This window comes from Streptomyces sp. NPDC045678 (assembly GCF_056432085.1).
The window spans coordinates 57,672-173,014 of the sequence record NZ_JBWKJS010000001.1; the positions used below are offsets into that span (position 1 = coordinate 57,672).

General features: G+C 71.8%; 84 protein-coding genes, 1 tRNA gene, 1 other RNA gene and 4 pseudogenes (2 of these 90 cut by a window edge). 53 read left to right on the plus strand and 37 right to left on the minus strand.

Annotated features, from left to right (window positions below):
- The 4 genes from galE to AC07DO_RS00255 form a co-directional block, all read right to left on the minus strand.
- On the minus strand, positions 1–752 hold the 5' portion of the coding sequence (gene galE / locus AC07DO_RS00240) for a UDP-glucose 4-epimerase GalE (RefSeq protein ID WP_479055986.1). Its footprint begins 256 nt before the window's first position; only the first 752 of its 1,008 coding nucleotides appear in the window; it begins with the start codon at positions 750–752; the stop codon falls past the left edge of the window.
- 86 nt (positions 753–838) lie between these two features.
- Positions 839–2,431: a glycosyltransferase family 2 protein gene (locus AC07DO_RS00245; RefSeq protein WP_479057473.1), complete on the minus strand. Its 1,593-nt coding sequence runs from the start codon at positions 2,429–2,431 to the stop codon at positions 839–841.
- 114 nt (positions 2,432–2,545) lie between these two features.
- Positions 2,546–4,120, minus strand: coding sequence for a hypothetical protein (locus tag AC07DO_RS00250; RefSeq protein ID WP_479055988.1), 1,575 nt, complete (start codon positions 4,118–4,120; stop codon positions 2,546–2,548).
- The gene (locus AC07DO_RS00255; protein ID WP_479055989.1) at positions 4,117–7,629 is read right to left on the minus strand and encodes a bifunctional glycosyltransferase/CDP-glycerol:glycerophosphate glycerophosphotransferase; all 3,513 of its coding nucleotides are present in this window, start codon (positions 7,627–7,629) and stop codon (positions 4,117–4,119) included. Before AC07DO_RS00255 ends, AC07DO_RS00250 begins: the two co-directional genes overlap by 4 nt.
- A 157-nt stretch (positions 7,630–7,786) precedes the next feature.
- Between AC07DO_RS00255 and AC07DO_RS00260 the strand changes: the two genes are divergently transcribed.
- The gene (locus AC07DO_RS00260) at positions 7,787–9,898 is read left to right on the plus strand and encodes a bifunctional glycosyltransferase/CDP-glycerol:glycerophosphate glycerophosphotransferase (RefSeq protein ID WP_479055991.1); all 2,112 of its coding nucleotides are present in this window, start codon (positions 7,787–7,789) and stop codon (positions 9,896–9,898) included.
- On the opposite strand, the gene AC07DO_RS00265 is transcribed toward AC07DO_RS00260, so the two are convergent.
- The 11 genes from AC07DO_RS00265 to AC07DO_RS00315 all read right to left on the minus strand — a co-directional run bounded on the left by AC07DO_RS00265 (position 9,874) and on the right by AC07DO_RS00315 (position 31,424).
- Entirely contained in the window at positions 9,874–12,702 is a 2,829-nt protein-coding gene (locus tag AC07DO_RS00265) for a stealth conserved region 3 domain-containing protein (protein WP_479055993.1), read from the minus strand. The genes AC07DO_RS00260 and AC07DO_RS00265 overlap by 25 nt on opposite strands.
- Positions 12,699–13,667, minus strand: coding sequence for a hypothetical protein (locus AC07DO_RS00270; RefSeq protein ID WP_479055995.1), 969 nt, complete (start codon positions 13,665–13,667; stop codon positions 12,699–12,701). The genes AC07DO_RS00265 and AC07DO_RS00270 overlap by 4 nt, the downstream gene beginning before the upstream one ends.
- Positions 13,668–13,775: 108 nt before the next feature.
- Positions 13,776–14,696, minus strand: coding sequence for a class I SAM-dependent methyltransferase (locus AC07DO_RS00275; protein WP_479055996.1), 921 nt, complete (start codon positions 14,694–14,696; stop codon positions 13,776–13,778).
- A gap of 38 nt (positions 14,697–14,734) precedes the next feature.
- Positions 14,735–16,495 carry a hypothetical protein gene (locus AC07DO_RS00280; protein ID WP_479055998.1) on the minus strand — a complete coding sequence of 587 codons (1,761 nt, stop codon included), beginning with the start codon at positions 16,493–16,495 and terminating at the stop codon, positions 14,735–14,737.
- Entirely contained in the window at positions 16,492–18,732 is a 2,241-nt protein-coding gene (locus AC07DO_RS00285) for a bifunctional glycosyltransferase/CDP-glycerol:glycerophosphate glycerophosphotransferase (protein WP_479056000.1), read from the minus strand. Before AC07DO_RS00285 ends, AC07DO_RS00280 begins: the two co-directional genes overlap by 4 nt.
- A 55-nt stretch (positions 18,733–18,787) precedes the next feature.
- Entirely contained in the window at positions 18,788–21,040 is a 2,253-nt protein-coding gene (locus tag AC07DO_RS00290) for a bifunctional glycosyltransferase/CDP-glycerol:glycerophosphate glycerophosphotransferase (RefSeq protein WP_479056002.1), read from the minus strand.
- A 45-nt stretch (positions 21,041–21,085) separates the two neighbouring features.
- Positions 21,086–23,344 carry a bifunctional glycosyltransferase/CDP-glycerol:glycerophosphate glycerophosphotransferase gene (locus tag AC07DO_RS00295; RefSeq protein WP_479056004.1) on the minus strand — a complete coding sequence of 753 codons (2,259 nt, stop codon included), beginning with the start codon at positions 23,342–23,344 and terminating at the stop codon, positions 21,086–21,088.
- A gap of 187 nt (positions 23,345–23,531) precedes the next feature.
- Entirely contained in the window at positions 23,532–24,413 is an 882-nt protein-coding gene (locus tag AC07DO_RS00300) for a carbohydrate ABC transporter permease (RefSeq protein WP_479056005.1), read from the minus strand.
- Positions 24,410–25,759: a carbohydrate ABC transporter permease gene (locus AC07DO_RS00305; protein WP_479056006.1), complete on the minus strand. Its 1,350-nt coding sequence runs from the start codon at positions 25,757–25,759 to the stop codon at positions 24,410–24,412. The genes AC07DO_RS00300 and AC07DO_RS00305 overlap by 4 nt, the downstream gene beginning before the upstream one ends.
- A 4-nt stretch (positions 25,760–25,763) precedes the next feature.
- Positions 25,764–27,158 carry an ABC transporter substrate-binding protein gene (locus tag AC07DO_RS00310; RefSeq protein ID WP_479056008.1) on the minus strand — a complete coding sequence of 465 codons (1,395 nt, stop codon included), beginning with the start codon at positions 27,156–27,158 and terminating at the stop codon, positions 25,764–25,766.
- A gap of 174 nt (positions 27,159–27,332) precedes the next feature.
- Positions 27,333–31,424 carry an FHA domain-containing protein gene (locus AC07DO_RS00315; protein ID WP_479056010.1) on the minus strand — a complete coding sequence of 1,364 codons (4,092 nt, stop codon included), beginning with the start codon at positions 31,422–31,424 and terminating at the stop codon, positions 27,333–27,335.
- 509 nt (positions 31,425–31,933) lie between these two features.
- Here AC07DO_RS00315 and AC07DO_RS00320 point away from each other — a divergent pair.
- From AC07DO_RS00320 to AC07DO_RS00335, 4 genes are all read left to right on the plus strand, one after another.
- Positions 31,934–33,637, plus strand: coding sequence for a serine/threonine-protein kinase (locus AC07DO_RS00320; RefSeq protein WP_479056012.1), 1,704 nt, complete (start codon positions 31,934–31,936; stop codon positions 33,635–33,637).
- 121 nt (positions 33,638–33,758) lie between these two features.
- A complete protein-coding gene (locus AC07DO_RS00325) occupies positions 33,759–35,003 on the plus strand; it encodes a serine/threonine-protein kinase (RefSeq protein ID WP_479056013.1) in 1,245 nt (414 codons plus the stop codon).
- A gap of 219 nt (positions 35,004–35,222) precedes the next feature.
- Complete coding sequence (gene prfB / locus AC07DO_RS00330) at positions 35,223–36,329, plus strand: peptide chain release factor 2 (RefSeq protein WP_479056014.1); 1,107 nt, start codon at positions 35,223–35,225, stop codon at positions 36,327–36,329.
- A 282-nt stretch (positions 36,330–36,611) separates the two neighbouring features.
- Positions 36,612–37,292, plus strand: a complete 681-nt coding sequence (locus tag AC07DO_RS00335; protein ID WP_479056016.1) for an LPXTG cell wall anchor domain-containing protein — start codon at positions 36,612–36,614, stop codon at positions 37,290–37,292.
- A gap of 173 nt (positions 37,293–37,465) precedes the next feature.
- Here AC07DO_RS00335 and AC07DO_RS00340 read toward each other — a convergent pair whose 3' ends face one another.
- A complete protein-coding gene (locus AC07DO_RS00340; protein ID WP_150168511.1) occupies positions 37,466–37,657 on the minus strand; it encodes a hypothetical protein in 192 nt (63 codons plus the stop codon).
- Positions 37,658–37,885: 228 nt separating this feature from the next.
- On the opposite strand from AC07DO_RS00340, the gene ftsE reads away from it, so the two are divergent.
- The 6 genes from ftsE to dacB all read left to right on the plus strand — a co-directional run bounded on the left by ftsE (position 37,886) and on the right by dacB (position 43,594).
- The gene (gene ftsE / locus AC07DO_RS00345) at positions 37,886–38,575 is read left to right on the plus strand and encodes a cell division ATP-binding protein FtsE (RefSeq protein WP_150168509.1); all 690 of its coding nucleotides are present in this window, start codon (positions 37,886–37,888) and stop codon (positions 38,573–38,575) included.
- 74 nt (positions 38,576–38,649) lie between these two features.
- Positions 38,650–39,567, plus strand: a complete 918-nt coding sequence (ftsX, locus tag AC07DO_RS00350) for a permease-like cell division protein FtsX (protein WP_150168507.1) — start codon at positions 38,650–38,652, stop codon at positions 39,565–39,567.
- 78 nt (positions 39,568–39,645) lie between these two features.
- Complete coding sequence (locus AC07DO_RS00355) at positions 39,646–40,842, plus strand: S41 family peptidase (protein WP_479056017.1); 1,197 nt, start codon at positions 39,646–39,648, stop codon at positions 40,840–40,842.
- An 18-nt stretch (positions 40,843–40,860) separates the two neighbouring features.
- Positions 40,861–41,382, plus strand: a complete 522-nt coding sequence (gene smpB / locus AC07DO_RS00360) for an SsrA-binding protein SmpB (RefSeq protein ID WP_150168503.1) — start codon at positions 40,861–40,863, stop codon at positions 41,380–41,382.
- A 111-nt stretch (positions 41,383–41,493) separates the two neighbouring features.
- Positions 41,494–41,882, plus strand: a transfer-messenger RNA (tmRNA) gene (ssrA, locus tag AC07DO_RS00365).
- Positions 41,883–41,992: 110 nt separating this feature from the next.
- Entirely contained in the window at positions 41,993–43,594 is a 1,602-nt protein-coding gene (gene dacB, locus AC07DO_RS00370; protein ID WP_479056019.1) for a D-alanyl-D-alanine carboxypeptidase/D-alanyl-D-alanine endopeptidase, read from the plus strand.
- Here the strand turns inward: dacB and AC07DO_RS00375 are convergent.
- Entirely contained in the window at positions 43,506–44,759 is a 1,254-nt protein-coding gene (locus AC07DO_RS00375; protein WP_479056021.1) for an MFS transporter, read from the minus strand. The two genes, dacB and AC07DO_RS00375, sit on opposite strands and share 89 nt — an antisense overlap.
- Positions 44,760–44,862: 103 nt before the next feature.
- Between AC07DO_RS00375 and AC07DO_RS00380 the strand changes: the two genes are divergently transcribed.
- From AC07DO_RS00380 to AC07DO_RS00400, 5 genes are all read left to right on the plus strand, one after another.
- Positions 44,863–45,852 (plus strand): LysR family transcriptional regulator, encoded by a 990-nt coding sequence (locus tag AC07DO_RS00380; protein WP_479056022.1) that lies wholly within the window; start codon positions 44,863–44,865, stop codon positions 45,850–45,852.
- A gap of 157 nt (positions 45,853–46,009) precedes the next feature.
- A complete protein-coding gene (locus AC07DO_RS00385) occupies positions 46,010–46,798 on the plus strand; it encodes a hypothetical protein (RefSeq protein WP_479056024.1) in 789 nt (262 codons plus the stop codon).
- A 600-nt stretch (positions 46,799–47,398) separates the two neighbouring features.
- A complete protein-coding gene (locus AC07DO_RS00390) occupies positions 47,399–49,519 on the plus strand; it encodes a bifunctional polysaccharide deacetylase/glycosyltransferase family 2 protein (protein ID WP_479057474.1) in 2,121 nt (706 codons plus the stop codon).
- Positions 49,516–50,859 (plus strand): acyltransferase family protein, encoded by a 1,344-nt coding sequence (locus tag AC07DO_RS00395; RefSeq protein WP_479056026.1) that lies wholly within the window; start codon positions 49,516–49,518, stop codon positions 50,857–50,859. Before AC07DO_RS00390 ends, AC07DO_RS00395 begins: the two co-directional genes overlap by 4 nt.
- A 362-nt stretch (positions 50,860–51,221) precedes the next feature.
- Positions 51,222–51,818 (plus strand): hypothetical protein, encoded by a 597-nt coding sequence (locus tag AC07DO_RS00400; RefSeq protein WP_479056028.1) that lies wholly within the window; start codon positions 51,222–51,224, stop codon positions 51,816–51,818.
- A gap of 406 nt (positions 51,819–52,224) precedes the next feature.
- On the opposite strand, the gene AC07DO_RS00405 is transcribed toward AC07DO_RS00400, so the two are convergent.
- Positions 52,225–52,875 carry an NAD(P)-dependent oxidoreductase gene (locus AC07DO_RS00405; RefSeq protein ID WP_479056030.1) on the minus strand — a complete coding sequence of 217 codons (651 nt, stop codon included), beginning with the start codon at positions 52,873–52,875 and terminating at the stop codon, positions 52,225–52,227.
- A 77-nt stretch (positions 52,876–52,952) separates the two neighbouring features.
- Positions 52,953–53,981, minus strand: coding sequence for an EamA family transporter (locus AC07DO_RS00410; protein ID WP_479056031.1), 1,029 nt, complete (start codon positions 53,979–53,981; stop codon positions 52,953–52,955).
- A gap of 170 nt (positions 53,982–54,151) precedes the next feature.
- On the opposite strand from AC07DO_RS00410, the gene AC07DO_RS00415 reads away from it, so the two are divergent.
- The 10 genes and pseudogenes from AC07DO_RS00415 to AC07DO_RS00460 all read left to right on the plus strand — a co-directional run bounded on the left by AC07DO_RS00415 (position 54,152) and on the right by AC07DO_RS00460 (position 65,078).
- The gene (locus AC07DO_RS00415) at positions 54,152–54,670 is read left to right on the plus strand and encodes a MarR family winged helix-turn-helix transcriptional regulator (protein ID WP_479056033.1); all 519 of its coding nucleotides are present in this window, start codon (positions 54,152–54,154) and stop codon (positions 54,668–54,670) included.
- A gap of 41 nt (positions 54,671–54,711) precedes the next feature.
- Positions 54,712–55,146: pseudogene (locus AC07DO_RS00420) on the plus strand (hypothetical protein); the annotation flags it as partial.
- Between the two features lie 153 nt (positions 55,147–55,299).
- Entirely contained in the window at positions 55,300–56,640 is a 1,341-nt protein-coding gene (locus AC07DO_RS00425) for an MFS transporter (protein WP_479056035.1), read from the plus strand.
- A gap of 210 nt (positions 56,641–56,850) precedes the next feature.
- A pseudogene (locus AC07DO_RS00430) lies at positions 56,851–57,969 on the plus strand (uroporphyrinogen-III synthase); the annotation flags it as partial.
- A 141-nt stretch (positions 57,970–58,110) separates the two neighbouring features.
- Positions 58,111–58,704: a CGNR zinc finger domain-containing protein gene (locus AC07DO_RS00435; protein ID WP_479056036.1), complete on the plus strand. Its 594-nt coding sequence runs from the start codon at positions 58,111–58,113 to the stop codon at positions 58,702–58,704.
- A gap of 132 nt (positions 58,705–58,836) precedes the next feature.
- The gene (locus AC07DO_RS00440) at positions 58,837–59,412 is read left to right on the plus strand and encodes a sigma-70 family RNA polymerase sigma factor (protein WP_150218265.1); all 576 of its coding nucleotides are present in this window, start codon (positions 58,837–58,839) and stop codon (positions 59,410–59,412) included.
- Complete coding sequence (locus tag AC07DO_RS00445; protein WP_479056038.1) at positions 59,409–60,206, plus strand: anti-sigma factor family protein; 798 nt, start codon at positions 59,409–59,411, stop codon at positions 60,204–60,206. The genes AC07DO_RS00440 and AC07DO_RS00445 overlap by 4 nt, the downstream gene beginning before the upstream one ends.
- Before the next feature lie 120 nt (positions 60,207–60,326).
- Entirely contained in the window at positions 60,327–62,678 is a 2,352-nt protein-coding gene (locus AC07DO_RS00450; protein ID WP_479057475.1) for a HelD family protein, read from the plus strand.
- Between the two features lie 387 nt (positions 62,679–63,065).
- Positions 63,066–64,496, plus strand: coding sequence for an NAD-dependent malic enzyme (locus AC07DO_RS00455; protein ID WP_479056039.1), 1,431 nt, complete (start codon positions 63,066–63,068; stop codon positions 64,494–64,496).
- A gap of 300 nt (positions 64,497–64,796) precedes the next feature.
- Complete coding sequence (locus tag AC07DO_RS00460; RefSeq protein ID WP_016645140.1) at positions 64,797–65,078, plus strand: HU family DNA-binding protein; 282 nt, start codon at positions 64,797–64,799, stop codon at positions 65,076–65,078.
- Positions 65,079–65,187: 109 nt separating this feature from the next.
- On the opposite strand, the gene murA is transcribed toward AC07DO_RS00460, so the two are convergent.
- Complete coding sequence (murA, locus tag AC07DO_RS00465) at positions 65,188–66,531, minus strand: UDP-N-acetylglucosamine 1-carboxyvinyltransferase (RefSeq protein ID WP_479056040.1); 1,344 nt, start codon at positions 66,529–66,531, stop codon at positions 65,188–65,190.
- 254 nt (positions 66,532–66,785) lie between these two features.
- Here murA and AC07DO_RS00470 point away from each other — a divergent pair, with 254 nt between their 5' ends.
- On the plus strand, positions 66,786–67,388 hold the full coding sequence (locus tag AC07DO_RS00470; RefSeq protein WP_479056041.1) for a YqgE/AlgH family protein: 603 nt from the start codon (positions 66,786–66,788) through the stop codon (positions 67,386–67,388).
- Positions 67,389–67,821: 433 nt separating this feature from the next.
- Here AC07DO_RS00470 and AC07DO_RS00475 read toward each other — a convergent pair whose 3' ends face one another.
- On the minus strand, positions 67,822–68,748 hold the full coding sequence (locus tag AC07DO_RS00475; protein WP_479056042.1) for a LysR family transcriptional regulator: 927 nt from the start codon (positions 68,746–68,748) through the stop codon (positions 67,822–67,824).
- An 86-nt stretch (positions 68,749–68,834) separates the two neighbouring features.
- On the opposite strand from AC07DO_RS00475, the gene AC07DO_RS00480 reads away from it, so the two are divergent.
- The 7 genes from AC07DO_RS00480 to AC07DO_RS00510 all read left to right on the plus strand — a co-directional run bounded on the left by AC07DO_RS00480 (position 68,835) and on the right by AC07DO_RS00510 (position 77,930).
- Positions 68,835–70,025, plus strand: a complete 1,191-nt coding sequence (locus AC07DO_RS00480; protein WP_479056043.1) for an MFS transporter — start codon at positions 68,835–68,837, stop codon at positions 70,023–70,025.
- A gap of 15 nt (positions 70,026–70,040) precedes the next feature.
- Entirely contained in the window at positions 70,041–70,340 is a 300-nt protein-coding gene (locus tag AC07DO_RS00485; protein WP_150168469.1) for a DUF3039 domain-containing protein, read from the plus strand.
- 109 nt (positions 70,341–70,449) lie between these two features.
- Entirely contained in the window at positions 70,450–72,075 is a 1,626-nt protein-coding gene (locus AC07DO_RS00490; RefSeq protein ID WP_479056044.1) for a beta-N-acetylhexosaminidase, read from the plus strand.
- Between the two features lie 314 nt (positions 72,076–72,389).
- Positions 72,390–73,295, plus strand: a complete 906-nt coding sequence (locus tag AC07DO_RS00495) for an FAD binding domain-containing protein (RefSeq protein WP_479056045.1) — start codon at positions 72,390–72,392, stop codon at positions 73,293–73,295.
- Complete coding sequence (locus tag AC07DO_RS00500) at positions 73,292–75,079, plus strand: (2Fe-2S)-binding protein (RefSeq protein WP_479056046.1); 1,788 nt, start codon at positions 73,292–73,294, stop codon at positions 75,077–75,079. Before AC07DO_RS00495 ends, AC07DO_RS00500 begins: the two co-directional genes overlap by 4 nt.
- Positions 75,076–77,379 (plus strand): xanthine dehydrogenase family protein molybdopterin-binding subunit, encoded by a 2,304-nt coding sequence (locus AC07DO_RS00505; RefSeq protein WP_479056048.1) that lies wholly within the window; start codon positions 75,076–75,078, stop codon positions 77,377–77,379. The genes AC07DO_RS00500 and AC07DO_RS00505 overlap by 4 nt, the downstream gene beginning before the upstream one ends.
- Positions 77,376–77,930 carry an AAA family ATPase gene (locus AC07DO_RS00510; RefSeq protein WP_479056049.1) on the plus strand — a complete coding sequence of 185 codons (555 nt, stop codon included), beginning with the start codon at positions 77,376–77,378 and terminating at the stop codon, positions 77,928–77,930. The genes AC07DO_RS00505 and AC07DO_RS00510 overlap by 4 nt, the downstream gene beginning before the upstream one ends.
- A gap of 25 nt (positions 77,931–77,955) precedes the next feature.
- Here the strand turns inward: AC07DO_RS00510 and AC07DO_RS00515 are convergent, their stop codons facing one another.
- Together AC07DO_RS00515 and AC07DO_RS00520 are read right to left on the minus strand one after the other, a co-directional pair.
- Positions 77,956–81,198 carry a S8 family peptidase gene (locus AC07DO_RS00515; protein ID WP_479057476.1) on the minus strand — a complete coding sequence of 1,081 codons (3,243 nt, stop codon included), beginning with the start codon at positions 81,196–81,198 and terminating at the stop codon, positions 77,956–77,958.
- A gap of 272 nt (positions 81,199–81,470) precedes the next feature.
- Positions 81,471–81,542, minus strand: a tRNA-Cys gene (locus AC07DO_RS00520).
- Between the two features lie 76 nt (positions 81,543–81,618).
- On the opposite strand from AC07DO_RS00520, the gene AC07DO_RS00525 reads away from it, so the two are divergent.
- Together AC07DO_RS00525 and AC07DO_RS00530 are read left to right on the plus strand one after the other, a co-directional pair.
- Positions 81,619–81,828, plus strand: a complete 210-nt coding sequence (locus AC07DO_RS00525; RefSeq protein ID WP_479056050.1) for a hypothetical protein — start codon at positions 81,619–81,621, stop codon at positions 81,826–81,828.
- A 192-nt stretch (positions 81,829–82,020) separates the two neighbouring features.
- On the plus strand, positions 82,021–82,569 hold the full coding sequence (locus AC07DO_RS00530; protein ID WP_479056052.1) for a DinB family protein: 549 nt from the start codon (positions 82,021–82,023) through the stop codon (positions 82,567–82,569).
- Here the strand turns inward: AC07DO_RS00530 and AC07DO_RS00535 are convergent.
- The gene (locus AC07DO_RS00535) at positions 82,556–83,116 is read right to left on the minus strand and encodes a TetR/AcrR family transcriptional regulator (RefSeq protein ID WP_479056054.1); all 561 of its coding nucleotides are present in this window, start codon (positions 83,114–83,116) and stop codon (positions 82,556–82,558) included. The genes AC07DO_RS00530 and AC07DO_RS00535 overlap by 14 nt on opposite strands.
- 115 nt (positions 83,117–83,231) lie before the next feature.
- Here AC07DO_RS00535 and AC07DO_RS00540 point away from each other — a divergent pair, with 115 nt between their 5' ends.
- From AC07DO_RS00540 to AC07DO_RS00550, 3 genes are all read left to right on the plus strand, one after another.
- A complete protein-coding gene (locus tag AC07DO_RS00540) occupies positions 83,232–84,254 on the plus strand; it encodes an NADP-dependent oxidoreductase (RefSeq protein WP_479056055.1) in 1,023 nt (340 codons plus the stop codon).
- A 131-nt stretch (positions 84,255–84,385) separates the two neighbouring features.
- Complete coding sequence (locus tag AC07DO_RS00545) at positions 84,386–85,696, plus strand: hypothetical protein (RefSeq protein ID WP_479056057.1); 1,311 nt, start codon at positions 84,386–84,388, stop codon at positions 85,694–85,696.
- Positions 85,693–86,661, plus strand: coding sequence for a hypothetical protein (locus AC07DO_RS00550; RefSeq protein WP_479056059.1), 969 nt, complete (start codon positions 85,693–85,695; stop codon positions 86,659–86,661). Before AC07DO_RS00545 ends, AC07DO_RS00550 begins: the two co-directional genes overlap by 4 nt.
- Before the next feature lie 1,626 nt (positions 86,662–88,287).
- Here AC07DO_RS00550 and AC07DO_RS00555 read toward each other — a convergent pair.
- Positions 88,288–88,734: an ATP-binding protein gene (locus tag AC07DO_RS00555; RefSeq protein WP_479056060.1), complete on the minus strand. Its 447-nt coding sequence runs from the start codon at positions 88,732–88,734 to the stop codon at positions 88,288–88,290.
- Positions 88,735–88,889: 155 nt separating this feature from the next.
- On the opposite strand from AC07DO_RS00555, the gene AC07DO_RS00560 reads away from it, so the two are divergent.
- The 4 genes and pseudogenes from AC07DO_RS00560 to AC07DO_RS00575 all read left to right on the plus strand — a co-directional run.
- On the plus strand, positions 88,890–89,744 hold the full coding sequence (locus AC07DO_RS00560) for a helix-turn-helix domain-containing protein (protein WP_479056062.1): 855 nt from the start codon (positions 88,890–88,892) through the stop codon (positions 89,742–89,744).
- Positions 89,741–90,004 (plus strand): DUF397 domain-containing protein, encoded by a 264-nt coding sequence (locus tag AC07DO_RS00565; protein ID WP_479056063.1) that lies wholly within the window; start codon positions 89,741–89,743, stop codon positions 90,002–90,004. The genes AC07DO_RS00560 and AC07DO_RS00565 overlap by 4 nt, the downstream gene beginning before the upstream one ends.
- Before the next feature lie 70 nt (positions 90,005–90,074).
- Positions 90,075–91,463: pseudogene (locus AC07DO_RS00570) on the plus strand (MFS transporter); the annotation flags it as partial.
- 215 nt (positions 91,464–91,678) lie between these two features.
- Positions 91,679–92,139, plus strand: a pseudogene (locus AC07DO_RS00575) (transposase); the annotation flags it as partial.
- Between the two features lie 3 nt (positions 92,140–92,142).
- Here AC07DO_RS00575 and AC07DO_RS00580 read toward each other — a convergent pair.
- Positions 92,143–93,258: a serine hydrolase domain-containing protein gene (locus tag AC07DO_RS00580; RefSeq protein WP_479056064.1), complete on the minus strand. Its 1,116-nt coding sequence runs from the start codon at positions 93,256–93,258 to the stop codon at positions 92,143–92,145.
- A 447-nt stretch (positions 93,259–93,705) separates the two neighbouring features.
- On the opposite strand from AC07DO_RS00580, the gene AC07DO_RS00585 reads away from it, so the two are divergent.
- The 3 genes from AC07DO_RS00585 (at position 93,706) to AC07DO_RS00595 (ending at position 97,626) form a co-directional block, all read left to right on the plus strand.
- Positions 93,706–95,505: a DEAD/DEAH box helicase gene (locus AC07DO_RS00585; protein ID WP_479056065.1), complete on the plus strand. Its 1,800-nt coding sequence runs from the start codon at positions 93,706–93,708 to the stop codon at positions 95,503–95,505.
- A gap of 350 nt (positions 95,506–95,855) precedes the next feature.
- Positions 95,856–96,497, plus strand: coding sequence for an IclR family transcriptional regulator (locus tag AC07DO_RS00590; protein WP_055568198.1), 642 nt, complete (start codon positions 95,856–95,858; stop codon positions 96,495–96,497).
- A gap of 328 nt (positions 96,498–96,825) precedes the next feature.
- On the plus strand, positions 96,826–97,626 hold the full coding sequence (locus AC07DO_RS00595) for a S16 family serine protease (RefSeq protein WP_479056066.1): 801 nt from the start codon (positions 96,826–96,828) through the stop codon (positions 97,624–97,626).
- Positions 97,627–97,761: 135 nt separating this feature from the next.
- Here the strand turns inward: AC07DO_RS00595 and AC07DO_RS00600 are convergent, their stop codons facing one another.
- The 6 genes from AC07DO_RS00600 to AC07DO_RS00625 form a co-directional block, all read right to left on the minus strand.
- Complete coding sequence (locus AC07DO_RS00600) at positions 97,762–98,361, minus strand: ArsR/SmtB family transcription factor (RefSeq protein ID WP_479056067.1); 600 nt, start codon at positions 98,359–98,361, stop codon at positions 97,762–97,764.
- Positions 98,362–98,435: 74 nt separating this feature from the next.
- Complete coding sequence (locus AC07DO_RS00605) at positions 98,436–99,413, minus strand: glycine betaine ABC transporter substrate-binding protein (RefSeq protein WP_479056069.1); 978 nt, start codon at positions 99,411–99,413, stop codon at positions 98,436–98,438.
- Complete coding sequence (locus AC07DO_RS00610) at positions 99,410–100,282, minus strand: ABC transporter permease (RefSeq protein ID WP_479057477.1); 873 nt, start codon at positions 100,280–100,282, stop codon at positions 99,410–99,412. The genes AC07DO_RS00605 and AC07DO_RS00610 overlap by 4 nt, the downstream gene beginning before the upstream one ends.
- Positions 100,283–100,308: 26 nt before the next feature.
- Positions 100,309–101,583 (minus strand): betaine/proline/choline family ABC transporter ATP-binding protein, encoded by a 1,275-nt coding sequence (locus AC07DO_RS00615; protein WP_479057478.1) that lies wholly within the window; start codon positions 101,581–101,583, stop codon positions 100,309–100,311.
- 19 nt (positions 101,584–101,602) lie between these two features.
- The gene (locus AC07DO_RS00620) at positions 101,603–102,250 is read right to left on the minus strand and encodes an ABC transporter permease (protein WP_479057479.1); all 648 of its coding nucleotides are present in this window, start codon (positions 102,248–102,250) and stop codon (positions 101,603–101,605) included.
- Positions 102,251–102,315: 65 nt separating this feature from the next.
- A complete protein-coding gene (locus AC07DO_RS00625; RefSeq protein WP_030794967.1) occupies positions 102,316–102,786 on the minus strand; it encodes an Lrp/AsnC family transcriptional regulator in 471 nt (156 codons plus the stop codon).
- A 121-nt stretch (positions 102,787–102,907) separates the two neighbouring features.
- Here AC07DO_RS00625 and hppD point away from each other — a divergent pair, with 121 nt between their 5' ends.
- Complete coding sequence (hppD, locus tag AC07DO_RS00630; protein WP_479056071.1) at positions 102,908–104,056, plus strand: 4-hydroxyphenylpyruvate dioxygenase; 1,149 nt, start codon at positions 102,908–102,910, stop codon at positions 104,054–104,056.
- A gap of 21 nt (positions 104,057–104,077) precedes the next feature.
- Here the strand turns inward: hppD and AC07DO_RS00635 are convergent, their stop codons facing one another.
- Positions 104,078–104,632, minus strand: coding sequence for a quercetin 2,3-dioxygenase (locus AC07DO_RS00635; RefSeq protein WP_479056073.1), 555 nt, complete (start codon positions 104,630–104,632; stop codon positions 104,078–104,080).
- A gap of 51 nt (positions 104,633–104,683) precedes the next feature.
- Between AC07DO_RS00635 and AC07DO_RS00640 the strand changes: the two genes are divergently transcribed.
- Positions 104,684–105,109, plus strand: a complete 426-nt coding sequence (locus AC07DO_RS00640) for a MarR family winged helix-turn-helix transcriptional regulator (protein WP_479056075.1) — start codon at positions 104,684–104,686, stop codon at positions 105,107–105,109.
- Here the strand turns inward: AC07DO_RS00640 and AC07DO_RS00645 are convergent.
- Positions 105,106–106,623, minus strand: coding sequence for a tetratricopeptide repeat protein (locus AC07DO_RS00645; RefSeq protein WP_479056076.1), 1,518 nt, complete (start codon positions 106,621–106,623; stop codon positions 105,106–105,108). The two genes, AC07DO_RS00640 and AC07DO_RS00645, sit on opposite strands and share 4 nt — an antisense overlap.
- A 106-nt stretch (positions 106,624–106,729) precedes the next feature.
- Here AC07DO_RS00645 and AC07DO_RS00650 point away from each other — a divergent pair, with 106 nt between their 5' ends.
- Complete coding sequence (locus tag AC07DO_RS00650) at positions 106,730–108,100, plus strand: FAD-binding oxidoreductase (RefSeq protein ID WP_479056078.1); 1,371 nt, start codon at positions 106,730–106,732, stop codon at positions 108,098–108,100.
- A gap of 46 nt (positions 108,101–108,146) precedes the next feature.
- Here AC07DO_RS00650 and AC07DO_RS00655 read toward each other — a convergent pair whose 3' ends face one another.
- Positions 108,147–108,632 carry an SsgA family sporulation/cell division regulator gene (locus AC07DO_RS00655; RefSeq protein WP_150218310.1) on the minus strand — a complete coding sequence of 162 codons (486 nt, stop codon included), beginning with the start codon at positions 108,630–108,632 and terminating at the stop codon, positions 108,147–108,149.
- A gap of 280 nt (positions 108,633–108,912) precedes the next feature.
- Here AC07DO_RS00655 and AC07DO_RS00660 point away from each other — a divergent pair, with 280 nt between their 5' ends.
- On the plus strand, positions 108,913–110,592 hold the full coding sequence (locus tag AC07DO_RS00660; protein ID WP_479056079.1) for an RDD family protein: 1,680 nt from the start codon (positions 108,913–108,915) through the stop codon (positions 110,590–110,592).
- Between the two features lie 108 nt (positions 110,593–110,700).
- Positions 110,701–111,390 (plus strand): RDD family protein, encoded by a 690-nt coding sequence (locus AC07DO_RS00665; RefSeq protein ID WP_479056080.1) that lies wholly within the window; start codon positions 110,701–110,703, stop codon positions 111,388–111,390.
- Here the strand turns inward: AC07DO_RS00665 and AC07DO_RS00670 are convergent.
- Complete coding sequence (locus tag AC07DO_RS00670; RefSeq protein WP_479056081.1) at positions 111,380–111,682, minus strand: hypothetical protein; 303 nt, start codon at positions 111,680–111,682, stop codon at positions 111,380–111,382. The genes AC07DO_RS00665 and AC07DO_RS00670 overlap by 11 nt on opposite strands.
- A 492-nt stretch (positions 111,683–112,174) precedes the next feature.
- Between AC07DO_RS00670 and AC07DO_RS00675 the strand changes: the two genes are divergently transcribed.
- Positions 112,175–114,586, plus strand: coding sequence for an immune inhibitor A domain-containing protein (locus AC07DO_RS00675; RefSeq protein ID WP_479056083.1), 2,412 nt, complete (start codon positions 112,175–112,177; stop codon positions 114,584–114,586).
- 123 nt (positions 114,587–114,709) lie between these two features.
- Positions 114,710–115,051 carry a hypothetical protein gene (locus AC07DO_RS00680; protein WP_479056084.1) on the plus strand — a complete coding sequence of 114 codons (342 nt, stop codon included), beginning with the start codon at positions 114,710–114,712 and terminating at the stop codon, positions 115,049–115,051.
- A 140-nt stretch (positions 115,052–115,191) separates the two neighbouring features.
- Here the strand turns inward: AC07DO_RS00680 and AC07DO_RS00685 are convergent, their stop codons facing one another.
- Positions 115,192–115,343: the final stretch of an isochorismatase family protein gene (locus tag AC07DO_RS00685; RefSeq protein ID WP_479056085.1), read on the minus strand. The gene runs 433 nt beyond the window's last position; the window shows 152 of its 585 coding nt (coding positions 434–585); the start codon falls outside the window, past its right edge; the stop codon is at positions 115,192–115,194.

Genomic DNA, 115,343 nt, shown 5'->3' on the forward strand with positions numbered 1-115,343 from the left:
CCGATGTTGAGGGTGAGATCCGTGCCGGGTGCGGCGGAGGTGAGTGCGCGGGCCGTGGCCACGTGGGCCTCGGCGATGTCGACGACGTGGATGTAGTCCCGTACGCACGTGCCGTCCGGCGTCGCGTAGTCCGCGCCGAAGATGCGCGGGGCCTCACCGGCGGTGAGCTTCTCGAAGACCATCGGGACCAGGTTGAAGACGCCCGTGTCGGCGAGGTCCGCCGAGGCCGCGCCCGCCACGTTGAAGTAGCGCAGGGACGCCGTCGTCAAGCCGTGCGCGCGGCCCACCGCGCGGACCAGCCACTCGCCCGCCAGCTTCGTCTCGCCGTACGGGCTCATCGGCAGGCACGGCGTGTCCTCGGTGACGAGGTCGACGTCGGGCATGCCGTAGACGGAGGCGGAGGACGAGAAGACGAAGTGGGCCACGTCGTCCGACGCGGTCACGGCCTCCAGGAGGACCCGCAGGCCCTCCACGTTCTCGTGGTAGTAGTGCAGCGGGCGTTCCACCGATTCGCCGACCTGCTTCTTGCCCGCCAAGTGCACGATGCCGGTGACCCCGTGCTCCGCGAACGTGCGGATCAGCCGGTCGCCGTCGAGGACCGAGCCGGTCACCAGCGGCACCCCGGCGGGGACGCGCTCGGCGATACCGGTGGACAGGTCGTCGTAGACCACGGCCCGCTCGCCCGCCTCCGTCATGGCGCGGACGACGTGCGCCCCGATGTATCCGGCGCCGCCGGTGATCAGCCAGGTCATGGTCGTCTTGTCCCGTCTTGTCGCGAGTGTGTGCGTGTGTGCGTGTGCGTGGAGTGCAGTGTCGCAGAGGCCCCGTTCGGCGCGTGTCAGCGGCCCGCGGCGCCCCGCACGGAGCGCACGACCCTGGTCAGGCGGCGTTTCGCGACCCCCGCGACGCCCCGCACGCCGGGGGCGAGCCGCACCGACAGGTTCCCCGCCTGCGTGGCGTACGGCTGGACGAGCAGGACCCCGCGCCGCCTGCTCGGCACCACCGTCCTGCGCAGCAGCCCGGGCCCGGCGACGGCGTGCGCGGTCGAGTCGCGCGCCGTGCCGTCCTCGAAGAGGAGCCGGAGCCGGAGGTCCCACACGGCGGTGTCCAGTGAGGCGAGGTCCAGGAGGAGCGTCGCGGTCCACGTCTCGCCGGGCCGCTCGGAGGCGAACGCCGCCGTCCTGCGCATCCCGGGCACCCCCGTCTGCCGGTGCACCAGCTCGACGTCGACCGTGGCGGGTCCCGCGTCCGCCACCCGCCCGTACAGCTCGTGCAGCCGCAGCGTCAGCCGTGACCCGCCGGCGGACGGGCGCAGCTCGCCGTCGACCGCGAGGGGCAGCAGCCGCACCGGCCGCACGAGCAGGTGCTCCAGGGTGACCTGGGGGAGGTCCGTGGCCCAGACGGGCGTGCCCGCGGCCGCCCTCGGGTACGGCGGCGCGAGGCGGGCCGGGCGGGCCGCGACCTGGTTGAGGCGGGGCAGGTCCCGGGGCTCCTCGGAGGCGAGGACCACGCGGGCGATGACCCGTCCCGGCGCGGGCGCCGCGTCGAGGTCGGCGGCGTCGAACGTCGCCAGGTACGCGCGCGTGAGGCCCCACCACTCGCGCCGGTACTCCTTGCCGCGCGCGGTGAGTTCCCGTGTGTACATGCGCAGGCTGTGGTCGACGAACTTGGCGCGGGCCGCCCGCGCGAGCCGCTTGCCGCCGGTGCCGTGCGCGTCCCGCAGGATCTCGACGGACTGGCGGTGTGCCTCTATGCGGGCTTCCCAGTTGGCGATGTCGGAGCGGTCCAGGGAGATCGACAGCTTGGCGGCGGCGCGGCGCACGTGCCAGACGTAGACCGTGTCGGGCACGAGGGTGATGCGCGGTGCGGCGGCCAGCACGCGCGCGGTGAAGACGAAGTCCTCGTAGACGAAGCGGCCTTCGGGGAAGCGGATGCCGTGCTCGCGCAGGAAGGCCGTGCGGTAGAGCTTGTTGACGCAGAGCGTGTCGTGGACGAGGCGCGGGCGGAGCTCGGGGCGTGCGACGAGCTGCGCCTTGCGGTAGATCTCCGGCTGCCAGGGCACCTCGCGCCCCGAGGGCAGCTCGCGGCGCACGCAGAGCCCCGAGGCGACCTCCGCGCCGTGCCTGCGCGCGGCGGCGAGCAGCGCGTCGACCGCGCCGGGCGGCAGTACGTCGTCGCTGTCGAGGAACATCAGGTACGGCGCCGCGGCGGCGTCGATCCCGTCGTTGCGGGGCGTGCCGCAGCCGCCGCTGTTGGTCTCCCTGCGGATCACACGCAGGCGCGGGTCGTCGGCCGCGAGCCCGGCCAGGATCTCCGCGCTGCCGTCCGTCGAACAGTCGTCGACGGCGATCACCTCGTGGACGGCGGGGCCCTGGGCGAGCGCGGAGCGCACGGCGTCCGCGAGGTGGGCCGCGTCGTTGTAGCCGATCACGACGACCGAGACGACGGAGACGTCGGCGCCGGACGGGTTCGTGACACGGGTGTTCTGGGCACTCGGGTGAGGCAGGATGCGGTCCACAGGGGAAATTTTAGGGGTTGCTGGCACTTATCCGATTAGAGGGGCATTCGTGGGCGTGGACCCGTCCCGATGCGCACCTCTCGGACCGCCCACCCGCGCGAGCACCTCGCCCGTACGCGGACTCCATCCCATGACCACGGCCTCGGACGGAACCCGCTGGTCACGGGAGAGCAGCAGCCACCGCACGTCGTAGCGGCGGACGATCGCCGAGCGCTCGGCGATCGTCGACCCGGGGTCGAGGTAGGTGCGCACGGCGGCCAGGCGCCGATTGCGCACGTCCTCGTCGAGCGAGGCGTCGGGCCAGGCGGGGGCGACGAGGTTGGCGCCGTAGCCGGGCACGGAGCGGGTGGGGTAGTAGCCGTTGGTCAGGACGACGTCGCCCCGGCGCATGTGGCCGACCGCCCACCCGTATCCCGGCCAGCGCGGCGGCTGGTCGAAGCCGATGGGGTCCAGGGCGCGCGGCACGACGGCGCCCGCCTGGATCTGGAAGAACCCGACGCACGCCCCGAGCGCCGCCGCCCCGGCGAGCGCGCCGCGCCGCCACCCCCAGGCGCGCGGCGCCGCGAGCTCGATGGCCAGCGCGAACTGCAGGGGGACCAGGGTCAGGCCGAGGATGCGGCCGTACGTGTAGTGGCCGCTGACCCAGCCGTACGCGACGACGGCGCAGTCCAGGGCGAACATCAGGACCAGGGGGTCCCTGCGGTCCCTGCGGAAGCGCAGCCACAGGGCGGGCAGGCCGAGCAGGGCGAGCCAGAAGCGCTGGGGCATCTCGGTGTACAGCTGGCGGTGGATCCAGTCGACGGACGCGTCACCGACGAGGGAGAAGACGCTGTAGTACGGCCAGACCGCGCCGATCACCGCGGCCGTCACGGCGGTTGCCGCCCAGCACCACGCCCGGCGTCCCACCGCACGCCCCGAAGCCGCGAACGCGACGACCCCGATCACCGCGCCCACCGACGAGATGGGGTGGACGAGCAGGATCAGGCCGCACAGCGCGCCGAGCCCCACGTACGGCCACCGGCCGCTCCGCACCTCGCGGGTCAGCGTGCCCGCCCACGCCCACGCCCAGAACGTCAGGCCGATCGCGAACGTCGACGGGTACCCGAGGTTCCCCGTCATCGACATCAGCCCCAGGTAGCCGCTCCACCACGCCATCCGGGTGCCCCAGAGCAGCACCATCGCGAACAACGCGAGGACCGGCGCCCACGGGCGGGGCGTCAGGACGCGGACGAAGCGGCCGATGCCGGTCAGCAGGACGAGGAGGTTCAGCGGCCCCGCGAGCTTCACGACCTGCCGGCCGGCGAGGCCGGTGACCTTCGCGAACAGGCCCTGCGCGACGGCGTACGGTGAGTAGTACGCGCTGCCCTCGCCCGGCAGGTCCGCCATCGGGTGCGCGGGGTGGAGGAGGTTCTCCTTCAGGCGCTCGACGACCGCCGCGTGCTGGCCGAAGTCGCAGCACATCGGGATCCGCCAGAACGCCAGCGACATCACCAGCCAGAACAGCCCGCCGAAGACCAGGTACGGGGTGGGGCGACGGCGTCCGCCGCCGCCGAGCGCCGTCGCGCCGTGGAAGGCCCGGCGCGTGAGCAGCGCCCCGCTCACCGCATGAGCCTCTCGGCCACGCGGGCCGCGGCCCGCCCGTCGTCCAGGTCGCAGTAGGCCTCACGGAACGCCGCGTAGGCCTCCGCGTGCCGGGACGTGATCGCGTCCAGGTCGCGCAGCGCCTCGACGAGCTCGTGGGTGGAGGCGAGCAGCGGGCCGGGGGCGCGCGTCTCGAAGTCGAGGTAGAAGCCGCGGACGGTGTCGCGGTAGTGCTCCAGGTCGTAGGCGTGGAACAGCATCGGCCGTCCGGTGTGCGCGAAGTCGAACATCAGCGAGGAGTAGTCCGTCACCAGGACGTCGGCGAGCAGCAGGAGTTCGGCGGCCCGCGGGTGCGCCGACACGTCGCGCACGAACGGGGCGCGGGCGCCCGGCAGCCGCCCCGACGTCAGCGGATGCTTGCGCACGAGCAGCACGTGGTCGTCGCCGAGTACGGACTCGGCGGCGCGGAAGTCGAGCGCGGGCTCGTAGCGGAACCGGCCGGGGGAGTAGGCGAGATGGTCCCGGTACGTCGGCGCGTACAGCACGATCCGCTTGTCCGGCGCGATGCCGAGCTCGTCGCGGACCCGCTCGGCGACCCTGTCGCGGTCCTCGGTGAACAGCACGTCGTTGCGGGGCGATCCCGCCTCCATGACCTCGCCCTCGTAGGCGAGGGCGCGGCCCAGGTGGGGGGTGGAGAAGCGATTCGGCGAGACGAGGACGTCCCACTGGCGGGACAGCTTCGGCAACGCGTCGAGGTGGCCGTGGTCGGCGTAGAGGGTGTCGGTCAGGTCGGTGCCGATGCGCTTGAGCGGGGCGCCGTTCCAGGTCTGTACGACGGTCTGGCCCTCGCGGCGCTCGAAGAAGTCGGGGAGGTGGCCCGCCGTGACGATGCGGCGGCAGCGGGCCAGCGCGTCGTACCAGTCGGCGCTGTGCTCCTCGACGCCCTTCGTGCCGGGCGGGACGTGGGTCTGCTGGTCGTGCGTGACCCACAGGTGCTCGACGCCGGCGCCGCGCCGCACCAGCTCCTCGTGGACGGCGCGCGGTGAGTCCCCGTCGAAGTACAGGACGGTGTCGAGCAGGGGGAGTTGGCGGCGGCTGGGGTAGTGGACGGTGCGGAGTCTGTGCCGCCGGTACGCGCCGCGCTCGGACCGCGAAAGCACGGACCCGGCCTCGACGAACAGCCGGTCGCCGAACCGCCGGTCGGCGGTGAACTCCCGCCCCTGGACGGTGTGGTGCAGGGGCAGCGTGGTGGAGGCGGAGGCGAGCAGCCGCACGGGAACGCCGTCCTCGGCCCGAGCGGACCCGTCCCCTCCGTCAGAGCCCCGCCCGCCCGCCGCGTCCCTCAGGAACGCGTACCACCGCCCCTCCCGCAGCACCCCTCCCCCCGGCGCGACCACCGCCCGGAACCGGTCGCCGTCCAGCTCCGTCGGTACGGTCAGTTCCTCGTCGCGGCCGCTGTGCCGCAGTACCAGCTCGGGCTCGTGCCAGCTGGCCGCGGTCACTGGGCCCTCCACGGTGAGCGTGCCGTCCGCGCCCCACGTGACGCGGTCCGCGACGGGCTGTCGGGTCAGCTCGACGACCAGGCGCCCCTGGTCGTTGGCGGTGGCGCAGAGTTCGCGGCCCGCGCGCGATGCGTACCGCCCCGGGGGCAGGTCGAGCGTGGCGGCCAGGGACTTCAGCGTGCCGTCGGGCAGGACGAGGTTGGCCTGCCAGCGGTCGCCGTGCGGCGGCTCGACCTCCTTGGGCGCGAGGTGCGGGGTGGGCGCCACGTCCTCCAGGTCGGCGAGCCGGACGCGGACCTCGAAGCGGTCGCCGGTGTGCCGGACGGGGTAGTCGAAGTCCGTCCTCGTGGCGGCGTGGGTGAGGCGCAGGGCGGTGGGCCGTGCGCGCCCCGGCAGGGTGCCGGACAGCACCACGTCGTCCCCGTCGAGCCGGTGGGCGTCCACGCGCGCCGCGTACTCCTGGATCCGCAGCACGAGGCGGCCCTTGCTGAACCCGAGGACGAGCCGCAGCCCGTCGTCGAGCTCGCGCACCACGGACTGCGCCGACGCGCCCTCCGCGGCCCGCAGCGCGGTTCTGCGCACCGTGCCGTGGCCCGCGACGACCAGGCCGAACAGCCAGTTGCCGGGCTGCCAGCGGCCGCCGGTCCGCAGCTGCTCGGGGTCGACCGTCATCTCGAAGCCGGACAGGTCGTAGCAGTGCAGGCGCTGCCGGGACTTCTCGGTGGCCTGCGGCGCGGCGATCGTCCGCGTCGGGACGCGGCGGAACCTCCCCTTGCTGTGCGCCGCCTTGAGGAGTCCGGCCTTCACGGAGTGCCCGGGCCGGGTCGCCTCCATGTTGCGCACGTACGCGTATCCGGTGATCCGCAGCTTTCCGCCGGCGTCCCACCGCGCCTCGGTCATCCGCGCCACGGTGGGCAGTTCGCCGCGTCCGATGCGTGCGACCTTCTCGGGCAGGGCGCCCACCCCGGGGTAGGCGGCGCGGCGGCGCACCTTCCCGCGTACGTGGAAGGCGGTGCCGTTGGCCCTCTCGAAGGCGAGGAGTTCGATGAGTTCCGCGGTGCGTGCCTCGCGGACGAGCTGCCATTTGACGCGCAGGTCGACGGGGAGCTCGGCGAGGACGGCCGGGTCGGCGCGGCGCAGGAACGCGGCGGTGTCGGTGAGGAACGCCGTGCGGTACTCGGGGCCGCCCATCGGCAGCCCTTCGAGGAAGTACACGAAGTCGTCGCGCAGGCAGGACGCGTCGTACGTCTTCTTCATCTCCGGCGCGTGCCGGGCGAGGAACCCGCTGACGTGGGCGCAGGCCGCGATCCGGTCGCGCACGCCCTTGACGTCGGTGCGGCGCCGGGTGATCGAGCCCTCGCGGACCCGCCAGTAGTAGACGTGGTCGCTGAGCACGTCCACGGATCCGGCGAGGAAGTGCGCCGGGATCATCACGGGGGTGTCCTCGTAGAGCTTGCCCTCGGGGAAGGTGAAGCGGTGCCGGTCCCAGAACGCGCGGCGGAACACCTTGTTCCAGGCGACGCGGTCCGAGAGCAGGTCCAGGTCGCGCCCGATGTGGGTGCGGGTGCGCGGCTCGGTTAGCCACTTGTACTGCCAGGCTTGCGAGCGGCCGCGTTCGTTGAGCCGCCACACGTTGCCGGTCGCGAAGTCGGAGCCGGTGGCGTCCAGGCTGGCGATCATCCGTCCGTACGCGTCGTGCGGCACGACGTCGTCGCTGTCGACGAAGGTCAGGAACTCGGCGGTGGGGGACGCCTTGCGCACACCGGTGTTGCGGGCGGCGCTCAGTCCGGCGTTGCGCTGGCGGACGTAGACGAAGCGGGGGTCCTTGGCGGCGTACTCGCGGGCGATGCGCGGGCTGCCGTCCGTCGAGCCGTCGTCGACGAGGATGCACTCCAGGCCGCCGCGCGCCTCGGGCCCGCCGTGCCCGCCGGGGCCGTCCATGGTCTGCCCGGCGATCGACTCCAGGCACTCCTCCAGAAACTCCTCGACGTTGTAGATGGGTACGACGACGCTGAGACGGGGCTGCACGCGAACCGGCCTTTCATGGGGACAGGGCATATATAGGCATATTCATCCCCTTTGCCCGTTCTCGGCTCCCCGGCGTCAATGTCTTCGCCCTCGTCCACCCCAACGAGTGACGTTCGGTCTTCGACAGGCGGTGTCCGGCTGGCTACGGTCGGTGTCCATGACGCGCTTCTCGGTAGTCGTCCCCGTCCACCGCGTCCAGGGCTACCTGCGCGCATGCCTGGACTCCGTGCTCACCCAGTCCTTCGCCGACCTCGAACTGATCGTCGTCGACGACGCGTCACCCGACGCCTGCGCCGCGATCGCCGGGGAGTATGCGGAGCGCGATCCGCGCGTGCAACTCGTCCGCCTCCCCGCACAGGCGGGCACGGGCCCCGCCCGCAACATCGGAGCAGACCGCGCCACCGGCGGCCACCTCCTCTTCCTCGACGGCGACGACCTGCTCCTGCCCGGCGCCCTGGAGGCCGTCGACGCGGCGCTCACGGCGGCCGGCGACCCGGACCTCGTCCTCTGCGCCCACGACCGCGTCGACTGGTGGGAGCACGTCCGCCCCGGCGGCGACGACCTCACCGGCGACCCCCTCGCCGCCACCCCCGCCGCCTGGAACCGCGTCTTCCGCCACGGCTTCTGGCAGGAGCGGCAACTCGCCTTCTCCACGGGCGCGTACGAGGACGTGGTGCCCGTCCGCACCGCGACCCTCCGCGCGGGCGAGCGCACCGCCGTCGTGGAACGGCCCTGCGTGCGCTGGCGCGAGCGGCGCGCGGGCAGCTTCTCCAAGACCCCGGGCCGGGCCCACTTCGCGCTGATCGGACGGTACGAGCAGCTGCTCGCCGCCGCCGGACCCGAGGACCGCGCCCGGCTCCTGCCGCACGCCGCCGCCCACCTGCTCGCCGTCCTCGACGACCCCGGGCGGATCAAGGAGAGCGACCGGCGCGACTTCTTCCGCGAGGCCGCGCGGCTCCACCAGCGGTACGCACCGGGCGGCACCGCACCCCGCACCCCCGAAGGCAAGGCCCTCGCCACCGCCTCGTTCGCCGCCTACGAAGGCCTCCGCAAGGCCGAGACGCGGCGGCTGCGCCTCACCCGGCAGCTGAAGCGGCAGAAGAAGAAGCTGCGGGCCCGCGCCATGCGCGCCGCCTACCGCGCCGACCTGCGCCGCCCCCTGGACCCGCACCTCGCGGTCTACGGCGCCTACTGGAACCGCGGCGTCTCCTGCAACCCGGCCGCCATCCACGCCAAGGCCCGCGAACTCGCCCCGCACGTCCGGGGCGTGTGGGTCGTCTCCAGCCGCAACAAGCACCGGGTGCCGCCCGGCGTCGAGTACGTCATCGAGGGCTCACGCCGCTACTGGCAGGCGATGGCCACGGCCACGTACCTCGTCAACAACTCCAGCTTCCCCGGCGGCTTCACCAAGCGCCCCGGCCAGGTCTACCTCCAGACCCACCACGGCACCCCCCTCAAGACGATGGGCCTGGACCAGCGCCGCTATCCGGCGGGCACGCACGGCATCAGCTTCCAGAAGGTCCTCGACCACACCGACCAGTGGGACTTCAGCCTCTCCTCCAACCCGCACTCCACCGAGATCTGGGAGCGCGTCTACCCCTCCGTGGCCTACCAGGCCCTGGAGGCCGGCTACCCCCGCAACGACGTGTACTTCACCGCGGGCGAGGACGAGGTGGCGCGCGTGCGGGCGCAGCTCGGGGTGGACGACGGGCGGACCGTGCTGCTGTACGCGCCCACCCACCGTGACTACCAGAAGGGCTTCCTGCCCCGCCTGGACCTGCGCCGCTTCGCCGACGCGCTCGGCCCGGAGTACGTCGTGCTCGTACGCGCCCACTACTTCTACGGCGGCGACGCGGGCCTTGAGTCCCACCCGCGGCTCGTCGACGTCACCGGGCACGCGCGCGTGGAGGAGCTCTGCCTGGCCGCCGACGCCCTCGTCACCGACTACTCGTCACTGATGTTCGACTACGCCTGCCTCGACCGCCCGATCGTGACGTACGCCCCCGACTGGCAGGCCTACCGCCTCGCCCGCGGCACCTACTTCGACCTGCTCTCCGGGCGCCCCGGCGAGACCCCCGGCGCCGTGGCCACCACCGAGGACGAGCTCGCCGCGCTCTTCACGGACGGCGGCTGGGACACCCCGGAGGCGGCGGCGTTGCGGACGGCGTTCCGGCGGCGCTTCTGCCCCTACGACGACGGACGCGCCGCCGAACGCGTGGTCCGGCGGCTGTTCCTGTCCGGCGCTCAGGAGCCGTCCCGCACCTCGTAGGGGGAGCGCACCGGGAAGTACGCCGTCAGGAACGAGCGGATGGCGAGCGCCATCTCCTCGTCCGCCACCCCGCCGTCGGGGGACTCCCCGATGCAGAACGCGGTCCGGTCGCGGTTCTGCAGGAGCCGCCCGAGCCGCGCGTGGTCGGCACGGTCCCCGATGTCCACGAAGTCGTACGAGATGCCGGCGGGCACCGCACGCCCGGTCAGGTACGCGTAGTGCTGGTGCAGCGAGGAGACCAGCGCGAGGTCGCCGCGGGAGCGGACACGGCTGCGGGCCGTGGCGGCCGTCTGCTCGGGGAAGCGCTCGGCGATCTCCTGGAGGATGCTGCGGCGCAACGCGTACGGCACGTGGAAGAAGGAGTGCGTCGTCGTCCTGCCGAACGCGGCGCGCAGCAGCTCGCGGTTGTTCTTCGCCGCCGCCAGGTAGCCCTCGTCGTCCGGTGCGACCGGCAGCGCGGGCACGGACGCCGACGACCAGAAGAAGCGGGCCAGGCCGTTGCTGAGGAAGAACGTGTCCGGGGTGGTGGGGCGGCCGAGGAACATGTCGTCGTTGAAGTAGAGGAAGTGCTCCGACAGGCCGTCGACGCGGTGCAGCTGTGACTCGATGGCGTGCGAGTTGAAGGTCGGCAGGCACTCCTCGGGATCGGCGAACAGGTCGCGGTGGTCGACGACGGTCAGGCCCGGGTGGTCGGCGTCGAGCCAGGGCGGGGTCTGGCCCGCCGTGACCAGGTACACGTGCCGGATCCACGGCGCGTACATCGCGATCGACCGCAGGCTGAACCGCAGCTCGTCCCGGTTGCGGAACCGGACCGCCCCGCCGTCGGCCGACGTGTCGCCCCCGCCGAGCGTCTCCTCGCGCCGGGCACGCCACTCGGGGTCGGAGTCGTCGACCCAGGTGTAGACGGCGTCGATGGGGAAGTCGACGTCCTTGATGAGGAGTTCGGTGAACACGTCCAGCGTCGGGTACGCGCGCCCCGCCACGTCCAGCGTCGCCGTGGCGGTCAGCGAGGGCAGCTCGGCGCCCGCGAGCGTCGCCCCGAAGGGCGACCGGAAGACACCCTCGGGCGTCCGCGGCCAGAACCCCACCGTGCAGGCGAGACCCGTGCCGTGCCGCAGCGACAGCGTGGTCGTGGTGACCGGCTTGAAGACCTTCAGGCCCGCGAGATCACCGATGGCGTCGAGACGTTCGGCGAGGACCGTGCCGGGCGCCGCGTCCCGCGGGTTGACCAGCTCGGCGTAGACCGGCTGCCCGCGCAGCGCCCCCGCCAGGGCCTTCAGCGCGCGGGGCCGGTCGTCGTCGGCGACGGCCAGCGTGTGGGCGGTCTCGCCCGGGGTGCGCACCACGACGTAGGGGACGTCCTGCGACTCCAGGGCGTCCGCGACGAGCCGCAGGTTCCACTCGGCCATCCGCGGGGCGAGGACGTCGTCGCGCCGCTCGGCGAGGCGGCCCACCGAGCGGATGACGCGGCCCGTCCCGTCCGCCGCGAGGATCTCGTCCTCGCGGGCGTGCTCGTCGGCGGCGGCCGCCGCGTCGAAGGTGTGCGGCGCCGTGGGCCGGAAGCCGCTGCCGCCGGACGCGACACCGAGCGCCACCCGGTCCGCGCGTCCGCGCAGCCGCCCGGGACGGTCACGGCCCGCGACGAGCCGCGTGTACAGCTCCTCCCAGCGCGCGGTGACGCCGGCCGAGGAGAACCGCGCGTACACGCCGTCGCGCGCAGCCTCCGCACAGCCGCGCCGCATCTCGTCGTCGCCCATCAACTCACCCATCGCGCGGGCGAGTTCGTCGACCGCGCCCGGCGGGACGAGCAGACCGTCGACGCGGTGCCTGACGATCTCGGCGGGCCCCGTCAGCACGTCGTACGCGACGACCGGCACCCCGGCGGCGAGCGCTTCGAGGAGGACCAGCGGGAACGCCTCGTTGTGCCCGGCCGTCATCAGGCTCAGGCCCGCCTTGGCCCACTCGGCCGCCATGTCCTGGCAGGGGCCGAGGAGTTCCACGCGGTCGTGCAGGCCGAACCCGTCGACGAGCCTGCGCAGGTGGCGTTCGCGGTGGCCGCTGCCGAAGATCCGCAGCGTCCACTCCGGGTGCGCCTCCGCGACCTGCGCGAACGCCCTGATGGCGTGGTCCACGCGCTTCTCGCCGGTCAGGCGCGCCGCCATGACGATGACCTTGCTCTCGCCGTCCGCGCGCGGCCTGAAGCCGTCGGGCACGGCGTTCGGGATGACGGCGAGCTCGGGGGCGGTGGCGCCGAGGGACTCCGCGAGCCAGTCACGGGTGCGGCCGGTGAGCGCGACGAGGGCGTCCAGACGCGGCGCGTGCAGCAGCAGCGGCTCGCCGGACGGGCCGCGCCGCTGGGTGGGCCGGTGCTCCTGGTGGACGGTGACGACCCGGGCGGGCACCAGCGCCACGGCGGCGGCGAGCAGCGCGGGCGTCGTGGTGACCAGCACGTCGGTGTCGAGCGAGCCGAGCGCGGCCGTCATCTCGATGTCCGAGAGCCGGTCGAAGGCGTCCTCCCAGGCGGGCTTGATCAGCTCGCTGGGCAGCGCGGCGAGCGTCCGGCACGCCGCGTCGTCCAAGTCGGTCTCCCGCACCGGGCGTTCGGGCGTGACGGTGCGGTCGACGAGATGGCGCACCGGCAGTTCGCGCGCCTCCGCGAAGAACGGCTCGGCGCGGGTGCGGAAGACGGAGACGACCTCGACCTCGACGCCGGGGCGCTCGGCGAGGTGCCGGGCCTGGGTGTACGTGGCGAGCTCGGTGCCGCCCATCTCGTCGCCCCAGCCCAGCAGATACGTGATCTTCATGAGGTCTCCTCCGCGAGGTCCCGCGGTGCGTCGGACTCCCGCACGGCGTCGGTGATGTCCCAGCACGTCACCGCGAACGCGCCGGTCCTGGTGAAGTGGGCGTGCGCCCGGACGAGCGAGCCGCCGGGCAGCGCGTGGACACGGAACGGAGTGGGGTAGGCGGCGGAGGGGTCCCGCACGTCGGTCAGCCACCGCCCGACGGGCAGCCGCCCCACGCGGAAGTCCCACACCCACTGCCCCGGCCCCGCCCCGGACATCGCCGCGAGCGGCACCCGCAGCGTGAACTCCGCGCCCTCCCACTCCACTTCGGCGGGCACGACCACCCCGTCCCGCCGCCGCACCGCCTCGGCCGCGCCGGGCAGACCCCCCGCGACAAGCCTCCCGTGCACCGTGATGCCGTCCCCCGACGGCACGAACCGCACCAGCTCCGCGCGCGGCCGCGACCGCGTCGCCTGGAGCACCGCCCGCCCGCTGCGGGCCCGCATGACCCGGACGAGGGTGCCGGTCCGCGGGTCGGGGGCGTGCGGGGCGGTCGGCGTCGCGGGCGGGGCGCCGCTGTCGGCGGGCGCGAGCCCGTACCGGCGTACGCGGCCGTCGTCACCCCGCGTCTCGACGGTCAGCCGCCACACGCCGTCCCGCATCCCGCGCAGGGTCGCCGTGGCGGTCAGGAGCGGGGTGGCGCCGGTGTGCGGTTCGTACGTGAGGGGGACGGCGATCCCGCGGGGCCCGCGGGTGATGAGGAGCCGGGCGCGGCCGGGCCCGTGGGGGGCGGCGAGCGCGACGTTGAGGGTGCGGCTGTCGCGGAGCGAGAGGTGCACGGGCGCCAGGAGCGGCCGGACCCGCCCGGCACCGCCGCGCACCCGGCCCGCGGCGGTCCGTTCCAGGCGGAAGCGGGTGCTTCGCGCGGTGGTGAGCAGCCGCCGGGCGAGGCGTGGCGGGGCGAACCGCTGGGCGGAGTGGTCCATTTCTCCACTGTGTACGACTTTGACCGCTTGTCGTCGCGGACGCCCCGGCCGCCGCACCAACTTGCACCATCCGGCGCTGCCCGGTGCCGCCCGGCGCCTTCGTCGAGGTCAGCGGCGGGCCTTGCGGACCGCCCTGGTCACCACCGGCGGCAGCAGGTCGACGGCGAGCCTGCGGACGGCGGACGGCCTGCGCGCGGGCGTGCCGGCCGCCCGGGCGCGGGGAGCGGGCAGGGCGGGCGCGGCCGTGGGGGCGGGCCTGGCGGGGCGCGCCGGGTGGCGGGAGGTGACCAGATCCGGCGCGGGGATCTTCGCCCGCGAGGCGCGCAGCACGTCGAGTCCCGCGATGCGCTGGATCTCCGGGGCGCAGTTCGGCATGGCGTGCAGCTCTTCGAGGAGCGCGTCCCGCAGCGGCGCCGGATCGCCCCAGGTTCCGTACAGCTTGTTGGAGGAGAGCATGACGGGGCGCAGACCGTGGCGGAACACGGCTTCCCACGTGGCGGCGGCGACGCCCGGCGTGTGTTCGGTGCGGTAGTCGTCGAGGACGAGGACGCCGTCCTCGCGCAGCGCGTTCCTCGCCGTGCGGATGTCGTCGCGCACGTCGTCGTACATGTGCGAGGCGTCGATGTGGACGAACCGGCACGAGGCGTCGTCGACGATCTCGGGCAGCACGTCGGTGCGGCCCTCGACCAGCTCGGGCAGCGTGTCGTGGAAGGCCGTGTAGTTGGCCTCGAAGGCGCGCAGGGTCAGGGACTTCTGGTAGAAGGCCTTGGTGGCCTCCTTGGTGTAGCCGTCGTCGGCCCCGAAGAGGTCGCAGACCGTCATCTTCTCCTCGGGCCGCAGGAACCGGCCCATGACGACCGTGCTCTTGCCGAGGTAGCAGCCCATCTCCAGGAGGTCGCCCGGCGGGGTGCCGGCCGCGCCTTCGCCGAGGAACCAGGCGAACAGCCGCTGGTCCAGGGGCCAGAACCAGCCGGGTACGTCCTCCAGGGTGGTGGGGCGCGGCAGTTCGCCGTCCGTGGTCGTCGTCATGTGGGGGCCTCCATCAGGGGTGCGGTCGGTCGGATCGGTCAGTGGCTCGGTCGGGTGGCTGTCTGTCCGGGCCGCAGGACGTCACCGCAACGGTCACGCCCGCTCTCGTACGCCGCGGGAACGGCACGGCCTGCCCACGCGCGCAGCGGCCCGAGACGCTCGGGGTGCCGCACCGCGTCGGCCCGCACCCAGTCGCCGCCGCCGTCGGCCGCGCGGTACAGCGGCAGATAGCCCTCCGCCGTCAGCCGGGGAGCCGTCATGCCGGCCTTGCGCGCCCAGACGCCGACGGCGTGGACGAAGGTGGGCCGCAACTCCCGGAAGGCGTACGTCCGCAGCCCCTCGGTGTCGCCCGCGGCCAGCGCGTCCGCGATCCGAGGCTCGGTGAGGCCCGCGAGGTCGTACACCGTCAGGTCGCTGGTGAGCAGCGTGCCGCCGAGGCTGGGCAGCAGGAGGGAGCCGTCCTCGACGCCGAGCCGGTCCGCGTACGTGTTGAAGACGACGCCGTCGCGGTTGACGACGAGACACATCGGCAGCGTCGGCGCGGCACGGAACGCGGCCGCGCTCTCGCGCTGTGCGGACCACGACAGGAGCAGCGTCGTGCTCAGCGCCACCGCGACGGCGGCGCGGGGGCGCGGCCCGCCGCGCTCGGCGAGACCCACGGCGGCCGCGGCGAGCGCCAGCGCGCCCAGCGGCCACACGGGGGTCGCGAACCGGTGCATCCCCATCCAGTCCGGTTCCAGGACGCCGTACGCGCACAGCGTCAGGGCCAGCGGCAGGACGACCGCCGCGAGCGCCGTGCGCGGCATGCCGCGCCGGGTCAGCGCGATGCCGACGAGCGCGGCGGCCACGAGCACCGCCGGCCAGCCCGCGAAGGTGAGGAGGTCGCCGGTGGTGTGCGTGAACAGCTCGGCGTCGGGCAGCTCCTGGGCCTTGGCGACCGCCGTGTTGGGGACGAGGCGTCCGAAGACGGCGAGGCGCCAGGCGAGGAACAGCGCGTAGGGCACGGCGAAGGCGCAGGTGGCGAGCGCCGCGGCCCGCACCCTCACCCGCAGGCGTGGCCACGGCTGCGCTCGCCGCGTCGTCAGCAGGAGCAGCAGCGGGTACACGCCCGCGAGCACCGCGCCGTCCGGCCTGGTCAGCGCGGCCATCAGGGCGAGCAGACCGGAGGCCACGGCGGGTCCGCCGCCCGGCAGGTTCCCCGCGGCGACCGCTCGTACGAGCACGGCCGCGAGGACCGTGGCGACACAGGCGTACAGCGGATTCTCCAGGCCGGAGAACACCCAGGCCACGAAGGAGACGTTGGCGCCGAGCAGCACTCCGGCGAGGGCCGTGACCAGCCAGGAACGGGCCACGAGGCGCCGGGCCGCGCAGGCGACGGCGGCCAGGATCCCGAGGGTGCAGAGCAGGCCGAGCGCCTTGGGGTAGAGGACCAGGTCCGGGACGCCGAACAGGGCCCGGTGGTCGAAGAGGCCGAGGCGGCGGCCCACGACGAGGAGCGCGAGCCAGGCGGGGTTGGAGTAGCCCTCGACGGGTGCGGCGCCCGCCTGTTGGACCGGCCCGAGCCCTTCGTCGACGCTGCGCGCGTACGCGAAGGTGATCGCCGCGTCGTCGACCACCCACCGGCCGAACCGCGACCCGTGCAGGGCGACGAGGGCGCCGCCTCCGACGACGGCCGCCGCGTCGGCCCACCAGGGGGAGGCGGCTCTCTTCGGGTCGCCGGCGTCGGTGCCGGTGCCGGTACCGGCACCTCGTGCCGTCTGCCCCGGGATCCCCACGGCAGGAGTCGTCGTACCGCTCATCGCGTGCTGTTCGAAAGGCTGGAGGCGGCGTCACGGAGGCGGCCCGGGTCCTGCTGGGGGATGGCGGGCGGCGGATACTCCCGGCCGAGCATGACGTGGGACACCACGCGGGCGGCCGCGTTGCCGTCGTCGTACTCGCAGAACCGCGCGCGGAACGCGTCGCGCAGGGCCGCGGACCGCTCGTCGCGCCACGTGCCGGAGGCGAACAGCTCCGCCAGCCGCGACGTGCTCGTGGTGACGTGTCCGGGGGGTGACGCGAGGAGGTCGAAGTAGGTGCCGCGGGTGACCTGGAAGACCTCCCAGTCGTCCGCGTGGACGACGATCGGGCGGTCCAGGCACGCGTAGTCGAACATCAGGGCCGAGTAGTCCGTCACCAGCGCGTCGGAGGCGAGCATCAGGTCCTCGACGGACGGCTCGTCGGTGACGTCGCGGAGCACGCCGCGCCGCTCCAGGTCGCGCAGTTGGAGGCCGCGGACGGCGGCGCGCGCGTACTGCGGGTGCAGCCGCACCAGGAGGGTGACCCCCGGGCCCGCCTCGCGGACCAGCCGCTCGAAGTCGAGGCGCGGCTCGTACCCCTTGCGGTGGTCGCGGGGCGTCGGCGCGTACAGGACCACGGTGCCGCCGTCGGGGATCCCGAGGCGCCGGCGCACCGCCACACCGCGCAGCGGGTCGCCCTTGACGAGGACGTCGTTGCGGGGCGCGCCGGTCGGCAGCGAGGTGAAGCGGCAGGGGTAGGCGCTCGCCCAGGCGCGTTCCGCGTGGCGGCCCGACACCAGGCTGTAGTCCCAGCGGTCCGCGCGCCACAGCTGGCCGCGGAGGTTCAGGCGGTGCGTCGCCGCGGGACGGCCGAGGAGGTCGACGCCCATGTGCTTGAGCGGGGTGCCCCGGTGGGTGTGCACATGGATCTGGCCCTCGCGCTTCACCAGGCCCGGCGCCCAGTTGACGTTGCTGACGAAGTACGTCGCCCGGCTCATCACCCGGTGGTAGGCCGGGGTGTCGGGCAGGACGAAGTCGACGCCCCGCGGCATCCGGTCGAGCACGTCGGGGTGCACCACCCACACCGCCCTGACGTGCGGCGCGACGAGCCCGGCCGCCTGGTGGACGGCGGCCGGGTCGCCGAGCAGGCCGCGGTGCGAGAACGCCGAGTACACGGCGAGGTCCGGGTCCAGCGGATGGGTGCGCTGCACGCGGGTGAGGGTCCTCTTCGCCCTCCTCGCGGCCTCCTTGCGCAGCCGCTGCTTCTTCTCCCGCGCGGCCGTGACGACCGACTGCGCCGCCGCCGCGGCCCGGAACACGGCGTACGGGCTGCCCGCCGCGAGCCGCCACTGCAGGCGGTAGGCGTCGTCGGGCGGGGTGAACCCGGCCGGCCTGTGGCGCCGGTGGAAGGCGACGATCATGCGGTAGAAGTCGCCGCGGTCCTCGGCGGGAACGCGCTCGGTGTTCGGCAGCGTCGACAGGAAGTGGTTGATCGTCCGCTCGAAGAGCAGCGGCCGGGCTGCGTCGAGTTCCGGGTGCGCGTCGAGGAACGCGAACAGCGCCTCGTACTGCGGAAAGATGTCGAAGTGCCTGCGCCCCGGGGTGCGGGTGATGGCGCCCTGCCTGCGCTGCCGGTACTCCACGCACACCCGGTCCAGACAGCCGACGCGGCGCGCGGAGACCAGGGCCTGGTACGTGACGGGGGCGTCCTCGTAGAGCCCTTTGCGGTACGTGAATCCGTGCCCGGTGAAGAAGTCGCGCCGGTACGCCTTGTTCCAGGCGACGAGGAACAGGTGCAGGTACCGCGGGCTGTCCAGGACGTCGAACGTGTCCGTGCCCGCGGAGGCGAGCAGGTCCGCCGTCATGCTCCGGCCGCCAGGACCCCACCAGTGCGTGCGGACGTGGTCGAAGACCAGCACGTCGGGGTCGGCGGTGACGCGGAGCCGCTCGTCGATCGCCGCGAGCGCGCCCGGCGTGTAGCTGTCGTCGCTGTCGAGGAACAGGAGGTAGTCGCCGGTGGCGTACGTGACCCCGGCGTTGCGCGCCCCGCCGAGACCGGCGTTCTCGGCCAGGTGGACCGCGCGGACCCGCGGGTCGGCCGCCGCGTACTCGTCGACGATGGCGCCGCAGTGGTCGGGCGAGCAGTCGTCGACCGCGATGACCTCGATGTCGGTGAACGACTGCGTCAGGACCGAATCGAGGCACGCGCGCAGGAAGCCCTGCACCTTGAAGACGGGGACGATGATGCTGAAACGAGGCACGGGATCTTCCTCCGGTCGGGACGGATGGGAGCTGCGGCCGGTGCTGGGGCCCGCGTTACGGCCTGCGCTGCGGCACGCGGGGCGCCGCCGGTGCCGGGACGCGGTCGCGCAGCGGAACGACCGGCGGCAGCTGCTCCACGGGCTCCCCGAGCAGCACCCGCCGCACTACCCGCTCGGCGGCGAGCCCGTCGTCCAGGTCGCAGAACCGCTCGCGGAACGCCGCCCGCAGCGCCCCCGCCCGCGGGCCGTCCCACGCGCCGGAGCGGAACGCCGCCGCCAGCTCGTCGGGGGTGCGGGCCACCACGCCCGGCGGCTCGGCGAGGAGGTCGAAGTACACGCCGCGCGTCTCGCGGTAGACGTCCCAGTCGTCGGCGTAGACCACGATCGGGCGGTCCAGATTGGCGTAGTCGAACATGATCGACGAGTAGTCCGTGACCAGGGCGTCCGAGGCCAGGCACACCTCCTCGGGGGAGCGGTGCTCCGTGACGTCGATCAGCTTCCCTGAGCGCACCACCTCCTCGAGTCCCGCCGACCCCTCGTACAGGTGGTGGGCGCGCAGCAGCACCACGAACTCCTCGCCGAGCGCGTCGCAGAACGCGGGCAGGTCGAGCTGGGCGGCGAAGTCCGTGCGGTAGTCGCGGTGGGTCGGCGCGTACAGCACGGCGATGCGGCCCTCGGGCACCCCGAGCCGCTCGCGGAGCGCGCTCACGTCGTCGGCGGAGGCGCGGTAGAAGGCGTCGTTGCGGGGATACCCGACGTCGAGGCTTTCGTACGCACCCGGGTACGCGCGCTCCCACACCTCCGTCGAGTGCCGGTTGGAGGACACGTTGAAGTCCCAGCGGTCCACGCGCCGCAACAGTTTGGCCAAGGGGCCCGCGGCCGCGGCTGTGGCGGGGAAGTCCGCCTGGTCCACGCCCATCCGCTTCAGCGGGGTGCCGTGCTGGGTCTGCACGTGCACCGTGCCGGGACGCTTCTTGACGGCCATCTCGAAGTTGACGTTGTTGAAGGTGTACTTGGCCCTCGCCATGACCTCCCAGTAGCGGCGGCTGCCGATCTCCACGCCCTCGACGCCCTCCGGGAGGCCCGCGGCCGCCCGCGCGTCGGAGACCAGGAACACCGTCCTGATGTGCGGGGCGAGCTCCCGCGCCCTGGCGTGGATCGCCGCCGGGTTGCAGGAGTAGCCGCGCCCCCAGTACGCGGAGAACACGGCGAGGCCTTCGTCGACGGGCTGCCGCAGGAAGGCGGCGTACGTGCCGCGGCCGGGCAGCCCGCGCTCCGCCCTCCCCCACACCTTCCGCAGCAGCGTGAGCGCCCCCGCCACCCGGGACTTGAGCCCGCGCAGCGCACAGAACGCGCCGTACGCCCCCGCCCCGAGCAGCCGGTGCTGCACCCCGAGGCTCCCCGCGGGCGGCCGGAACCCGGCCGGCCTGTGCAGCCGGTACAGCCGCGAGGCCTGCCGGAAGAAGCGCCGCCGCAGCCGCGCCGAGGGCAGCCGCGCGGGCGTGGACGCCGCCTTGAGCAGCTCGTGCGAGAACCTGCGGAAGACCCGCGCGACGACGGGCGCGGGCACGTCGAGCGCGACGGCGTCGGCCATCGCGTGCCCGAACCGGTCGAGCAGCTCCATGTGGTGGAGGCCGGGGGCGCGGTGCCGCGCACCCTGGCGGCGCAGCAGATGACGTACGCACACCCGGTCGAGCACGGCGATCCGCCCCGCTCGCAGGACGGTCTGCAGGCCCCACACCACGTCCGTGAACATGCCGGGCGTGAAGACGAGACCGTGCTCGGCCACGAAGGCGCGCCGGTGCGCGACGGAGAACGCGGGGACCAGCGGGTCGGGCAGCGCCGCGTGCTCCGCCACGGTGAACGTGCCCCCGGGAGCGCCCGCCCACAGCCGTTCGAGGACCGGGCCCTCACCGCCCTCGAACCAGTGCACGCGCTCGTGGTCGAAGAACAGCAGGTCCGGGTCGTCGCACGCGGCGAGCCGGGCGGCGAGCGCCGCGAGCGTGCCCGGGGTGAGGGTGTCGTCGCCGTCGAGGAAGAGCAGGTAGTCGCCGGCCGCCGCGTCCGCCCCCGCGTTCCGCGCCCCCGGCAGACCCGCGTCGGGCGGGGACTGGGTGCGCCGCACCCGTGGATCGCGCGCCGCGTGCTCGGCCGCGATCGCCGGACTCGGCCCCGCCCCCTCGTCGAGGGAGTCGACGACCGCGATCACCTCGAAGTCGGCGAAGGACTGGCCGAGCACGGAGGCGAGGCAGCCGGTGAGCCGCCCCGCCACGTCATGGGTGGGGACGATGATGCTGAAGCGCGGCAAGACGGCCTCTCTCGGTGGGGGTCCACAGGACTCGCATGACACGGCTCACAGGTGCGGGGACCGCTGGAGCCCCGAGAACGGCACCCGGTCCGGCCGCGGAGCACCCCCCGGCACCGGATGCCGGTCCGCCAGGGGCACCACGGACGGCAGCCCGCCCTGCTCGCCGAGCACCACGTGCCGCACCACGCGCTCCGCGGCGCGCCCGTCGTCGTACGCGCAGAACCGTTCGCGGAACGCCCGCCGCAGCTGCGCCGAGCGCGAGCCCGCCCAGTGGCCGGTGGCGAAGATGTCGGTCAGCTCGTCCTCGCTGCGCGCGACGGCGCCCGGCGGGAACGCCCGCACGTCGAAGTAGGTGCCGCGGGCCGCCTCGTAGGCCTCCCAGTCGTCGGCGTGCAGCACGATGGGCCGGTCGAGGTTGGCGTAGTCGAACATCAGGGACGAGTAGTCGGTGACCAGTGCGTCGGAGGCGAGGCAGAGCGACTCGACGCTCGGGTGGTCCGACACGTCGATGAGCCGCCCGGACGGCTGCTCGCCGCCGCGGGCGAGCGGCGCGTCGTAGAAGTGGTGCGCGCGGGTCAGGACCACGAACCGCGGGCCCAGCGCGCGCAGCATCTGCTCCAGGTCGAGGGCGCTCAGCTGGCTGCGGCGGTAGTCGCGGTGGGTCGGCGCGTACAGGACGGCGATCGCGCCGTGCGGGATGCCGAGGCACTCCCGCAGCCGGGCCACCTCGGCGGAAGTCGCCTTCTGGAAGCGGTCGTTGCGGGGATAGCCGTATTCGAGCGTCGTGTACCCGGCGGGGAACACCCGCTCCCACACGAGCGTCGAGTGCCGGTTCGACGACAGCACGTAGTCCCACTTGTCGACGTTCCGCAGCAGGGCGGCGAAGTCCGTGCCGCGCGCGGCCGCGGGGCGCTCCTGGAGGTCGAGGCCCATGTGCTTGAGGGGCGTGCCGTGCTGGGTCTGGACGAGGACCTGGGAGGGCCGCTTGACCAGTCTGCGGTCGAAGTTGACGTTGTTGACGAGGTACTTGGAGCGGGCGAGCGCCGTCCAGTACGCGGCCGACCCGGGCCGCAGCCTGCGCGTCGCCGACGGGATCGTGTGGTGGTGCCGGGGATGGGCGATCCACGCGGTGCTGATGCCCGGCACGAGCTCGCGCATCGCGGCTTCCAGGGCGCCCGGATTGCAGCCGTAGCCGCGTCCCCAGTACGAGGAGAAGACGGCGTGGCGGTCGCGCACGGGCAGCCGCAGCTGGACGCGGTAGTGCACCTGGAGCAGGGCGCCCTTCGTGCGGCGGACCGCGTACGAAGCGGACCGCCGGGCGCGGGACCGCAGCCGCAGCGCCGCCCACAGACTCCGGTACGTGCGGTGCGAGCCGAGCCGCACCAGGCCGTGCCGCAGCCGGGTGCGGGTGGGCACGGGGGCGCCCGGGGCGCGGTGGCGCCGGTAGTGGGAGCGGGCCCTGCGCAGGAACGTGGCCCGGGAGCCGCGCGGCAGCCTGCCCCGCTTGGTGAAGATCGTCGACAGGTGGTCGACCATGCGCCGGAACATTACGGGCCGCCACGCAGCGGACAGCTCGGGGTGCTCGTCGAGGAACGCGAAGACCCGGTCGTACTGGTCGAAGATGTCGAAGTGCTTGAGGCTCGTGGTGCCCAGGATGTTGCCCTGGCGGCGCTGGCGGTAGTGCACGCAGACCCGGTCGAGGGTGGCGAGGGTGCCCGCCGTCATCAGGAGCGGGTACGTCCAGGGCGTGTCCTCGTAGTAGCCGGGCGGGAAGGTGAAGCCCTCGCGCTCGATGAAGTCACGGCGGTGCGCCTTGTTCCAGGCGACCATGAGGACCTTGAGGAGGCCCGGCCGGTCGGCGAGCCGGAAGGGGGCGGCGCCCTCCTCGGTGAGGTGGGCGGCGAACTGGTTGCGGACGGCCTCGCCGGACCAGAAGGTGCGCGCGTAGTCGTAGATCAGGACGTCCGGCTCGCCGGTCTCCTTGATCCGGTCGGAGATCGCGTGCAGGGAGCCGGGGGTCAGGGTGTCGTCGCTGTCCAGGAAGATCAGGTAGTCGCCGGTGGCGTGCTCCATGCCGGCGTTGCGTGCCCTGCCGAGACCGACGTTCTCCTCGAGGTGGACGGCCCTCACGCGCGCGTCCCGGGCGGCGAACTCGTCGATGATCGCGCCGCACGCGTCCGGCGAGCAGTCGTCGACCGCGATCAGCTCCAGGTCGCTGAAGGACTGGGCGAGCACGGACTCCAGGCACTCGTGCAAGAACGCCTGCACCCGGTAGGCGGGGACGATGACACTGAACCGGGGCAAGGCACATCCATGGGTCGGCGCGGTCATACTGCCCTAAAACGCCTCAAGAGGTGATCGCGTTACACCGGCTGTGGCATCCGGGGGATGGACGCGAGGGGGCGGCCCGGTCAACCCGCCCGAGCCGCCCCGTCTGCTATCGCGTGCCGTGCTGACCTCGCGTGTCGCGCTGAACGTGCGTGTCGCGCCGCTACTTCACCGCGCCCGCCATCACCCCGGACACGAACTGCCGCTGGAACGCGAAGAAGACCGCCAGCGGGATCACCATCGAGATGAACGCGCCGGGTGCCAGGATCTGCACGTTGTCGCCGAAGAACCGCACCTGCTGCTGGAGCGCGACCGTGATCGGCGGCTTCTTGGAGTCGGCGAAGATCAGCGCGATCAGCATGTCGTTCCAGACCCACAGGAACTGGAAGATGCCGAGCGAGGCGATCGCGGGCGCCCCGAGCGGCATCACGACGCGCAGGAACAGCCGCAGCTCACCCGCGCCGTCGAGCCGCGCCGCCTCCAGGAGTTCGCGGGGGATCTCCGCGAAGAAGTTCCGCAGAAGGAAGATCGCGAACGGCAGGCCGAACGCCACATGGAAGGTGATCACGCCGATCGTGGTCTCGAAGATGCCGATCTTGCCGAACAGGTCGGCGATCGGCACGAGCGCCACCTGCACCGGGACGACCAGCAGCGCGACCACGCCGATGAACCACCAGTCGCGGCCCGGGAACTCCATCCACGCGAAGGCGTATCCGGCGAGCGAGCCGATGACCACCACGAGCAGCGTCGCGGGGACGGTGATCATGATGCTCGACAGGATCGAGTCGGTGATCGTCTCGTCCTTGAGGAGCGTCGTGTAGTTGTCGAAGGTCAGCTGCGAGGGTGCGCTGAACGCCTTCCACCAGCCGTTCTCGCTCATGTCCTCCGGCGTGCGGAACGAGCCGATGAGCAGGCCGATCGTCGGCACCAGCCAGAACAGCCCCACAAGGACCAGGAACACCCGCAGCGCGGTGCTGCCGAGCAGGGCCGCGATGCGCCCCCCGAGCGACTGCCTGGCCTTCACGATCTCGGTCTGAGCGGTCACCGTCGCGCCTCCCGCCTCATCCGCCGAATGTTGAACAGCATCACGGGGATCACGAGGAGGAAGAGCAGCATCGCGATGGCGCTGGCCACTCCGGAGTCCTTGTCCAGGAACGCCGAGTTGTACAGCTGGACCGCGAGCACGTTCGCCTCGTCCTTCGAGGAGCCCGGCGGGATCACGAAGACCAGGTCGAAGATCTTCAGTACGTTGATCATGAGCGTGACCAGGACCACCGCGAGGATCGGGGCGAGCAGCGGCACCGTCACCCTGCGGAACACCTGCCACTCGTTGGCGCCGTCCACCCGCGCCGCCTCCAGGAGCTCACGCGGCACGCTCGCCAGGCCCGCCGCGATCAGCACCATCGCGAACCCCGCCCACATCCACAGGTAGGACCCGATGATCGAGGGCGTGATCAGCGTGGGGCCCAGCCAGTCGACGCCGTTGTACGCCTCGCGGAAGTTGGACGCCGGATACCGCAGCTGTGCCCCGTCGGCCTCCTTCGGCAGCGCGAACGTGCCGTCGGCCGCCGCCTCGGTGGACGCCACCACCTCACCGTTCCTGACCGCCTCGATCTTGATGCCGGGGTAGCCGAACTCCGTGCTGTCGGGGGCGTTCGCCTTCCCGCGGCCCTTGCCGCGCGTGAAGTCCTGCCAGGCCGTGCCGGTGACCTGCCGCGGATCGGCCTGCGCGGGCCGCGCCGCCTTCGCGCCGTCCGGCATCTCCTCGGGCGGTACGCCGGTCAGCGGCAGCACCACGGGCGTGCCCGCCTTCACCGGTTCCTTGGTGATGAAGGCGCCGCCGCCCGCGTTCTTCAGCGGCGACGCGGTGCTCGGATGCGCCTGGGGGAACGCCGACGCCTCGGAGAACGTGTCGTGCACGCTCACCATCACGGCGTTGGCGACACCGCGGTCGGGGTCCGACTCGTACACGAGCCGGAAGATGATGCCCGCGGCCAGCATCGAGATCGCCATCGGCATGAAGATGACGAGCTTGAACGCCGTGCCCCAGCGCACCCGTTCGGTCAGGACCGCGAAGATCAGACCGAGGATCGTGGCGACCGTGGGCGCCACGACCACCCAGATCGCGTTGTTCTTGATGGCCGTGCGGATGCTGTCGTCCGTGAAGAGCGTCTTGTAGTTGCCGAACGCGGTGAAGTCGCCCGAGTCGTCGAAGAAGCTGCGGAAGAACGAGTACCCGATCGGGTACAGGACGAGCGCGCCGAGCAGCACCAGGGCGGGCAGCAGGAAGAGCACCGCCATGGCCTTGCGCGTGCCGGTCACGCTCTTGCGCGGGGTCGGAACCGGGGGCGGAGCCATCTCCGGCGCACCCCCGGCGTTCGCGGACGCCACCGCGTCAGTCCTTGTACGCCTTGGCCGCGGCGGTCTCCAGCGCCTTCTGCGTGCCCGCGACGTCCTTCGGGTTCTGCAGGAAGTCCTGCAGCGCCTTCCACTCGCCCTTGCCCGGCGTACCGCCGAAGGACTGCGGGGCCTGGTCGGACATGTCGAAGCGGATGTCGTCGCCCGCCGCGATCAGGTTCTTCGCGATGTTGCGCTGCACGTCGTTCGGGTACGCCGCCATGTCCAGGTTCTTGTTCGGCGAGATGAAGCCGCCCGCCTCGGCCCAGATCTTCGCCGCGTCCGGCGAGCCGAGGAACGTGAGGAGCGCCTGCGCGCCCTTGCTGTCCTTCAGCGCGACGGCGGCGTCACCGCCGACCACGGCCGGGGACTCGTCGCCGACCGCCGGGAAGGCGAACACCTTCGCGTCCGTCCCCACCTCGGCCTTCGTCTCCGAGATCGACAGCGAGACCATGTCGCCCTCGAAGACCATGCCCGCCTTGGGCTGGTCGCCGCCGGTGAAGGTCTGCTTCACGGAGACCGGGAACTCGGTCTGCAGCGCGCCCTTCGCGCCGCCCGCGACGAACCCCTTCTTGCCGAACATCTCGCCGAGCGTGGTCAGCGCCTCCTTGACGGACGGATCCGTCCACTTGATCTTGTGCTGGGCGAGTTGGTCGTACTTCTCCGGACCCGCCTGCGAGAGGTAGATGTTCTCGAACCAGTCGGTGAGGGTCCACGCGTCGGCGCCCGCGACCGATACCGGCGGCACCCCGGAGTCGTACACCGTCTGCGCGGTCTTCATGAAGTCGTCCCAGGTCTTGGGGACCTTGACGCCGGCGTTCTCGAAGACCGCGGTGTTGTACCAGACCAGCGACTTGTTGGCGGCCTTGAAGTAGACGCCGTACTGCTTGCCGTCGACCGCGCCGAGCTCCTGCCACCCCTTCGAGTAGTTCTTGTCGAGCTGCTTCTGCGCCTCGGCGCCGACCGGCTTGGCCCACTTGTTCGCCACGGCCTGCTCGATCGCGCCGACCTGCGGCAGCATCGCGACGTCCGGCGGCTGGCCGCCCGCCACCTTCGACTCCAGGAAGCTGATGATCGGGTCCTGGGCGGGTACGAAGGACACCTCCGCGCCCGTCCTCTTCTCGAACTCGTCGAGGACCTTCAGGAACACCTTGCGCTCCGCACCGCCCCAGACGGCGGCCACGGACACGTTCTCCCCGTCCAGCTCGGGCAGTCGCAGCGACGATCCGGTGTCGTCGTCCGTCCCCTTGTTCCCCTTCTCCCCGTCGTCGCTGTCGTCGCCGCCGCACGCGGCGACGGTGAACGCGAGCGCGCCCGCGACGACGGCCGAGGCGATTCTGGCGGTGGTACGCCGATGTAGCGGTGCCCTGCGTGTACGAAGAGTGCTGCGCATCACTGCCCCGTTCTCTTCCTGGCGAGTCCCGTGCGGTCTGGTCTACGCCCGCGCGGGGAGGGGCGGCAAGATGGCCTGCGCTGTCAACTCGCTGATCGTGATGGCGTTGTGACGTGGCGTCATGGGGTTTGGGGTGAGCTGCACGGACTGTCAGGTTCGGGGACGGGCGTGATGTCAGAGCAGGGACGGCACCTGGTCCGCGGAGACCGAGCGGGCCGCCCGCTCCAGCGCGCTGGCCAGCAGGGCCAGGTCGGTCGGTCCGTTGCCGAGCTCCCGCACCGGCCGCCGGGCCGGCGGATCGCCCATCCGTTCCCACTCCAGAGGCACCACCGTGGGCCGCAGCGTCGCCGTACGCGGAATGCGTCCCGTGACCCGGCCCGCCTGGAAGGCGGTGGCCCGGCCGTCCGGAGAGCGGAGCTCGCCCCGCCCGGGCGCGGGCTCCTCGGGACCGGACGAGACCGCGTCGAGGACCACACGGAGCGACGCGCGCTGCCCGAGCTCGGTCTCCAGGACCCGCTCACTGCGCCCGGTGGTCGCCACGAGATGCACGCCGAGGCGCTCACCGTCCCGCGCGACCGCCTCGAGTGCGCGGACGACGGAACCGGCCGCGGGCCGCCCGGGGGACCCGAGCGCGGGCGAGAGGAGCGCGTCGAAGTCGTCGACGAGGACGACGAGGCGGGGCAGCGGCGGCCCCGGATCCACCCGCTGCCGCGCCGAGGCGGGCCGCAGCCGCATCGTGGCGCTGGACGGCGGATCGAGGTCCCCGTCGAGCCCCTGCACGGGCACGGAGGCCGCGGACGGCACCGGGGAGGCGGCAGAGGAGACGGAAGACGAGGCCCCGGATGGGGAGGTCGTGGGGCGGGCGGCAGCGGGGGTGGCTTCGGAGCGTGAGGGGGTCGCGGGGGTGGCTCCCGCCGAGGGGGCGGCTCCCGGGCGGGCGGAGGTCGCGGAGGCGGCGTCGGAACGTGCGGAGGCCGAGGGGGCGGCTCCTGCCGAGGGGGCTCCTGGGCGTGTGGAGGTCGCGGAGGCGGCATCGGGACGCGCGGAGGTCGCGGGGGTGGCTCCTGGGCGTGCGGGGGCCGAGGGGGCGGCTCCTGCCGAGGGGGCTCCTGGGCGTGCGGAGGTTGCGGAAGCGGCTTCGGAGCGTGAGGGGTTCGCGGGGGTGGCTCCCGGGCGTGCGGAGGCCGCGGGGGTGGCTCCTGGGCGTGCGGAGGCCGCGGGGGTGGCTCCTGGGCGTGCGGGGGCCGAGGGGGCGGCTCCCGCCGAGGGCCCGGCTCCCGGGCGTGCGGAGGTTGCGGAAGCGGCTTCGGAGCGTGAGGGGTTCGCGGGGGTGGCTCCCGGGCGTGCGGAGGTCGCGGGGGTGGCTCCTGGGCGTGCGGGGGCCGAGGGGGCGGCTCCCGCCGAGGGCCCGGCTCCCGGGCGTGTGGAGGTCGCGGAGGCGGCGTCGGAACGCGTGGAGGTCGCGGCGGGGGCGGTGAAGGCCGCGGCGGCTCCGGGCGCGGACGACTGCGAGCGCTGCGTCACCATCCGCCCCGACACCTCCCGCTGCGTGTGCCACTCGGCGAACCCGAGCCTGCCGAGCAGCTCGGCCCGCCGCTTCAGCTCCGCGGCCAGGGACTGCGCGAACGCCCGCATCCGCACCGGGTCGTTGGCGACGAGGTGCGTGGTGACGTGCGGCAGGTCCGTACAGACACCGAGGCCCGTCCCCTGCCGTCCGGCGGCACCGCCCGTGCCGACACCGTCTCGCCCGTCGACGAGCACGATGCCCAGCCGGTCGGGACGCTCGGCGGCCGCCAGGGACGCGGCGACGGAACGCAGCAGTTCCGTACGGCCGCTGCCCGCCGGGCCCTCCGCGAGCAGGTGCGGGCCCTCGGCGCCGAGATCGGCGACGACCGGGCCGCGCGGACCCGCGCCGAGCACGGCGGCGGCGCGCCCGCCGAGAGCCTCGGGGTCGTCGGCCGCCGCCGCCCACCGCGCCATCAGCGAGGCGGGCGTGGCCCTGGCGAGCCCGAGCTCGTCGAGGAGCCGGGCCGACTGGGGCAGCGGCGCGGACACGCGCACGTGGCCCTCACCGGCCGTGCCGTCCGTGCGCAGGGGCGCGAGGGCCCGCGCGAACCGCTCGGCCCAGGCCGCCGACACGGCGTCCACGGCGGCGACGGTGCCGTGGCCCGCGGGCCGCCCGCCCGCCGTGCGCATCAGCCGCAGCGCGGTCGCCACGTCACCGCTGAGCAGCGCGGCCGCACCGCACGCGCGGAAGGCGGGCGCCACCGAGCAGGCCGCCTCGTACGTGTCGAGGACCGGGGAGGCGGGCGACGCGGCGACCGTCTCGGCCAGGCACACCACGTGGATCCCGGCCTGCGCGCCCTCACCGGCGAGCCGGGCGGTGGACTCGCGCAGGGTCGCGGACCCGGGGTCGCCGTCGACGACGACGACCGTGCGGGCACCGGTCGGGGCCGCTCCCGCGCGTGCCGTGCCGCTGTCGGCGACGTGGTCGTCCAGGCGCCGGATCAGCTCGTCCGTGCGGGCCGCCGCCTGGTCGCGGTCGTAGGCGAGGAGGAGGCGGCAGTCCTGGCCGTGCGCGGGCCGCAGATGGGGGAGCCAGCCGAGCCACGCCCACTCGGCGGTGCGCTCGGCCGTCGGGCGCGCCCGGTCCGTGCTGATCAGCACGATCTCCAGGGAGTCGGGGGAGTGCAGCGCGGCGAGCTGCGCGACGACCGCCCTGGCCAGGCCGGTGAGCCGGTCCCGGGGCCCGGCGAGGCCCAGCGAGCCGGCCTCGCGCAGCCCGACCGTGACGGGGACGGCGGGCAGCAGCCCTTCGCGTCCGTCGGCGGCGGGCAGGGCGCGGTCGACCGTGCCGAGCCGCACCGCGAGCGCCTCGGGGTGGCCGGGGCCGCGCTCCCAGAGACGGGGGCCGGGGCCGAGCGCGGTGAGGAGCAGGGCGGCGGGATCGGGCCACGCCTCGGGGGTGCGGGCGGCCGCGGTTATGGCGAGGTCCTCCGGGGAGGGGCCCAGCGGTCCCGGCCCGCGGTCGCCCGCGTGCCCACCGTCCGCGTACGTCTCGTAGGGCCCGTCGTGCCCTTCGCGCCCTCCGTACTCCCCGTACTCCCCGTACTCCCCGTGCTCCTCGAACTCGTCGGGGCCGTCCGGGCCGTCGTACGGATCGTGGCCCTGGGCGCCGTCCCGGCCGCCCGTCAGCCGCCGCGCCCAGGCCGACAACCCGCCGCGCTTGCGCAGGCTGCGGGGAACGGTCGTCCCGCGCGGGGGGGTTCCGGTACGGGTCCGCTCGGTGTCGGGGGCGGTGCCCTGGTGCGGCACGACGGGAGTCTCGGCGCCGGTGCCGCCGGACGTGCCGTGCCCGACCGGCGCGGGCTGGGTTCCGTACGCCCCGTACGGGCTCTGCGTGCCGTGGGCATTCGCCGCGCCGTACGCCCCCTGGGGGCTCCGGGCGCCGTACGCGGACGGGGCACGGCCGGCGTCGTACGCACCCTCGCCGCCCCAGCCCGACGGGCCGTGGGCGTGGGGGCCCTGGTGGGCGGCGGAGCCGTGGGGTGCCGCCTCCATGAGGGTGGGCGGGGCCGTCCCGGCGGGCCGCACGCGCACGTGGCCCTCGCCGTCCGGCGCCGTCGCGAGCGCCGCGCCCGCGCCGGACCCGGGGCCGCCCACGCCGTCCGTCAGCCGGAGCGCGGACTCGCCGATGCGGAGCAGGGAGCCGGGGGAGAGCCGCACCGGGCGGTCGGTGACCTCCTTGCCGTCCACCGTCGTGCCGTTCGTCGAGCCCAGGTCCGTGACCGTGACCCGGCCGTCCGGGGTGAGCGTGACCGAGCAGTGCGTGCGGGAGACGTCCGGGTCGTCCAGCGGGACGTCCGCGGCCGCGGAGCGGCCGATCTGGATCCGGCCGCCGTGCAGGAGATGGACCCCGCCCGCGTCCGGACCCGCCACCACGTGCAACTGGGCGGCCGCACCCGCGAGTTCGGGCCCCGGCTCGGCGGGGGCGCCGAGGGAGAGCACGGCTCCGTCGATCAAGGGGGGCTCGCCGAGGGTGCAGCGCTGGGCGTCGAGGCGGTCCGGGCCCGCGTACAGCACGAGGGGGGCGTCGCTGCCCGCCACGGTCGTGGCCAGACCGGAGGCCACCGCGGCCAGCGCGGTCCCCGCGGGCGCGGTGACCAGGACGTCACAGGCACCCTGGGGCCCGGTCGCCGCCGTGGGGCGGTCTTGCTGCTCGGTCCGGCCGCTGCGCGGCCCGAGGACGGTCAGCCGGATCTGCATCGCCGTCAGCGGTCCCTTCTGCGCTGGGCGCCCGGCACGGGGACACGCGCTGTGATTCCCCCCACCGCACACGGGCACGTCGGCCAGTACTGGAGGCATCCTCGCACCTGTCACTGACAACACGCCCGGCGGCCACCTGTAAGTGATCTTGATTGGTCGGCTCTGCTCGGAAAAGTGCCTGCTTGGACCGTTGCGGTATCTCCAGGCGTTGTTGAGCGAAGATCGATCCGGCGGCCGGCCCGCAGGTCGATTCGGAACCACTCGGCGAGACCGATTCGGAACAGTCGACGAGGCCGATTCGGAACCACTCGGCAACCAATGGCCACGGGCGAGCGTCTTTCCACCGAACAACGATCCGGAATGCCCCGGAAAGAAAAAGGCCGGGCGGAATCGGACCGGCCAGTGCCATGTTCGACGGCATTACAGTGGGTCGGAACACCATCGGACAGCCCCCCGGACACGATCAGCGTCCGGTTCGGGACCAGCCAGACCAGCAGGGAGCGCATGACGTGCGGCCGGTAGGCAGCAAGTACCTGCTCGAGGAGCCGCTCGGGCGCGGCGCCACGGGCACCGTCTGGCGAGCCCGCCAGCGGGAGACCGCGGGCGCCGAGGCGGCCGTCCCGGGCCAGCCCGGCGAGACCGTCGCGATCAAGGTCCTCAAGGAAGAGCTCGCCAACGACGCGGACGTCGTGATGCGCTTCCTCAGAGAGCGGTCCGTCCTGCTCAGGCTGACGCACGAGAACATCGTCCGCACGCGCGACCTGGTCGTCGAGGGCGACCTGCTCGCCCTGGTCATGGACCTCGTCGACGGCCCGGACCTGCACCGCTACCTGCGCGAGAACGGCCCGTTCACGCCCGTCGCGGCGGCCCTGCTCACCGCCCAGATCGCCGACGCGCTCGCCGCGAGCCACGCCGACGGCGTCGTGCACCGCGACCTGAAGCCCGCGAACGTCCTCCTCAAGCAGGACAGCCAGGGCATGCACCCGATGCTCACCGACTTCGGCATCGCGCGCCTCGCGGACTCCCCGGGCCTGACCCGTACGCACGAGTTCGTCGGCACGCCCGCGTACGTCGCGCCGGAGTCCGCCGAGGGCCGCCCCCAGACCAGCGCCGTCGACATCTACGGCGCGGGCATCCTCCTGTACGAGCTCGTCACCGGGCGCCCGCCGTTCTCCGGCGGCTCCGCCCTCGAAGTCCTCCACCAGCACCTCAGCGCCGAGCCGCGCCGCCCCTCGACCGTCCCCGACCCGCTGTGGACGGTCATCGAGCGCTGCCTCGACAAGGACCCGGACCGCCGCCCGAGCGCCGAGAACCTCGCCCGCGGCCTGCGCGCCGTCGCCGAGGGCGTCGGCGTCCACTCCACCCCGGCGCAGATCGCCGCCGCGGAGGGCGTCGGCGCGCTGCTCATGCCGGACCCGTCGCCGGCCCACGTCCCGGAGACCCCGGGTGCGGCCGACCCGACGCAGGTGCTGCCGAACAACGCGGGATCGTACGACCCGAACGCCGCGACCAGCGTCATGCGGAGCACCGGCGGCCACGGATCCGGCTCGGGCGACGCCGACCCGACCTCCGTCCTGCCGAACAACCGCGGCGGCAACGCCGACCCCACCGCCGTCATGCCGCCGGTCCCGCCGAACGGCCCCGGCGCGGACCCGAACGACCCGCACCCCTGGCAGAGCCAGATGGCCGCGGCCCGCGACCGCAACGAGCAGACGCAGTACCAGGCGCACCTGGACCCCGAGCAGGACCCGCTGCGCCGCCGCCCCCAGCGTCAGGTCGCCCGCCCCCAGCAGCAACAGCCGCACCCGCAGCAGTACGCGCCGCAGCAGTACGCGCCGCAGCAGCCGCGCGGCCAGCGGCAGCAGCGCCAGCAGTACGCGCCCGCGCCCCAGCAGCAGTACCAGCCCCAGCCGCAGCAGTACGCCGCGCCGCCGCAGGCCGCGCCGCCCCAGCAGCCCGCACCGCGCCCCACCCGGGAGCCCCGCGAGCCGCGTCAGCCGAGGCAGCGCAGCGCCAACCCGATGAAGATCCCGGGTCTCGGCTGCCTCAAGGGCTGCCTCTTCACGATCGTCATCCTCTTCGTGGCGAGCTGGCTGGTCTGGGAGTTCAGCCCGCTCCAGGACTGGATCGGGACGACGAAGGGGTACTGGGAGCAGATGCGGGACTGGTACGACACGGTCAGCGGCTGGATGGGCAAGATCGGCGGCAACTAGCCGGATCCGCTGCCGAGGTTGGGGATTTGTCGACATCTGCAGAGTGATTTCTGCTCCCGGAGTGAAGGTTGGCGGCAAGGCCGCGTAGTTTTGTCGCCAACACGCATCCGTAGGAGCAGTCTTGACGCGCAAGATCGGCAGCCGGTACACCGCCCACCAGATCCTGGGCCGTGGCAGTGCCGGCACGGTGTGGCTCGGTGAGGGACCCGAAGGCCCCGTCGCCATCAAGCTGCTGCGCGAGGACCTGGCCTCCGACCAGGAACTCGTCGGCCGCTTCGTCCAGGAGCGCACGGCGCTGCTCAGCCTCGACCACGCGCGCGTGGTGGGCGTCCACGACCTGGTGGTCGACGGGAACGACCTGGCCCTGGTCATGGACCTCGTCCGCGGTACCGACCTGCGCACCCGGCTCGACCGCGAGCGCCGCATGGCGCCCGAGGCCGCCGTCGCCATCGTCGCGGACGTCGCCGACGGCCTCGCCGCCGCGCACGCCGCGGGCATCGTGCACCGCGACGTCAAGCCCGAGAACGTCCTCCTGGACATGCAGGGCCCTCTCGGCCCCGGCGGCTCCCACCCCGCCCTCCTCACCGACTTCGGCGTCGCCAAGCTGATCGACTCCCCGCGCCGCACCCGCGCGACGAAGATCATCGGCACGCCCGACTACCTCGCCCCCGAGATCATCGAGGGCCTCCCACCGCGCGCGGCCGTCGACATCTACGCGCTCGCCACGGTCCTGTACGAACTCCTCGCCGGCTTCACCCCGTTCGGTGGCGGGCACCCCGGGGCGGTCCTGCGGCGGCACGTCACCGAGACGGTCGTCCCGCTGCCCGGTATCCCCGAAGAGCTCTGGCAGCTCCTCGTCCAGTGCCTGGCCAAGGCGCCCGCGTCCCGGCTGCGCGCCTCCGAGCTGGCCTCGCGCCTGCGGGAGCTGCTGCCGCTGGTCGCGGGGATGCCGCCGCTGGACGTCGACGAACCCGACACGGAGGCCTCGCCGGCCGAGGAGGCGTACGAGGACGCGGCCCCGCCCGCGCCCCGCGAGACCGCCCCCCGACGGGGCGCCGTCCCCCTCGTCCCGGGCTCCGCCTCCGCCGACTCCAACCGCGACACGCACACGTCCATGCGCGTCCCCGGCCCCGACGAGCTGGCCGGCGGTGCCCGCGGCACGGCCCGCGCCCCCCGCGCCTCGGGCGCCGCCCGCCCCGGCTCCGCCAAGCACCGCACGTCCGCGCGGCGGCGGCGGATCACGCTGGGGGTGGCGGGAGCGGTACTGGTCGCGGCGGCGGGCATCGGCACGTGGGCCGCGACGAGCGGCGACGACGCGGACACGCCCCCCTCGGAGCCGAGCGACTCAGCGCCCCGGACCCCCTGACTCCGCCGCGGCCGCCTGCGGGCGGTGGGGACCACCCGCGCAGTTCCCCGCGCCCCTGGGTGGTCCACGTCCCCGGCCCCGGAGGCGCCCCGTAAGGGGCGCGGGGAACTGCGCGATCGGCCCATGGCGGCCCGCACGTGGGTACAGACAGGGAGGCCCCGCCCCGACCGCCCGCCCCGCAGGACCCGCCCCCGCTGCCGTACCCGTTACGCTGGAGTCGTGGCAGTCGTCGATGTATCCGAAGAGCTCAAGTCCCTCTCCTCGACCATGGAGTCGATCGAGGCCGTCCTGGACCTCGACAAGATGAGGGCCGATATCGCCGTGCTCGAGGAGCAGGCGGCCGCACCGTCCCTCTGGGACGACCCCGACGCGGCGCAGAAGATCACCAGCAAGCTGAGCCACCTCCAGGCGGAGGTCAGGAAGGCCGAAGCGCTCCGCGGTCGCATCGACGACCTCGGCGTGCTCTTCGAGATGGCCGAGGAGGAGGACGACCCGGACACCCGTGCCGAGGCGGAGTCCGAGCTCACGGCCGTCAAGAAGGCGCTGGACGAGATGGAGGTCAGGACCCTCCTCTCCGGGGAGTACGACGCGCGTGAGGCCGTCGTCACCATCCGCGCGGAGGCCGGCGGCGTCGACGCCTCCGACTTCGCGGAGAAGCTGCAGCGCATGTACCTGCGCTGGGCCGAGCGCCACGGCTACAAGACGGAGCTGTACGAGACGTCGTACGCGGAAGAGGCCGGCATCAAGTCGACCACCTTCGCCGTGAACGTCCCGTACGCCTACGGGACGCTCTCCGTCGAGCAGGGCACCCACCGCCTCGTGCGCATCTCGCCCTTCGACAACCAGGGCCGCCGCCAGACCTCCTTCGCCGGCGTCGAGATCCTCCCCGTGGTCGAGCAGACCGACCACATCGAGATCGACGAGAGCGAGCTGCGCGTCGACGTGTACCGCTCCTCGGGCCCCGGCGGCCAGGGCGTCAACACGACCGACTCCGCGGTCCGCCTGACCCACCTGCCGACCGGCATCGTCGTCTCCTGTCAGAACGAGCGCTCGCAGATCCAGAACAAGGCGACCGCGATGAACGTCCTCCAGGCGAAGCTCCTCGAGCGTCGCCGCCAGGAGGAGCAGGCGAAGATGAACGCCCTCAAGGGCGACGGCGGCAACTCCTGGGGCAACCAGATGCGTTCGTACGTCCTGCACCCGTACCAGATGGTGAAGGACCTGCGGACGGAGTTCGAGGTCGGCAACCCGGAGTCCGTTTTCAACGGCGAGATCGACGGTTTCCTGGAAGCCGGAATTCGCTGGCGCAAGCAGCAGGAGAAGTAAAAACCGCCCTGAGCGGCTTTATCGACAAGGCAACTGCTGCCCATTGGGCGGCAGTTGCCTCTTGCGTCACAGTCCCATCTCCGTATGGCGGTCAACTCCCCCAATTTCGGACATCGCGCGCGCAACGACCTTGACGCTGCTGTGAAAAGTGGAAAGGCTAGCGCGCGGCATGCGTATTTCCGGGGCGCGTGGGATCTGTGGGGGCTGATCGAATCGCCTCCCGGAGGACGCAGCCCCGGACGCTGCCTCACTGACGATTCAGCTACTGGGGGTAGCAGCCAGATGACAAAGAAGACGCGGATCCGTGTCGCGCGGATAGCCGCAGGCGCAGTGATCGCCGCGGGTGCCTCGCTGACCGCCGCGGGTGCCGCCTCGGCCCTCGACGTAGGCGTCGACCTCGGCGGTGTGAGCGCGGGCGCGCACGCGGACGAGAGCGGCGTCGGCGTGGACGTGGACGTTCCGGGCGCGGGCGAGGAGACCCCTCCGGACGACGACCCGACGATCCCCGGCCCCGAGGACCCGGAGGAGCCCACCGAGGAGCCCACCGAGCCCACCGAGGAGCCCACGGAGCCGACCGAGGACCCGGAGCCCACCGAGGACCCGACCGACCCCTCCGACCCGCCCACCTCGGACCCGACCGACCCGGGTGACGAGAACGGCAACGGCGGCGGCAACGGCAACGGCGGCGGCAACGGCGGCGGGGGCGGCAACGACACCAACCCCGACGGCGGCTCCAACCCCGTCGAGCAGGGCAAGGGCAAGGACAGCCTGACCGACACCGGCTCCAAGCCGGTCGAGCAGGGCGGCAACAACGCCCAGCCGGCGGCCGACAAGGGCGAGCTGGCCGAGACCGGCGCCACCGAGACGACGTTCCTGCTGATCGGCGCCGCGACGATGATCGCCGGCGGCATCGGCTTCCGCTTCCTGCCGCGCCTCGTCGGCAACCGCGGCGCCGCTGCCTGACCCGGGCGGTCGGTGCGGCGGTGACGTACGCCACGCACGATACGTACGTCACGCACGACACGTACGCATGAAGAAGGGCCCGGAGCTTCGATGAAGCTCCGGGCCCTTCCACGTGGCGCCGGTGCCGCCGACGCCGTGACTCTCTGTATGCCGGGCCTTACCGTCCTTCGGTCCTACGCGGACTGGTGCGCCAACAGCGCGACCGCCGCGATCAGCACCACGAGCAGCGCTATCAATGCCGCGGGGTTGAGCCCCGCGAAGGGGCCCTCCTGCTGCATGCGCTCGCGATTGGCCCGGCACACGGGGCAGCGGCCTTCACTCACGGGCGCTGCGCAGTTCGCGCATACCAACCGATCCAGGGTCATGCGCTTCTCCTCCCGCACAGTCTCAGCCTGCCCAACGCTAGGGGGAACCCAATCGTTCCCCCTACCACTGTGCCAGCTTCCACGGATTTCGGCGCGGCCCGCCCCTTCGTGACGGTTTCCGACGCCGCCAGGCGTGACAATTTGCGCAACTCAGGACGCCGACTGCGCTCGCGTACCGGGTTCGCGTATGGTCACGCTCACCTACCCCCGGCAACCCGTGGTGCATCCGTGATCCGATTCGACAACGTCTCCAAGGCCTACCCGAAGCAGTCCCGCCCCGCGCTCAGGGATGTCTCCCTCGAGATCGAGAAGGGCGAGTTCGTCTTCCTGGTGGGATCCTCCGGCTCCGGAAAGTCCACTTTCCTGCGTCTCGTCCTGCGTGAGGAGCGCACCAGCCACGGCCAGGTGCACGTCCTCGGCAAGGACCTCGCGCGCCTGTCCAACTGGAAGGTGCCGCACATGCGCCGCCAGCTGGGCACCGTGTTCCAGGACTTCCGGCTCCTGCCCAACAAGACCGTCGGCGAGAACGTCGCCTTCGCGCAGGAGGTCATCGGCAAGTCCCGCGGTGAGATCCGCAAGTCCGTGCCCCAGGTCCTCGATCTCGTGGGACTCGGCGGCAAGGAGGACCGGATGCCGGGCGAGCTCTCCGGTGGTGAGCAGCAACGCGTCGCGATCGCGCGCGCGTTCGTCAACCGCCCGAAGCTCCTCATCGCCGACGAGCCGACGGGCAACCTCGACCCGCAGACGTCCGTCGGCATCATGAAGTTGCTCGACCGGATCAACCGGACCGGCACCACCGTCGTGATGGCCACCCACGACCAGCAGATCGTGGACCAGATGCGCAAGCGGGTCATCGAGCTGGAGAAGGGCCGCCTCGTCCGCGACCAGTCGCGCGGCGTGTACGGCTACCAGCACTGACGGCTCAGCCCGCCCGAGCCGACGGCTCAGCCCGCCCGTTCCGTCTGATCCACCTGATCCACTGAAAGGCCGCCATGCGCGCCCAGTTCGTCCTGTCGGAGATCGGCGTCGGTCTCCGCCGAAATCTCACGATGACCTTCGCGGTCATCGTCTCCGTAGCGCTTTCGCTCGCCCTGTTCGGCGGTTCGCTGCTCATGCGTGACCAGGTGAGCACGATGAAGGGCTACTGGTACGACAAGGTCAACGTCTCGATCTTCCTGTGCAACAAGGCCGACGCCGAGCAGGACCCCAAGTGCGCCAAGGGCGCCGTCACGAACGAGCAGAAGGACCAGATCCTCGGCGATCTGAAGAAGATGCCCGTCGTGGACAAGGTGGTCCACGAGTCGGCGGACGAGGCGTACAAGCACTACAAGGAGCAGTTCGGCGACTCGCCGCTGTCCAGCTCGCTGACGCCGGACCAGATGCAGGAGTCGTTCCGCATCAAGCTGAAGGACCCGGAGAAGTACCAGGTGGTCGCGACCGCCTTCTCCGGGCGTGACGGCGTGCAGGCCGTGCAGGACCAGAAGGGCTATCTGGACAACCTCTTCGGGCTGCTGAACGGCATGAACTGGGCGGCCGTGGCGGTGATGGCGCTGATGCTCGTCGTCGCGCTGATGCTGATCGTCAACACCGTGCGCGTCTCGGCGTTCAGCCGCAGACGTGAAACCGGCATCATGCGGCTCGTCGGCGCGTCGAGCTTCTACATCCAGATGCCGTTCATCATGGAGGCCGCGGTCGCCGGTCTCATCGGTGGCGGCCTCGCCTGCGGCATGCTGCTGGTCGGCAGGTACTTCATGATCGACCACGGTCTCGAACTCTCCGAGAAGATCAACCTGATCAACTTCCTCGGCTGGGACGCGGTCCTCGCCAAGCTGCCGCTGGTGCTCGCCATCGGCCTTCTGATGCCCGCGCTGGCCGCGTTCTTCGCGTTGCGCAAGTACCTGAAGGTGTGACAAGAGCCCTCGGCGTGGCCGGGCGTCGTGCGGTTCAACCCACCGTACGGCGCCCTTCGTTGTCCTAGACTCACCGTCATGTCAGGCCTCGACCGGTTCGCCGAGCGGTTCTCCGGGCCCCGCCGCATCTGCCGCGGGGCGACCCTGACATTGGTCTTCGCGAGCGTCCTCGTCACCGGCGCGGCCACCGGCTCCTGGAGCGACGCGGCGGACGACGGCCGGAATGAGCCGTCTCCCGCGGTGCGTTCCGACGCCCTCGCGGCGCCGAGGGGCGACGCGGACACCGCCGACAAGGCCGCCGACGCAGCCGCGGAGGCGATGGCCGACGGCAAGTCCGGCAAGGACGCCGCCGAGGAGGCCGTCAGCCGCAGCGGGGACCGCTGGGGGTCGGTGTACTCGCCGGGCGAGTTCCAGGAGTTCGAGAAGGCGCTCGGCGGCGCGTACACGGGCGTCGGTCTCTGGGCCCGGCGCGCGGCCGACGGGCACATCGAGGTCTCCAAGGTCCAGGAGGACGGCCCCGCGGAGCGGGCCGGCATCCGTGAGGGGGACCGGCTGCGCTCCATCGACGGCAGGCGCGTCAAGGGCCGCCCCGTGACCGAGGTCCTCTCCCTGCTGCGCGGCGAACGCGTCGGCACACCGGTGGTCATCGGCCTGGAACGCGGCACGCGCGCGTGGAGCGAGAAGCTGCGCCGGGCCAGGCTCACCACGGACTCCGTCACGGTCACCGAGGCGTCCGACGGCGCCGTCGTGATCAAGGTCGACGCGTTCACGAAGGGCTCCGGAGAAGCGGTGCGGAGCGCGGTGCGCGAGGCCCCCGAGGGCGCCGGGATCCTGCTCGACCTGCGCGGGAACTCCGGAGGCCTGGTCTCGGAGGCGGTCAAGGCCACCTCCGCGCTCGTCGACGGCGGCCTCGTCGCGACGTACGACGTGCGCGGCGAGGAGAAGGCCCTCCACGCCGAGCGCGGCGGCGACACGGACCGGCCCGTGGTCGCCCTCGTCGACGGAGGCACGATGAGCGCGGCCGAGCTGCTCACCGGCGCCCTCCAGGACCGCGGCCGCGCCGTCGTGGTGGGCACGAGGACGTTCGGCAAGGGGTCGGTCCAGATGCCGCGCCGTCTGCCCGACGGCTCCGTCGCCGAGCTGACCGTCGGCCACTACCGCACCCCTTCGGGGAGGGCCGTCGACGGACAGGGCATCACCCCGGACCTGGAGGCCGAGGACGGGGCCGAGAAGCGGGCCGAGACAGTATTGACTGGCCTCGGACCCCCCTCGTAGTGCGAAAATGGCCGCACTATGGCGAAGGAAAAGGTAAAGCGCAAGGCCGCGAAGGCCGCTGAGAAGGCACCCGCCCGGAAGATGGTCGCGCAGAACAAGAAGGCGCGGCACGACTACCACATCCTGGACACGTACGAGTGCGGCCTCGTCCTGATGGGCACCGAGGTCAAGTCGCTGCGGCTGGGCCGTGCCTCCCTGGTGGACGGGTTCGTGCACATCGACCGCGGGGAGGCGTGGCTGCACAACATCCACGTCCCCGAGTACGTACAGGGCACCTGGACCAACCACTCCGCCACGCGGAAGCGCAAGCTCCTGCTGCACCGCGCGGAGATCGACAAGCTGGAGTCGAAGTCCCAGGAGACGGGTCACACGATCGTGCCCCTGGCCCTGTACTTCAAGGACAGCCGGGTCAAGGTCGAGATCGCGCTGGCCAAGGGCAAGAAGGAGTACGACAAGCGGCAGGCGCTCAAGGAGAAGCAGGACCTGCGCGAGACGAACCGCGCGATCGAGGCGGCCAAGCGGCGCCAGCGCGGCGCCTAGCCCGCGGCCGCCGCGACCCCGCGGGAATTGGCTGGCATCGTCGGGCGTTGGTCACGTACGATGGGTACCGCACCTCACCGCAGGTGCGTGGATGGTTTGAAAAATCAACATGGGGATGATCGGTTTCGACAGCGGATGTCGAAGCAGGGGAAGCGAGCCGAGGAAGCGGCAATGATCTCGTAAACCATATGTCGCAACCAATAATCGCCAATTCTAAGCGCGATTCCCAGTCCTTCGCCCTCGCTGCCTAATAAGCAGTGACTGAAGGACCCTAAAAGGGTGTCAGCCCGGGAGTGTTCCCGGCCCGGATCCTGGCATAATCTAGGGAACTAAACCATCGATCCCGGTCACGGGGTTCGATGGGAAATCAAACAGTGACTGGGCCTGTCGGAGACTTGTTCGCGAGATCTCCGGGGCCGAGAAAAGCGAAGCGAACTGCGCTCGGAGAAGCCCTCCTTTTGCACCGTTGGACGCGGGTTCGATTCCCGCCATCTCCACAATTCCCATGTGCGGCGAAAGCCCTCTGGCCGCTGGCCAGGGGGCTTTTTCCATGCCTTCGGCCGGAGTGGGGTCTGTTGCGGGGCGTCCGAGTCCGGGATGCTCCAGGGTCATGAGTAGACCCGTGAGACGCAACACCCGCATGCGCCACTGGATCTGGCCCGCCGTGCTCGCCGTCGCGGTGGCCGGGCTCTCCGCCGGAGCTCCGGCCGGCGCGGACTCCGACCGGTCGGGGCTGCCCGAAGCCATCGACACCATCCTGGGCGACCCGCGCATGGAGGGCGGTGTGGCCAGCGTCGTCGTCGCCGACTCCGCGTCCGGCGACGTCCTCTACCAGCACCGCTCCAGCGGCCGCCTGATGCCCGCCTCCAACACCAAGCTGCTCACCTCGGCCGCCGCCACGGAGCTCCTCGGCCCCGGCCACCGGTTCACCACGGACGTCCGCACCACCGCGCCGCGGCGCGGTTCCGAGCTCCGCGGCGACCTCTACCTGCGGGGCACCGGCGACCCCACGACCCTCGCCAAGGACTACGACCGACTCGCCGCGAAGATCGCCGACTCGGGGATCAAGCGGGTCTCCGGGCGGCTCGTCGCCGACGACACCCGCTTCGACAGCAAGCGCGTCGGCGACACCTGGGGCGGCGACGACGAGTCCTCGTACTACGCCGCGCAGATCAGCGCGCTGAGCGTCGCGCCCGACACCGACTACGACACCGGGACCGTCATCGTCGAGGTCGAGCCCGGAGCGCGGGCCGGGGCCAAGCCGCGCGTGCGCCTGACGCCGAAGACCGACTACGTAGACATCGATCTGCGCGCGACCACCGTCGCGGAGGGCGGCGCCGACACCGTCGCCGTGGAACGGCAGCACGGCAAGAACGTCATCACCGTCAGCGGCACCGTCCCGGTCGGCGGGGACACCACCAAGGAGTGGGTCACCGTCTGGGAGCCCACCAAGTACGCGGCCGCCGTCTTCCGCGACGCCCTCGCCGCGCACGGCGTGAAGGTGAACGGGCCGACCCGGGCCGGGATCGCCACCCCGAAGGAAGCCCGCAGGCTCGCCACGCACGACTCGATGCCGCTCAAGGACCTCCTGATCCCGTTCATGAAGCTGTCCAACAACATGCACGCGGAGAGCCTCACCAAGGCCATGGGCCACAAGGCGACCGGCAGGGCCGGGGGTTGGGACGACGGCATCGCGGCCATCGGCGGCTACCTGAAGACCGCGGGCGTCGACCCGGGGAAGATCCGCCAGGTCGACGGCTCCGGGCTCTCGCGCAAGGACAACGTCGCGGCCGAGCAGTACATCAAGCTGCTGCGTTCGGCGAAGAGCGAGCCGTGGTTCGCCGACTGGTACACATCCCTGCCGGTGGCCTGCGCACGGGACAAGTTCGTCGGCGGCACGCTGCGCACACGCATGTGCGGAACCCCCGCCGCCCTCAACGTGCGTGCCAAGACCGGGTCGTTGACGGGCGCGTCCGCGCTGTCCGGGTACGTCAAGGACAAGGACGGACGTGAGCTGGTCTTCAGCATCATCCTGAACAACTACCTGCCCTCCTCCGTGAAGGCCCTGGAGGACGCCATCGTGGTGACCCTCGCCTCCTCGACCGAGGACCGGGCCGTCCCGGTCACGCCGCGTTCGACACGTGCGGCGGAGCGGGACGGCGGCGACGGAGCCGAGCTCGAGTGCTCGTGGCGCAAGCCTGCGCGCTGCTGAGCAGCAGGGCACAGCAGGCGGCGGCGACCGGCACGCCGTAGCCCGCGGCGGTGCCCAGGCGCTCCACCGCCCAGCCGCCGCCCGCCGCGCCGCACGCGATGCCCCCGAGGAGGCCGGTCACGGCGAGGGTCATGCCCTCGTTCAACCGCGCCTCAGGGGTGCGGCGTTGCACCAGCGTCATGGCGGTGACCATCGTGGGCGCCGTCGCCATCCCCGCGCACAGCAGCGCTCCGGAGAGGACGATCAGCGAACCGGTCGACGCGACCGCGAGCAGGGGCAGCGTCAGCACGCCCGCCATCGCGGCGGCGCACAGGACATGGCGGCGGCCGAGGGACCCGCGCGGTTTCACGGCTCCGTGGACGAGCCCGGCCGCGCAGGAACCCGCGGCCTGGAGGGCGAGGACCACGCCCGCGGCCGCCTTGTGGCCCCGCTCGTCGGCGTAGGCGATCGTGACGACTTCGAGCGAGCCGAAGACGGCACCCGTGGCGAGGAAGCCGATCAGCAGAGCGGGCATCCCGCGCGCGCGGAGCAGCGATTTCGGCGCGGCGGACGTCTTCGTACGGTCCTGCGGCGGGGGCTCCGTCGCCCGCTGGGCGGCGAACACGAGAACACCGCCCACCAGCAGGCCCACACCGATCAGGGTGCCCGCCTGAGGGAAGAGCGTGCCGCACAAGAACGCGGCGAGGACGGGGCCGAGCATGAAGCAGAGCTCGTCGGCGGCCTGCTCGAAGGAGTTCGCGGTGTGCACGGCCTGTGCGTCACCCTTGAGCAGATGGGCCCAGCGGGCCCGTGACATGCCCCCGGTGTTGGGTGTCGTGGCGGTGGCCGCGTACGACGCGAACAGTGTCCAGTCGGGTGCTCCGTAGCGCACGCACAGCACCAGGGAGAGCGAGCCGAGCGCGGCGACGAGGGTGGCGGGCACCGCGACGCGTGCCTGGCCGTGGCGGTCGACGAGCCGCGCGGTCCAGGGCGCCACGACGGCGGTCGCGGCGAGGCCGGTCGCGGTGACGGCGCCGGCCAGCGCGTACGAACCGCGGGCTCCGGAGATCATGATGACGGCGCTCACGCTGAACATGCCCATGGGGAGCCGTGCGACGAGGTTGCCGAGGGTGAAGGCGGTGGTGCCGGGTATGGCGAAGAGGCGGGAGTACGGGTTGTGGGGCATGCGAACACCCTCACCGGAGCCGCCGGACGGGGTCCAACACCTTCTGGACGCCCATTCACGCACCACCGTTGTAAGTCCTCGTGACGGCTTGTAGGTTCCTGCGATGACCGCGGAACCAGACGTCGCGCACCGCCGTGATGTGGACCCCAGGCTGCTGCGTGCCTTCGTCGCCGTGGCGGAGGAGCTGCACTTCACCCGGGCGGCCGCCGTGCTGTACGTCGCGCAGCAGACGCTGAGCCGTGATGTGCGGCGCCTCGAAAGGGAGTTGGGGACCGAGCTCTTCTCGCGCACCACGCGGCAGGTCACGCTGACCGCAGACGGCGAGCGGCTGCTGCCGTACGCGCGGCGCGTCCTGGCGGCCCAGGACGACCTGGTCGCCGCGGCCGCGGGCGCGGCACGCCCGCTTCTCGTCGACCTGAACAGCCCCGGCCTGGCCTTCGGGCGGATCCTGGAGCGGGCCCGGGCGCTGGCGCCCGAGTGCGAGCTGATGGCCCGCTTCGAGAGCGGCCTCACCGGTTCCGCCGCTGAGATCGTCACCGGGCGGCTCGACGTGTCCTTCGGGCGGTACGCGGGGCTCGACCCGGCGGTGCGGGCCGGACTCGACCACCAGCCCGTGCGGTACGAACCGATGGCGGTGCTGCTGCCCGCCGGTCATCCGCTGGCGGAGCTCGACGAGGTGCCGCTGGAGGCGCTCGCGGGGGAGACCGTGTACGCGGGGGCGGGCAACCCCGGGACGACGGAGTGGACCGGCCTCGCGCGGCTGCTCTTCGAGGGGCGCGGCATCGACATCGCGCCACCCGCGCCCCTCGCCGTCGGGCCCGAGGAATTCGAACGAATCATGGCGAAGAATCGAAATCCGGTCCTCGCGGTAGTGGACTTTCCGGCCATGCCCGGGGCCGAGCTGCGGCCGCTCGTCGATCCCGTCCCGCTGTCCCCCGTATCACTGGTGTGGCGAAAAGGGCTGCCGCATCCGGGTATTGCCGCCTTGCGGGAGGCGGCAGCGTCTCTGGCCGCCGAGGAGGGATGGCTGGAGAGACCGGCAGATGGTTGGCTTCCCGCCACGGATGCACTCATCATGATGAGTCAGAACTGACTGAGAACCACGCCTGTCACTCCGGTGCGCTACATTCATGGCCCGAGTGCAGTGTGATAGTGGGGGCGCTCGGATCGGGTGGGGGCCCGGTCCGGCCGACGGGCATCCGGGGTCGTACGCGCACCCGAGTCAGTGATGTGGGGGGTTGTGCGTACGCATGGAAACTTGGCGAGAAGATGCCCTACCAGGACATACCCATGATCCGAACGAGGTCACCGTTCAGATCGACGGCCTGGGGCGGCAGCTTGCGGACCTGTCCGCGGAGCCCGGCCGCGGGGGCGCGGCCGAAGGGCCGGTCTTCGTCGACGAGACGGGCCGCCGGAGCCGCAGGTTCCGCCGCTTCGGGATGGTCGTCGGCGTCGTCTGCGCGGTCTACGCGGCGGTCATAGTCGGCACGCTGTTCTCCGGCAGCTCCAGTGCTCCCTGGCTGCCCATGCCGGAACCCAAGGCGGAGAAGCCGGCCAGAAAGGTGGACGCGCCGGGCGGTCCGGCGGCCCCCGTCGACCCGTCCGCCTCGTCCGGTTCGTCACCGTCGCCCGGCGCGTCGGACGGCACGGACTCGTCGGGCGGGCCTGACGACGACGGTGGCGGCGGGCCGGGCCCGTCCCGGACCGACGCGGGCGGGGCCGGCCCCGGCACGAACCCCGGCTCCGGCACGACCGGGGGCGGCGACCCCGCCCCCGGCACGGACCGGAGCGGCGACGACGAAGGCGCCGCGGTCGACCCGACCGCCGGCTCCGGCAACGTCGACCCCGCGCCGACCGGTCCGGTCGACCCGCCCGTCGATCCGCCCGCGCAGCCGTCGCAGCCCGCCGGGAGCGGTGGGAGCGGCGGCGGGAGCGGCAACGGTGGTGGTGCCGGTGGGGGTGGTGGCGGCAGCGCCGAAGTCCCCGTCGGATACACGCCTTCTGCCGAGCAGCCCTCCACGGAGGCCGTGGAGTCCTGACCGCCACCGAACCGTCGTGACGGCCACCCAACCCGTCCTGACGCTCGCCCTCCATCCGCCGTGACGGCCACCCAACCGTCCCGACGGTCGCCCCATCCGTCGTGGCGGTCACCCAACCCGTCCTGACGCTCGCCCTCCATCCGCCGTGACGGCCACCCAACCGTCTCGACGGTCGCCCCATCCGTCGTGGCGGTCACCCAACCGTCCTCACGGCCGCCCCAGTCGTAGCGACGGCCACCCCGCCCCTCCGAACGGATGCCGCGCCCGCACCCGCACCCGCACCCGCGCCGGCGCCGGCGTCCACACCCACCCCTCCCCGACCCTCACCACCCCCTGAACCAGCCAAGGCCGCGCCGTCCCTGTCCCTGATGAACACCGCGCGGCCCTGAACGAACCCGCTCCGTCCCACCGCCCCACATGGACACACCCCAAAATGTCCTGAGTGGGCACCAAGCCGTCCTCGGAGGACGCACTGCCATGAACGCCCGCACCACCCGAGGCCGCTCGGACCGCCCCCCGAGCAGCCACTCGCCAAGCCGGCGCGGCCGCGGCAAGCGCCGCGCCAAGCCACCCGCGAGTGCCTGGCGCCGCCGGCTGCCCATGCGTTACCTGCTGCCCTCGCTGCTGCTCCTCGCGCTGCTCGCGATGCTGATGCTGCGCGGGTACGTACACAGCGAGATACTCGCCGACCACCGCGTCAGACCGCCCGCGCCCACCGGCCACGTGCCGCAGAAGATCCTCGAGGGCGGCCCGGTCATCGACACCCGGAACGGGCGCGAGACCACGCTGGGCGTGCCCGACCACCGGCTCGTGCTGACCTTCGACGACGGCCCCGACCCGGAGTGGACCCCCAAGGTCCTCGACGTACTGAGGGAACACGACGCGCACGGCGTCTTCTTCGTCACCGGCACCATGGCCTCGCGCCATCCGGACCTGGTCCGGCGCATGGTGGACGAGGGCCACGAGGTCGGCCTGCACACGTTCAACCACCCCGACCTCTCCTACCAGTCCGCGCGCCGCATCGACTGGGAGCTCTCGCAGAACCAGCTCGCCCTCGCCGGCGCGGCGGGCATACGGACCTCGCTCTTCCGCCCGCCGTACTCGTCGTTCGCCGACGCGATGGACGACAAGTCGTACCCCGTGACGAAGGCGATAGGCAGCCGCGGTTACCTCACCGTCGTCAACAACACCGACAGCGAGGACTGGAAGCGCCCCGGCGTCGACGAGATCATCCGCCGGGCCACGCCCCAGGGCGGCAAGGGCGCCATCGTCCTCATGCACGACTCCGGCGGCGACCGCTCCCAGACCGTCGCCGCGCTCGACCGCTTCCTGCCCGACCTGCAGAAGCAGGGCTACAAGTTCGGCAACCTCACCGAGGCACTGAACGCCCCCAGCGCACACACCGAGGTCACCGGCGTAGAGCTGTGGAAGGGCAGGGCCTGGGTCTTCCTGGTCGGCGCCTCCGAGCAGATCACCGACGGCCTCGTCGTCGCCCTCGCCGTCATCGGCGTCCTCGTCTTCACCCGCTTCGGCCTGATGCTGCTGCTCTCCGCGGTGCACGCGCGCCGGGTGCGGAGACGGGACTTCCACTGGGGACCGCGGATCACCGAACCGGTCTCCGTCCTGGTCCCGGCGTACAACGAGGCGAAGTGCATCGAGGCGACGGTCCGTTCCCTGATGGCGAGCGACCACCCCATCGAGATCATCGTCATCGACGACGGCTCGTCGGACGGCACGGCCCGCATCGTGGAGGGCCTGCGCCTGCCGAACGTACGCGTGGTGCGGCAGCAGAACGCGGGCAAGCCCGCCGCCCTCAACCGGGGCATAGCCAACGCGCGCTTCGACATCATCGTGATGATGGACGGCGACACCGTCTTCGAGGCGTCCACCGTCCGCGAACTCGTGCAGCCCTTCGGCGACCCGCGCGTGGGCGCCGTCGCGGGCAACGCGAAGGTCGGCAACAGGGACTCGCTGATCGGCGCGTGGCAGCACATCGAGTACGTCATGGGCTTCAACCTCGACCGCCGTATGTACGACATGCTGCGCTGCATGCCGACCATCCCCGGAGCGGTCGGCGCGTTCCGGCGCTCCGCCCTGGAGCGGGTCGGCGGCATGAGCGACGACACGCTCGCCGAGGACACCGACATCACCATGGCGCTGCACCGCGACGGCTGGCGCGTCGTGTACGCGGAGAAGGCGCGCGCCTGGACCGAGGCCCCGGAATCGGTCCAGCAGCTCTGGTCGCAGCGCTACCGCTGGTCGTACGGCACGATGCAGGCGATCTGGAAGCACCGCCGCGCCGTCGTCGAGTCGGGCCCCTCGGGCCGCTTCGGCCGCGTGGGCCTGCCCCTGGTGTCCCTCTTCATGGTGCTCGCCCCACTCCTGGCGCCGCTCATCGACGTGTTCCTGCTGTACGGACTGGTCTTCGGCCCCACCGAGAAGACCGTCGTCGCGTGGCTGGGCGTGCTGGCGGTGCAGGCGGTCTGCGCGGCGTACGCGTTCCGTCTGGACCGCGAACGCATGACACACCTGATCTCGCTGCCCCTCCAGCAGATCCTCTACCGGCAGCTGATGTACGTGGTGCTGCTGCAGTCCTGGATAACCGCCCTCACCGGAGGCCGCCTGCGCTGGCAGAAGCTGCGGCGTACGGGAGTGCTCGAGGCGCCCGGGTCCATTCCGCGTCAGCGGACGGGCAGCCATGATCGGAGTCCCGTCGCATGAGTCACAGTTCCGGTTACGTACCTGAATACGCGCCTGAGCACGTACCTGAATACGCGCCTGAGCACGTACCTGAATACGCGCCTGAGCACGCGCCTGAGTACCCGCCGACAGCGCCCGCGCAGACACCGGTGCCGTCTCCGCGGACACCGGTCGCCGGGACCAGGAAAGCGGGCCGGGACCGCTACCTGGACCTGCTCCGCTCGCTCGCGCTCGTCCGCGTCGTCATCTACCACCTGTTCGGCTGGGCGTGGCTGACGATCGCGTTCCCCTCCATGGGCGTGATGTTCGCGCTCGCGGGCTCGCTGATGGCGCGCTCGCTGAAGCGTCCCGCGTGGGGTGTGATCAGGGGCCGCATCCGTCGCCTGCTCCCGCCCATGTGGGTGTTCAGCGCCGCGGTCCTCGTCCTCCTCTTCGCGGGCGGCTGGAACCTGAGCGAGGACCCGGACCACCCGGGCACCTGGGGCCTGGTGAGCATGCTCAACTACGTGTTCCCCGTGGGCGCCCCGCCCTTCCCCTGGAACCTGGGCGACAAGGCGGGCCTCCTCGAGGACACCTGGCCCGCGCAGGCCGCCGGTCCGCTCTGGTACATCCGCGCGTACCTGTGGTTCGTCATCGCCTCCCCGCTCCTGCTGTGGGCGTTCCGCAGGGCGCCGTGGGCGACGCTGCTCGCTCCGCTCGCCCTGACCGCGGTCATCGGCACGGGCCTGGTCACGATCCCCGGCGAGACGGGCAACGCCGTCACGGACTTCGCGCAGTACGGAAGTTGCTGGGTGCTCGGCTTCGCCCACCAGAACGGCACGCTGGCCCGCGTCCCGCGCTACCTCGCGGTGTCGGCCTCCGCCCTGATCATGGCCTTCGGCCTCTGGTGGGCCTCGGGCCACCTCGGCCCGGACGGCTGGGACCTGAACGACATCCCGCTGGCGCAGGCGGCGTGGTCGTTCGGCTTCGTGGTCATCCTGCTTCAGTACGCGCCCTCGTGGCAGGAGTTGCCGGGACGGCTGGCCAAGTGGGACAAGCTGGTCACCCTCTCCAACAACCGCGCGGTGACCATCTATCTCTGGCACAACTTCCTCATCATGGCGACGGTGCCGATCATCGACCAGGCGTACGACCTGCCGTTCATGGAGAACGAACAGTGGAGCTCGGCGCTCGACACGACGTACATGCTGTGGATGACCCTGTTGATCTGGCCGCTGATCGGCTTGATGGTGGTCGCGGTGGGCTGGGTGGAGGACCTGGCGGCGCGGCGGAGGCCGAGGCTGTGGCCGAACGGAGCGGGCGGCGGCTCCAGCAAGGCGGGCGGTCGACGGAGGGCGGGATCGCGCCGGTCTTCACAGTGACCACGCAATGACGTTGTGCGAACGTTACGTGGGGCGGTGCGCCCGCAATGGCTTGAAATGCCGCGGTAAATGCGGGCGTTCGGTACGGGTGAGGGGTCGTCGGCTGGCGTCTTGCCGGACGGCGTAATTCGCTGCGGTGAATGGTGGTCGCGTGAGGCGGTCGTGAGGCGGTCGCGGAATGCGGGGTGGTGAGGGCGTCGCCCACCGTTCCGTGCATCGCATTCGCGAACCCTCCCTCGGTGATGGGCCGTAACGATATCGACGCTGCGTGTAGCCGACTCCTAAGCTGGCGGCTCTTCCCCGCTGTACGCGCCGGACGACCGCATGCCGCGCGGCGGGCCCACCCTCTGCCAGGAGTTCCTTTGCTTTACAGGAAGACCGCGCTGCGCATCGCCGCGCCCGTCGCCGTGCTCGCCCTCGCCCTCACCGCCTGCGGCGGCGGTGACGACAAGAAGGCGGACGACAAGAAGGCGGACGCCCCCAAGTCGCAGAACAAGCCCGCGGAGCCGACCACCCTGAAGGCCGGCGAGACCACCACGGGCCAGGTCAAGGAGGACAAGGCCACCGTCACGTACGACGTCGCCGCGCAGAAGATCGACGTCGGCACGGCGGCCGAGACCAAGAAGCTGGTCTCGGACCCGAAGCAGGCGAAGGGCCTGGTCGTGGCGACCGCCCACATGAAGATCACGCACAAGGCCGGCGCCCCGCTCACGGACACGCCGGACGTGGCCGAGACGACGGAGATCTACGCGGACGGCACCCGCGGCGGCCTCCTCATCGGTGCCGCCGAGGACGCGCCGGGCTGCGAGGACGAGCTGGACCTCGAGGGCTGGAAGAAGGGCGAGACGCACGAACTGTGCGAGACGTACCTGATCCCCGAGGGCTCGAAGGACCTCGAGGTCCGCTGGTCGGCCAAGGAGGACGGCAAGCAGGTGACGTGGAAGGTACCGGGGAAGTAGCGGCGGCACGTACGTAACTGCCGTGTGCGGCGGGTACGTCGGCCGGTCGACGTCCGGGCATCGCGTTCAGCGGCGGTGCCCGGACGCGTGTGTTTGCGGGGTCAACGCGTGAAGGCGGGCGTCGTGATGGACCCGCCGTCGGCGCCCGTCAGCCCTCATGGATAGCTCGGTTCGCTCCAGAGAACCCTCGCCCCCCCCAGGAGCTGACCGGGACCCGCCGCCCACCAAGGACAGCGACAGGATCGCGGGTGCGGACACGGGCGGGGAGAAGTCGAAGTCGCCCTCTCCGAAGACGTCGGAGGACGGTGTCGGTGCGACGCAGGACGTGGTCGTACGGGAGATCCGGTCGGTCAACCGCTGACGGCGGGCTGATCACCGGCTCCGGCGCGGAGGCGGGAGACGGGGTTCAGTAGCCGACCGTGAAGCGGGTGCGGTGGTGGGCCGGGGACTCCGCTTCGTCCAGGAGCGCCACCGCCAGGTCCTCCATGGAGATGGACGAGCTGCCGTCCGCGTCCACCAGGAGTTCGTCCTTGCCGAGGCGGTACTCGCCCGTGCGGGTGCCCGGTTCGAAGAGGGCCGAGGGGCTGATGTACGTCCAGGCCACCCGTGTGTCCGCCGTGCGCAGCGCCTCGTACTGGGCGTTGGAAGCCTCCGCGATGTGGCGCCAGGTCGCGGGCACGTACCGCGGGTCGTCGACGGCGAGGCGCCCCTCCGTACCGGGGACCGTGAGGCTGCCCGCGCCGCCGATGACGATGAGGCGTACGTCGCCGGGCGTGCGGGCGAGGCCGGACAGGAGCGATCCGATGATCGCGGCGTGTTCGCGCTCGCGGCCCGGGGCGGGTCTCGTGGCGTTGACGACGACGTCCTGGCCGGCACTCACGTCGCAGACGTGGTCCGGGTTCTGGGCGTCGCCGGCGCGGTGCTCGGCGTCCGGGTGGAGCTCGGGGTGGCGGGACGGGTCGCGGACCACCGCGGTGACCTGGTGGCCGCGGGCAAGGGCCTCGGCGACGACGCGGCTTCCGGCGTTTCCGGCTGCTCCGAAGACGGTGATGCGCACGGGTGGCTCCTGAGGGAAGAGGGGGGTGTGCGGGTGCGGGTGCGGGCGTGGGTACGGGTGCGGGCGTGGTGCGCGGGTTACGCGCGGCGCGCCTGGCGGCGGCTCTGGCCGAGCACCACGCTGCCGACGACGAGGACCAGCCCGGCCACCTGCCACACGGTGAGCGTCTGCCCGAGGATCACCAGGCCTGCGAGTGTCGCGACGACCGGGTTGGCCAGGCCGAGGAAGGAGACGGAGGAGGCGGGGAGGCGTTCGATGCCGCGGAACCAGAGGGCGTACGCGAGGGCCGTGCCGATGATGCCGAGGTAGGTGTACCCGGCGATGTTGGCCCCGGTGAAGTGGTCCGGCAGGCCCTCGGCGGTGAGGGCGATGGGCGCCAGGATCAGTCCGCCCGCGGTCAGCTGCCATCCGGTGAGGGCGAGCAGGGATGTGCCTTCGGGCCTGCCCCACCGCTTGCTGAGCACCACGGCGAGTGCCATCAGTGTGGTCGCCGTCAGCATCGCCGCGATGCCGGCGAGGTCGACCGTGGCGCTGCCGCGCAGGACGAGGAGCGCGACGCCCGCGACGCCGACGAGGCCCGCGAACAGCGTACGGCGGGTGGGCCGCACCTTCAGTACGCCGATGCCGAAGCCCGCCACGAGCAGCGGCATGACCGCGCTGATCGTCGAGGCGACGCCGCCGGGCAGGTGGTAGGCGCCGAAGAAGAGGAGCGGGAAGAACGCGCCGAAGTTGAGGATGCCGAGGACGGCGGCCTTCCACCACCAGTCGCCGCGCGGCAGCCGCCGGGTCAGGGCGAGCAGGATGAGCCCGGCGGGCAGCGCGCGCAGGGCGGCGGCGAGCAACGGGCGGTCCGGGGGGAGGAGTTCGGTGGTGGTGACGTAGGTCGTGCCCCAGGTGGCGGGGCCGATGGCGGCGAGCGCGGCGAAGCCGGCGGCGGCCTTGGCGGAGGGGCGGGCCGTGGAGCGGTCCGCGGGGCGGTCCGCGGGGCGGGCCGAGGGCTGGGCGGCCGGGACGGGTGAGTTCTCTTCCACGGTCTGTTCCACGGTAGAAGCCTGCGTCGGGCGCGGTGTGTTGATGCTGGTGCTCTTGATCCTGGTATCGGACATGACGGTCCCCTCCTCATTCCCCTGAACGCTGTTATTCTCAACGTTGAGATAAATATGGACCCGGGGTCTGCGAACGTCAAGTATCTGAACGCTGAGATACTTGACGTTCGCTGAGCGGTGGCCGGCTGCCGGACCCTCGAGGTGCGGTGAAACCAGGGAGTGGAGACACGATGACCGACGACGGTGACGCCATCGACGAGCTGCGGAGCCAGTGGCGCCGCGAGCGTCCCGACCTGGACCTCGCGCAGCTGGACGCGATGGCCCTGGTCGGCCGCATCAAGCGGGCGGACCACCTGCTGAGCAAGGGTATGAAGCGGGTCTTCGCCGAGTACGGCCTGGAGTTCGCGGAGTTCGACGTCCTCGCCACGCTGCGCCGCGTCGGCGCCCCGCACGAACTCACCGCGGGCGGGCTCCTCAAGACCGCGATGGTGACGTCCGGCGCCATCACGAACCGCCTCGACAAACTCGAACGCAAGGGCCTGATCGAACGCCACCCGGACCCGAACGACCGCCGCGCCATCCGCGTCCGCCTCACCGACGCGGGCCGCGACCTGGTGGACCGCGCGGTGGTGGACCACATCGCGAACGAGGAACGGATGCTCACCGCCCTCTCCCAGGAGGAACGCACCGCCCTCGACGGGGCGTTGCGGCGCCTTCTCGTTTCGCTCGGGGATACGCACCTGGGGTGAGGGCGCTTCACCCCGCGCCGCGCCACTCCGCGCCACGCGAGCTGGCGCCCGAAGGCACGACGAAGGGGAACCTCCCCACCTGGGCCTGGCTGGACAAGGTGAAGTTCAAGAAGGTGTCCGTCACCGCGAGCATCCCGGGCTCCGGGCTCTCCGCGACGACGACAGCCGAACCCGTGTCCCTGTCGATCGACCCCGGGACGGAGGACGCCGAGACCTACCCCGCCTCCGGGGGCTGCCCCAATGAGGGCGGAAAGATCGGCGTGCCGCGCGCCAAGGGCACTCCCGCCGACACGGAACCGCCGTGCGGGGTGAAGTACCTGCGGTCCTCCGGCGACGGCTCGTACGACCTCAGGGCCACCGTCACCTGGAAGATCAGCTGGACCAGCACCACGGGCGAGGGCGGTGACCTGCCCGACGGGCGGTTCGGCGCCGACCAGCGGGTCGAGGTCGAGGAAGTGCAGTCCATCAACCGTTGAGTCGCCCCGCATCCCCCTCCTCACCGCCCCCCACCCCACCCCCGTGAGAGCAACGTTCCGTCGTGGTCATCGGGCGGTACAGGGGTGAAACGCGGGGTCCCTAGCTTCGGGGGCGTTGGCCGCTGGTCGCGGACTACCCCCTGGAGGCGTGAGATGTGGATCGAGCGGTGGGAGCCGGAGGACGAGAGGTTCTGGAAGGAGGAGGGCGGGGAGCGGGTCGCCCGGCGGAACCTCGCGTTCTCCGTGCTGTCCGAGCACGTCGGGTTCTCCGTGTGGAGCCTCTGGTCGGTGATGGTCCTGTTCATGGGGCCCGAGTACGGGATCGACGCCGCCGGGAAGTTCTTCCTCGTGTCGATGGCGACCCTCGTCGGCGCCGTCGTCCGCGTGCCCTACACCTTCGCCGTCGCCCGGTTCGGGGGACGCAACTGGACCGTCATCGCCGCGTCCCTGCTGCTCCTGCCCACCGTCGCCGCCTTCGTGGTGATGGAGCCGGGGACCTCGTACAGCACCTTCATGCTGTGTGCCCTGCTCACCGGTGTCGGCGGAGGCAACTTCGCCTCCAGCATGACCAACATCAACTCCTTCTTCCCGCTGCGCGAGAAGGGGTGGGCGCTCGGGCTCAACGCCGGGGGCGGCAACATCGGCGTGCCCGTCGTGCAGCTCGTGGGGCTCGCCGTCATCGGGGCCGGTGGCGGACCCCGTGTCGTGCTCGGGGTCTATCTGCCGTTCATTGTTCTCTCGGCGCTTTGCGCGTATTTCTTCATGGACAGCATTTCGTCCGTCCGCAATGACACCGGCGCCGTCAAGGCCGCCGTTCGTGATCCGCACACGTGGATCATGTCGTTCCTGTATGTGGGGACCTTCGGGTCGTTCATCGGGTACGGGTTCGCCTTCGGGCTCGTCCTGCAGACGCAGTTCGGGCGTACGCCGCTGGAGGCCGCGCAGCTCACCTTCATCGGGCCGCTGCTCGGCTCGCTCGTACGGCCCGTCGGCGGGCGGCTCGCCGACCGGTTCGGCGGAGCCCGCATCACCCTGTGGAACTTCCTCGGCATGGGCGCCGCCACCGGCGTCGTCGTCATCGCCTCCCTGCGCGAGTCCCTTCCCCTCTTCGTCGGTGCCTTCGTCGCGCTCTTCGTGCTGACGGGGCTCGGCAACGGATCCACGTACAAGATGATCCCCGGGATCTTCCAGGCGAAGGCCGAGGCCCGGGGGCTCACCGGTGAGGACGCCGCCGCTCAGGGGCGTCGGCTCTCCGGCGCGGCCATGGGGCTGATCGGTGCCGTCGGCGGCCTCGGCGGGCTCGGCATCAACCTCGCGCTGCGGCAGTCCTTCCGGACGGTGGGCTCCGGCACCGGCGCCTATCTCGCCTTCCTCGCCTTCTACGGCCTGTGCGCCGGCGTCACCTACTTCGTATACCTTCGGCGACCGGTCGCCCGCGCGGTCGCGACCGTCGACACTGGGGAGAAGCCGCAGCTCCGGTACGTCGACGTGTGACCCGCCACGTGACACGTCACGCTTAACACGGTGGACATCAGGGCGAACCCGGCGCGTCACGCGCCGTTGACAGGCTCGGTCGTCCGCCCACGCACACGAGGTACGTACCGACGAGCGGGACTGACAGGGCTGACGGAGCTGACGGAACTGACGGGACCGAGACGAGAGCAGCCTATGCACGCCACACCCAGGAACGACCCCTCCACGCCCAGCCCCCTCGCCGGGTTCACCGTCGGCGTCACCGCCGCCCGCCGCGCCGACGAGCTCGGCACGCTGCTCGAGCGGCGCGGCGCCACCGTCCTGCACGCGCCCGCCCTGCGCATCGTGCCGCTCGCCGACGACAGTGAACTGCTCGATGCCACGAAGCAGTTGATCGAGCAGGCCCCCGACGTCGTCGTCGCCACCACCGCCATCGGGTTTCGCGGGTGGATCGAGGCCGCCGACGGATGGGGATACGGGGAGGCGCTGCTCCGCTGTCTGCGCGGGGTCGAGCTGCTCGCCCGCGGACCGAAGGTCAAGGGGGCCGTACGTGCCGCCGGACTCACCGAGGAGTGGTCGCCGTCCTCCGAATCCATGGCGGAGGTCCTGGACCGGCTCCTCGGGGAGGGGGTCGACGGTCGGCGCGTCGCCCTCCAGCTGCACGGGGAGCCGCTGCCCGGGTTCGTCGAGGCGCTGCGGGCCGGCGGGGCGGAGGTCGTCATGGTGCCCGTCTACCGGTGGCTGCCCCCGGAGGACCTCACGCCCGTCGACCGGCTGCTCGACGCGACCGTCGGGCGCGGCGTCGACGCGCTGACGTTCACCAGCGCTCCCGCCGCCGCGTCCCTGCTCGCCCGCGCGGAGGAACGGGGCATGACCGCCGAGCTGCTCGCCGCCCTGCACCACGACGTCCTGTCCGCCTGCGTCGGGCCCGTCACCGCCCTGCCGCTGCAGTCCCGCGGCGTCGACACGGTGCAGCCGGAGCGGTTCCGGCTCGGACCGCTCGTCCAGGTGCTCTGCCGTGAACTGCCGAGCAGGGCAAGGGCGTTGACCGTCGCCGGGCACCGCCTGGAGATCCGCGGGCACGCCGTCCTCGTCGACGACGAACTGCGCGCCGTGCCGCCCGCCGGCATGGCCCTGCTCGCCGCCCTCGCCCGCCGCCCCGGCTGGGTCGTCGCCCGCGCCGAGCTGCTGCGCGCGCTGCCGGGCGCGGGGACGGACGAGCACGCGGTGGAGTCCGCGATGGCCCGTCTGCGTACGGCTCTCGGCGCGCCGAAGCTCATCCAGACCGTCGTGAAGCGCGGCTACCGGCTCGCCGTCGACCCGTCGTCGGGATCGAAATACGCGGGGTGAGGCTCCCGCGGCCGCCACGTCGGAGGCTCGCGTTCTGGGGGGAACCTGGTACGCCGGGTTCCGGACCCGCCCGGGGGAGTGCACTGTAGGGGTACGCGACGGCACTCACTCACCGGTAACCCCCAAGGCGGTGACACGCGCATGGCGTTGGGCACGGCCCCGGCTCCGTACGAGCTGCGATTCGACTCCGGGCGGAGCTGCCTGGACCTCTTGGCGACGAACCACCCCGTGGAACGGCTCGACTCCATGGCACGACTGCGCGCCTGGCTCGTCGGCACGGGCCTCGTACCGGCGGAAGCGTTACTGCACGGCGCCGGGCCGCAGTGGCTCGCCGCCTTCCACGAACTGCGCGACCACGCCGGTCAGTTGGTGCGCGGCGAGATCGAGGGGCGGCCCCTCGCCGCCGCGGCCGTGCTCGACCGCGTCAACGCGCTGGCCGCGGCGGCGCCCCCGGCCCCGTGCGCGGTACGCGCCGCCGACGGCACGCTCGTACGCGTCCTGCGCGGCGAACCCGGCTGCGCGGCGCTCGTCGCCGCGGTCGCCCGGGACGCCGTCGACCTCCTCACCGACCCGGTGGCCCGCGCGCTGCTCCGGCAGTGCGAGGGCGACAACTGCCCGATCGTGTACCTGGACACCTCCCGCGGGCGCCGGCGCCGCTGGTGCTCCAGCGAGGTGTGCGGCAACCGGGAACGGGTGGCCAGGCACCGCCGGCGGGCGGCGCTCGCCCGCCCCTGAGAGCACGGGCCTCCCGCGAACCGCCCCCAACGACCCCACCGCTCGCCCCCGTTGAACGCACGGTCCTCCACCTACGTACCTCAGTCGTAAGACCCGCCCGACCCGCCGAAAGCGCGGACACCGGAGGTACGCGTGCGCAAGGATTCCGCCGTGGCCGATGAGCGCCCGCAGCCGCACCGCCATCGACTCGGCCGGCCTCCGGGCCCGGACGAGGAGTTGATGCGCGCCCTCTACCAGGAGCACGCGGGGCCGCTGCTCGCCTACGTGCTCCGGCTGGTGGCGGGAGACCGGCAGCGTGCCGAGGACGTCGTGCAGGAGACGCTCATCCGCGCCTGGAAGAACGCCGGTCAGCTCAACAGGGCCACCGGTTCGGTACGCCCCTGGCTGGTGACGGTCGCCCGGCGCATCGTCATCGACGGTCACCGCAGCCGGCAGGCCCGGCCGCAGGAGGTCGATCCGTCGCCGCTGGAGGTCATCCCCGCGGAGGACGAGATCGACAGGGCACTGTGGCTGATGACGCTTTCCGACGCACTGGAGGACCTGACTCCCGCACATCGGGAGGTACTTGTGGAGACCTACTTCAAAGGGCGTACGGTCAACGAGGCGGCCGAGACGCTGGGCATACCCAGCGGGACGGTCCGTTCACGGGTCTTCTACGCGCTTCGCTCGATGAAGCTGGCGCTCGAGGAGCGGGGGGTGACGGCATGACCGAGTTCCACAGCCACCACGGCGCGCAGCAGGACGACGACCTCCACGAGACCGTCGGTGCCTACGCCCTGGGGATCCTGGACGACGCGGAGGCCACACGGTTCGAGGCGCACCTCGCCGGGTGCGGGTTCTGCCGACAGCAGCTGGACGAGCTCTCCGGCATGGAGCCGATGCTGGCCGCCCTCGCGGACTTCCCAGGACCGCGCGGCGTGCCCGCGATCGGCGAGCAGCTCGCCGCCCGGCCGAGCCCCCGCCTCGCCGAACGGCTCGTCGCGGAGGTGTCCGTCAAGCGGGAGCGCGGGCGCAGGCGCGGCCTGTTCCTGGTCGCGGCGGCGGTCGCGCTGATCGTCGGCGGCCCCCTCACCGTCCTCGCGGTGACCGGTGACGACGGCGGTACGAACGACGTGGCAGTCGAACCGCATCCCACCAGCCCCGCCGAGGACGCCTTCTTCCACCACATGGAGGAGAAGGCCCGGGCCACGGACCCGAAGACCAAGGTCAGCGCCACCGTCGGCACCGAGAAGAAGGCCTGGGGCACCCACGCCGTCCTGGAGCTGAGGAACGTCAAGGGGCCGCTGAAGTGCTCACTGATCGCCGTCGGCAAGGACGGCGAGAAGGAGACGGTCAGCAGCTGGTCGGTGCCCGAGTGGGGGTACGGCATCAAGGACAGCCCGAACAAATGGGCGCGCGGTCCGCTCTACGTCCACGGGGGCGCCGCCATGGACCGCAACGACATCGACCACTTCGAGGTGACCACGTTCGACGGCGACCGGCTGGTCAAGGTCGACGTCTGAGGCACGGCAGGTGCACTGCAAGTGCACAGGACGGGCCCCTTTCGCCTAAGGTGGACGGCTGCTCGGTACGGGCAGCAGCACGGTGTGAAAGGGGCCCCGGTGGCCGACGTCAACGCAGTAATGCCGTCAGGCACACGCGACCGCGAGATCAGCGTCGAACAGGAGCATCTCGACCAGGTCTACCGACGTCTCGAGGAGAAGATCCACGAGGCGGAGTTCCTGATGAACGACGCGGCCAAGCGCTCCCAGGTCGGTACGCCCGGCGCGCTCGCCGAACGCGACGCGCAGGTCTTCCGCGCCGGCGTCCATCTGAACCGGCTCAACAACGAATTCGAGGACTTCCTCTTCGGACGCATCGACCTGCTTCAGGGCAAGGACGGCAAGAAGGGGCCCGACGGCGCGTACACGGCGGTCGAGCCCGCGGAGGGCGCGGTCCGCGAGGACGAGAGCGGCAAGTACGCGGAGATCGCGGAGACGCTGCACATCGGCCGCATCGGCGTCCTCGACGCGGACTACTCCCCGCTGGTCATCGACTGGCGCGCGCCCGCCGCCGCGCCGTTCTACCGCTCCACCCCGGTCGACCCGGGCCGCGTCGTGCGCCGCCGCGTCATCCGCTCCAAGGGCCGCAAGGTCCTCGGCGTCGAGGACGACCTGATGCGCCCCGACATCACCGCACGCCTCGACGGCGAGGTGCTCCCCGTCATCGGCGACGGCGCCCTGATGGCCGCGCTCGGCCAGGCCCGCAGCCACTCCATGCGGGACATCGTGGCGTCGATCCAGGCCGAACAGGACATGGTGATCCGCGCGCCCGCCGCATCGGTGACGTACGTGGAGGGCGGCCCCGGCACCGGCAAGACCGCGGTGGCCCTGCACCGGGCCGCGTACCTCCTCTACCAGGACCGCCGCCGGTACGCGGGCGGCATCCTCATCGTCTCCCCGACCCCGCTCCTGGTCGCCTACACGGAGGGCGTGCTGCCCTCCCTCGGCGAGGAGGGGCAGGTCGCGATCCGCGCCGTTGGCTCACTGGTGGAGGGCGTGGAGGCCACCGAGTACGACAGCCCGGCGGTGGCACGGGCCAAGGGCTCGTCGCGGATGCTGAAGGTCCTGAGGAAGGCGGCTCGGGGGGCTCTGGAGGGGGCGACCACTAACCCTCCGGCCGCCGCCCCGCAGGACGGGCAGCTGTCCTTCGGGGACGACGAGCCCGCCGACCCCCGGCCCGCCGCCACCCCCACCCGCCTCCGCGTGGTCGCCTTCGGCCGCCGCCTCGAACTCGACGCCGAGCAGCTGAACCGCGTCCGCGGCAACGCCCTGAGCGGCACCGCTCCCGTCAACCTGCTGCGCCCCCGCGCCCGCAAGCTCCTCCTGGACGCCCTGTGGTCGCAGTCCGGCGCGGCGGGACGGCACACCGACCCCGAGCTCGCTGCCGAGCTCCGCTCGTCCTTCGACGACGACATCACGTCCGAGGACGACTTCATCCGGTTCCTGGACGCGTGGTGGCCCGAGCTCACCCCGCGCGGGGTGCTCACCGCGATGAGCGACGAGAAGCGGCTCGGGCGGTGGGCGCGCCGGATCCTCAACCCGGGCGAGGTCCGCAAGGTCGCCCGCTCGCTGCGGCGCGACGCCCTGTCCGTGCACGACGTGGCGCTCCTCGACGAGCTCCAGGCGATCCTCGGCACGCCGCACCGCCCCAAGAAGAAGCGCGAACTCGACCCCCTCGACCTGCTCACCGGGCTCGAGGAACTGATGCCGCGGCGCGAGGAGTCCCAGCGCGAGCGCGCCGAGCGGCTCGCCGCGGAACGTACCGAGTACGCGCACGTCATCGTCGACGAGGCGCAGGACCTCACCCCCATGCAGTGGCGGATGGTCGGCCGCCGCGGCCGGCACGCCACGTGGACCGTCGTCGGCGACCCCGCCCAGTCCTCGTGGTCGGACCCGGACGAGGCGGGCGAGGCCCGTGACGAGGCCCTGGGCACCCGCCCGCGCCGCCGTTTCGAGCTGACCGTCAACTACCGCAACCCCGCCGAGATCGCGGAGCTCGCCGCCAAGGTCCTGGCCCTGGCGATGCCGGGCTCGAAGTCCCCGTCGGCGGTCCGCTCCACCGGTGTGGAGCCCCGCTTCGCCGTCGTACGGGACAAGGACCTCGGCGCCTCCGTGCGGGAGGAGGCGGCGCGGCTCCTGGAGCGGGTCGACGGGACGGTCGGTGTCGTCGTGGCGATGAACCGGCGCGAGCAGGCGGCGCGCTGGCTGAAGGGTCTCGGCGACCGTGTCGTGGCGCTCGGCAGCCTGGAGGCCAAGGGCCTGGAGTACGACGCGACGCTCGTCGTGTCGCCCGCGGAGATCGCGGACGAGTCCCCGGCGGGCCTGCGCGTCCTGTACGTGGCGCTGACCCGTGCGACGCAGCAGCTCACGGTCCTGTCGGGGGAGCGCGATGAGCCGGACGAGGACGGAGTGCCGGACCTGCTCAGGGATTGATCCGAGCGGGTTCTCGGGACGGGAATTGCCTTACGGGGTTCGTTTGTTACCTTGGATGTGGCACCGGCCCGATCCAAGCCCCCGGGCCCAACCATCGTCGCTACGAGCGACCACTTGCCGCGAGGCGAGCATGGCGGGTCGGTGTCATGAACGTACGGGAGAGGCCCACGTCACCACGTGACGTGGGCCTCTTTCCGTGTTCCCGAGGTTGCGGAGCCCTCTTCCGCGACGGGCCAACTTCTCGTATGGTGGAAACAAGTTTCCAAAAATGCAGCGCACTGGCCGGTGAACAAAACGTTCTCAATCCGGGGCGGCTACCACGTACTCGGCGGTAGGTGCGACCATCGGACGGCAAGAGCTACAAGGTGAAAGCAGAGGAAGTCGGCCATGGCAACGGCGCCCAGCGTCTCCTACTCGATGACGGTCCGGCTGGAGGTGCCCGCGAGCGGAACGGCGGTCTCCCAGCTCACCACGGCCGTCGAGTCTTCCGGGGGCTCGGTCACCGGCCTCGACGTCACGGCCTCCGGCCACGAGATGCTGCGGATCGACGTGACGATCGCGGCGTCCTCCACCACGCACGCCGACGAGATCGTCGAGCAGCTGCGCACCATCGAGGGTGTCACCCTCGGCAAGGTCTCCGACCGTACGTTCCTGATGCACCTCGGCGGCAAGATCGAGATGGCGTCGAAGCACCCCATCCGCAACCGTGACGACCTGTCCATGGTCTACACGCCGGGTGTCGCCCGCGTCTGCATGGCGATCGCGGAGAACCCCGAGGACGCGCGCCGCCTCACCATCAAGCGCAACTCCGTTGCGGTCGTAACGGACGGTTCGGCCGTCCTCGGCCTCGGCAACATCGGCCCGAAGGCCGCGCTGCCGGTCATGGAGGGCAAGGCGGCCCTCTTCAAGCGCTTCGCGGGCATCGACGCCTGGCCGCTCTGCCTGGACACCCAGGACACCGACGCCATCGTCGAGATCGTCAAGGCCATCGCCCCCGGCTTCGCGGGCATCAACCTGGAGGACATCTCCGCGCCCCGCTGCTTCGAGATCGAGGCCCGGCTGCGCGAGGCCCTCGACATCCCCGTCTTCCACGACGACCAGCACGGCACCGCCATCGTCGTCCTCGCCGCCCTCACCAACGCCCTGCGCGTGGTGGGCAAGGGCATGGGCGACGTGCGTGTGGTCATGTCGGGCGCCGGCGCGGCCGGCACGGCCATCCTCAAGCTGCTCCTCGCCGCCGGCGTCAAGAACGCCGTCGTGGCCGACATCCACGGCGTCGTGCACGCCGACCGCGAGGACCTGGTCTCCCACGACGCCGACTCGCCGCTGCGCTGGATCGCCGAGAACACCAACCCCGAGGGCCTCACCGGCACCCTCAAGGAGGCCGTCGTCGGCGCCGACGTCTTCATCGGCGTGTCGGCCCCGAACGTCCTGAACGGCGACGACGTCGCGGCCATGGCCGAAGGCGCCATCGTGTTCGCGCTCGCGAACCCGGACCCCGAGGTCGACCCCGCGATCGCCCGTCAGACGGCCGCGGTCGTGGCCACCGGACGTTCGGACTTCCCGAACCAGATCAACAACGTCCTGGTCTTCCCCGGTGTCTTCCGTGGTCTCCTCGACGCCCAGTCGCGCACCGTCAACACGGAGATGATGCTGGCCGCCGCGGGCGCCCTCGCGGACGTCGTCGCCGAGGACGAGCTGAACCGGAACTACATCATCCCCAGCGTCTTCAACGACAAGGTCGCGCCCGCCGTGGCCGACGCCGTGCGCACCGCGGCGAAGGCCGCGGGGGCCGCTGTGACAGGCGCCACGGCCTAGGGACACGGCGCGTCGCGGGACCCGGGCCCCACGGGCCCCCTCTAGGGTGGCTTGGCAGCAAGCCCTCCCGGCCCCCGGCATTTCAGGGGCGGCGGACGCTTTTCGTGTGACCCCCACGGGCACCGGATTGGCTTTCCCGCCGCAGGTGGGGGCAGGATGCGTAATCGGGCGCGAGGGTCTGACGTCAGACCCGGGTCCGGGGACTGTCCGAGGACCCTGGCAGCATCGTCTTCGCTGTGCCCATCATGCGGCTCTGCCGCGTGGCACGCCTCAACGGCAAAAGAACACGGGAGTACAAACATGAACCGCAGTGAGCTGGTGGCCGCGCTGGCCGACCGCGCAGAGGTGACCCGCAAGGACGCCGACGCCGTGCTGGCCGCGTTCGCCGAGACCGTCGGCGAGATCGTTGCCAAGGGCGACGAGAAGGTCACCATCCCCGGCTTCCTGACCTTCGAGCGCACCCACCGTGCCGCTCGCACCGCCCGCAACCCGCAGACCGGCGAGCCGATCAACATCCCGGCCGGTTACAGCGTCAAGGTTTCGGCCGGTTCCAAGCTGAAGGAAGCGGCGAAGGGCAAGTAGCCCCGAGCAGCTGAAAGGGGCGGCCACCCGTGCGGGTGGCCGCCCCTTTCGCGTGCCGTACTGCTTTCGACCTGCTTTCAACGGGCCCGGAGGCCCCTCTGCGGGCCTGTCAGCCCAGCGGTGCCTTGCCGGGCAGCTCGACCTTCGCACCGAGCTTCACGAGCTTCTCCATGAAGTTCTCGTAGCCGCGGTTGATCAGGTCGATGCCGTGGACGCGGGACGTGCCCTGCGCCGCCAGGGCGGCGATGAGGTACGAGAAGCCGCCGCGCAGGTCCGGGATGACCAGATCGGCGCCCTGGAGCTTCGTGGGGCCGCTGACCACCGCCGAGTGGAGGAAGTTCCGCTGGCCGAATCGGCAGTCGGAGCCGCCGAGGCACTCGCGGTATAGCTGGATGTGCGCGCCCATCTGGTTGAGCGCGGAGGTGAAGCCGAGCCGCGACTCGTAGACCGTCTCGTGGACGATCGACAGGCCCGCGGCCTGCGTCAGCGCCACGACGAGCGGCTGCTGCCAGTCGGTCTGGAAGCCGGGGTGCACGTCCGTCTCCAGGGCGATCGCGTTCAGCGAGCCGCCCGGGTGCCAGAAGCGGATGCCCTCGTCGTCGATCTCGAAGGCACCGCCCACCTTCCGGTAGGTGTTCAGGAACGTCATCATCGAGCGCTGCTGCGCGCCACGGACGTAGATGTTGCCCTCGGTCGCCAGCGCGGCGGACGCCCAGGAGGCGGCCTCCAGGCGGTCCGAGAGGGCGTGGTGGTTGTAGCCGCCGAGGCGGTCGACACCGGTGACCCGGATGGTCCGGTCGGTGTCCATGGCGATGATCGCGCCCATCTTCTGCAGGACGCAGATGAGGTCTTCGATCTCGGGTTCGACGGCGGCGTTCGAGAGCTCGGTGACGCCTTCCGCGAGGACGGCGGTGAGCAGGACCTGCTCGGTGGCGCCCACGGACGGGTACGGCAGACGGATCTTGGTGCCGCGCAGCCGCTGCGGGGCCTCCAGGTACTGGCCGCCCTCGCGCTTCTCGATGGTGGCGCCGAACTGGCGGAGCACCTCGAAGTGGAAGTCGATCGGCCGGCCGCCGATGTCACAGCCGCCGAGGCCGGGGATGAAGGCGTGCCCGAGGCGGTGCAGCAGGGGACCGCAGAAGAGGATCGGAATGCGCGACGACCCCGCGTGGGCGTCGATGTCGGCGACATTCGCGCTCTCCACGTGCGAGGGGTCCATGATGAGCTCGCCCGGCTCCTCACCGGGGCGGACCGTCACGCCGTGCAGCTGCAGCAGACCGCGCACGACGCGTACGTCGCGGATGTCTGGGACATTGCGCAGCCGGCTCGGGGCGCTGCCGAGCAGCGCGGCCACCATGGCCTTCGGCACGAGGTTCTTCGCGCCGCGGACACGGATCTCGCCCTCGAGCGGAGTGCCGCCGTGGACAAGCAGGACATCATCGGTGACGGTCATGAATCTCGCGTTCCGATTGAATGGACAGGGGGACCAAAGGGCCAAGCGTAATGGCCGTGTACCCCCCTTCCGTAAGGCCGAGGACGCACAAAGCACGTCATGAGTTCGTGACAACACGAACCGTGCGGAACCGGACACACCGGGTCACCGGCCGTTTCGCTGGTCGCGCCTGTCCCTTCCGGCCCTGAGCTGCGTTCACTCCGGTATGCGCATTGGCTCCCCGCGCGCGGCGAAGATGCGGGATCATGTGCTCCATGACCGAGGTGTCCTCGCTCACAGGCCGGCTGCTCGTGGCCACACCGGCCCTGGCGGACCCGAACTTCGACCGCGCGGTGGTGCTGCTCCTCGACCACGACGAGAAGGGCTCGCTCGGCGTGGTCCTGAACCGGCCCACGCCCGTGGACGTCGCCGACATCCTGGAGGGCTGGGGGCGGCTGGCCGGTGCGCCCGGAGTGGTCTTCCAGGGCGGGCCCGTCTCGCTGGACTCGGCGCTCGGGGTCGCGGTGATCCCCGGCGACGAGGGTGCGCCGCCCGGCCCCCGCAAGCGGGCGCCCGCTCCCCGTGACCCCGTCGGGTTCCGCCGCGTCCACGGCGCGATCGGCCTCGTCGACCTGGAGGCCCCGCCGGAACTCCTCGCTCCGGCCCTCGGCTCCCTCCGTATCTTCGCGGGCTATTCGGGGTGGGGTCCTGGGCAGCTGGAGAGCGAGCTGGAGGACGGTGCGTGGTACGTGGTCGAGTCCGAGCCGGGGGATGTCTCGTCGCCGGATCCTGAGCGGTTGTGGCGGGCGGTGCTGCGGCGCCAGCGCAGTGAGCTGGCGATGGTGGCTACCTATCCGGACGATGCGTCGCTGAACTGAGGGTGGTTTCGGTTCCGGTTCCGGGATCGGGTCCGGGGTCGGGGTCGGTTCCGGGCTCGGGTCCGGGTCGGGGTCGGTTCCGGAGCGCCTGTTGTTCGTCTGTGGGCGCGGGGCCGCGGGGGTATGTGCGTACTCGCCATCCCTGCGGCGCGCCTCGACATTCCCGGCCGTGGTGGTGTCCTCGGTGCTCCGTGCGCACATACCCCCACGTCCCCTCCCGTCTCATGCGCGGGTGCGGCCCGGTAGGGAGTGGCGTGCGGACATCCCCGCCGGCCTTCTCCACGCGCCCGCCTCCAGTGAGCTCGGGCCCCCAGTCCCCACCCGCCTGTCCCCGGCGAGCCGGGGGGGGCCGCCCCTACTCCCACTGGACGTCGCGGGGTAAACGGGTGGGCGGGTGGGGAGCTTCCGCCGCGAAGCGGCGGGGTTGGGGCTCCTACCCGCGCAGGGCGGTGCGGGGTGAACGGGTGCGTGGGTGGGGGTGGTGTTCCTGCGCGGGCAAGGCGGGCGGGGTGGTCTGGTGCAGGTAGCGCTCCGCCAGGGGGTGGGGGTCTTTGGCCGGGATTGCCAGGTGGACGGTGACCGGCGGGGCGTTCTTCAGGCGTACGTGGCGCAGGGCCGGGTGCGCGTGTCGGTGGGCCACCGGCTCCGGGGCGACGCCCACGCCGTGGCCCGCGGCGACCGCTTCCAGCCACTCGTCGAGGTTGTCCGCCGTGCAGGCGAGCCGGGGCCGGCGCTCCGGGGGCCACAGGTCCGGGCTCGTCGTGCCGGTCACCGTGTTCACGACCAGCGGCACGTCCGCGAGCTCCGCCCAGTCGACCACGCGCCGCCCCGCCAGCTCCGCCGCCCCGCGCGCGACGACGGCGACGCGCGGCTCCCGCAGCAGCACCCGCGTGCGGACCGCCGCGTCCGACGGGACGTCACCCCGTACGACCGCGACATCGCACGCGCCCGAGAGGAGTCCGGCGAGGGGTTCGTTGCGGCGCACGAGCCGCACGCCCGCACCCGTCGCCGCCTTGAAGGCGGGCACCAGCTCGGCGCAGGCCTGCGGCAGGAGTGAGGTGAATCCGAGCCGCAGGAGCGGAGGCTCGCCTGCCGCCGTGCGCAGCGTCCCGTCGAGTCGGGAGAGCAGCGGCGCCAGCTCGTCGCGCAGGCGGGCCCCGGCTTCGGTGAGGGCGACCCGGCGCGTGGTCCGCTCCAGGAGGCGGGTACCGAGCGCGTCCTCCAGTGCCCGCACGGTTCGTGTCAGTGCGGGCTGGCCGACGCGCAGGACCGCGGCGGCCTGCGTGAAGTTCAGCTCGTCGGCGACGGCGAGGAAACCTCGCAGGTGGCGCAGTTCGACGCCGGGCGGTACGTGATCCATGCCGCCCCAGCATAAATGGGCGACGCGCGCATTTCTCCCCGGATGCGGAGGCTGCCTACGTTTCCAGCCTTCTCGAGACAAGGGAGATGAACGCCGTGCGCAAGGTGTGGCTGTTGATGGTGGGGTCCTTCACGCTCGGGCTGGACGCCTACGTGATGGCGGGGCTCCTGCCGGTGGTCGCCGACGACCTGGGGACGACCGTCTCCCTCGCCGGGCAGATGGTCACCGTCTTCACCCTCGCCTACGCGGTGAGCGCCCCGCTCGTCGCCGGACTCCTCTCAGGGGTCCGCCCGCGCGTGCTGATCGTCGCCGCGCTCGCCGTCTTCGCGCTCGGCAACGGGCTCACCGCGCTCGCGCCCGGCCTCGCCGTGCTGCTCGTCTCCCGGGCCGTGGCGGGGGTCGGCGCCGGGGTCTACTCGGCGCTGTCCACCGCGGCCGCCGCCGCGCTCGCGGGGGAGGAGCGGCGCGGTCGGGCGCTCGCGCTGGTGATGGGCGGGATGAGTTCGGGCACGGTCCTCGGCGTGCCGCTGGGCGTGCTGCTCGCCGACCACACCTCGTGGCGGGCCACGATGTGGCTGGTGACGGGGCTCGGTGCGGTCGCGCTGGTCGGGCTCGGGGCGGGGCTCCCCGACCTTCCCGCCGCGCCTGCCGTCCCGGTGCGGGCGCGGCTCGCGGCGCTCACCGACCGCACGGTGCTGCCCGTCGTCGGCGTCTCGTTCCTGGGCGCCGTGGCGAGCCTCGGCCTCTACACCTACCTCGCCCCCGTGCTCGCCTCCTCGGGCGGCGTGGGCGACGGGGCGGTGGCGCCGTACCTGTGGGCGTGGGGGATCGGCGGAGTGCTCGGCAGCGTCGTCGCGGGACCGCTGGTGGACCGTACGGGCCGGGTGTACGTCCTGGTGACCGGAGTCGTCTCCACCCTGGTCGTCGCGATCGGCGTCCTGCCGCTGCTCGGCGCCGCCGCCTACCCCGCGCTCGTCGTCTGGGGCGCCGCGGGCTGGGCGTTCCAGGTCCCGCAGCAGCACCGCCTCCTCGCCCTGCGCGCCGAACGCGGCACGGTCGCCCTCGCCCTCAACAACTCCGCCCTCTACCTGGGCAGTGCGGTCGGCTCCGGAGCGGCCGGGCTCGCCCTCGCGGCGGGGCTCGTCCCCGGGCACCTGCCCTGGGCGGCGGCCGTGGTCGCCGGGGCGGGCCTGCTCCTGCACCTCCTGCACAGGGCCCCCGCCCACCCCGCCGCCGGGTCTCCCGACACGGCCGCTGCCGGGACGCGCCGCGCGTGAGTACCCTTGGCCGTTATGAGCACTCTTGAGCCCGAGCCCGAGCGCGGGGCAGGTACGGGGACCCTCGTTGAGCCGACACCTCAGGTGTCGCACGGTGACGGCGACCACGAGCGCTATGCGCACTACGTCCAGAAGGACAAGATCATGGCGAGCGCGCTGGACGGCACGCCCGTCGTAGCGCTCTGCGGCAAGGTGTGGGTCCCCGGCCGCGACCCGAAGAAGTACCCCGTCTGTCCCATGTGCAAGGAGATCTACGAGTCCATGGGTGCCGGTGGGGACAACGACAAGGGCGGCAAGGACGGCGGCAAGAAGTAGCACCTTCCGGCCTCTTCCGGCCACCGACAAGCACCCTTCGCCCGAGGGGCGTTGCGCCTGTCGCAACGCCCCTTTTGCGTTGTGCAATCGCGTGACAGCCTACGGCTTCATGACCTTTGAGCACCTCATACCGGCGCCCGCACGCGCCGAGGCCACGCAGAGCTCGTCCTTCGTCATCGACGCCGACACGACCCTCTGGGCAGGTCCCGGTACCGAGTCCACCGAGCGGTGGCTGCGGGCCGCGCTCGGCGCCGCGCTCGGTCTGCCCCTCCGCCCCGGTGCCGAAGGCGCCGCCAACTCCCTTGCCCTGCACGTCGACGACTCCCTGGAGCCCGAGGCGTACCGGCTCACCGTCGACGGCGACCGCGTCGAGATCCGCGGCGGCGCGGGCGCCGGTGTCTTCTGGGGTGCCCAGACGCTCCGTCAGCTCGTCGGCCCCGACGCCTTCCGGCGCGCGCGGCTGCGTCCCGGTGCCGAGTACGCCGTCCCCGGGGGCGTCATCGAGGACGCTCCCCGCTTCGGCTGGCGCGGCATGATGCTCGACGTGTCACGGCACTTCATGCCGAAGGACGGCGTCCTGCGCTACCTCGACCTGCTCGCCGCCCACAAGCTCAACGTCTTCCACTTCCACATCACGGACGACCAGGGCTGGCGCGTGGAGATCAAACGCCACCCGAAGCTCACCGAGGTCGGCGCCTGGCGCTCCCGCACCCGGTGGGGCCACCGCGCGTCGCCGCTCTGGCAGGAGCACCCGCACGGCGGCTACTACACGCAGGACGACATCCGCGAGATCGTCGCGTACGCGGACTCCCTGCACATCACCGTCGTCCCGGAGATCGACATCCCGGGCCACTCGCAGGCCGCGATCACCGCGTACCCGTATCTCGGCAACAGCGACGTCGTCGACACCGAGGCGATGACCGTCTGGGACTCCTGGGGCGTCAGCCCGAACGTCCTCGCCCCCACCGAAGAGGTCCTCCGCTTCTACGAAGGGGTCTTCGAGGAGATCCTCGACCTCTTCCCCTCCACCTTCGTGCACGTCGGCGGCGACGAGTGCCCCAAGGACCAGTGGAAGGCGTCGCCCACCGCGCAGGCCCGCATCAAGGAGCTCGGGGTCGGTGACGAGGACGGGCTCCAGAGCTGGTTCATCCGGCACTTCGACCGCTGGCTCGCCGACCGCGGACGCCGGCTCATCGGCTGGGACGAGATCCTGGAGGGCGGCCTCGCCGAGGGCGCCACCGTCTCCTCCTGGCGCGGCTACCGGGGCGGCATCGACGCGGCCAAGGCGGGCCACGACGTCGTCATGTGTCCCGAGCAGCAGGTGTACTTGAACTTCCGCGAGGACGGCGGCCCCGACGAGCCGATGCCCATCGCGTACGTCCGCACCCTGGAGGACGTCTACCGCTTCGAGCCCGTCCCCGCCGAGCTCACCGAGGAGGAGGCGGCCCACGTCATCGGTACCCAGGCCAACGTCTGGACCGAGGTGATGGAGCACCAGGGACGCGTCGACTACCAGGTGTTCCCGCGCCTCGCGGCCTTCAGCGAGGTGGCGTGGCGCCGGCTGCCGGCCCCGGCCGAACGTGACTTCGCCGACTTCGAGCAGCGAATGACCGCTCATTACGCGCGACTTGACGCCCTGGGCGTCGACTACCGTCCGCCGAGTGGTCCTCTCCCGCGACACCGGCGACCCGGTGTGCTCGGACGCCCGATCGAGGGGGCGCCCCCAAACGTGTGAGCAACGCCCCGGGGGCGTGCTCCCGGCGGCCCGCGCGGGCAGCGTGGACCGTCGGGACCGTCGGGACCGCCGGGAAAGCAGCCTGCGGGAAGGCGTGCGAAATCGCCACATCCGCCTGGTTCGCGGACGAATGCCTCCTAGCGGACCCCCGCGTCGGGGCCCGGGGAAGATGTGCCAGAGTTGCCACGTCCGGGTTGTGAGCACGTACCGTACGGCGGAACAGGCGTAACGGTGACACGTCGCGAAACGGCGAGCACTTCACATACGCGATGTACGTGGAGCACGCGGCCGGACATCGGGAAGGGGCAGCCGGTTTGACCACGCACGCACCGCAGGCGGCGCAGACACCGCAATCGGTGAAGCTGCCCGCCACGCTGGACGAGGCAGTGGCGGCGCTCGCCGCCATGCCCGCCGCCGTGCCCGTCGCCGGCGGCACGGACCTGATGTCCTCGGTCAATTCGGGGCAATTGCGGCCGGCCGCGCTCGTCGGCCTCGGCCGCATCAGCGAGATCCGCGGCTGGCAGTACCAGGACGGCCACGCCCTGCTCGGCGCCGGTCTCACCCACGCCCGCATGGGCCGCCCCGACTTCGCCGCGCTGATCCCCGCCCTGGCGGCCGCCGCGCGCGCCGCAGGGCCGCCCCAGATCCGCAACGCGGGCACCCTCGGCGGCAACATCGCGTCGGCCGCGCCGACCGGTGACGCGCTGCCCGTCCTCGCCGCGCTCGAAGCGGTGCTGATCATCGCGGGACCCGGCGGCGCCCGCCGCGAGATCCCCGTGTCGCACCTGCTCGCACGCATGGACATGCTCCGCCCCGGTGAACTCATCGGCTTCGTGCGCGTACCGCTCCTGCACGCCCCCCAGGTCTTCCTCAAGGCGACCGGACGCACGGGCCCGGGCCGGGCCACGGCCTCCGTCGCGCTGGTCCTCGACCCCGCGCGGCGCGGGGTGCGGTGCGCGGTCGGCGCCATCGCGCCGATGCCGCTGCGGCCGCTGGAGGCCGAGGAGTGGGTGGCCTCCCTGATCGACTGGGACGGCGAGCGGGGCAGCCTGGTCCCGGAGGCGGTCACCGCCTTCGGTGAGTACGTGGCCACCGCCTGCATCCCCGACCAACCCCCGGCGGCCGACGGCACGGAACAGCCGCTGGCCCCCGCGGTACTGCACCTGCGGCGCACCGTCGCCGCGCTGGCCCGACGAGCACTGGGGAGGGCGCTGTCGTGAGCGACGACCGGCACGAAGAGAACACGGCCGACGGAGGCGGCTGGCAGCCGCATCCGCAGGGGGAGTACGACTCCGACGCCACGGCGTTCGTGCAGCTCCCCGAAGGCATGCTGGACGTCCCGCTCGCCGCCCCCGGCCACGGCTACGTGCCGCCGCAGATAACGGTCAGCCCCACCGTCACCGGTGCCACCGACCCGGCCGCCACCGGCGCCTGGGTCATGCCGCCCGAGGTGACGGGCGCGGTGCGCTGGCCCGACGCGGGCACGGTGCAGGAACAGGCGCCCGTGCACGCGGACCCCCACGCGCACGCGGACCCGCACGCGCACGCGAACCCGCACGGGTACGACCCCCGGGCGACCGGCCAGTGGAGCTTCCCCGAGGCGGAGTCGCCCGCGGGGCAGCAGCCGACGTACGAGCAGGAGTACGAGCCGGCCTACGAGCAGGAGTACGCCCACCAGTACGGGCAGGAGCCCGCGGCTCCCCCCGCCGACGTCACCGGCCAGTGGTCGATCCCCGTCGCCAATGGTGATCTGCCGGACGAATCGGGCGAGTTCACGGCGTCCTCGCTCGCCGCACAGTGGGGCGGCGGCACGCCTCCCGCGACGCTGCCCGGCGGCGCGCCCGCGCCCTGGGCGACCGGGGCGGGGGCCGGTGCGCCGTGGGGCGCGCAGGCGCAGGAAATGCTGCACGAGTCTGCTCCGGCGCCGGTCTCGGAGCCGGTCACGGAGCCCGAGCCGCAGCCCGAGGCCGAGGCGGAACCGGAGAGCCGGTTCGAGAAGACGCAGCTGCTGCGCGCGATCAAGCTGCCGTCCCAGGAGCCCCCGGCCGCGGAACCCGAGCCCGAGCCCCAGTCGGCGCCGGAGCCGGAGCCCCAGCCGGAACCCGAGCCCGAGCTGGAGGCCGCGCCCGAGCCGGAGCCCGCTCCCGAGCCGGTCGAGGAACCGGCCGACGAGCCCGCCGAGGTCGTCGAGCCTGCCGAGGTCGTCGAGCCCGTCGCGCCCGTCGACGCAGCGCCGGAACCCGCACCGGAGCCGGACCCCGCCCCCGTCACCGCCCCCGAAACGGCCCCTGAAGACGCCGAGTCCGCGGGTGTTCCGGATGAAGCGGTCACCCCGGACGAATCGGTCACCCCGGACGAGACCTCCGCGCCCGCCGAGACCCCCGCACCCGCCGAAGCCCCCGACGTCACCCCTCTCCACGACGACCACCCCCTCGTCTCCTACGTCCTTCGTGTGAACGGCACCGACCGTCCCGTCACGGGCGCGTGGATCGGCGAGTCGCTGCTCTACGTCCTGCGTGAGCGCCTCGGGCTCGCCGGGGCCAAGGACGGGTGCTCGCAGGGCGAGTGCGGGGCCTGCAACGTCCAGGTCGACGGCCGCCTCGTCGCCTCCTGCCTCGTGCCCGCCGCGACCACCGCGGGCAGCGAGGTCCGCACCGTCGAGGGCCTCGCCGCCGACGGGCAGCCCTCCGACGTGCAGCGCGCGCTCGCCGCGTGCGGGGCCGTGCAGTGCGGCTTCTGCGTACCCGGCATGGCGATGACCGTGCACGACCTCCTCGAGGGCAACCCCGCCCCCACCGACCTGGAGGCCCGCCGCGCCCTGTGCGGCAACCTCTGCCGCTGCTCCGGCTACCGCGGTGTCCTCGACGCCGTGCGCGAGGTCGTCGCCGAGCGCGAGGCGTCCGCGCAGCACGAGCACGAGCAGGAGCACGACCAGCACGGTCACGCCGAAGCCCACATCCCGCACCAGGCAGGCCCCTACGGCCAGGACGGAGGCCACGCGTGAGCACCGAGACCACCACAGCGACCACGCCCGCCGCCGACCGCCCGGCGGCCGAGCAGCCGCCGCACGGCATCGGCGCGTCGCTGCCGTCCGCGGAGTCCCGGGTGAAGACCGAGGGCACCTTCCCCTACGCCGCCGACCTGTGGGCCGAGGGCCTGCTGTGGGCGGCGGTCCTGCGCTCCCCGCACGCGCACGCCCGCATCGTCTCCATCGACACCAGCCACGCCCTGGAGATGCCGGGCGTCCACGCGGTCGTCACGCACGAGGACGTGCCGGGCGAGCCGCTGCACGGCCGACGCACCCCGGACCGGCCGGTGTTCGCCTCCGATGTCGTACGCCACCACGGCGAGCCCATCGCCGCCGTGGCCGCCGACCACCCCGACACCGCGCGGATGGCCGCCGCGGCCGTCATCGTCGAGTACGAGGTGCTCGAACCGGTCACCGACCCGGAGAAGGCCTTCGAGGCCGAGCCGCTGCACCCCGACGGCAACCTCATCCGCCACATCCCGCTGCGGCACGGCGACCCGGAGGCGGCAGGCGAGCTCGTCGTCGAGGGCCTGTACCGCATCGGCCGGCAGGACCCGGCGCCGATCGGCGCGGAGGCCGGCCTCGCGGTGCCGCGGCCCGACGGGGGCGTGGAGCTGTACATCGCCTCGACCGACCCGCACGCCGACCGCGACCGGGCCGCCGCCTGCTTCGGCATCACCCCGGACCGCGTGAAGGTGGTCGTCACGGGTGTGCCGGGCGCGACCGCCGACCGCGAGGACGCGGGCTTCCAGCTTCCGCTCGGGCTCCTGGCGCTGCGCACCGGCTGCCCCGTCAAGCTCACCGCGACCCGCGAGGAGTCCTTCCTCAGCCACGCCCACCGCCACCCGACGCTCCTGCGCTACCGCCACCACGCGGACGCCGAGGGCCGTCTGGTGAAGGTGGAGGCGCAGATCCTGCTCGACGCGGGCGCGTACGCGGACACGTCGTCGGAGGCGCTGGCCGCGGCGGTCTCCTTCGCGTGCGGCCCGTACGTCGTGCCGAACGCGTTCATCGAGGGCTGGGCCGTCCGTACGAACAACCCGCCCTCCGGGCACGTGCGCGGCGAGGGCGCCCTTCAGGTGTGCGCCGCCTACGAAGCCCAGATGGACAAGATCGCCAAGAAGCTGGGCGTCGACCCCGCGGAGCTGCGGCTGCGCAACGCCATGGCGACCGGCGACATCCTGCCCACCGGCCAGACGGTGACGTGCCCCGCGCCGGTGGCCGAACTCCTCGCGGCCGTGCGGGACGCCCCGCTGCCCGAGCTGCCCAAGGACACCCCCGAGGACGAGTGGCTGCTGCCCGGCGGCCCGGAGGGCGCGGGCGAACCGGCTGCCGTCCGGCGCGGCGTCGGCTACGGCCTCGGCATGGTCCAGCTCCTCGGCGCCGAGGGCACGGACGAGGTCTCCACGGCCACGGTGAAGGTCCACGACGGCGGGGCGACGGTGATCTGCGCGGCCGTCGAGACCGGCCAGGGCTTCACCACGCTGGCCCGCCAGATCGTCCAGGAGACCCTGGGCATCGAGGACGTGCGGGTCGCTCCCGTCGACACGGACCAGCCGCCCGCCGGGCCGAGTTGCCGCGGCCGTCACACGTGGGTGTCGGGCGGGGCGGTGGAGCGTGCGGCGAAGATGGTCCGCACGCAGCTCCTCCAGCCGCTGGCCCACAAGTTCGGGATGTCGACCGAGCTGCTCCAGATCAACGACGGCAAGATCACCTCGTACGACGGCGTGCTCTCCACGACCGTCACGGAGGCCCTCGAGGGCAAGGAGCTCTGGGCCACGGCCCAGTGCCGTCCGCACCCGACGGAGCCGCTGGACGAGGCCGGGCAGGGCGACGCGTTCGTCGGCATGGCGTTCTGCGCGATCCGCGCGGTCGTGGACGTCGACATCGAGATCGGCGCGGTGCGGGTGGTGGAGCTGACGGTGGCGCAGGACGTGGGCCGCATCCTCAACCCGGCCCAGCTGAAGGCCCGCATCGAGGCGGGCGTCACGCAGGGCGTCGGCGCGGCACTCACGGAGAACCTCCGCACACCCCGCGGCCTGGTCCGCCACCCCGACCTGACGGGCTACGCCCTCCCGACCGCCCTGGACACCCCGGACATCCGCATCGTGAAGCTGGTGGAGGAGCGGGACGTCGTGGCCCCGTTCGGCGCGAAGGCGGCCAGCGCGGTCCCGGTGGTGACGTCCCCCGCGGCCGTCGCCTCGGCGGTCCGCGCGGCGACGGGCCGCCCGGTGAACCGCCTCCCGATCCGCCCGCAGGCGGCGGTCGCGACATGACGCCGCCCCCGGCCCTCGACGGTACGGGAGCGGTGGTGGTCGTCACCGGGATCATGGCGTCCGGCAAGTCGACGGTCGCGCAGGCGCTGGCCGAGCGGCTGCCGAAGGCCGCGCACGTGCGGGGTGACGCGTTCCGGCGGATGATCGTGTCCGGTGGGGTGCCGTACGAGGGTGTGCCGGGCGGCGAGGGCGAGGCGCAACTCCGGCTCCGTTACCGGCTCTCGGCGTCCAGCGCCGATGCCTACGCCGACGCCGGGTTCACCGCCGTCGTCCAGGACGTCATCCTGGGCGAGGAGTTGACGGCGTACGTGGACCTCCTTCGCACCCGCCCCGCGTACGTCGTCGTGCTGGCCCCGCGCCCCGAAGCGGTCGCGGCCCGCGAGGACGCCCGCGGCAAGACGGGGTACGGCGCGTGGACGGTCGGGGACCTGGACGCGATCCTGCGGGAGCGGACGCCGAAGGCCGGGCTCTGGCTGGACAGCGGCGAGTTGACCGTCGACGAGACCGTCGACGCCGTCCTGGCGAGGCTGGACGAAGCCCGGGTGAAGTGACTCCACCCGGACTCCGCGGGGCGCGCTACTTGCCGTAGTACGCGTGGTGCAGCGACACGGACGACTTGTTGCCGTCCTTGTCCGTGATCCTCGCGCGCAACGAGATGCCTTTGCCCTTCGCCGGGTTCTGCACGGAGACCCTGCCGTCCCGGACGGCGACCTTCCTCCAGCTCCGGCCGTCGTCGTACGAGACGTGCACGGCAAGGGACGTGAGATGCCCCGGACCCGCCGCCGCGCCCTGCACCGTCACCGGGACGGACTGGGTCGCGCCCGCCGGGGCACGGCTCGACAGGTCGAGCTTCGGGGCGAACCGGGCCGTGGAGACCGGCAGCTTCGTGCGGCCCGTCGTGTTCTTCGAGCGGAACGTCCAGGACGCCTCCACGCGCGACGACGCCGCGGCCACCTTCGGGTCACGCCGTACGGACGCGGTCAGCCGGTACTCGGCGTCGCCCGCCGGTACCGTGAACGTCTCGGCGCCGGTCACCGCGTCCTGGTTCTCCGCGATCTTCGTGCCGTTGCGGTACAGCGTCGACTTCTCGGCGGAGTACGCGCTCCAGCCCCGGTGTCCCTCGCCGTCGGCGACGACGGGGATGCGGCCGCCCAGCTTGTCGCCCTCGCGGAAGACGCCGTCGGTGGGGGTGTTCAGGGCCGGGCCGAAGGCGCCGACGTTGAACGTCCGCGTGTAGCTCCGGCCCGCCTCGAAGGTCGCGGGCGCCATCTCGTAGTAGCCCTCGAGAACCGGCTCGCCGTCCTCGTCCTCGTCGCCGTACTGGTCGAAGCCGATGCCCCACTTCGTGCCGCCGGTCGCGGTCACGTACGTCGTCGTGGTGCGCGGCAGCTTCGTCGGCTCGAAGATGTGCGAGATGCCCCCCGCCTCCGGCAGGTATCCGGCGACGGAGAGGGAGCCGGACCGCCCCGGGGCGGAGGCACCGGAACGGACCTTGACCGTGGCGAGGTCGGCACGCTTCAGGTGCCTGGTGTAACCCGTCGAGAGCTTCTTCACCATGCCGCCGACGAGCATGTCGTAGCGGGTGCCCGCACCCTTCGTCCAGGTGCCGAGCCACTGCTCGCTGAACCCTTCGGGGACCTCGGGGCCGAGGTGGGCGGTGCGCAGGCCCTTGAACGTCGCGTTGGTGGGGGAGGACTCGTACCCCTTGTAGAGGTAGCGCGGCTCGCCCGACACCGGCTTCGCGGCACGGTCGGGGACCGTGATGTCGACGGGCTTCGCCCTGCGGGCGTCGAGCGTCACCGTCATGTTCCTGTCGACGGTCAGACGGGGCCGGACGAGCCAGTCGGTGCCCTTGCCGGCGTCGTCCGGGTCGACGTGGACGGCCCAGTCGAGCAGGTAACTCCCCTTGGCGACACGTACCTTGGTGGTCCCGCCGCGCGGGAAGAGGTTGAGGCCCTTGTCCGCGCCGGTGATGGCCGACATCGACGAGTCGTGGTGCGAGGTCGGCCTGCCGTCGCGGCCGAGGGTCTTCAGCGTCACGTCGTACCGCTCGATCTCGCGCTCGACGGCGGCCGCGGTGCGCACGGACTGGCCGCCGCCCTCCGCCACGACGTACGCGGAGTACGAGCCGTCGACCGTGCCGCCCAGCTTGGAGTCGGCCGTCAGGTCGACGGAGGTGGTGCCGCCCGCGGGGACGGTGACCTTCTTCGCGCCGAGGGTGAAGAAGCCGGCCGGGGCGGGACGGCCCTTCGGGTCGGTGGCGGACACGGTCAGGTCGAGGGTGACCTCGTCCTTGCCGAGGTTCCGGTAGGTGACCTTCTTGGTGACCGGCTTGTCGTCGGTGTGCGGCCACTGCTGCGTGCCGAAGCTCACCGACACCGGGTCGGCGATCACGGTCTGCTTGATGGCCCTGTCGACGGCGATGCGTCCCGAACCCTGCTGGAACGCGGTGTAGTTGCCGCCCTTGGTGGAGGCGGCGAGCGCGCCCTTCAGCTCCGTGTACTTCCAGTCCGGGTGCTGCTGCTTGAGCAGGGCGGCGGCGCCCGCGGCGTGCGGGGTCGCCATCGACGTACCGGAGATCGTCAGATAGCCCTCGGGGTTCTGGCCGACCTCCTTCTCGATGACCGAGCCGGGTGCCGCGGCGGCCGTGATGTCCACGCCGGGCGCGGTCACGTCGGGCTTGATCGCGCCGTCACCGACCCGCGGGCCCTGGCTGGAGAAGTCCGCCAGCTTGTCGTTGTCGTCGACCGCGCCGACGGTGAGGGCGGCGTCCGCGCTGCCGGGGGAGTTCACCGACGTAGTGCCGCCGTCGTTGCCCGCCGAGACGGTGAAGAGGATGCCCTTGTCCTTGGAGAGCTTGTTGACCGCGGCTTCGAGCGGGTCGACGCCGGGGGTGTCGTAGCCGCCGAGGCTCAGGTTGACGACGTCGGCGCCCTCGGATGCCGCCCAGTCCATGCCGGCGATGATCCCGGAGTCGTCGCCCTCGCCGGTGTCGTCGAGGATCTTGCCGCTGAGCAGCTTGGCGCCGGGTGCGACGCCCTTGAACCTCCCGCCGGACTCGGCGCCCGTGCCGGCCGCGATGGAGGCGACGTGCGTGCCGTGGCCGAAGCGGTCCCTGGCGTCCGGCGCGGTGGAGAAGTTCTTCTCGGTGAGGATCTGCCCCTTGAGGTCGGGGTGCGCGGAGTCGACGCCGGAGTCGAGCACGGCGACCTTGACGCCCTTGCCGTCGTACCCGGCGGCCCACGCCTTGTCGGCGCCGATCTGCTTGACGCTCCTGTCGAGGGTGGCTTTGCGGGTGGCGTCGGGCCAGACGTGGCTGATGCCGTCCTTGCGGCTGGTGAGCGCCTTCCACAGGGCGGTGGCGTCCTGGGGCGGGGTGGTGAGGGCCTCGGCGTTCAGCGCGTGCAGGGTTCTGCGGACGGTGGTGTCTCCTGCGGCGCGGATGTCGGCTTTGGCGGCGGTGGCGGAGCGCCCTTCGTAGCCGACGATGAGCTTGAAGTTTCTCTTGGGCTTCAACTCGGCCGTGTCGAACAGCCGTTGGTCCAGCGTGCCGTCCGCGATCAGGCGTCGCGCGTCGGAGGGCAGGACGAGCGTGTGGCCGTTCGGCAGCCGTTGCGTCCGCACGGGTATGCGTTCGCGTCCCTTCGCGGGCCGGAAGCCGGTGACGCGCCCCGAGCGGTCGACGGTGACGCGGTCGCCGGTGAGGAGGGTGAGGTGACTCATCCGGTCGTGGACGGGGTCTGCCGCCGGGGCGCGGGTGGTGCGGGTGGTCGTCGGTGTGGCCGACGCGGGGCCGGTCGTGCCCGCTGCGAGGGCCATGGCGGCGGCCGCGGCGACGGTGGCCGCGCCCGCTCTTCTGGCGTGGTGGCGCAAGTCTTCCCCCTGGAGTCGTGGTCCGAGGTGCTGTCCGGCGAGTATGCAGAGCTGTGGGGCGCGTGCCGAACCCCGTTACACAACCGGGGAGTTGGGGTTACACGGCTGTGTGGTTCCCATGAGATTTTGAGAGATGGTTCACGGGAACCCGCCGTGCACCCCCCCCGGGAACGCGAGAGGGGTGGTCCTCTTGAGGACCACCCCTTCGGTCGGGCGAGAGGCCGTGGCGGGAATCGAACCCGCGTTACTGGATTTGCAGTCCAGCCCCTAAGCCACTCGGGCACACGGCCAAGTCGTCGACTGAACCCGTCGACCTGACTTCTCGAACGTAGCCGTGGTCCCGCCACCGCCTCAAGCGATCACGGGGTGCCGCAACGGGACTGCCATACGGCGTTCACGAAAGAGGCGCGCGGAGCGCTCGGGCAGTCGAAGGAACACCACGGCGCGTCACTGCGGCTGCCCGAGGCCAAGGGAGCGATTGCGGCGGCCATGCCGATGCTCACGGGCGAATTCACGAGCCGCGAACTGGAAGTCGTGGGCGGTCTCGGCGCGGGCGGCCTTGGTGCGGGCGACTGACGGCGCGCCGCGCTTTCCCCCCGGCGGCGGAGGCGGATCGCCACGCGGTACGACGTGCCCGCTCCGGAGCCCGCTCCTGGCGGCGGTGACCCGGTCGTACCACCCCCGTCAACTAGGCCAAGAACTGGCCTAGTTGCCTCCTAGTGTGGCGCCTGTCCGACGGAGCGGTACCAACGGAAGGCAGTCACCACCATGCCCCACACCGAGACCACGACCCTCGACCAGCCGGCCGTCACCGGCGAGCGTGCCGACCTGCTGGAGGCGCTGGCCCAGCACCGGACCATGGTGCGCCACACCGCCCGCGACCTCACCGACGAGCAGGCGGGGCTGCGGACCACCGTCAGTGAGTTGTGCCTGGGCGGCATCATCAAGCACGTCACCTCGGTCGAGCGGGTGTGGGTCGCCTTCATCGAGGAGGGTCTGCCCGCCCTGGGCAACGTCACCGACATGTCCGACGACGACTGGGCCCAGCGGGCCGACGAGTTCCGGATGCTGCCCGGCGAGACGCTGTCGGGCGTACTCGACGCGTACGCGCAAGTGGCCGCCCGCACCGACGAGGTGGTGCGCGCGCTGCCCGACCTCGACGTGTCCCACCCCCTCCCGGAGGCCCCGTGGTGGGAGCAGGGCGGCCGGTGGTCGGCCCGCCGGACCCTCCTGCACGTCATCGGCGAGACCGCGCAGCACGCGGGCCACGCCGACATCATCCGTGAATCCCTGGACGGCGCCCTCAGTATGGGCTGACCGTGCTCGTCAGGACCGCGCCGGCGACGACGTCGAGGAGGCGGTCGGCGCGTGGCGCGAGCGAGGGCTGATCACCGGCCCAGGCGACCATGGCCACCAGCGCGAACAGGTCGGCGCCGTCGATGTCGTCCCGCGCCGCGCCCGTTTCCTGGGCGCGGGTGAGCAGCCGTGCTCCGGCCGCGCGCAGGGTCACGCACGACGCGTGGAGCGCGGACTCGGGCTCCTCGATGGCGGCTGCCATCAGCACGGTCGCGCCCCGATACTCCGTCGTCCACGCGACGGCGTCACGCAGCCACGAGACGAGAGCCGCCCCGGGCGCATCCGACGTCTCCAGCGCGCACGCCTTCTCCGTCAGGTCGTCGAAGCCCGTGCGGAGCAGTGCGTCGAGCAGCGCCTCGCGCGTCGGGAAGTGCCGCAGCAGCGTGGCGAGCCCGACGTCGGCCCTGCGCGCGATGTCGCGCAGGGCCACGTCGACGCCCTGCTCGGCGATGGCGGTGCCCGCTACGGCGAGCAGATGGTCGCGGTTCTTTCTGGCGTCGGCCCGCATCCGTCCCTCTTGTTGACTATCCGGTTCAGTGGTCCATATATTCGGACCAGTGGTCCACTTATGTGGATCGCTGGTCCGGATGAGCGTATCCCGCGGCGTGAGCAGGAGAGAAGCGATGGCACCCCACACGATGAAGGCGATCAGGCTGCACGAGTTCGGCGGCCCCGAGGTTCTGCGCCACGAGGACGTGCCGGTTCCCGAACCGGGGCCGGGGGAGGTGCTCGTCCGCGTGCACGCCGTCGGGCTCAACCCTCCCGACTGGTACGCACGTGAGGGGATGCCCGACGTACCCCCCGAGCTCAAGCCCCCGATCCACCTCCCCCTCGTCCCGGGGACCGACGTCTCGGGAGTCGTGGAAGCTCTCGGTTCCGGCGTCGCCGCCGACCGTGTCTCGGCCGGGGACGAGGTGATCGGCCTGCTGCGCTTCCCGACGGCTCTCCAGGGCAGTGCGTACGCCGAGTACGTCACCGCTCCGGCGGCCGACCTCGCCCCCAAGCCGGCCACCGTCGACCACGCACACGCCGCAGGCCTCCCCATGTCCGGGCTGACGGCGTGGCAGTACCTGATCGAGCTCGGGCACGACCACCCCTCGCCGTTCCAGGAGGCCCGGCACCGCCCGGTCGCCCTCGACGGCGACACCACCGTCCTCGTCAATGGAGCCGCGGGCGGCGTGGGCCACATCGCCCTCCAGCTGGCCAAGTGGAAGGGCGCCCGAGTCATCGCCGTGGCCTCCGGCGCCCACGAGGCGTTCCTGCGCGACCTCGGCGCCGACGAGTTCATCGACTACACCAAGGAGCGGCCCGAGGACGTCGTCCGTGACGTCGACCTCGTCCTGGACACGGTCGGAGGCCCACGCAGCAGGCGCTTCCTGCGCACGCTCAAGCGCGGCGGCTCCCTCTTCCCGGTGTACTTCGGCGACTTCGACGACGCCGAGAACGCGGAGCTCGGCATCACGGTCACGCTCACCCAGGTCCGGTCGAGCGGCGCGCAACTCGCCGCACTCGCCCGCCTGGTCGACGCGGGCACGGTACGGGTCGCGCTCGACAGTACGTACCCGCTCGCGGACGCGCGGGCGGCGCACGAGCGGGCCGCCCGTGGGCACCTCCAGGGCAAGATCGCCCTCACGGTCGCGAGCTGAACTCCGACGCCTGCCCGACGAAGGCACCCAAGCGTGCCCGTTGGTCCGTAGCCCCAACTTTCGCCTGGACATAGGTTGTTCGAACGTATCGCCGCCTACGTGTCGGGTGTCGGCCTGCGAGATGAGGAGCCATGGGTTACGAGCGGGACAGTGGAAAATCGGGCCGGGCCGAGGAGAGGCGTCCATCGATTCATGCGCGAGCGCAGGGTGCCGGTCGGCCCGGGCCGGGGCTGATGGCTCTGCAGCGCAGCATGGGGAACAGAGCCGTGGTGGGGATGCTCGAGGGTTCCGGGCACTTAGGAAGCGGCTCCTTGTCGGTACAGCGTACGGACGAGGGGCTGACGCTCGGCGCCAACACCAGCGGGAAGTCGAGGGCCGCCGACCCGGCGTTCGAAGCGGAGGCCATGGCGTTCGAGCGCAAGCTCGCCGCCAAGGCCTCCTCGCACGCCTCCGCCAAGGGCGCCATGGCCGACATGGCGACGAAGGCCAAGGCGTACATCAGAAGCGGGGTGGGCGGCGCCTGGGATCACGCCGATCAGCGGCTGGCCGAGATCTTCAACACCGTCGGTCAGGAAGGCGTCGAGAAGTCGGGCTTCGTCGGTACCGCGGTCGCCGATGTGATGGCCGTCTTCGACCAGGGCACTCTGAGCGAGCAGTACACCCATATCGTGCGCTTCTTCACCGAGGTACTGGCCCGGGACCTCGCCGGCTCCGCGAAGCGGGAGGAGATCGACCAGCGCATGAAGGAGGCCGAGCTGAACATGCCCTTCCTGCTGGACCGCCGACGGGCGATGCTGCGGGCCGGCGGCACTCCGGAGAGCGTCGTCACCCGTGACATCGCGCCCGTTCCGCCGGGCTCGGCGGTGGAACACCAGGGGGACGCGCGAGTCCGGCGCAACGATGTGCTGAAGGCCCTGAACCCTGAAACGGAACCCGGCGAGACCGGGCGTACCGAGCACACGGTCGCGCAGACCGGCCTCGATTTCAGTGACCGGCAGGCGGCGATGCACACGAAGGACGACCCGAGCTGGAACGCGCAGCAGGATGCTCTGAAGTGGCTCGCCGGCGCCAAGGTCTGGATGATCAACGAGAAGAACACCTGGGTGGAGGCGCAGCGCAAGCTCAGTCTGCCGCTCGGCGGCGGCCCTTCCGGCACGACCAACACGATGATGAGTGCCGCCAAGGCGCTCAATGCGGACAAGTACGGCGCCCGGCTCGCGTCCATCGCGTTCCTCATCGGAGCGAGCCACCACACCCTCGTCGAGATCATGGCGGCGGCCGAGCCGTTCGGTTGTGAGTACGATCCGACGCAGGGGCTGTACCGGAACGTCAAACCCCTGACCGAGGACGAGCTGCGGTCCTGTGGCAAGGACGGCAGGTTCCCCGGGGAATCGCCGCTTGCTGGAACGTCGACGGGAACGGGAACGGGAACCGGGGCATGACGACATTCTGTGGTCCCTACCCCGAGTTGGTGGGCGCGCGCTTCTGGCTGCCGACGCAGCCGTTCGAGTTCGGCTGGGCGTCCCTCGTGGGCTGCAACGCGCTGCGCTGCACGAGCTGCGGTGAACCGGTGCGGTCGGAAGTGCTGCCCGACGGAGAGCACCGGCGCTACGCCTGCGGATGCCACCGGCGGGACACGGTCTGGAGCTACCGGATCGGCTCCGAATCGGACGACCTGTCCCCGGCGTTCACGGACTGGGTGTGCGGTGGGCACCCCGACTTCGGACTCCCCTCCGTCCTCGACGGGGTGGAGCTGAACGAGGCCACCGACTGGGACGCCCTGGTCGTCGAGGCGGCCCTGCGACCACCCTTCGACCCGCCCGGTGTCGAACTGCACGCCCGCTGGCTCACCCGGCTCCACCGTCTCCTCGGCGCCGAACGGACGGCACTGAGCCGGGCCGTGGCCGGCCTGCTGGACTCCGAGGACCCACACCTGGTGCGGACGGCCTACGACTTCTTCACCAACGAGCGGGACGCCGCCGGGGTCGAACTCCTGACGGACTCGGTGGCTCGGCGCCGGGAGTGGCTGGACAAGACGCCGGACCCGCGCCGTGCCTCGTCCACGCTGCTCAGCGGCGCGGCGCTGCTGCTGCACGAGAGGCTTCTGGTGGTGGACGACTCCGGCGCCCCCGTCGACGGGCCGGCTCTCACCCTGACCAAGGAACTCGCCCTCGCCGGTATCGGCCCCAGCGACACGCCGCTGACGTTCCGCGACTACGACCCGGACTGGCTCTGGGCCCATGGCGGCGCCCTGACCGCCGCGAACGCGGAGTGGGTCGAGACACTCGTCTACGCCACTACGTGGGCCTCTGCCGCGCGCCGGGAGAAGGTCCTCGCCGAGATGGCCGAGGTCGCCCCGGACGCGGTCCGCGCGTCCATCGAGCGGCAGCTCGAGCAGCCCGACTGACCTGACCTGACCTGGTCTGGTCTCGTCTGGTCTGGTCTGGTCTGGTCTCGTCTGGTCGTACGGTCCGCTGTCACCGGGCCTGTCCGCGTGGCCGCACCGGGGTGCTCGGTGTCTTCGATGGTTACCGGGGCCGCCCGGTTTTTAGCGGAGTGTGGCGGTTCCGGGCCGGCAGTAAAGGGCGCTCCCTGCGGTCGCGTCGGCTGCGCCGATTCCGCTGCGCTCCACCCTTGACTCCCGCCCCTGCACCGCACGTGAACCTTGACCCGGACGGCCAGGGGTGGGGGCGACGGGGCCGCTGGGATGGGTCATCACCTCTCGCTGCCGGGTGCGGCCCGGTCCAACGTGAGTCGTCCCCACGGTTCGGGGTGGGTCATCGGCTTTCGCTGCCGGGTGCGGACCGGTCCAACGTGGGCGGCCGCCACGGTTCGCGGCCCCGCCAGCCGCGCGGTCTCGCCGATCGGGTCATCGGCTCTCGGTGCCGGGTGCGGCCCGGTCCATCGTGGGTGGCCGTCGCCGTCCGGTGCGCGGCTTGGCTGCTGGGGCGATCCAGTCTCGCTGCCGGGTGCGGCCCGGTCCAACGTGAGTGGCCCTCACCGTCCGGGGGGCCATCGAGTTTCGGTGCCGGGTGCGGCCCGGTCCATCGTGGGTGGCCGTCGCCGTCCGGGGTGGGTCTTTGGTTCGCGTGGTCGGGTGCGGGCCGGTTCATCGCAAGCCACCGGCACGGTTGGGTGAGGGGGCGGGGGCGGCAGGCAGGACGGGGGCGCGGCGATCAGCACGGCCGAGCCCGTCACCGCGATCACCACGGCTGAGTCCGCGACCGGTCCCGCCTCCCCTCCGGCACCTACTTTCGGAAAGTTGTGAAGTGACCGGGCGCGCGCCCCCCCTCCCACCTCCCGTGCGCCGTCGCAGCCACCACCAATCTCGCGGATCTGGCGCGGCAAACCCGCATGCCGGGGGGCGCATTCGGCCTACCGAGGGGGCGCGCGGTGAGTCCATTCGCAACTTTCCGGAAGTAGGTGCCGGAGGGGGTGGCCCGAGCCGGCCGTCTCCTTCCCGCCCACCACCCCATCTCGCGCGTTCGACGGGGCAAGCCCGCATGCGAGGGGCGCGTGGGGCTTGGCAGGGGGGCGCGCGGTGAATGCGTTCGCAACTTTCCCAAAGTAGGTGCCGGGAGGGGGCGGCCCCGGCCGAGGGCAGCAACAGCACATCGACCATCGCTCCCGCCCACGTTGGACCGGTCCGCACTCGGCAGCGAGAGCGGGTGACCCACCCCGAACCGTGAGGACGACTCACGTTGAGACGGGCCGCACCCGGCAGCGCGAGCGGATGACCCGAGCAGCGAAGCCGCGCCCCGGACGGTGACGGCCGCCCACGTTAAACCGGTCCGCACCCGGCGACGAAAGGTGATGACCCATCCCAGCGGCCCCGTCGCCCCCACCCCTGGCCGTCCGGGTCAAGGTTCACGTGCGGTGCAGGGACGGGAGTCAAGGGTGGAGCGCAGCGGAATCGGCGCAGCCGACGCGACCGCAGGGAGCGCCCTTTACTGCCGGCCCGGAACCGCCACACTCCGCTAAAAACCGGGCGGCCCCGGTAACCATCGAAGACACCGGCCCACCGAAGTCGTGGTTACGGCTCGCGCGGCGCGTCGAGTTCCGCCCAGATCGTTTTGCAGGGAAGGAGCGGGAGCGGGCCCAGGTCCGTGCCCCAGCGGTCCGCGAGGGCCTCGATCAGGAGCAGGCCCCGCCCCGACTCCGCCTTCGAGGAGGGGCGACGAGGGTGCAGCGGCGGGCTGCGGTCCGCACGCGCGTCCGTCACTTCGATACGGAGTGTGTTCGTGGCAGTGACCGTCAACCCCAGCCGGAAGCTCCGGCCCGGCACGTGGCCGTGCAGCACGGCGTTGTTCGCCAGCTCGGCGACGACGTGCTCCGCGGCGTCGCTCGGGCGGCCCCAGCTGTGCAGTTGCTCCCTCGTCAGGAGCCGGGCCAGTCGCGCGCCTCTTCTCGTCGCCGAGAGAAGGATCGTGAACTGACGTACGGGTGTGGGGGTTTGGGCCCGGGTGGTTTCTTGGTTCACGTCACTCAGCGTGGCGGTGTGTGCGTAGCGTGGACAGGGCGGCGCGCTGTGCGTGCGGGGTCTGTCCGGACGTTGTCCCGGCTTGTCCCGGCTGTCCATGTAGGCGGCCGGGTACGTGTGCGCGTTGGTCGGGCGGTACGTCGGAGGTGGGTGCTGTGGAAGAACGTAACGACGGTGTGGACGAGCCGGGTTGGGACGTCGACCCGGAGGACGAGATCAGCTCCGTGGTCGAAATGGTCGGCCATCAACTGAGGCTGCGGAGGGAGGTGGCGGGGATGACGGTGGCCCAGTTCGCTGCGGCCATCGGGTACGGGGAGGACCTGGTCCGCAAGGTCGAGCGCGGGGCGCGCATCCCTCGCCCCGAGTACCTGGACAAGGTCGACGAGGCGGTGGGGGCGGGCGGCTTCGTCTCCGCGATGAAGAAGGAGATGCGAGAGGCCCGCTACCCGAAGAGAGCGCGGGACTTGGCGAAGTTGGAGGCGCAGGCGGTCGAGATCGGTCTGTACAGCAACCACAACATCCACGGCTTGTTGCAGACAGAGGAGCACATGCGCGCGCTGTTCGAGATGCGGCAACCTACCTTCCCGCCGGATGAAGTGGAGCGCGGAGTCACCGCCCGCACGGACAGGCAGGCGATCTTCGACCGTTCACCCGCGCCGGCTCTCAACTTCGTGCAGGAAGAGGCGACGTTGCGGCGCACCATCGGAGGGAGAATGGTGCTGCGGCGGCAGCTTGAGCATCTCCGCGAAGTAGCCCAGATGCGGTGTGTCACTTTCCAGGTGATGCCGCTCGACTGCGAGGGCCATGCCGGAATGGGCGGCCTGATCGAAGTGTTGAAGTTCCGCGATGGCACAGCGGTTGGGCGATCCGACGGAGCGTTCGGCGGGCATCCTGTCTCTGACCCGAAGCAGCTCAGGATCCTTGAGCTGCGCTATGGCATGATCCGGGCTCAGGCTCTCACGCCACGGGAGTCTCTGGCCTTCATCGAGCAAGTGCTGGGAGAGACATGATCGGCGACACCGAGCTGAAGTGGTTCAAGAGCAGCTACAGCGACAGCAACGAGTCCGGCGATTGTGTCGAGGTCGCCTTGGAGTGGCACAAGAGCAGCTACAGCAGCAGCAGTGAAACGGATGACTGCGTCGAGATAGCCACCACCCCTGACACCATCCACATCCGCGACTCCAAGACCCCCCACACCCCCCACCTCACCCTCACCCCCTCCACCTGGTCCGCCTTCCTCACGTACGCCGCCCAGGCCTCAGAGGCGTAAGACCAAGGGACCAGCAAGCCCCCACCCTGGGACAGGGGTAAAAGGTGCCCACGCCTCTTACCCTGGCGTGATGACTGACGACACCGGCGGCGTCCTGAGCAAGCCCTACCGAGCCCTGAGCATCGGCATCGTCTCCGTCGTGCTGCTCATCGCCTTCGAGGCGACGGCCGTAGGGACGGCGATGCCGATCGCAGCCCGGGAGCTCAACGGCGTGTCCCTGTACGCCTTCGCCTTCTCCGGGTACTTCACGACGAGCCTCTTCGGCATGGTGCTGAGCGGCCAGTGGGCGGACCGGCGAGGACCGCTCGGCCCGCTGGCAACAGGCATCGCCCTGTTCGCGGCGGGGCTGCTGCTGAGCGGCACCGCCGGGGGCATGTAGCTGTTCATCGCGGGGCGGGCCGTGCAGGGGCTCGGCGGCGGCCTGGTCATCGTCGGGCTGTACGTGATCGTCAGCCGGGCGTATCCCGAACACCTGCGGCCGTCGATCATGGCGGCGTTCGCGGCGAGTTGGGTCGTGCCGTCCGTGGTGGGTCCGCTGATCTCCGGGACGGTGACGGAACACCTCGGCTGGCGCTGGGTGTTCGTCGGCATCCCCGTCCTCGTGCTCGCGCCGCTCGCGCTCGCGCTGCCCGCGATACGGCGGACGGCGTCGGGGCCGGTGGACCCGGACGCGCCGGTCGCCGCGTTCGACCGGCGCCGCATCCGGCTGGCGCTCGGGATCTCGCTGGGCGCGGGGCTGCTCCAGTACGCGGGGCAGGACCTGCGGTGGCTGTCGCTGGTGCCCGCCGCGATCGGTGCGGCCGTCCTCGTGCCCGCAGTGCTCGGGCTGCTGCCCAAGGGGACGTACCGGGCAGCCCGCGGGCTGCCCTCCGTCGTGCTGCTGCGCGGCGTCGCGGCGGGGTCGTTCATCGCGGCCGAGTCCTTCGTACCGCTGATGCTCGTCACGCAGCGCGGGCTCAGCCCGACCATGGCCGGGCTCTCGCTCGCGGTGGGCGGGGCGACGTGGGCGCTCGGGTCGTACGTCCAGTCGCGGCCGCGGATGGAGCCGTACAGGGCGCGGCTCGTCGCGTCCGGGATGGTGCTCGTCGCGGCGTCCATCCTGGCCGCGCCGACCGTCCTCATCGAGGGCGTGCCGGTGTGGGTCGTCGGCGTCGCCTGGGGCTTCGGGTGTTTCGGTATGGGCATGGTGATCGCTTCGACGAGCGTGCTGCTGCTGCGGCTCTCCGCGCCCGCGGACGCGGGGTCGAACTCGGCGGCGCTCCAGATCTCGGACGGCCTCTCGAACGTGCTGCTGCTGGCCGCCGGGGGCGCGGCGTTCGCCGCGCTCGGCGGCGGGACGGTGGGAGCGGGCCATGGGGCGGGGGAGGCCACGGGCTCGCACCCGGCGGCGTTCGTCGCCGTCTTCGTGCCGATGGCGGTCGTCGCCCTGGCCGGGGCATGGGTGGCGACGCGGCTGCGGGGCCCGAAGGTGCCGGAAGAGAATCCGGTGGCGGTTCCGGCGGCGGACGAGACGGGGGTCGTGGTCACCGACGTGGTGACGGACGTACGCATGGACGTCCTGTCGGACACGACACCGGACACGGCGTCCGACGTACGGACGGATGCGCGGGCGGACGGCTAGGGGCCGGCCGATGGGTCGGGTGACGCTCCTTCGGGGAACTCGTTCCGTGGGACATGGGGCGGGGAGATCTTTCGGATGAGGAGTGGACTCGGCTGGAGCGGCACTTGCCGACGAATCATGGGCGGGGCGGACGCTGGCAGTGTCACCGTCGAGTGATCAACGGGATTCTTTTACGTCAACGGACCGGCCTCCCCCGGCGGGACCTGCCTCCCTGTTTCGGGAGCTGGAAGGCGGTTCACGACCGTCATCGCAGATGGTCGGCGGACGGCACGAGGGGGAGGATCCTGCGGGCCGTCCAGGCCGACGCCGATGCCGAGGCCGGATCGACTGGAGCGTGGTCAGCGTCGATTCCACGACGTGCCGCGCTCACAAGCAAGATTCACAGATCCGTGTGCCCCGGCAGGCTGGTGGATGACCGCGCGCCCGGCCCGGCCCTGCCGGGGACGATGGGGCGTACTCGTCACGACGCAACAGGCGTCACCTGCGCAGACGGCAGATCAAGCACACGATCCCCGCCTCAGCGCGTGCCATCGACGCCGCCCTGGATGAGTGTGGACATCGCGCCCATGGTCGCCCCTGTGACATCGCCGGTGACATACACGACCGCCGTGCGCGAGCCGTCCGCCGTGACACCGGCCCAGGCGTGGTAGCCGAGCAGTTCGCCGAAGTGGGAGAAGAAGCTGCCGCCGCCGGGGAGCGGCAGTTCGGCGAGGCCGAGGCCGTACCGCGCACCCTTGATGCCGATACCGGGCGCTGGGACGGTGGCGGTCATCTCGGCGAGCCGCGCCGGGGGAAGCAGTTCCCCGCCGAGCAGCGCGGCGTAGAAGACGCTGAGGTCGCGGACACTGCTGATGAGGGCGCCAGAGCCAACAGCCATGCTGGGGTTGAGCAGCGTGACGTCGAGCGGTGTCCCGGTGCCGAACGATGCCCAGCCGCGCGCGTGTGGGCCAGGGATGAACGGTGACTCACCGGGGGCGCTGGTGGCGTCGAGATCCAAGGGGCGGATGATCCGGTCGGTGATCTCCGCGGCCCAGCTCCGGCCGGTGATCCGCTCGATGATCATCGCGGTGAGCAGGTAGTTGGTGTTGGCGTACGACCACTTCTCGGGTGCCGTCCCGAGCCGCAACGCCGCGCCTGCCAGCTCCTCCGGCCTATAACTCCGCAGCCGCTCCGCCCGGTAGCCCTCTGCGCTGGTCAGCGCCGGGATCTTGGGGTCGAGCAGGCGGCTGGTGTGGCGCAACAGGTCGCGTACGGTGATGTCCCGCGCGACCTCCGGCAGCCAGTACCGTACGAGGGTATCCAGTTTCAGGTCGGCAAGCTGAAGTGCGACCACCGCCGTGAACGTCTTGGTGAGGCTCCCGACCCGGAACCGGCCTTCGCGCGGCGTCCCGGCGAACGCGTGGCGCCGGCCGTATGGCGACATCACCTCCGCGCCGACTCCCGCGACGCCGGTGGCCAGGATCGCGTTCACCTGCCGGCGGAGATCGCCGTTCGCCGTGGCGGCTGCGGGTGTGGCCGGGCCCCGGGAGGCGGGTGCTGCTGCTGACGCCGCCGTCGGCCCCCTGGTGAAGCCCACCAGGGCCGAGGCCGTGCCGACGGTCAGGACAGCCCGGCGTGAAACAGGTACGCGCATGGTGTTTCCCCCTCCGTTTCTTCTATCCCACCAACACTGGAGGCCCACGCCCATCCAGCTGTCCTCCCCTCGGCCCCCCCGGCTGGCCCCCGGTGAAGCCCGGGGGATGCCCACCGGGCCCGGTGGGTCTTGTCGCGCGTCGAGGGGGCCTTGCGGCCGGCTCGGTGTGGGGCCGGATGCGCGCGGTAGCGGCCACCATGTCCTCCAGCGCGATCCGTCGGACAGGCGCTAGGCGGGGCATACCAAGGGGTCCGGCGAGGCGCGATCTGGTGGGCCGCCCGCGGACGTGCAGGGGGACGTGCGTACCGGCACCCCGCGCCCCGCGCCCACGTGTGAGACCCGTCCCACCCACCCCCGGCACCGCCTCGTCCCCAGTGGAACGTCACCGCATCACCGGTAAGGTGGCCCGGTTGTCATACGTGCCGCCGACCCGCGAACCCGGAGACCGTGACTACCACCAGCGCCGCCGCCAACTCCTCCCACCACCTCTCTCCCGCCTTCCCCGGCCGCGCCCCCTGGGGTACCGCCAATAAGCTGCGAGCCTGGCAGCAGGGGGCGATGGACAGGTACCTCCAGGAGCAGCCGCGAGACTTCCTCGCCGTCGCCACCCCCGGCGCCGGCAAGACGACGTTCGCGCTCACGCTCGCGTCCTGGCTGCTGCACCACCACGTCGTCCAGCAGGTCACCGTCGTCGCGCCCACCGAGCACCTGAAGAAGCAGTGGGCCGAGGCCGCCGCCCGTATAGGCATCAAACTGGACCCCGAGTACAGCGCGGGACCGCTGAGCAAGGAGTACCACGGCGTCGCCGTGACGTACGCGGGCGTCGGCGTACGGCCGATGCTGCACCGCAACCGCTCCGAGCAGCGCAAGACGCTCGTGATCCTCGACGAGATCCACCACGCGGGAGACAGCAAGTCGTGGGGCGAGGCGTGCCTCGAGGCGTTCGAGCCCGCCACCCGACGCCTCGCGCTCACCGGTACGCCGTTCCGGTCCGACACCAACCCGATCCCCTTCGTCACGTACGAGGAGGGGAACGACGGCATCCGCCGCTCCGCCGCCGACTACACGTACGGCTACGGCAGCGCGCTCGGCGACGGCGTCGTGCGGCCCGTCATCTTCCTCTCGTACTCCGGCAACATGCGCTGGCGCACGAAGGCCGGTGACGAGATCGCCGCGCGGCTCGGCGAGCCGATGACCAAGGACGCCGTCAGCCAGGCCTGGCGCACCGCGCTCGACCCGCGCGGCGAGTGGATGCCGAACGTCCTCAAGGCCGCCGACAAGCGGCTGACCGAGGTCAGGAAGGCCATCCCCGACGCGGGCGGCCTCGTCATCGCCTCCGACCAGGACTCCGCGCGCGCGTACGCCAAGCTGATCCGCGAGATCACCGGGACCAAGGCCACCGTCGTCCTCTCCGACGACACCGGCGCGTCCAAGCGCATCGACGACTTCAGCGCCAGTACGGACCGGTGGATGGTCGCCGTCCGCATGGTGTCCGAAGGCGTCGACGTGCCGCGCCTCGCGGTGGGCGTGTACGCGACGACGATCTCGACGCCCCTCTTCTTCGCGCAGGCCGTCGGCCGTTTCGTACGGTCCAGGCGGCGCGGCGAGACCGCGTCCGTCTTCCTGCCCACCGTCCCCGACCTGCTCACCTTCGCCAACGAGATGGAGGTGGAGCGGGACCACGCCCTCGACAAGCCGAAGAAGGAGGGCGAGGACGACCCGTACGCCGAGTCCGAGAAGGAAATGGACGAGGCCAACAAGGAGCAGGACGAGGACACCGGGGAGCAGGAACAGTTCTCCTTCGAGGCCCTGGAGTCCGAGGCCGTCTTCGACCGCGTGCTGTTCGACGGCGCCGAGTTCGGCATGCAGGCGCACCCGGGCAGCGAGGAGGAGCAGGACTACCTCGGCATCCCGGGGCTCCTCGAACCCGATCAGGTGCAGATGCTGCTCCAGAAGCGGCAGGCCCGGCAGATCGCCCACAGCAAGAAGAAGCCGGACGACGAGGCCGACCTCCTTGAGCTGCCCGCCGAGCGGCGGCCCGTCGTCTCCCACAAGGAGCTCCTCGGGCTGCGCAAGCAGCTCAACACGATGGTCGGCGCGTACGTCCACCAGAGCGGGAAGCCGCACGGCGTGATCCACACCGAGCTGCGGCGCACGTGCGGCGGGCCGCCCAGCGCGGAGGCCACGGCGGGGCAGCTGCGGCAGCGCATCGAGAAGGTCCAGGAGTGGGCCACCCGCATGAAGTGACGCCCATACGACACGTCGTACGTTCCTGAAGTGACGTTCGGGTAAGGAGTCGGCGGTTCCGAGTGGGGAGGTCGTGTGCGGAGGTGGTGCGCGCGGCCTTCCGCGGGGCCACCGCGTAATGGGGCAATGGGGGGCGCTAGGGGCGCCCCCGTGCCCGGATTCTGGACGAAGTCTTCCGCTCAGCGGGACGGCCTCGCTAATGTCCCCGCAAAGCACACGCCCCGTGGCAGCGCCGCCGCGGAGCGCAGCCGGTGTTCCGACCGGCGGCCTCTGACGCGCGTCGCCCACGGGACCGGCGACGCAACCGCCGCGTAGGGGGGCCGCCGACCCTCACCTAAGGAGTGGGCGTCGTGACCGCGGAGACTTCCCAGACGCTCGACCGAGGACTGCGCGTCCTCAAGCTGCTGGCCGACACCGACCACGGCCTGACGGTCACCGAGCTCTCCAACAAGCTCGGCGTGAACCGCACGGTGGTCTACCGCCTGCTCGCCACGCTCGAACAGCACGCGCTCGTCCGCCGCGACCTGGGCGGCCGGGCCCGCGTCGGCCTCGGTGTGCTGCGGCTCGGCAGGCAGGTGCACCCGCTGGTGCGCGAGGCCGCGCTGCCGGCGCTGCGCTCGCTCGCGGAGGACATAGGAGCGACGGCCCACCTCACCCTCGTCGACGGCTCGGAGGCCCTCGCGGTCGCGGTGGTCGAGCCGACGTGGACGGACTACCACGTCGCGTACCGCACGGGTTTCCGTCATCCCCTGGACCGCGGAGCCGCGGGCCGCGCGATCCTGGCGGCCCGCCAGGGCCTGGTCACGGACCCCGGCTACGCGCTCACCCACGGCGAACTGGAAGCGGGCGCGAGCGGCGCGGCGGCGCCCCTGGTGGGCGTGACGGGCCTGGAGGGCAGCGTGGGTGTGGTCATGCTGGCGGACTCGGTGCCGGAGAGGGTGGGGCCGCGGGTGGTGGACGCGGCGCGGGAGGTGGCCGACGCGTTGCGCTGAGGCCGCGCGGGCGGGCGGTGCCACGGGGCTCGGTCGATCGCCGGCTTCGCCATTGCTCGTCCTCAAGCGCCGGGCGGGCTGGGGCTGTGTCCTCAAGCGCCGGGCGGGCTGGGGCTGTGTCCTTAGGCGCTGGGCGGGCTGGGGCTGTGTCCTTAGGCGCTGGGCGGGCTGGGGCTGTGTCCTTAGGCGCTGGGCGGGCCGGAACTGTGTCCTTAGGCGCCGGGCGGGCTGGAACTGTGTCCTTAGGCGCCGGGCGGGCCGGGACTGTGTCCTCAGGCGCTGGACGGGCTGAAATCTCGCCGACCGGCGGGTCACGTAGATTGATCCCGTGTTCTCTCGTCTCACGCGCCCCCAGGCCCTCGCCCTCTGCGCCCTGCCCGTCGTGGCTCTGCTCGCCGTCGCCGGGCTCGCGCCGTTGCCGTTCGCCGTGGCGCAGCCCGGGGGGACTGCCGACGTGCTCGGGAAGCACGAGGGGAAGCCCGTCCTGACGGTCAGCGGCGTGCCGACCCGGGAGACCCGTGGCCAGCTGCGGATGACCACCATCGTGGCCACCGGGCCGCAGATGGACGTGTATCTGGGCGACGTCATCGACGGGTGGTTCCGGAGCGATCGGGCCGTGATGCCCAAGGACTCCGTCTACCCCGTCGGCGACGACGTCGAGGAAGTCGAGAAGCACAACCTCGGCGACATGAAGAAGTCGCAGGACGCGGCGACGGACGCGGCGCTGAACTACCTCAAGGCGAACGGCGTCGACGACACCGACAAGGTGAAGGTCAAGGCCGACCTCGGCAAGATCGGCGGGCCGAGCGCGGGCCTGTTCCTCTCGCTCGGCATCATCGACAAGCTCGACGGCGACGGCAGCGGCGGCGACCTCACGGGCGGCCGCAAGATCGCGGGCACCGGCACGATCACGGCCGACGGCAAGGTCGGCCCGGTCGGCGGCGTCGCCCTCAAGACGCAGGCCGCGGGCCGCGACGGCGCGACCGTCTTCCTCGTCCCGAAGGACGAGTGCGAGGACGCTCAGGCGGAGCTGCCCAAGGGGCTGCGGCTCGTCCCCATCACGACGCTGAAGGGAACGGTCGACGCGCTGCGGGCGCTGGAAAAGGGCGGGAAGGTCCCGAGCTGCTGACCAGGCGCAACCCCAACTCTACGAGGCTCCAGCCCAGTTGAGTGCGGAGGTGGTGGCGCCGGGGCCTCCGGACCGGGGCGGCCCGGTGTAATTCCCCGGCTCGGCCGTGGTGCAGGATCAGATGGACGTCGGGGTTCATGGCTGGTGTCCCTCCTGTCGGGTGGGGAAGAGGTGCGTGTGCAGGCGCACCTGGGCCGCTCCTGGGGTGCTCGCGTCGACCTCCAGTCCGCGGTAGTGCTCGACGAGTTCGTGCATCTTCCGGTGCAGCTCAGCAGTGAGTTCGGGGGTGAGGCGGATGGTGTAGTCGCTCAGGTCCGCGCTCTCGGTCCACTCCTCCGGCCACTCGTTGAGCGTGCCGAGGTACGTGGAGAGCTCCTGCGTGTGGAACGTCGCGTGCTCGTGCAGGTAGAGATCGGCGGCTCCCCGCACCGCGGGGTCCGGGTCATGACGCAAGGCTTCGTCGAAGTGGGTGCCCTGATGGGTGGAGCGCCACCAGCGCTCCCTGCCCTTGCCGTGGTCCGGGTCGTCCTCCACGAAGCCGTGGGCCGCGAGCTGGCGCAGGTGATAGCTGGTCGACCCGCTGGACTCGCCCAGACGCTCGGCCAGTTGAGAAGCGGTCGACGGTCCGTCCAGCCGTAGCGACGACATCAGGCGCATACGGAGGGGATGGGCGAGTCCCCGCAGTGAACGGGCATCGAGGTGGTGGATCTTCCGGGGTTCCTGCTGTTCCGCCATACTCGGCAGCGTAGACATACAAAGACTCCGTTGCAACGGTTTCTTTGCAACGGAGTCTTTGTGGTCCGTGGCCGCTACTCCTTGACGAAGCCCTCCTCGATCAGCCAGTCCTTCGCCACCTCGTGCGGATCCTGGCCGTCCACGTCCACCTTGGAGTTCAGGTCCCGCGCCACCTTGTTGTTCAGCTTCTTCGTGATGGGGGCCAGGACCTCCGCCATCTCCGGGTGCTCCTTCAGCGACTTGCTGTTGATCTCCGGAGCCGCGTTGTAGTTGGGGAAGAAGTGCTTGTCGTCCTCCATCGTCGTCAGGTCCATCGCCTTGATGCGGCCGTCCGTCGTGAAGACTTCCCCGTACGTGCAGGACCCCTTAGACGCCTGCGTGTAGATGATCCCCGTGTCCATCTTCGTGATGTTGGAGGACGGGACCTTCATCCCGTACGCCTTCTGCATGCCCGGCAGTCCGTCCTCGCGCGACGCGAACTCGCTCTCCACGCAGAGCGTCACGGCCTTCGCGTCCGACTTCGACAGGGCCGCCACGTCCGAGAGCGTCTTCGTCCTGTACTTGGACGCGTTGCTCTCGTTCATCGCCAGGGCGTACGTATTGTTGAGCGTGGCCGGCTCCAGCCACGTCACGCCGTTCTTCAGGTCCGCGTCGCGCACCGCCTGCCACTGCTTGTGCGGGTCCGTGATCGGCTTGGTGTTGCCCTGGTAGGTGATCCACGCCGTGCCCGTGTACTCGTACATCGCGTCCGCGTCGCCGCCCTTCACGGCCTCGCGCGCGCCGATCGAGCCCTGGATGCCCGTACGGTCGAGCACGTCCGCGCCCGCCGCCTCGAACGCGATGCCCATGATCGCGCCCAGGATGAGCTGCTCGGTGAACTCCTTGGAGGTGACGGTCAGATCGACGCCCTTCAGGGGCAGGCCCTTGCCGACGGAGCCGGGCTTCACGTCGTCCACCAACGGGCTGCCGCTGGTGAGCCCGCAGGCGGCCAGCACCGCCCCGCCCAGGACGGCGATCGCGGTCGTACGCGCGGTGATCCTGAGGTTCCTCATGCGTCCACCTCCAGGCCCCTCGGGCGCAGCAGCAGTTCCGCCAGCGAGGCCAGCCAGTCCACGAGCAGCGCCAGCGCGATCGTCAGGATCGAGCCGAGCATGAGGACCGGCATGCGCTGGTTGGTCATGCCCGTCGTGATCAGGTCGCCGAGGCCGCCGCCCCCGCCGAACGTGGCGAGCGTCGCCGTGCCCACGTTGAGGACGAGCGCCGTGCGTACGCCCGCGAGGATCAGCGGTACGGCCAGGGGGAGTTCGACCTTCGACAGGACGCCGAGCGGTGACATGCCGATGCCGCGTGCCGCCTCGATCAGGGTGGGGTCGTTCGCCTTCAGGCCCGCGATCGTGTTGGAGAGGACCGGCAGGACGGCGTAGATGATGATGCCGATCAGCGCCGCCTTCTCGCCGATGCCCAGCCAGATCACCAGGAGCGCGAGGAGACCGATCGCGGGGGTCGCCTGGCCGATGTTGGCCAGCGCCATCGCCACCGGCGCGCCTTTGCGCAGCCTCCTGCGGGTCAGCAGGATGCCGAGCGGGATGGCGATGATGAGGACGAAGAAGGTGGAGATGGCGGTCAGTTGGATGTGCTGGCGGAGGCGGAGCCAGACGTTTCCGTTCGCCAGCGCGTTCTTGGAGATCGAGTCGAGGTCGGCCTGCTGGAACCACCACCACGTCGCGAGCAGGACCACCGCGAGCACGGCGGGCAGGAACGTCAGCTTCTGCCAGGTGACCCGGCGCGGCTGCTTCGCGCCAAGCACCGCGGGCGGCGCCTCGAGTTCGGCCTCTCCCTCGTCGCGGAAGGCGAGCCCCTTGACCTCGTGCTCACCCTCGGGCCGGGCCGTCTCCCGCTGCTTCGGCGTGGGCTCCGGGATCCGGGGCGTGCCCCCGGGGGTGCCGCTCACGCCTTCGCCTCCCCGCCGTAGCCCTCCTGCTCGTCGTGGGTCAGCCGGGCGCGCTGCTCCTCCAGCTCGTGCTGGTGCTCCACGGCTTCGAGGCGGTCCGCCTCCAGCATCTCGTGCACGGAGTTCATCAGCGTCTCCATGTCGACGACGCCCGTGTACTCGCCGCGCCGTCCCGTCACCGCGACGCGGCCCGCGTTGTCCGTGAGGACGGCCTCCAGCGCGTCGCGCAGGGTGGCGTCGCGGGTCACCGTGTCGTGGACGAGGGTGCCCGCGCGGGCCAGGGAACCCTTGGCGCGCATCAGGTCGCCGCGCCGCAGCCACTTGTAGGGGCGGCCGCGCTTGTCGAGCAGGAGGAGTTCGTTGGTGCTGCCGCCGCGCAGCTTGTCGAAGATGTCCTGGAGCGGGTCGTCGACGGTGACCGTCGGGATGTCGGCGATCTCCACGTCCCGTACGCGCGTGAGGTTGAGGCGCTTCAACGCCGCGCCCGCGCCCACGAAGCCCGAGACGAAGTCGTCCGCGGGGTTGGTGAGGATGGCTTCGGGGGTGTCGAACTGCGCGATGTGCGAGCGCTCCCGCAGGACGGCGATGCGGTCGCCGAGCTTGATGGCCTCGTCGAAGTCGTGCGTGACGAAGACGATCGTCTTGTGCAGCTCGTGCTGGAGCCGGATCAGCTCGTCCTGGAGGTGGTCGCGGGTGATCGGGTCGACCGCGCCGAACGGCTCGTCCATGAGCAGGACGGGCGGGTCGGCCGCCAGGGCCCGTGCCACGCCCACGCGTTGCTGCTGGCCGCCGGAGAGCTGGCGCGGATAGCGGTGGTGGAACTCGGCCGGGTCGAGCCCGACCAGGTCGAGCATCTCCTCCACCCGGGACTTGATCCTCGACTTGCCCCAGCCGACCATCTTCGGCACGAGCGCGATGTTCTGCGCGACGGTCATGTGCGGGAAGAGCCCGGAGGACTGGATCGCGTACCCGACCTTGCGGCGCAGCTTCACCGGGTCGATGTCGGTGACGTCCTCGCCGTTGATGCGGATGCGGCCGCCCGTCGGCTCGATCAGGCGGTTGATCATCTTCAGGGTCGTCGACTTACCGCAGCCGGAAGGGCCCACGAAGATGACGAGCTCGCCCGCCTTGATCTCCATGTTCACGCTGTCCACGGCGGGCTCGCTGCTGCCCGGGTAGCGCTTCGTGAGGTTCTCCAGCTCGATCGTCGCCCCGGAGGTGGTGGCGGTGGCCCGTCCGGCGCCCTCGGCCGTCGCGCCGTCGCCCGGCACGCTCTCGCTGGCGGTGGTCTCAGACACGGATCCCCCTCGGGATGGTCAGCCTGCCGATCAGGACGTACGCGGCATCGAAGAGCAGCGCGAGGACGACGATCCCGAGCGTGCCCGCGAGCACCTGGTTGAGCGCGTTCTTGCTGCCGAGCGAGCCGATGCCGCGGAAGATCTCGTTGCCGAGCCCCGGCCCGGACGCGTAGGCGGCGATGGCCGCGATGCCCATCAGCATCTGCGTGGAGACGCGGATGCCGGTCAGGATCGGCGGCCAGGCGATCGGCAGCTCCACCCGGAACAGACGGGCGAGGCGCGACATGCCGATGCCCTTGGCGGCGTCGATCAGCGACGGGTCGACGCCCCGCAGACCGACGATGGAGTTGCGCACGATCGGGAGCAGCCCGTACAGGGTCAGCGCGATGACGGTCGGCGCGACACCAAGCCCGACGATGGGGATCAGCAGACCGATCATGGCGAGCGACGGGACGGTGAGGATGGTGGACGTGGTGGTCGTGGCGAGATTCCCCGCCCATTCGCTGCGGTACGTGAGGACGCCGATCAGTACGCCGATCAGGGTGGCGACGACCATGCACTGGAAGACGGCGCTCGCGTGCTGAAACGCGTCCGTCAGCAGTTGCTGGTGGCGGTTGCCGAGGTAGTCCCAGAAATTCACTGAAGTGCTCACCTCGCCTTTCCGAAGGTACTCACAAGGTCAGTGACGCGTGGCGGTGACGTGACTCAGGGGTCTTCGGACGCCTGCTCCACCAGCGGGATGATCCGCAGCGGAACGGGGTTTTCCATGACGATCGCCGTGGAAGCCCGGACGATGCCATCAAAGCCCACGACCCGGTCGATCACACGTTGGAGATCCGCGTTCGACCGGGCCACGAGGCGGCAGAGCATATCGCCGTGACCGGTGATGGTGTGCAGTTCAAGGACTTCGGCGACGGTCGCCAAATGGGCGCGTACGTCGGCCCCCTGGCCCTGTTTGATCTCCAGCGTGGCGAAGGCCGTCACCGGGTAGCCGAGCGCCGCCGGATCCACCTCCGGGCCGAAGCCGCGGATGACTCCATTGGACTGAAGCCGGTCCATCCGCGCCTGCACCGTGCCGCGCGCCACGCCGAGCCTGCGGGACGCCTCAAGAACCCCGATACGCGGCTCCCGCGCCAGGAGCACGATGAGCCTGCCGTCCAGATGATCGATCGCCATGACGCCTCCAAGGTGGTCATGATGTACAGATAGCCCGCCCATCGTGGTCATCCGCTGGGCAGATTGACCACTGAAAACGCGAACTATTGCGCATCTTGTGGTTCGGCGGGAGCCTCACACCATGACTGAGACCACCACCCACACCACACCCGACACCGCGCGCGAGGCCGACCCCTTCCCGGTCAAGGGAATGGACGCGGTCGTCTTCGCCGTGGGCAACGCCAAGCAGGCGGCGCACTACTACTCCACGGCCTTCGGCATGAAGCTGGTCGCCTACTCCGGACCGGAGAACGGCAGCCGGGAGACGGCGAGTTACGTCCTCACGAACGGCGGTGCGCGCTTCGTCTTCACCTCCGTCATCAAGCCCTCCACGGACTGGGGCCACTTCCTCACCTCCCACGTGGCCGAGCACGGCGACGGCGTCGTCGACCTCGCCATCGAGGTGCCGGACGCCCGTGCCGCGTACGCCTACGCCGTCGAGCAGGGCGCACGGGGCATCACGGAGCCCTACGAGGTCAAGGACGAGAACGGCAAGGTCGTCCTCGCCGCCATCGCCACGTACGGCAAGACCCGCCACACCCTGGTTGAGCGCACCGACTACGACGGCCCGTATCTGCCCGGTTTCGTGGCCGCGAACCCGATCGTCGAGCCCCCGGCCAAGCGCACCTTCCAGGCGATCGACCACTGTGTCGGCAATGTCGAGCTCGGCAAGATGAACGAGTGGGTCGGCTTCTACAACAAGGTCATGGGCTTCACGAACATGAAGGAGTTCGTGGGCGACGACATCGCGACCGAGTACAGCGCGCTGATGTCGAAGGTGGTCGCGGACGGCACGCTCAAGGTCAAGTTCCCGATCAACGAGCCCGCCATCGCCAAGAAGAAGTCGCAGATCGACGAGTACCTGGAGTTCTACGGCGGCGCCGGCGTCCAGCACATCGCGCTCGCCACGAACGACATCGTGGAGACCGTCCGCACGATGCGCGCGGCGGGCGTCCAGTTCCTGGATACCCCCGACTCGTACTACGACACCCTCGGCGAGTGGGCCGGTGAGACCCGCGTCCCCGTCGAGACCCTCCGCGAGCTGAAGATCCTCGTCGACCGCGACGAGGACGGCTACCTGCTCCAGATCTTCACCAAGCCGGTCCAGGACCGCCCGACCGTCTTCTTCGAGATGATCGAGCGCCACGGCTCGATGGGCTTCGGCAAGGGCAACTTCAAGGCGCTCTTCGAGGCGATCGAGCGCGAGCAGGAGAAGCGCGGCAACCTGTAGGAACCGAGCCCCGCGGGCGCGCTACGTCCGCCACTCGTGGCCGGGCCTGAAGGCCACGTCGTACCGAGCGGGAACGCTCCCGAACCTGCCGGGTTCGGGGACCAACGGGCGGTGCGGCAGGCCGTGTTCGAGCGTAGGGGCGCCGAGGTTCTCGAAGAACCGCTCGAACGTGCCGCCGGGACCCGCCGCGACGCCCACGACCTGACTGTGGTGGCGCTCCATGCGGTAGGCGTGCACGCAGTTCTTGGGCACGAAACCGAAGTCGCCGGGGGTGAGCAGCTTCTCCAGCTGCTCGCCTTCGGTGTCCTCGACGAAGAGCCGTACGGCGCCCTGGGTGACGTAGAAGACCTCGTGCGTGTCGGCGTGCACGTGGGCCGGTATGAGGTCGCCCTTGGGGCCCTCGACGGTGAAGAAGTTGAAGGTGTTCTCGGTCTGCTCGCCGCCCGCGTAGACGGTGATCAGGTCCCCGAACAGGTGGGCGCGGTCGCCCTCGCCCTTCTCGATGAAGTAGGGCTTGCCCGGCTCCGGGGGGATCCGGGACGCCTTGCGGTAGCGGGTGGCGTACTCGATGGTCACGCGCGGACACTCCTCGCGGCTCGACGGCTGATGTCAGGTACCCTGACATTAATGACGAAGGAACCCGCCCGGCGCAACCTGCCCCAGCTCCTCGGCGAAGCCCGCCGCTGGTTCGAGGACGGGCTGCTCGCCGCCATGGACGCGGCCGGCGCCACGCCCGTGTCACCGACACAGGTCCAGCTCTTCGCCGTCCTCGACGAGGAGGGCACCACGGTCTCCGAGCTCGCGCGCCGCATGGGCGTCACCCGGCAGACCGCCCACCAGGCCGTCCACGGCCTCGTCGGCGCCGGGCTCCTGACACAGGCCCCCGACCCCGCGTCCGCCCGGCAGCGGCTCATCCGGCGCACCCCGGAGGGCGAACACGCGCACCGCGAGGCGGAAGCCGTCCTGGCACGGTTGGAGGACCTGCTCGCCGAGCGCATCGGCCGCGACACGGTCGACGCGCTGCGGGCCGCCCTCGAAGCGCCCTGGAACTAGCGCGCCGGGGTGGCCCGCGTCCAGGTGCTCGGAGTCCGGCGCTCGGGCTGCGTGCGGGGCTGGGTCCGCTGCCGCGCGCGCGGCGGGGTGCGGGCCGGCTGACGGCGGGGGGAGGGCTGGACGACCTGCGGCGCGGGGGCCGGGGCGTACACCTCTTCCGGGCCGCCCTCCGGGGGCTCGCCCAGCGCCTCCAGCGCACGCTTCGCCGCCGGTACCGCGAGCGGCGAGAAGTAGGGGTTGATGCGCAGCGCCTCGTTCAGGTGGCGGCGGGCCGCGCCGTAGTACTGCAACTCCCGCTCGATCGAGCCTCGATGGAAGGCGAAGAGGGCGCTGCGCGGGCCCTTGTCCATCGCCTTCGTCACGAGCTTCAGGCCCGCCTCGCCGTCCCCGGAACGGTGCAGCGCCCAGCCCAGCGCGTCCGCGGTCTCCGGACTGCCGTGCCGCTTGTACTCCGCGGTCAGCCGCGTCACCGCCGCGTCGGCGTCGCCGTGGTCCGCCTCGAAGAGGCCCAGGACGCGTTCGTTGTTGATGCCGCGGCCCCGTTCCTCCCGCACCAGGGTGCGCAGTGCGTCGTACTGGGCCCGCGCCGCCGGAAAGAGCCTCAGCGACTCGTACAACTCGCCCAGTTCCAGGGCGTACTCGGGCAGTGGGTGCTTCGTCAGCGCCGAGCGGTAGGCGAGCAGCGCCTCCGAGGAGCGGCCGAGCGCGGCGAGGGCGCGCCCCCGGCCCGCCAGCGACGGATGGTGCTCGGCGTCGGCGGCGAGCGCCGCGTCGTAGTGGCGCAGCGCCACGGTCGGCTCGCCCCGCTCCCACGCCAGCTCCGCCACCCGGTGCAGCGCCGCCGCCTTCGCCGCAGGTGCCACGGCGCGCGCCGCCGCGTCCGTGAGCGCCGCGTTCGCGTCCTCGCGCCAGCCGCGGTCGCGGTAGACCTGCCCGGACCGCGCGAGCACCGCGGACCCCGAACCCAGCTCCTGCAAGGACTCGAGGGCCCGGCCCACGCCCTTCGCGTCGCCGAGCCCGCTGTACGCGTCGATCAGCGCCGGATACGCCGTCCACCGCTTCGGCGCCTGCCGCACCGCGAGCTCGCCCCACTTGCGGGCCGAACGGAAGTCGTGGCGGGCGTTGGCGAGCGTGGCCAGGCCCGTCAGAGCCTCCGGGTTGCCCTCCGGCCGCGTCTTCAACGACGTGCGCAGCGCACGGTCCGCCTTCGGGAAGTCCGCGAAGTCCGCCGTCCGCACGCCCCGCGCCACATACGCCGAGCCGAGCACCGCCCACGACTGCTCGTCCCCCGGATGCGCCCGCACATGGGCCTCGCGCTCCCCGATGAGCGCCGCCAGATCCGGCAGCGCCGCCGGCGCCCCCGCCCCCACGGCCGCCATCGCCCGCCCGGCCGGGCCGAGCGCGGGCGGCTTCGCCTTCCCGCCACCGTCCGGAGGCAGCAGCACCAGCACACCGCCGAGCACCACGCTCCCCGCCACGGAGCCGATCAGCACACGCTTCACCGAAGGCCTCATGACGTCACTGTGCGCCACTGCCGTCCATACGAAGAGCACATCCCGGCCCATGGAACGGCGTCGCACACGGGTTCACACCGATGGCCCCGGGTGCGACGCTGTGATCATGAGCCGCACTCTCGTCGAACTCCTCCAGGACGGCCTGCCGGCCGAGGCGATCCTCACCGACCCGGACGTCACCTCCTCGTACGCCCACGACATGGCGAGCTTCTGCGAGGCGGGCGACCCGGCCGTCGTGGTCCTGCCCCGCACCGTCGAGCAGGTCCAGCACGTCATGCGCACCGCCACCGAGCTGCGCGTCCCCGTCGTCCCGCAGGGCGCCCGCACCGGCCTGTCCGGCGCCGCCAACGCCAGCGACGGGTGCATCGTCCTGTCCCTCGTCAAGATGGACCGCATCCTGGAGATCAGCCCCGTCGACCGCATCGCCGTCGTCGAGCCGGGCGTCGTCAACGCCACGCTGTCCCGCGCGGTCGGCGAACACGGCCTGTACTACCCGCCGGACCCCTCCAGCTGGGAGACCTGCACCATCGGCGGGAACATCGGCACCGCCTCCGGCGGCCTGTGCTGCGTGAAGTACGGAGTCACCGCCGAGTACGTCCTCGGGCTCGACGTCGTCCTCGCCGACGGGCGGCTCATGAGCACCGGACGCCGCACCGCCAAGGGCGTCGCCGGATACGACCTGACGCGGCTCTTCGTCGGCTCCGAGGGCAGCCTCGGCATCGTCGTCCGCGCCGTCCTCGCGCTCAAGCCCGCGCCGCCCCGACAACTGGTCCTCGCCGCGGAGTTCCCCTCGGCCGAGGCCGCCTGCGACGCCGTCTGCAGGATCATGGAGGACGGCCACGTCCCGTCCCTCCTCGAACTGATGGACCGTACGACGGTGAAGGCCGTCAACGCGCTGGCCAGGATGGGACTGCCCGAGACCACCGAGGCGCTCCTCCTCGCGGCCTTCGACACCCCGGACCCCGCCTCCGACCTCGCCGCCGTCGGCGCCCTCTGCGCGGCCGCGGGCGCCACCCAGGTCGTCCCCGCCGAGGACGCCGCCGAATCCGAACTGCTGCTCCAAGCGCGGCGGTTGTCCCTCACCGCACTCGAAGCCGTCAAGGGCAGCACGATGATCGACGACGTGTGCGTGCCGCGCTCCAGACTCGCCGAGATGCTCGTCGGCGTCGAGCGCATCGGCGAGAAGTACGGCCTCACCGTCGGGGTCTGCGCGCACGCGGGCGACGGCAACACCCACCCCACCGTCTGCTTCGACGCGACGGACCCCGACGAGGGCCGGCGCGCCCGCGAGTCCTTCGACGAGATCATGGCCCTCGGCCTCGAACTCGGCGGCACCATCACCGGCGAACACGGTGTCGGCGTCCTCAAGAAGGAGTGGCTGGCGCGCGAGATCGGCCCGGTGGGAGTGGAGATGCAGCAGGCCGTCAAGGCGGCCTTCGACCCGCACTCACTCCTCAACCCGGGCAAACTCTTCTGACCCGTACATGCAGCGGTCTCCGCGTTCGCCCCCGTGGCGGCGGAGCTCACTCACCGTCCTTGGACTCGTCCGAGGGCCACGGGTCGCGCAGCCACAGCTCGTCCACACGGCCACGGCCGGAGGCGGGCGCGAGCAGCTCGGCGAGGCCGTCGTCGATCCCGAGCTGCTCGGCCTCAGAGCCCGGAGGGACCACCCGCAGCGTCCGCTCCAGCCACGCGGACACGGCGGCGGCCGGCGCCTCCAGGAGCGCGTCGCCGTCCGGTGAACTCAGCGCCATCAGGACGACGCTGCGCCCCTCCACCTTCGTCGGCCAGACCCGCACGTCACCGTGGCCGCACGGCCTGAACACCCCCTCCACCAGGAGCTCCCGCGCGAACGTCCAGTTCACCGGGTGCTCGGAGCCGATGTGGAAGGCGATGTGGACGGCGTACGGATCGGCGGTGCGGTAGGTGAGGCGGGCCGGGACGGGGACGGCCCGTTCCGGCGACAGGACCAGTTTGAGCTCCAGCTCGCGTTCCACCACGGAGTGCATGTCGATGCCCTTCCTTCTCCTTGTAGCTCACGTAGGGGGCCCTGGGAGCGGACCCGTACGAGTGGAGAGCGCGAGATCGCCGGAGCATTACGCGGGTTCCGGAAAATTTCTCCGGACGACTTCGCGGAGGTGGCCGGGAGGGCGCGTGGGGGACGCGGGGGGATGTGTGGGGAGCGTGCCCGGAAAGTGGTCCGTAGGGCGGGACCCGCTCTACGGGACACGGAGGTCTGATAGATGTGGAGCCCCCAAAAGACCCCCGAGCAGATACGGGACGACGGACATGAGCGCCCCAACTCCGGCCCCAGGCGACGACCGGCCGCGCGAAGGCTACTACCCCGACCCGTCCATTCCCGGATATGTCCGGTACTGGAACGGCGCCGCCTGGGTGCCCGGTACGAGCCGTCCCGCGCCGTCCGACGGCGAGCCGCTGCCGCCTCCGCCCGGTGCGGGTGCGGGTGCCGCTCCGGCAGCCGGTGCTTCCGCCGCGGAGGAGACGGGGCCCGTCTTCTTCGACGAGGCGCCGCACGCGGCCCAGTCCGAGCAAGGGGACCCGGAGACCGGCCGGTTCGAGGCGGCGCGGCCCGGGGCGGACCCGGCCGGCGCGGCGGACCAGCACGGGGCGCGGCCCGAGCCCGCCTCCGCATGGCACGCCGACGCGGGCCGCCAGACCGGCCTCGGCGGGGAGCCGGACCACAAGGTCTCCTGGGGCGGTGCGCCCGGACGGCCCGACCCCCGGGTGCCGAATGACGCGGCGCGTCCGGCGGCCGCTGGGGAGGCCGCTCCCGAGCAGGCCCCGAAGCCCCCGCAGGCCCCTGCCGTACCCGAGCCGTCGCGCGACGACAGCAACCCCGGCACCGTCACGATCCGCGCGGTCAAGCCGGGTGCCGCGAAGCCGACGGCGGGCGAGGGCACGGTGACGTTCCGCCGCCCGACGGGGCCGGTGCAGCCCACCCCGTCGCCCGGCACCGACGGCACGATGTCGATCCGCGCGATCCGCCCCAAGTCGGGGCAGCGGGGCGGCCGGACCGCCGCGGCCGCGCAGCCCTCCGTACCGCAGCAAGGGGGAGCGCCTCCGCAGACACCGCAGGCACCGCAGGCACCGCAGACCCCGCAGGCTTCCCAGGCCTCGCAGGCTTCGCAGTCCGCTCAGGCTCCCCAGACCCCGCAGGTTCCCCAGGCCTCGCAGTCCGCTCAGGCTCCTCAGGTACCGCAGTCCGCTCAGGCCCCGCAGGCTCCGCAGGCGACCACCCCGCCCCAGACCCAGCAGCCGCAGCCGCAGCCCTCCGTTCCCCAGCAGGGCGGCGTCCCCACCCCCGTCACCTCGGGGCCCGGCGGCGGCTCGGCCTCCTGGGCCCAGCAGGTGCACCAGCTCGCGCAGAGCCCCGCCGCCCCCGCACAGCAGGGCGAGGGGCAGCCCGTCGTGCCGTGGAAGCCGGTCGCCGAGGACCCGTTCCTCGCGGTCGCCCGGGCGCAGGCCGCGGCCCGCCCCGCCGGGCTCGGCAGGCGCCTCGCCGCCCGGCTCATCGACACCGCCGTGCTCGCCGCCGTCACGGGCGCCGCGGCGCTGCCGCTCGGCACCAAGGCCGCCGACCACATCGACAGCAAGATCGACGCGGCGAAGCTCTCCGGCGAGAAGACGACGGTCTGGCTCCTCGACGGCACCACCGCGGGCTACTTCGGCCTGATCCTCGCCGTCCTGCTGCTCTTCGGCATCGTCTACGAAGCGCTCCCCACCGCCAAGTGGGGCCGCACCCTCGGCAAGAAGGTGTGCGGCATCGAGGTGCGGGACATCGAGGAGCACGAGGCGCCGACGTTCGGGGCGGCGCTGAAGCGCTGGCTGGTGTACAGCATCCCGGGCGTCCTGGTGATCGGCGTCGTCGGCGTGATGTGGTGCGTCTTCGACCGGCCGTGGCGCCAGTGCTGGCACGACAAGGCGGCGAACACCTTCGTCGCGGGGTGAGCGCGGGGCAAGTGGGGAGCGAACGCGGGGTGAGCGGGGCGGTGGCCGGGTAACCCGGTCGGCCGCTCGCCGGATGCGGAGCCCGGGCCGTCGCGGTCGACTCGGGCCATGAGCACCGAACCGCCGCAGTACCCGCCGCCGGACGACGACCCGTTCAAGAAGCAGCCCCCGCAGCAGCCGCCGCACCAGCCCCCGCAGGGCGGCGGATCCCCGTACGACACCCCGCCCCCGGGCGGCGGCTCGCCCTACGGCACCCCGCCCCCGCCCTATGGCGGCGACCCGTACGGCGGTGGACCCGGCGACCCGTACGGCGGTGGACCCGGCGGCCACGGCGGGCCGGACCCGCTCGCCGGGATGCCTCCGCTGGCCGACAGCGGCAAGCGGGTGCTCGCCCGCATCATCGACATGATTCTGGTGGGCATCGTCGTATACCTGTTGACGTGGCTGTTCGGCACGTCGGAGTACGACATCGACCCGGACAAGGTGAACACGGGCAAGTCGTTCGGCCAGTCACTGCTGGCCGCCGTGCTCTACATCGCGTACGACACCTATCTGATCTCCAAGACCGGGCAGACGCTCGGCAAGAAGTGGCTGGGCATGCGGGTCGCCAACCTCAACGACGGGGCCACGCCGACCGTGTCGACGGCGCTGGCCCGCGCGGCCGTTCTCTGGCTGCCGTTCGCGTTCTGCTGCGCCTGTATCTGGACGGCGATCTGTGGCGGCTGGAGCTTCTTCGACAAGCCCTACAAGCAGGGCCTGCACGACAAGGCGGCCAAGACCGTGGTGGTCAGCGCGTAGGTTCGCGCACGGAGTCGGCGAGCACGGAGTCGGCGAGCACGGCGTCGCGCTGCTCCGGGACGCGCTCGTCGGCGGACGAGATGGCCACCGGCACGGCACGGGCGGCGGGCGCGGCGGGCTGTTTGGGCAGCGGGACCGTCATGGCGACCAGTAAGCCGAGGCCGAGGGCGGCCAGGGCTATCACCGCGATGCCGACTCCCGAGGTGGTCTGGGAGAGCAGGAGCATCGCGAGGGTCGAGAAGACGACGGTCACCGAACCGTAGGTGATCTGTGCGGTGGTCGGACGTGGCATGGGCTGCGGCATGACGTGATCCGTCCTCGGCAGGGATCCCCCCACGGCTTGTGGCCATGGGGGCGGATGCGGATGTGTGAACGGCTGTTTACGAATCAAAGGGGCCTCAACGGCGACGACTTGGGATGTGCCGTCCCGCGCGGTAGCGCACCGTCGATTGACTCTATTCCGCTGCATGCCCGACGGGAACGGCCGGTAAGCGTGACCTAACCCACGGTGCCGGAGCACAGGGGGCGCACGGGTTCATGGCGTCCACCACGTGGACGGCGGGGCGCACCTGCTGCCCTTCGCCGCGGGACGGCGCTCCGTGTCCGGATACCGGTTCCGCGCGGCTGCATAGTGCACTTGGCCTGTCCAAGTCAAGGACTGTCTTTTCTTCTGCACATCCGGTCGAATGTCGTCACTTGTGACGCGTACATCGCGCGCGGACCTCCTCCGACCGGGAATTTCGGTCCGCCTATTCGCGCGGGGCGCAGGGGAGGACAGCATCAAGTGACAGTCAGAACACGGACGTTCAGAGCCACCGCGGTGGCCGTGGCGGTGGCCGCGGCCGCCGCGACGTTCTCAGCAGCGACGGCTTCGGCCGAGGACGGCGCCTCGGGCGGGGCCCCGGCCATCGACCGGCAGGACCCGTCGCGGCCGAAGGCGCACGTCGACCACGATCTGGACGGCCCCTTCAGCAAGCAGCAGGCGCAGCAGCGCAGGGCCGCCCTGCAGCAGGTCGTCGCGGGCGACGCCAAGGTCCAGAAGAAGGGCGGCTCCAAGGTCGTCAAGCTCGACGACAAGAAGTACGTCGAGCTGGGCCGGGAGAAGACCGACAAGATCTTCACGATCCTGGTGGAGTTCGGGGACAAGGTCGACGACACGACCATGTACGACCCGGACGGCCCCGAGGGCCCGGAGCAGCCGGTCAAGAAGTACGGCGGCAAGCCGGGACCGCTGCACAACAAGATAGCCAAGCCGGACCGTGCGAAGGACAACAGCACGGCCTGGCAGAAGGACTACAACCAGAAGCACTTCCAGGACCTTTACTTCGGCAAGGGCAAGGACGCCAAGGGCAAGGCGAAGCACTCGCTGAAGACCTACTACGAGAAGACCTCCTCCGGCCGTTACTCGGTCGACGGCGAGGTCTCCGACTGGGTCAAGGTCGAGAACAACGAGGCCCGCTACGGCTCGAACTACTGCGGCGACACCAACTGCCCGAACGTCTGGGACGCGGTCAAGGACGGCGTGACCGCCTGGGCCAAGGACCAGAAGGCGAAGGGCCGCACGGACGCGCAGATCAAGGCGGACCTGGCCAAGTACGACCAGTGGGACCGCTACGACTTCGACGGCGACGGCGACTTCAACGAGTCCGACGGCTACATCGACCACTTCCAGATCGTCCACGCGGGCGAGGACGAGTCGGCCGGCGGCGGCGCCGAGGGCAAGAACGCCCTGTGGGCGCACCGCTGGTACGCCTACGGCAACGACGCGGGCAACACCGGCCCCTCGAACAACAAGGCCGGCGGCACCCAGATCGGTGACACGGGCATCTGGGTCGGCGACTACACGATGCAGCCGGAGAACGGCGGCCTCGGCGTCTTCGCCCACGAGTACGGCCACGACCTGGGCCTGCCCGACCTGTACGACACCACGGGCAAGGGCGACAACTCGGTCGGCTTCTGGTCGCTGATGTCGGCCGGTTCCTGGCTCGGCACCGGCAAGGACGCCATCGGTGACCTGCCGGGCGACATGACCGCCTGGGACAAGTTCCAGCTGGGCTGGCTCGACTACGCCAAGGCGAAGGCCGCGACGACGTCCGAGCACAAGCTGGGCGTCTCCGAGTACAACACCCGGCACCGTCAGGCGCTCGTCGTCGACCTGCCGAAGAAGTCCGTCACCACCAAGGTCGTGAAGCCCGCCGAGGGTTCCAAGCAGTGGTGGAGCGACCAGGGCGACGACCTCAAGAACACCCTGACGCGGTCCGTCGACCTCACCGGCAAGACCAAGGCCGAGCTGTCGCTGCAGGGTTGGTGGGACATCGAGGCCAACTACGACTACCTCTACACCGAGGTGTCGACGGACGGCGGCGCCAACTGGAAGCCGGTGGACGGCACCGCGGACGGCAAGCCGATCACCCGTGACGCCGGCGACAAGCCCGCGTTGACCGGTGCCTCCGGCGCGTACAAGAAGCTGGTCTTCCCGCTCGACGCCTACGCGGGCAACAAGATCGACGTCCGCTTCCGCTACTCCACGGACGGCGGCGCGGGCGGCAAGGGCTTCGCGGCCGACGCGCTCGCGATCACCGCGGACGGCGCGAAGCTGTTCGAGGACGGCGCCGAGGGCGACGACAACGGCTGGGCGTCGAAGGGCTTCTCGCGCATCGGCGAGTCCTTCACGAAGAAGTACGACCAGTACTACCTCGCCGAGAATCGTCAGTACGTCTCGTACGACAAGACCCTCGAGGTCGGCCCGTACAACTTCGGTTCCAAGGTCCGCCCCGACTGGGTGGAGCACTACCCGTACCAGACCGGTCTGATGGTCTGGCAGTGGGACACCTCGCAGAAGGACAACAACACCAGCGCCCACCCGGGCGAGGGTCTGATCCTTCCGGTCGACGCGCACGCGAAGCCGCTGAAGTGGAAGGACGGCACGGTTCTGCGCAACAAGATCCAGCCGTTCGACGCGCCCTTCAGCAAGTTCGCCACCGACAAGGTCACGCTCCACAACGGTGACGTCGCGCTGAAGATCAAGTCCCAGAAGGGTGTCCCGGTCTTCGACGACCACAAGGGCACCTACTGGTACAAGGAGAACCCCACGGGAAGTGTCAAGGTCACTGACACCAACACTCAGATCAAGATCATCAAGCAGCCCAAGGACGGCTCGACGATCACGGTCCAGGTGGGTCCCTCTAAGAAGTAATTAGCGTTTTCGCAGGTCAAGCCATGATCGGCCGTCGCCCTCTAGCGGGCGGCGGCCGATCGTGTTTAGGTGCTCGCTGTGGTTCTCTTATTGACGCGACGTTTCACGGGGGTGTGACAGAGCATGTCCGCAGGTGGTTTCTGCAAGCTGCCCAACGGCAGCGTGGTGGTGGCGCTGACCCTGCCGAACCCGTCGCCGGCCGGCGGTACGGTCAGGATGATCGTGCACGCCGTGAACCGCGCCAGGGCCCTGACGCGGCTGCGGAACCTCGGCCTGCGGGCGGTCTACCTCCGGGGCAACGCGGAGCCGCCGACCCCGGACGAGGTGACGGCCGTCCTGCACCACCCGGACGGCCTCATATGGCGCACGGCGCCGGACATGGTCAACGAGCTGTGGCACCCGATCCGGGCGCTGCGCCGACAGGGCCGCGCTCCCCGCTCCAGCGGGTCGGGGGTGCCCTTCTGACGCCTCTCCGGCGTCCGCGGGTCCGCCGTGGCCGGTCGCGCAGTTCCCCGCGGCCCCTTGGGGGCGCCTCCGGTCGGGCGGCGAGCAGGACTACCCAGGGGCGCGGGGAACTGCGCGACCAGCCCCCACCGGGCCGACGGTCACACGACGGGCTTGCCCGTGAGTTCCACTCCCGCCGAGCGGAGAGCGGCCATCGCCGTCTCCGTCGTCGCCGCCGAGACCCCCGCCGTCAGGTCCAGCAGGACAGTCGTCCTGAACCCCTCACGCGCCGCGTCGACCGCCGTGGCGCGGA

Excerpts from the sequence above, each read along its gene's own strand:
- AC07DO_RS00625 (WP_030794967.1), bottom strand. The coding sequence starts at position 102,786 with ATGGCGATCGATCATCTGGACGGCAGGCTCATCGTGCTCCTGGCGCGG.
- smpB (WP_150168503.1), top strand. The coding sequence starts at position 40,861 with ATGGCGAAGGAAAAGGTAAAGCGCAAGGCCGCGAAGGCCGCTGAGAAG.
- hppD (WP_479056071.1), top strand. The coding sequence starts at position 102,908 with ATGACTGAGACCACCACCCACACCACACCCGACACCGCGCGCGAGGCC.
- AC07DO_RS00455 (WP_479056039.1), top strand. The coding sequence starts at position 63,066 with ATGGCAACGGCGCCCAGCGTCTCCTACTCGATGACGGTCCGGCTGGAG.
- AC07DO_RS00375 (WP_479056021.1), bottom strand. The coding sequence starts at position 44,759 with ATGCCCCACAACCCGTACTCCCGCCTCTTCGCCATACCCGGCACCACC.
- AC07DO_RS00605 (WP_479056069.1), bottom strand. The coding sequence starts at position 99,413 with ATGAGGAACCTCAGGATCACCGCGCGTACGACCGCGATCGCCGTCCTG.
- AC07DO_RS00660 (WP_479056079.1), top strand. The coding sequence starts at position 108,913 with ATGAGCGCCCCAACTCCGGCCCCAGGCGACGACCGGCCGCGCGAAGGC.
- AC07DO_RS00410 (WP_479056031.1), bottom strand. The coding sequence starts at position 53,981 with ATGTCCGATACCAGGATCAAGAGCACCAGCATCAACACACCGCGCCCG.
- AC07DO_RS00385 (WP_479056024.1), top strand. The coding sequence starts at position 46,010 with ATGGAAACTTGGCGAGAAGATGCCCTACCAGGACATACCCATGATCCG.
- AC07DO_RS00260 (WP_479055991.1), top strand. The coding sequence starts at position 7,787 with ATGACGCGCTTCTCGGTAGTCGTCCCCGTCCACCGCGTCCAGGGCTAC.
- AC07DO_RS00485 (WP_150168469.1), top strand. The coding sequence starts at position 70,041 with ATGAGCACTCTTGAGCCCGAGCCCGAGCGCGGGGCAGGTACGGGGACC.
- AC07DO_RS00425 (WP_479056035.1), top strand. The coding sequence starts at position 55,300 with ATGTGGATCGAGCGGTGGGAGCCGGAGGACGAGAGGTTCTGGAAGGAG.
- AC07DO_RS00515 (WP_479057476.1), bottom strand. The coding sequence starts at position 81,198 with ATGGCCCTCGCAGCGGGCACGACCGGCCCCGCGTCGGCCACACCGACG.
- AC07DO_RS00665 (WP_479056080.1), top strand. The coding sequence starts at position 110,701 with ATGAGCACCGAACCGCCGCAGTACCCGCCGCCGGACGACGACCCGTTC.
- AC07DO_RS00460 (WP_016645140.1), top strand. The coding sequence starts at position 64,797 with ATGAACCGCAGTGAGCTGGTGGCCGCGCTGGCCGACCGCGCAGAGGTG.
- AC07DO_RS00475 (WP_479056042.1), bottom strand. The coding sequence starts at position 68,748 with ATGGATCACGTACCGCCCGGCGTCGAACTGCGCCACCTGCGAGGTTTC.
- AC07DO_RS00545 (WP_479056057.1), top strand. The coding sequence starts at position 84,386 with ATGGGTTACGAGCGGGACAGTGGAAAATCGGGCCGGGCCGAGGAGAGG.
- AC07DO_RS00550 (WP_479056059.1), top strand. The coding sequence starts at position 85,693 with ATGACGACATTCTGTGGTCCCTACCCCGAGTTGGTGGGCGCGCGCTTC.
- AC07DO_RS00645 (WP_479056076.1), bottom strand. The coding sequence starts at position 106,623 with ATGAGGCCTTCGGTGAAGCGTGTGCTGATCGGCTCCGTGGCGGGGAGC.
- AC07DO_RS00540 (WP_479056055.1), top strand. The coding sequence starts at position 83,232 with ATGGCACCCCACACGATGAAGGCGATCAGGCTGCACGAGTTCGGCGGC.
- AC07DO_RS00640 (WP_479056075.1), top strand. The coding sequence starts at position 104,684 with ATGACGAAGGAACCCGCCCGGCGCAACCTGCCCCAGCTCCTCGGCGAA.
- AC07DO_RS00535 (WP_479056054.1), bottom strand. The coding sequence starts at position 83,116 with ATGCGGGCCGACGCCAGAAAGAACCGCGACCATCTGCTCGCCGTAGCG.
- dacB (WP_479056019.1), top strand. The coding sequence starts at position 41,993 with ATGAGTAGACCCGTGAGACGCAACACCCGCATGCGCCACTGGATCTGG.
- AC07DO_RS00275 (WP_479055996.1), bottom strand. The coding sequence starts at position 14,696 with ATGACGACGACCACGGACGGCGAACTGCCGCGCCCCACCACCCTGGAG.
- AC07DO_RS00600 (WP_479056067.1), bottom strand. The coding sequence starts at position 98,361 with ATGGCGGAACAGCAGGAACCCCGGAAGATCCACCACCTCGATGCCCGT.
- AC07DO_RS00390 (WP_479057474.1), top strand. The coding sequence starts at position 47,399 with ATGCGTTACCTGCTGCCCTCGCTGCTGCTCCTCGCGCTGCTCGCGATG.
- AC07DO_RS00530 (WP_479056052.1), top strand. The coding sequence starts at position 82,021 with ATGCCCCACACCGAGACCACGACCCTCGACCAGCCGGCCGTCACCGGC.
- AC07DO_RS00270 (WP_479055995.1), bottom strand. The coding sequence starts at position 13,667 with ATGGACCACTCCGCCCAGCGGTTCGCCCCGCCACGCCTCGCCCGGCGG.
- AC07DO_RS00450 (WP_479057475.1), top strand. The coding sequence starts at position 60,327 with ATGCCGTCAGGCACACGCGACCGCGAGATCAGCGTCGAACAGGAGCAT.
- AC07DO_RS00395 (WP_479056026.1), top strand. The coding sequence starts at position 49,516 with ATGAGTCACAGTTCCGGTTACGTACCTGAATACGCGCCTGAGCACGTA.
- ftsX (WP_150168507.1), top strand. The coding sequence starts at position 38,650 with ATGCGCGCCCAGTTCGTCCTGTCGGAGATCGGCGTCGGTCTCCGCCGA.
- AC07DO_RS00340 (WP_150168511.1), bottom strand. The coding sequence starts at position 37,657 with ATGACCCTGGATCGGTTGGTATGCGCGAACTGCGCAGCGCCCGTGAGT.
- AC07DO_RS00415 (WP_479056033.1), top strand. The coding sequence starts at position 54,152 with ATGACCGACGACGGTGACGCCATCGACGAGCTGCGGAGCCAGTGGCGC.
- AC07DO_RS00310 (WP_479056008.1), bottom strand. The coding sequence starts at position 27,158 with ATGCGCAGCACTCTTCGTACACGCAGGGCACCGCTACATCGGCGTACC.
- AC07DO_RS00470 (WP_479056041.1), top strand. The coding sequence starts at position 66,786 with ATGACCGAGGTGTCCTCGCTCACAGGCCGGCTGCTCGTGGCCACACCG.
- AC07DO_RS00655 (WP_150218310.1), bottom strand. The coding sequence starts at position 108,632 with ATGCACTCCGTGGTGGAACGCGAGCTGGAGCTCAAACTGGTCCTGTCG.
- AC07DO_RS00650 (WP_479056078.1), top strand. The coding sequence starts at position 106,730 with ATGAGCCGCACTCTCGTCGAACTCCTCCAGGACGGCCTGCCGGCCGAG.
- AC07DO_RS00280 (WP_479055998.1), bottom strand. The coding sequence starts at position 16,495 with ATGAGCGGTACGACGACTCCTGCCGTGGGGATCCCGGGGCAGACGGCA.
- murA (WP_479056040.1), bottom strand. The coding sequence starts at position 66,531 with ATGACCGTCACCGATGATGTCCTGCTTGTCCACGGCGGCACTCCGCTC.
- AC07DO_RS00445 (WP_479056038.1), top strand. The coding sequence starts at position 59,409 with ATGACCGAGTTCCACAGCCACCACGGCGCGCAGCAGGACGACGACCTC.
- AC07DO_RS00680 (WP_479056084.1), top strand. The coding sequence starts at position 114,710 with ATGTCCGCAGGTGGTTTCTGCAAGCTGCCCAACGGCAGCGTGGTGGTG.
- AC07DO_RS00580 (WP_479056064.1), bottom strand. The coding sequence starts at position 93,258 with ATGCGCGTACCTGTTTCACGCCGGGCTGTCCTGACCGTCGGCACGGCC.
- AC07DO_RS00265 (WP_479055993.1), bottom strand. The coding sequence starts at position 12,702 with ATGAAGATCACGTATCTGCTGGGCTGGGGCGACGAGATGGGCGGCACC.
- AC07DO_RS00380 (WP_479056022.1), top strand. The coding sequence starts at position 44,863 with ATGACCGCGGAACCAGACGTCGCGCACCGCCGTGATGTGGACCCCAGG.
- AC07DO_RS00335 (WP_479056016.1), top strand. The coding sequence starts at position 36,612 with ATGACAAAGAAGACGCGGATCCGTGTCGCGCGGATAGCCGCAGGCGCA.
- AC07DO_RS00315 (WP_479056010.1), bottom strand. The coding sequence starts at position 31,424 with ATGCAGATCCGGCTGACCGTCCTCGGGCCGCGCAGCGGCCGGACCGAG.
- AC07DO_RS00670 (WP_479056081.1), bottom strand. The coding sequence starts at position 111,682 with ATGCCACGTCCGACCACCGCACAGATCACCTACGGTTCGGTGACCGTC.
- AC07DO_RS00490 (WP_479056044.1), top strand. The coding sequence starts at position 70,450 with ATGACCTTTGAGCACCTCATACCGGCGCCCGCACGCGCCGAGGCCACG.
- AC07DO_RS00510 (WP_479056049.1), top strand. The coding sequence starts at position 77,376 with ATGACGCCGCCCCCGGCCCTCGACGGTACGGGAGCGGTGGTGGTCGTC.
- AC07DO_RS00355 (WP_479056017.1), top strand. The coding sequence starts at position 39,646 with ATGTCAGGCCTCGACCGGTTCGCCGAGCGGTTCTCCGGGCCCCGCCGC.
- AC07DO_RS00435 (WP_479056036.1), top strand. The coding sequence starts at position 58,111 with ATGGCGTTGGGCACGGCCCCGGCTCCGTACGAGCTGCGATTCGACTCC.
- AC07DO_RS00480 (WP_479056043.1), top strand. The coding sequence starts at position 68,835 with ATGAACGCCGTGCGCAAGGTGTGGCTGTTGATGGTGGGGTCCTTCACG.
- AC07DO_RS00565 (WP_479056063.1), top strand. The coding sequence starts at position 89,741 with ATGATCGGCGACACCGAGCTGAAGTGGTTCAAGAGCAGCTACAGCGAC.